65 protein-coding genes and 1 riboswitch (1 of these 66 running past the window's edge) are annotated in these 82,726 nt (G+C 37.7%); of the genes, 26 read left to right on the top strand and 39 right to left on the bottom strand.

Features of this window, described 5'->3' with window-relative positions; translation table 11 throughout:
• Window positions 1-245: 245 nt before the first annotated feature.
• From AAKU52_RS01910 to AAKU52_RS01880, 7 genes are all read left to right on the top strand, one after another.
• Window positions 246-1,175 carry an outer membrane protein assembly factor BamD gene (locus AAKU52_RS01910; protein ID WP_354329621.1) on the top strand — a complete coding sequence of 310 codons (930 nt, stop codon included), beginning with the start codon at window positions 246-248 and terminating at the stop codon, window positions 1,173-1,175.
• Window positions 1,175-1,501: a DNA-directed RNA polymerase subunit omega gene (locus AAKU52_RS01905; RefSeq protein ID WP_354329619.1), complete on the top strand. Its 327-nt coding sequence runs from the start codon at window positions 1,175-1,177 to the stop codon at window positions 1,499-1,501. Before AAKU52_RS01910 ends, AAKU52_RS01905 begins: the two co-directional genes overlap by 1 nt.
• Window positions 1,502-1,547: 46 nt before the next feature.
• The gene (gene coaBC / locus AAKU52_RS01900; protein WP_354329617.1) at window positions 1,548-2,747 is read left to right on the top strand and encodes a bifunctional phosphopantothenoylcysteine decarboxylase/phosphopantothenate--cysteine ligase CoaBC; all 1,200 of its coding nucleotides are present in this window, start codon (window positions 1,548-1,550) and stop codon (window positions 2,745-2,747) included.
• A complete protein-coding gene (porD, locus tag AAKU52_RS01895; protein ID WP_354329615.1) occupies window positions 2,744-3,643 on the top strand; it encodes a type IX secretion system protein PorD in 900 nt (299 codons plus the stop codon). The genes coaBC and porD overlap by 4 nt, the downstream gene beginning before the upstream one ends.
• 397 nt (window positions 3,644-4,040) lie before the next feature.
• On the top strand, window positions 4,041-5,708 hold the full coding sequence (gene recN, locus AAKU52_RS01890) for a DNA repair protein RecN (protein WP_354329613.1): 1,668 nt from the start codon (window positions 4,041-4,043) through the stop codon (window positions 5,706-5,708).
• Between the two features lie 5 nt (window positions 5,709-5,713).
• Window positions 5,714-6,943, top strand: coding sequence for a carboxypeptidase-like regulatory domain-containing protein (locus tag AAKU52_RS01885; protein WP_354329611.1), 1,230 nt, complete (start codon window positions 5,714-5,716; stop codon window positions 6,941-6,943).
• A 39-nt stretch (window positions 6,944-6,982) separates the two neighbouring features.
• Window positions 6,983-7,819, top strand: a complete 837-nt coding sequence (locus AAKU52_RS01880) for a PA0069 family radical SAM protein (protein ID WP_354329609.1) — start codon at window positions 6,983-6,985, stop codon at window positions 7,817-7,819.
• A 369-nt stretch (window positions 7,820-8,188) separates the two neighbouring features.
• On the opposite strand, the gene AAKU52_RS01875 is transcribed toward AAKU52_RS01880, so the two are convergent.
• The gene (locus AAKU52_RS01875; RefSeq protein WP_354329607.1) at window positions 8,189-10,726 is read right to left on the bottom strand and encodes an ATP-dependent Clp protease ATP-binding subunit; all 2,538 of its coding nucleotides are present in this window, start codon (window positions 10,724-10,726) and stop codon (window positions 8,189-8,191) included.
• A gap of 351 nt (window positions 10,727-11,077) precedes the next feature.
• On the opposite strand from AAKU52_RS01875, the gene ettA reads away from it, so the two are divergent.
• The gene (gene ettA / locus AAKU52_RS01870) at window positions 11,078-12,757 is read left to right on the top strand and encodes an energy-dependent translational throttle protein EttA (protein WP_354329605.1); all 1,680 of its coding nucleotides are present in this window, start codon (window positions 11,078-11,080) and stop codon (window positions 12,755-12,757) included.
• Between the two features lie 14 nt (window positions 12,758-12,771).
• Here ettA and AAKU52_RS01865 read toward each other — a convergent pair whose 3' ends face one another.
• The 4 genes from AAKU52_RS01865 to AAKU52_RS01850 all read right to left on the bottom strand — a co-directional run bounded on the left by AAKU52_RS01865 (window position 12,772) and on the right by AAKU52_RS01850 (window position 17,452).
• A complete protein-coding gene (locus tag AAKU52_RS01865; RefSeq protein ID WP_354329603.1) occupies window positions 12,772-15,447 on the bottom strand; it encodes an outer membrane beta-barrel protein in 2,676 nt (891 codons plus the stop codon).
• A gap of 169 nt (window positions 15,448-15,616) precedes the next feature.
• On the bottom strand, window positions 15,617-15,862 hold the full coding sequence (locus AAKU52_RS01860) for a DUF1456 family protein (RefSeq protein WP_354329601.1): 246 nt from the start codon (window positions 15,860-15,862) through the stop codon (window positions 15,617-15,619).
• Window positions 15,863-15,865: 3 nt separating this feature from the next.
• The gene (locus tag AAKU52_RS01855) at window positions 15,866-17,173 is read right to left on the bottom strand and encodes a DEAD/DEAH box helicase (protein ID WP_354329599.1); all 1,308 of its coding nucleotides are present in this window, start codon (window positions 17,171-17,173) and stop codon (window positions 15,866-15,868) included.
• 51 nt (window positions 17,174-17,224) lie between these two features.
• Window positions 17,225-17,452 (bottom strand): hypothetical protein, encoded by a 228-nt coding sequence (locus tag AAKU52_RS01850; protein WP_354329597.1) that lies wholly within the window; start codon window positions 17,450-17,452, stop codon window positions 17,225-17,227.
• A 92-nt stretch (window positions 17,453-17,544) separates the two neighbouring features.
• On the opposite strand from AAKU52_RS01850, the gene AAKU52_RS01845 reads away from it, so the two are divergent.
• Window positions 17,545-19,326 (top strand): glycoside hydrolase family 15 protein, encoded by a 1,782-nt coding sequence (locus AAKU52_RS01845; RefSeq protein WP_354329595.1) that lies wholly within the window; start codon window positions 17,545-17,547, stop codon window positions 19,324-19,326.
• A gap of 102 nt (window positions 19,327-19,428) precedes the next feature.
• Here AAKU52_RS01845 and AAKU52_RS01840 read toward each other — a convergent pair whose 3' ends face one another.
• Window positions 19,429-21,612 (bottom strand): bifunctional alpha,alpha-trehalose-phosphate synthase (UDP-forming)/trehalose-phosphatase, encoded by a 2,184-nt coding sequence (locus AAKU52_RS01840; protein WP_354329593.1) that lies wholly within the window; start codon window positions 21,610-21,612, stop codon window positions 19,429-19,431.
• Window positions 21,613-21,785: 173 nt separating this feature from the next.
• Between AAKU52_RS01840 and AAKU52_RS01835 the strand changes: the two genes are divergently transcribed.
• Entirely contained in the window at window positions 21,786-22,259 is a 474-nt protein-coding gene (locus AAKU52_RS01835) for a ribonuclease H-like YkuK family protein (RefSeq protein ID WP_354329591.1), read from the top strand.
• A gap of 1 nt (window position 22,260) precedes the next feature.
• On the opposite strand, the gene AAKU52_RS01830 is transcribed toward AAKU52_RS01835, so the two are convergent.
• Both AAKU52_RS01830 and AAKU52_RS01825 read right to left on the bottom strand, forming a co-directional pair.
• The gene (locus tag AAKU52_RS01830) at window positions 22,261-23,298 is read right to left on the bottom strand and encodes an outer membrane beta-barrel protein (protein ID WP_354329589.1); all 1,038 of its coding nucleotides are present in this window, start codon (window positions 23,296-23,298) and stop codon (window positions 22,261-22,263) included.
• 37 nt (window positions 23,299-23,335) lie between these two features.
• Window positions 23,336-24,718: an ammonium transporter gene (locus tag AAKU52_RS01825; protein WP_354329588.1), complete on the bottom strand. Its 1,383-nt coding sequence runs from the start codon at window positions 24,716-24,718 to the stop codon at window positions 23,336-23,338.
• 252 nt (window positions 24,719-24,970) lie between these two features.
• Here AAKU52_RS01825 and AAKU52_RS01820 point away from each other — a divergent pair, with 252 nt between their 5' ends.
• Window positions 24,971-25,444, top strand: coding sequence for an SRPBCC family protein (locus AAKU52_RS01820; RefSeq protein WP_354329586.1), 474 nt, complete (start codon window positions 24,971-24,973; stop codon window positions 25,442-25,444).
• On the opposite strand, the gene mnmL is transcribed toward AAKU52_RS01820, so the two are convergent.
• On the bottom strand, window positions 25,439-26,386 hold the full coding sequence (gene mnmL / locus AAKU52_RS01815) for a tRNA modification radical SAM protein MnmL/YtqA (RefSeq protein ID WP_354329584.1): 948 nt from the start codon (window positions 26,384-26,386) through the stop codon (window positions 25,439-25,441). The two genes, AAKU52_RS01820 and mnmL, sit on opposite strands and share 6 nt — an antisense overlap.
• 127 nt (window positions 26,387-26,513) lie before the next feature.
• Between mnmL and AAKU52_RS01810 the strand changes: the two genes are divergently transcribed.
• Window positions 26,514-26,924, top strand: coding sequence for a Dabb family protein (locus AAKU52_RS01810; RefSeq protein ID WP_354329582.1), 411 nt, complete (start codon window positions 26,514-26,516; stop codon window positions 26,922-26,924).
• Window positions 26,925-27,072: 148 nt separating this feature from the next.
• Here the strand turns inward: AAKU52_RS01810 and AAKU52_RS01805 are convergent, their stop codons facing one another.
• Window positions 27,073-28,545 (bottom strand): aminoacyl-histidine dipeptidase, encoded by a 1,473-nt coding sequence (locus tag AAKU52_RS01805; RefSeq protein WP_354329580.1) that lies wholly within the window; start codon window positions 28,543-28,545, stop codon window positions 27,073-27,075.
• 242 nt (window positions 28,546-28,787) lie between these two features.
• Window positions 28,788-28,986: riboswitch (cobalamin riboswitch) on the top strand.
• 92 nt (window positions 28,987-29,078) lie between these two features.
• Between AAKU52_RS01805 and AAKU52_RS01800 the strand changes: the two genes are divergently transcribed.
• From AAKU52_RS01800 to AAKU52_RS01775, 6 genes are read left to right on the top strand one after another with little or no spacing between them, the layout of a single operon-like run.
• Window positions 29,079-31,061 carry a TonB-dependent receptor plug domain-containing protein gene (locus AAKU52_RS01800; protein ID WP_354329578.1) on the top strand — a complete coding sequence of 661 codons (1,983 nt, stop codon included), beginning with the start codon at window positions 29,079-29,081 and terminating at the stop codon, window positions 31,059-31,061.
• Window positions 31,062-31,071: 10 nt separating this feature from the next.
• Window positions 31,072-32,142, top strand: coding sequence for a DUF5074 domain-containing protein (locus AAKU52_RS01795; protein WP_354329576.1), 1,071 nt, complete (start codon window positions 31,072-31,074; stop codon window positions 32,140-32,142).
• A gap of 60 nt (window positions 32,143-32,202) precedes the next feature.
• A complete protein-coding gene (gene cobT / locus AAKU52_RS01790) occupies window positions 32,203-33,210 on the top strand; it encodes a nicotinate-nucleotide--dimethylbenzimidazole phosphoribosyltransferase (RefSeq protein ID WP_354329574.1) in 1,008 nt (335 codons plus the stop codon).
• 11 nt (window positions 33,211-33,221) lie between these two features.
• The gene (locus tag AAKU52_RS01785) at window positions 33,222-33,992 is read left to right on the top strand and encodes an adenosylcobinamide-GDP ribazoletransferase (RefSeq protein WP_354329572.1); all 771 of its coding nucleotides are present in this window, start codon (window positions 33,222-33,224) and stop codon (window positions 33,990-33,992) included.
• Entirely contained in the window at window positions 33,977-34,540 is a 564-nt protein-coding gene (cobC, locus tag AAKU52_RS01780) for an alpha-ribazole phosphatase (protein WP_354329570.1), read from the top strand. Before AAKU52_RS01785 ends, cobC begins: the two co-directional genes overlap by 16 nt.
• 10 nt (window positions 34,541-34,550) lie before the next feature.
• On the top strand, window positions 34,551-35,144 hold the full coding sequence (locus AAKU52_RS01775) for a DUF6580 family putative transport protein (protein ID WP_354329568.1): 594 nt from the start codon (window positions 34,551-34,553) through the stop codon (window positions 35,142-35,144).
• Between the two features lie 463 nt (window positions 35,145-35,607).
• Here the strand turns inward: AAKU52_RS01775 and AAKU52_RS01770 are convergent, their stop codons facing one another.
• Window positions 35,608-37,026, bottom strand: coding sequence for an APC family permease (locus AAKU52_RS01770; RefSeq protein WP_354329566.1), 1,419 nt, complete (start codon window positions 37,024-37,026; stop codon window positions 35,608-35,610).
• Between the two features lie 121 nt (window positions 37,027-37,147).
• On the opposite strand from AAKU52_RS01770, the gene AAKU52_RS01765 reads away from it, so the two are divergent.
• The 3 genes from AAKU52_RS01765 (at window position 37,148) to AAKU52_RS01755 (ending at window position 41,833) form a co-directional block, all read left to right on the top strand.
• A complete protein-coding gene (locus AAKU52_RS01765) occupies window positions 37,148-39,376 on the top strand; it encodes a sodium-translocating pyrophosphatase (RefSeq protein ID WP_354329564.1) in 2,229 nt (742 codons plus the stop codon).
• A gap of 121 nt (window positions 39,377-39,497) precedes the next feature.
• Window positions 39,498-41,015, top strand: coding sequence for an amino acid permease (locus tag AAKU52_RS01760; protein ID WP_354329562.1), 1,518 nt, complete (start codon window positions 39,498-39,500; stop codon window positions 41,013-41,015).
• 251 nt (window positions 41,016-41,266) lie between these two features.
• Window positions 41,267-41,833, top strand: a complete 567-nt coding sequence (locus tag AAKU52_RS01755; RefSeq protein ID WP_354329560.1) for a MarC family protein — start codon at window positions 41,267-41,269, stop codon at window positions 41,831-41,833.
• Window positions 41,834-41,847: 14 nt separating this feature from the next.
• On the opposite strand, the gene AAKU52_RS01750 is transcribed toward AAKU52_RS01755, so the two are convergent.
• The 5 genes from AAKU52_RS01750 to AAKU52_RS01730 all read right to left on the bottom strand — a co-directional run bounded on the left by AAKU52_RS01750 (window position 41,848) and on the right by AAKU52_RS01730 (window position 47,970).
• The gene (locus tag AAKU52_RS01750) at window positions 41,848-43,014 is read right to left on the bottom strand and encodes an RsmB/NOP family class I SAM-dependent RNA methyltransferase (protein WP_354329558.1); all 1,167 of its coding nucleotides are present in this window, start codon (window positions 43,012-43,014) and stop codon (window positions 41,848-41,850) included.
• Entirely contained in the window at window positions 43,011-44,240 is a 1,230-nt protein-coding gene (locus tag AAKU52_RS01745; protein ID WP_354329556.1) for an ABC transporter substrate-binding protein, read from the bottom strand. The genes AAKU52_RS01750 and AAKU52_RS01745 overlap by 4 nt, the downstream gene beginning before the upstream one ends.
• The gene (gene guaA, locus AAKU52_RS01740; RefSeq protein ID WP_354329554.1) at window positions 44,197-45,726 is read right to left on the bottom strand and encodes a glutamine-hydrolyzing GMP synthase; all 1,530 of its coding nucleotides are present in this window, start codon (window positions 45,724-45,726) and stop codon (window positions 44,197-44,199) included. The genes AAKU52_RS01745 and guaA overlap by 44 nt, the downstream gene beginning before the upstream one ends.
• A gap of 10 nt (window positions 45,727-45,736) precedes the next feature.
• Window positions 45,737-46,183, bottom strand: coding sequence for a deoxycytidylate deaminase (locus tag AAKU52_RS01735; RefSeq protein WP_354329552.1), 447 nt, complete (start codon window positions 46,181-46,183; stop codon window positions 45,737-45,739).
• Window positions 46,184-46,362: 179 nt separating this feature from the next.
• Entirely contained in the window at window positions 46,363-47,970 is a 1,608-nt protein-coding gene (locus AAKU52_RS01730) for an MFS transporter (protein ID WP_354329550.1), read from the bottom strand.
• A 114-nt stretch (window positions 47,971-48,084) separates the two neighbouring features.
• On the opposite strand from AAKU52_RS01730, the gene AAKU52_RS01725 reads away from it, so the two are divergent.
• Window positions 48,085-48,711: a LysE family translocator gene (locus AAKU52_RS01725; protein WP_354329548.1), complete on the top strand. Its 627-nt coding sequence runs from the start codon at window positions 48,085-48,087 to the stop codon at window positions 48,709-48,711.
• A 134-nt stretch (window positions 48,712-48,845) separates the two neighbouring features.
• Here the strand turns inward: AAKU52_RS01725 and AAKU52_RS01720 are convergent, their stop codons facing one another.
• From AAKU52_RS01720 to ubiE, 14 genes are all read right to left on the bottom strand, one after another.
• A complete protein-coding gene (locus tag AAKU52_RS01720; RefSeq protein WP_354329546.1) occupies window positions 48,846-50,747 on the bottom strand; it encodes an amidophosphoribosyltransferase in 1,902 nt (633 codons plus the stop codon).
• Between the two features lie 121 nt (window positions 50,748-50,868).
• Window positions 50,869-51,696: a glutamate racemase gene (murI, locus tag AAKU52_RS01715; protein ID WP_354329544.1), complete on the bottom strand. Its 828-nt coding sequence runs from the start codon at window positions 51,694-51,696 to the stop codon at window positions 50,869-50,871.
• A 64-nt stretch (window positions 51,697-51,760) separates the two neighbouring features.
• Window positions 51,761-52,327 carry an OmpH/Skp family outer membrane protein gene (locus AAKU52_RS01710; protein WP_354329542.1) on the bottom strand — a complete coding sequence of 189 codons (567 nt, stop codon included), beginning with the start codon at window positions 52,325-52,327 and terminating at the stop codon, window positions 51,761-51,763.
• A 45-nt stretch (window positions 52,328-52,372) separates the two neighbouring features.
• Window positions 52,373-52,900 (bottom strand): OmpH/Skp family outer membrane protein, encoded by a 528-nt coding sequence (locus tag AAKU52_RS01705; RefSeq protein ID WP_354329629.1) that lies wholly within the window; start codon window positions 52,898-52,900, stop codon window positions 52,373-52,375.
• Between the two features lie 7 nt (window positions 52,901-52,907).
• Window positions 52,908-55,472 (bottom strand): outer membrane protein assembly factor BamA, encoded by a 2,565-nt coding sequence (bamA, locus tag AAKU52_RS01700; RefSeq protein ID WP_354329540.1) that lies wholly within the window; start codon window positions 55,470-55,472, stop codon window positions 52,908-52,910.
• A gap of 63 nt (window positions 55,473-55,535) precedes the next feature.
• The gene (uppS, locus tag AAKU52_RS01695; protein WP_354329538.1) at window positions 55,536-56,276 is read right to left on the bottom strand and encodes an undecaprenyl pyrophosphate synthase; all 741 of its coding nucleotides are present in this window, start codon (window positions 56,274-56,276) and stop codon (window positions 55,536-55,538) included.
• A 95-nt stretch (window positions 56,277-56,371) separates the two neighbouring features.
• A complete protein-coding gene (gene porG / locus AAKU52_RS01690; RefSeq protein WP_354329537.1) occupies window positions 56,372-57,118 on the bottom strand; it encodes a type IX secretion system protein PorG in 747 nt (248 codons plus the stop codon).
• 7 nt (window positions 57,119-57,125) lie between these two features.
• Window positions 57,126-58,007: an NAD kinase gene (locus AAKU52_RS01685; RefSeq protein WP_354329535.1), complete on the bottom strand. Its 882-nt coding sequence runs from the start codon at window positions 58,005-58,007 to the stop codon at window positions 57,126-57,128.
• Window positions 58,007-58,669: a CBS domain-containing protein gene (locus AAKU52_RS01680; RefSeq protein WP_354329533.1), complete on the bottom strand. Its 663-nt coding sequence runs from the start codon at window positions 58,667-58,669 to the stop codon at window positions 58,007-58,009. Before AAKU52_RS01680 ends, AAKU52_RS01685 begins: the two co-directional genes overlap by 1 nt.
• Complete coding sequence (locus AAKU52_RS01675; RefSeq protein WP_354329531.1) at window positions 58,669-59,433, bottom strand: alpha/beta fold hydrolase; 765 nt, start codon at window positions 59,431-59,433, stop codon at window positions 58,669-58,671. Before AAKU52_RS01675 ends, AAKU52_RS01680 begins: the two co-directional genes overlap by 1 nt.
• A gap of 101 nt (window positions 59,434-59,534) precedes the next feature.
• Window positions 59,535-59,981 carry a GatB/YqeY domain-containing protein gene (locus AAKU52_RS01670; RefSeq protein ID WP_354329529.1) on the bottom strand — a complete coding sequence of 149 codons (447 nt, stop codon included), beginning with the start codon at window positions 59,979-59,981 and terminating at the stop codon, window positions 59,535-59,537.
• 3 nt (window positions 59,982-59,984) lie between these two features.
• The gene (locus AAKU52_RS01665) at window positions 59,985-60,746 is read right to left on the bottom strand and encodes an SDR family NAD(P)-dependent oxidoreductase (RefSeq protein ID WP_354329526.1); all 762 of its coding nucleotides are present in this window, start codon (window positions 60,744-60,746) and stop codon (window positions 59,985-59,987) included.
• Between the two features lie 46 nt (window positions 60,747-60,792).
• Window positions 60,793-61,542, bottom strand: coding sequence for a type IX secretion/gliding motility protein PorT/SprT (gene porT, locus AAKU52_RS01660; protein ID WP_354329524.1), 750 nt, complete (start codon window positions 61,540-61,542; stop codon window positions 60,793-60,795).
• Between the two features lie 27 nt (window positions 61,543-61,569).
• A complete protein-coding gene (gene ubiE / locus AAKU52_RS01655; RefSeq protein WP_354329522.1) occupies window positions 61,570-62,301 on the bottom strand; it encodes a bifunctional demethylmenaquinone methyltransferase/2-methoxy-6-polyprenyl-1,4-benzoquinol methylase UbiE in 732 nt (243 codons plus the stop codon).
• Window positions 62,302-62,354: 53 nt separating this feature from the next.
• Here ubiE and yihA point away from each other — a divergent pair, with 53 nt between their 5' ends.
• Genes yihA through AAKU52_RS01635 form a run of 4 tightly spaced genes read left to right on the top strand, consistent with a single transcriptional unit; the run spans window position 62,355 to window position 67,635 of the window.
• The gene (yihA, locus tag AAKU52_RS01650) at window positions 62,355-62,990 is read left to right on the top strand and encodes a ribosome biogenesis GTP-binding protein YihA/YsxC (protein ID WP_354329520.1); all 636 of its coding nucleotides are present in this window, start codon (window positions 62,355-62,357) and stop codon (window positions 62,988-62,990) included.
• A gap of 53 nt (window positions 62,991-63,043) precedes the next feature.
• A complete protein-coding gene (locus AAKU52_RS01645; protein ID WP_354329518.1) occupies window positions 63,044-63,910 on the top strand; it encodes a UbiA-like polyprenyltransferase in 867 nt (288 codons plus the stop codon).
• A 5-nt stretch (window positions 63,911-63,915) separates the two neighbouring features.
• Window positions 63,916-65,631, top strand: a complete 1,716-nt coding sequence (locus tag AAKU52_RS01640; protein ID WP_354329516.1) for a M3 family oligoendopeptidase — start codon at window positions 63,916-63,918, stop codon at window positions 65,629-65,631.
• A 54-nt stretch (window positions 65,632-65,685) separates the two neighbouring features.
• A complete protein-coding gene (locus tag AAKU52_RS01635; RefSeq protein WP_354329514.1) occupies window positions 65,686-67,635 on the top strand; it encodes an amino acid permease in 1,950 nt (649 codons plus the stop codon).
• A 123-nt stretch (window positions 67,636-67,758) separates the two neighbouring features.
• On the opposite strand, the gene AAKU52_RS01630 is transcribed toward AAKU52_RS01635, so the two are convergent.
• From AAKU52_RS01630 to AAKU52_RS01590, 9 genes are all read right to left on the bottom strand, one after another.
• On the bottom strand, window positions 67,759-68,916 hold the full coding sequence (locus AAKU52_RS01630; RefSeq protein WP_354329512.1) for a Gfo/Idh/MocA family protein: 1,158 nt from the start codon (window positions 68,914-68,916) through the stop codon (window positions 67,759-67,761).
• A 28-nt stretch (window positions 68,917-68,944) separates the two neighbouring features.
• A complete protein-coding gene (locus AAKU52_RS01625; RefSeq protein WP_354329510.1) occupies window positions 68,945-69,982 on the bottom strand; it encodes a sugar phosphate isomerase/epimerase family protein in 1,038 nt (345 codons plus the stop codon).
• A 24-nt stretch (window positions 69,983-70,006) separates the two neighbouring features.
• Window positions 70,007-71,221 carry a hypothetical protein gene (locus AAKU52_RS01620; RefSeq protein ID WP_354329507.1) on the bottom strand — a complete coding sequence of 405 codons (1,215 nt, stop codon included), beginning with the start codon at window positions 71,219-71,221 and terminating at the stop codon, window positions 70,007-70,009.
• Between the two features lie 10 nt (window positions 71,222-71,231).
• Window positions 71,232-72,296 (bottom strand): aldose 1-epimerase family protein, encoded by a 1,065-nt coding sequence (locus AAKU52_RS01615; protein WP_354329505.1) that lies wholly within the window; start codon window positions 72,294-72,296, stop codon window positions 71,232-71,234.
• Between the two features lie 32 nt (window positions 72,297-72,328).
• Complete coding sequence (locus tag AAKU52_RS01610) at window positions 72,329-73,096, bottom strand: 3-keto-disaccharide hydrolase (RefSeq protein ID WP_354329503.1); 768 nt, start codon at window positions 73,094-73,096, stop codon at window positions 72,329-72,331.
• A 103-nt stretch (window positions 73,097-73,199) separates the two neighbouring features.
• Entirely contained in the window at window positions 73,200-75,881 is a 2,682-nt protein-coding gene (locus AAKU52_RS01605; protein WP_354329501.1) for a c-type cytochrome, read from the bottom strand.
• Window positions 75,882-75,939: 58 nt separating this feature from the next.
• Window positions 75,940-77,424 (bottom strand): RagB/SusD family nutrient uptake outer membrane protein, encoded by a 1,485-nt coding sequence (locus tag AAKU52_RS01600; RefSeq protein WP_354329499.1) that lies wholly within the window; start codon window positions 77,422-77,424, stop codon window positions 75,940-75,942.
• Window positions 77,425-77,445: 21 nt separating this feature from the next.
• Window positions 77,446-80,514: a SusC/RagA family TonB-linked outer membrane protein gene (locus tag AAKU52_RS01595; RefSeq protein WP_354329497.1), complete on the bottom strand. Its 3,069-nt coding sequence runs from the start codon at window positions 80,512-80,514 to the stop codon at window positions 77,446-77,448.
• 422 nt (window positions 80,515-80,936) lie between these two features.
• On the bottom strand, window positions 80,937-82,726 hold the 3' portion of the coding sequence (locus tag AAKU52_RS01590; RefSeq protein ID WP_354329495.1) for a KUP/HAK/KT family potassium transporter. Its footprint extends 163 nt past the window's final position; the window shows 1,790 of its 1,953 coding nt (coding positions 164-1,953); the start codon falls outside the window, past its right edge; its stop codon occupies window positions 80,937-80,939.

The raw sequence follows: 82,726 nt of genomic DNA, 5'->3' as shown, positions 1-82,726 counted from the left end.
AGTAACACAAACAAAAGCCAATGTTTACGCAATCTTTAATTGCGTAAACATTGCGCCAGCATTGCGTTACCATTGCGTTAACATTGCGTTAACCCTAATTCAGCCTAAAGGATTGCCCTCGGTTTCCTATAAAAAAAATATTTGTTAAATAATGTTAAGGACTTGAAAGGATCAAAGCCTTTATATAGCTTAGCGCCTAATTATTTTTAATTGACGTTATCGTATTATTAACTTATCTTTGCAGAATGTTTAAAATTAAACACCTATTTTTATTAAGTTTCACTGTTATTGCATTAAGCATAGCTGGGTGTAAAAGCCGTTTTGAGAAGATCAGGCTCAGCAATGACGTTGCCAAGAAATACCAGGAGGCGATGAGACTTTATAATAAAAAGGATTATTCGAAAGCATTAATCCTTTTTGAAGATTTATCACAAAAATACAGAGGAAGAACGGAAGCTGAAGAGCTTAATTACCATTATGCGCTTACCTTATATAATTTAAAAGATTATACCACTGCAAGATTTCAGTTTAAATACTTTGCAGACACCTATCCCACCAGCGCCCGCGCTGAAGAATGCAGGTATTTAGGAGCGTACTGTTATTACCTGGATTCGCCAGATTTCACACTTGACCAGGCAAACACCTATAAGGCTATTGATGCGATGCAGCTATTCATCAACTTGTATCCAAAAAGTGAAAGAGTAGAGTTAGCGAGCAAATATATTGCTGACCTTCGTGGAAAATTAGAAGATAAAGCATTTGAAAATGCGAAAATGTATTACGAACTTGGTGATTACGATTTAAGCAATTATAAATCTGCTGTAATTGCCTTGAAAAATGCACAGATAGATTTTCCAGATATTAAATATGTGGAAGAAATGAATATGCTGATTGTGAAATCTCAGTACATGTATGCGAAAGCAAGTTATGAATTTCGCCAGGAAGAAAGGTTTACCGAAGCCATTGCTTATGCAGATGAATTCATGGAGTCCCATCCAGAGAGTAAATTAACAGCAGAAGTAAAAGAATTAAAAAGCCAAAGCCAGGCGGGAATTATAAAAGCTAAAAACACATTAGCAGCCCAGGAAGAGCAATTAGCGAAATATAAAGCCACCGTTCAAAAAGAGGCAAAAAAAGACAGTACCAATAAGTTGATTATAAACCCAATAAAATAATGAATACTATTAAACCTGCTGTACCGAATACTACGGTAACGAGAAACGTAAATGATTTAGATCAAAAAACTCAGAATGTATATGAGTCTTTAGTCATTATTTCAAAAAGGGCTAATCAGATCTCAAACAACATTAAGGAAGAATTACATGGCAAATTAGCCGAGTTTGCTTCTGTAAATGACAACCTGGAAGAGATTTTTGAAAACAGAGAACAAATTGAAATCAGTAAACACTACGAGCGTATGCCAAAAGCGACTTTGATTTCAATTGATGAATTTCTTAATGACAAGATTTATTACAGAAATCCTGCAAAAGAACAAGAATAAATAAATGCATTGGCTTAACTTGCAGCATTACTTGCAATACTAAACCATGCTTAAAAATAAAAACATTATCCTTGGCGTTTGCGGCAGTATTGCTGCTTATAAAGCCGCAGTGTTAGTCAGGCTTTTTATCAAAGCTGGTGCAAACGTCAAGGTTATTCTTACAGCCGATGCGGCCAATTTCATTACCCCGCTAACCCTGGCTACCCTATCAAAAAACCCAGTATACACACAATATTTCGAAGAAGAAACCGGAGTATGGAGTAACCATGTAGAATTGGGCCTTTGGGCCGACTACCTAATTATTGCTCCTGCCAGTGCCAACACCATGTCAAAAATGGCCAATGGCTTGTGCAACAATCTCTTATCTGCAGTATACTTATCTGCAAAATGCCCTGTTATGTTTGCCCCAGCTATGGACCTCGACATGTGGAAACACCAGAGTACACAAAGTAACATTGCGAAGCTTAAAAATTACGGCAACATACTTATTGCACCAAATAATGGTGAATTAGCTAGTGGCCTTTTTGGTGAAGGCCGCATGGCAGAGCCTGAAGAAATTATTGCTTTTTTAATTGCATATATAAAAAAAGACCTTCCATTGTTAGGCAAAAAAGTTTTGGTTACCGCAGGGCCAACTTATGAAGCCATAGATCCAGTACGTTTTATTGGCAACCACTCTTCCGGGAAAATGGGCTTCGCCATTGCAGATCAGTTTGCAAAACTAGGTGCAGCTGTTACGCTTGTTAGCGGACCAACCGCAGAAAAAAGCACTCAACATTTAACCAGAATTGATGTGCAAAGTGCAGCAGAAATGCTTGACAGCTGTCGGCAGCATTTTAAAGATAGCCACATCACTATTATGAGTGCTGCAGTAGCCGATTACACACCCATAACCGTGGCCAGTCAGAAAATTAAAAAACAGGAAGGTGAGCTTTCCATCTCACTAAAAAAAACAACAGACATTTTAGCACTGCTGGGTACTCAAAAAAGGAAAGGTCAAATTTTAGTAGGTTTTGCACTTGAAACGGAGCAAGAAGAAGAACATGCCAAAGCTAAGTTATTGAAAAAAAACCTGGACCTGATTGTATTGAATTCCTTAAAAGATAAAGGTGCAGGTTTCAAAACTGATACCAATAAAATTACGATTTTTAACAAAAACTTTGATAAAAAAGAATTTGAAGTAAAATCAAAAACTGCAGTCGCAGTAGATATCAGCAATGAAATTATGAAGCTGCTCAGCAAATGAAAAAATTAGTATTGCTGCTTTTTCTTTCCGTGAGCCAATTAAATTTAAAAGCACAGGAACTGCTTGCAACGGTACAATTATTGGCACCAACGGTTACTAATTCAAATAAAAGTTCGTTGGCGGTTTTACAAAAAACCATTAGCGATTTCCTGAACAACAATAAATGGAGCAACGAAACCTATCTTCCCCCAGAAAGAATTAACTGCCATTTTATCATTACCCTAACCAGTTGGGATGGAGCGGCTACTTATACAGCGAAGGCTCAAATTCAAAGTCGCAGGCCAGTATACGCTACTTCCTACCAAAGCACCCTACTTAATTTGAGTGACCAGAATTTTGACTTCAGTTATAATGAAGGGCAAGCACTGGAGTTTTCAGACCAAAACTACCAGTCAAACCTGGCTTCGCTCCTCAGCTATTATGCTTATACTATTTTAGGCGCAGATAAAGACAGTTTCAGCAAACTAGGCGGAAGCGCTTATTATTTAAAAGCATTAAATATCCTCAATTTAGCACAAAACAATGGTCATGCAGGTTGGCGGGCTGTTGATGGTTTAAGAAACCGCTACTGGCTTAATGAAAATCTTTTAAACAAAAGTGATGAGCCATTGCGGGTATTCAGTTACTATTACCACAGAAAAGGATTAGACATAATGCAGGAAAATACAGGTAGGGCTTTAAAAGACATCCTATCCTACTTACCTGCGTTGCAACAAATGGATAAGCAGAGATTAGGTTCCGTTTTCAACAACACCTTTTTTGCCGCAAAAGCTACAGAGTTTGTAAACCTATTTAGTCAGGCAAATCCACTAGATAGGGTACAGGCCTACAACTTGCTTCTTGCAATTGATCCTGCTAATAGCAGCAAATATGATCAACTGAAAAACCGCCCCTAAATACCTCTTTACAAACTTGTAAAATAATTTTAAATATATGCAGGCTCTCGATAGCCATAGGGCCAGCAAGGAAGAGATCGATTCTATTAAGAATATTTAGAACAACTTAGTAAAAAATAACACAACGTCTTATTAGTAATTGGCTTTCTAAAACCAGTGATCCTATTTCCTGTAGCCTTTGCTAAAAAGTCAGACCTGCTACATGTTGAAGCGATCTTAATTCTTTGATTGAGTCTATCCACAGAAATGATTACGCACTAATTAGGCTAAAAACAGTGATAGCATGCAGCACTATCGAATACGGTAGAATATAAAAATTAATAAATAAAATCAGAACGTTTTTTATTCGTAAAGGATGAGCATGCATTGGCTAAGTTTTTATAATTTAGCAAAGGATATGCTACAAAAACTTTCTATACGTAACTACGCTTTGATAGATAATGTTGAAATGGAACTTGACAAGGGCCTAAACATTATCACTGGTGAAACAGGAGCTGGAAAATCGATCATGCTGGGTGCACTCTCCCTTATTTTGGGGCAGCGAGCAGAAACCAAATATTTCTTTAACCAGGAAAAGAAATGTATTATTGAAGGTGCATTTAAACTGACTGGCGATAAATTAAAGCCTTTATTTGAAGAGCACGATTTAGATTTTCAGGAAGACAGCCTATTAAGACGCGAGATTTCTATTGATGGGAAATCTCGTGCCTTTATCAATGATACGCCAGTAACGCTATCGGTGATGAAACACTTTGGTGAGCGATTGATTGACATCCATTCGCAGCATGCCACGCGAGAGCTCAACGATCCAGGTTTTCAACTTGCTGTTGTCGATGGACTAGCGAACCACGAAGAGCTCTTATCGGTTTACCGTGAAAACTTTAAGCTTTACAAAAAGTACCAGCTTAAATTGCGTGAACTGCGAAAAAATGCAGATGAAGCGCGCAATAAGCAAGATTATGAACAATTCTTGTTCAGCGAACTAGAAAATGCCAACTTAGAAATAAATGAGCAGGACACTCTGGAAATAGAATTACAGGCGTTAAACAATGCAGAAGCCATTAAGCGAAGCTTGGTTAACAGTTATCAACTGTTAAGCGAGGAAGAAACATCGGCATTGCCCTTATTGAAAGAAGCAATTGGACAATTACAAGCCATAGAAAGTTTCAACAATGCTTACGGCGACCTTGCCGAGCGACTACGTTCAGCATTAATAGAGCTAAAAGACATCAGCAATGAATTGTCGCAATTAGAAGAACAAGTGGTTTTTAATCAGGAAAGAATTGATGAAATTACCCACCGTTTGGATATTTTGTATACTTTACAGCAAAAACATAGGGTTAATAGCATTGCGGAATTAATAAATATCCGCGAAGAACTTTCTACAAACCTGAGTTTAATTTTAAGTGGTGATGAAGAAATTGAGCGCCTGCACCAGAAAACGGAAATGATAAAAGTTGAATTGGAAAAATCTGCGACCAAATTATCTGCTAACCGCAGGAAGTCGATTATAGCAACAGAACTTCAAGTTGATGAAATATTAACCAAGGCAGGAATGCCCAATGCTCAAATAAAAATAGAGCAAACCTTATTGAAAGAATTGACTAAAGACGGTAAAGACAACATCGCTTTGTTATTCTCTGCCAATAGCGGTCAACCGCCAGCCCCTGTGGCAAAAGTAGCCTCAGGAGGAGAGTTATCGAGAATTATGCTGGCCATTAAATCTATTTTAGCAAAACACAGCGATCTGCCTACATTGATTTTTGATGAAATTGACACGGGTATTTCTGGTGAAACAGCCTTGAGGGTTGGTCAGGTAATTGGCGAACTGGAAAGAAATATGCAAGTGGTCTGTATTACACATTTACCACAGATTGCAGCGAAAGGCAATGCACATTATTTTGTGTATAAAAACGAGAGTGCTGATCGCAGCACTACAGGTATTAAAAGATTAGATCGCGAAGGCCGCGTATATGTGATTGCAGAAATGCTGAGTGGTAAACCGCCAGGAAAATCTGCACTAGCCAATGCAAGAGATCTTTTAGACAAAGGACAATTAAATTAAGCTTCGTGGTTAAATACTTATCTGCTATTTTTTTGTTGCTTTTACTTTCGGTAGGCGGCTATGCACAAAATTTAACCATATCTGGAGTAGTAAAAGATAAAAGAGGAGAAACCATGCCGGGGGCCGGCGTTTATTTGAGCGGTTATAAAACTGCTACGGTAACCAATAATGATGGTAAATTTGTATTAGGTAATTTAAAAGCTGGCAATTACAATGTGTTGGTAGAAATGATGGGCTACCTGCCTTTCACCAAAAATGTCATCTTAGCTGACAAGTCTGCTAGCATTGAAATTATTTTGGATGAAAACACGATACAGCTACGCGAAGTGGTGATTAGGGTAGATCCGAACCGGCAGAAATACATCAACCTTTTCAAAGAATTCTTTATTGGAAAAACACCCAATGCAAAGAAATGCAAGTTACTAAACCCACAAGCGCTAAATATAGATTATGATGGAAATAAAGGATTACTAACCGTAAAATCTAATGAGTTTTTGGTGATTGAAAATAAAGCACTAGGCTACAGGCTAAAATACCTGCTTCAATATTTTGAATACAATTACAACAGCCATATTATATATTATTCGGGCTTACCAAATTTTGAGGATTTAAAAGGTTCAAAATCAAAAAAAAAGGAATGGATAAAAAATAGAGAAATAGCCTATTATGGCTCTGCTCAGCATTTTTTTAAATCGCTGTATCAGGGAAAAACAAAGGAAAAAGGATTTGTAATCAATAAGTTAGTGAAGCTTAAAAACACCAACAGACCAACAGACAGTTTGATCAATACTAACATTAAACGCCTGATTAAAAGACAAGGTGGGATTATTCGTTTAGGTTCTGCAGAAAGTGATTCTTTAACTTACTGGTCAAATATTAAAAAACTCCCCAAACAAATCAGTACCCTAAACCGAGGCGAAGTGCTTACCGATACATTGGTGAAGCAATATTACAAAAACTTAAAAACAGTAAATTTCGAAGATGACCTTTACGTTATTTACACTAGAGAACAGGAAACCAATGAGTATACCAATACTTCGGGTAATGCGATCAGTAGGCCATTAGACATTCCTAATCACCAGATTTCAATTGTTCACCCGCTGGAAGGTGCCGTTCATTTCTATGCTTCAGGAGGGATTTACCAACCGAAATCTTTTATTTATGAAGGATTCTGGGCTTATGAAAAAATTGCAGATTTAGTACCCATGGACTATATTAGCCTTCAACGGAAATAAACGCTATAAAATTACTAACATTTTTAGTATTTTTATAGCATGATAAGTGAGGAAGAAAACCGCGACAACTACATGAAAGGGCGTGGCGCACAATTAAATCCACATAATCATTTTCAAAAAAACGATTATGTGCAAGAGCATGTGGAAGGTATTGACGATTGGGAGGTAGAAAACAAGAAAACTACTTTCATCTATGCCCAGTCAAAAACGATTGTTAATAAACTAGATAGTCCGGATGTGGGGATGGCCTACTCTCTTAATCCCTATCAGGGTTGTGAGCATGGCTGTACTTATTGTTACGCCAGGAATGTACATGAGTATTGGGGGTTTAGTGCAGGATTAGATTTTGAACGTAAAATCATTGTCAAGAAAGATGCGCCGGCTTTGTTTAAGAAATTCCTGGAAAAGAAAAACTGGGATGCGAGTATCATTTCGCTATCGGGAAATACAGATTGTTACCAGCCCGCAGAAAGGCAATTTAAAATCACCCGTCAGCTGCTGGAAATTGCTTTGGCTTATAAACAACCTATTGGCATTATTACTAAGAATGCCTTGGTGTTGCGCGATCAGGATATTTTACAAGAGATGGCCAAACAAAACCTCTGCATGGTTTATGTTTCCATCAACAGTTTAAATGAAGAGCTGCGTGCTAAAATGGAACCTAGAACTACAACGGCGAAACAAAGATTGCATATTGTAGAAACGCTCAGTAAAGCAGGAATCCCTATGGGGGTAATGGTGGCGCCACTCATTCCAGGATTAAGCGATCATGAAGTACCAAAAATTTTGAAAACCATTGCTGATTGTGGGGCGCAAAATGCGGGTTATACCGTGGTGAGGCTGAATGGCGCCATAGGTCCTATTTTTGAAGACTGACTAAGAAAAAATTACCCAGACCGATTTGACAAGGTATGGCACATGATTCAGAGCTGCCATGGTGGCAGTGTTAGTGACAGCAGGTTTGGACAGCGGATGCGGGGCGAGGGCAATATTGCTCAAATAATCAGCGATTCTTTCAAATTGCATTGCAGGTTAAACAAGCTAAATGTTAAACCTGTTAATTTAGATTCAAGCCTATTCCATGTTCCAGGCACGCAATTGAATATGTTTTAAAAAATTTCCCCTTAACACCTTGAAGCTTAAAAAATCAATGCACTTCAAAAAAATAGGACACAAAAAAAGAGGGTGCTCACTTTTGTAAATGAACAACCTCTTTTTAGAATTTAATATAGAGAACTACAAACCTTATTCAGGACTTGCACCTTCTTCTTTTTTCTTTTTACTTGGGTTTTTGTTAACTACCTCAATTTTATCAGCTTCTTTATTGTAATCTATTTCCAAAACGGCACCCTGCTGTATCTCCCCTTTCAGGATTTCTTCTGCAATTGGATCTTCCAGGTATTTTTGGATGGCACGTTTCAAGGGCCTTGCACCAAAATTGATGTCAAATCCTTTATCAGCAATAAAATCTTTAGCTCTTTCGGTTAGTTTAACTTCATAACCTAATGCCTTAACCCTATCGAATAAAGATTTCAATTCAATATCAATGATTTTGAATATCTCATCTTTACCTAAAGTATTAAATATGACTACGTCATCAACCCTGTTTAAAAACTCAGGAGCAAAAGCACGTTTCAATGCATTTTCAATAACACCTCTGGAATGGGCATCAACTTGATTCGTTTTAGCCAATGTAGAGAAACCAACTCCTTGTCCGAAATCTTTTAACTGGCGTGCGCCAATATTAGAAGTCATAATAATGATTGTATTTCTAAAATCCACTTTTCTTCCCAGACTATCAGTCAGCTGACCTTCATCCAATACTTGCAACAAGATGTTAAAGACATCAGGGTGAGCTTTTTCAATCTCATCTAATAAGATTACGGCATAAGGTTTACGGCGAACTTTTTCGGTAAGCTGGCCACCTTCTTCATAGCCTACGTATCCTGGAGGGGCACCTACTAAACGTGAAACTGCGAATTTCTCCATGTACTCACTCATATCGATTTGAATCAAAGCATCATCGCTATCGAACATAAAACGGGCAAGCTCTTTAGCGAGTTCAGTTTTACCAACACCCGTAGGGCCCAGGAAAATAAAAGAACCGATTGGTTTTTTAGGATCTTTCAATCCAGCACGTGTACGTTGAATGGCGCGACTTAACTTCTTGATGGCTTCATCCTGACCAATAATTTTGGTTGCAATGCTTTCATACATATTCAATAGCTTTTGGCTATCGGTTTGACCAACCCTTTGCAATGGGATTCCAGTCATCATAGAAACAACTTCAGCCACGTTATCTTCAGTTACAGTGTAACGCTTGGTTTTAGTTTCAGCTTCCCATTCTGCTTTGGCACGATCCAACTCTTCTAAAAGATTCTTTTCGGTATCTCTTAATTTAGCTGCTTCTTCATATTTCTGACTTTTAACGACCTTATTTTTCTCAACTTTAATATTTTCTATTTTGGTTTCGATGTCAATGATGTTTTCAGGAACATGGATATTTGTTAAATGCACTCTTGAACCCGCTTCGTCTAAAGCATCGATGGCTTTATCAGGCAAGAACCTATCTGTAATATAGCGGGAGGTTAAAGCAACACAAGCATTAATAGCTTCATCAGTATAAGTTACCCCATGGTGATCTTCATATTTCTCTTTAATACGGTTTAAAATCTCTATGGTTTCATCAGGTGTTGCAGGTTCGATCATTACCTTTTGGAAACGACGATCTAATGCCCCGTCTTTTTCAATATACTGACGGTATTCATCTAAAGTTGTGGCACCAATACATTGAATTTCTCCCCTGGCTAAAGCAGGTTTGAACATATTAGAGGCATCCAGTGAACCAGAAGCCCCGCCTGCACCAACGATAGTATGTATCTCATCAATAAACAAAATAACATCAGTTGATTTTTCCAGCTCGTTCATCACGGCTTTCATGCGTTCTTCAAACTGACCACGGTATTTAGTTCCGGCAACCAATGAAGCCAGGTCTAAAGTAACAACGCGTTTGTTGAATAAAACCCTTGAAACTTTACGCTGTACAATTCTCAAAGCAAGACCCTCGGCAATGGCGGATTTACCAACTCCAGGCTCACCAATTAGAATTGGATTGTTCTTTTTACGACGGGACAGGATCTGAGAAACACGTTCGATTTCTTTCTCTCGGCCAACGATTGGATCTAAACGACCTTCTTCTGCGGCTTTGGTTAAATCTCTTCCGAAGTTATCTAAAACAGGGGTCTTGGATTTAATATCTGAAACTTTTTTAGGGCTGCTGAAGCTTTCTTCTTCACGGTAATCATCATCACCCGTAGAAGCACTGCTCTGCGGATCATCTCTATAACCGTTTTTATTTACTTCAACCTCTTGTTTAAAAATTTCATAATTGATGCTGTATTGCAATAATATTTGAGAAGCGATATTATCATCGTCCCTTAAAATAGACAATAACAAGTGCTCTGTACCAATAAGGTCACTCTTGAATATTTTAGCTTCCAAATAAGTGATTTTCAATACTTTCTCTGCTTGTTTAGTTAATGGGATATTACCCAGGTTAACCGTAACGCTAGAGGTTCCGCGCACCGCATCTTCGATAGAACGCCGCAATTTAGTGGTATCAACCCCTAATGATTTTAATATCTTAATGGCCATACCATCGCCTTCGCGAATCAAGCCTAATAAAAGATGTTCTGCGCCTATGTAGTCGTGTCCTAATCTCAGGGCTTCTTCCCTGCTAAACGAAATCACGTCTTTTACTTGTGGTGAAAATTTAGCTTCCATATTTACCTTTCTTAACCAGAATACCCTAAACTATAAAAATGTTTTGAATAAGGCATACCAGATATAATTTTTAATCAACAATTACGCCATATGACCCAAAAAAGTTCATAGGACTGCCGATATTTCATAAAACTTACTAAGTTCTGACTAAAATGGTGTTAGTTGATTTTATAGAGGTAATTATGTCATAAAAAAAATAAGCACTAAAGAGCTGACCTTGTTACCATACTAATTAATTAAACTTTACGCACAGTGATTAAATTTTTATCTTTGTAGCCATTTCTAGTGCAATGCACAAAGATCATCCCTTATTAAACTAATAACAACTTTTAAAAGGCTAATAATAAACATATGGCAGATGAAAAAATAATATTTTCTATGGCAGGAGTAAATAAGATTTACCCTCCACAGAAACAAGTACTAAAAAACATATATCTTTCCTTTTTCTATGGCGCTAAGATTGGAGTAATTGGGTTGAATGGATCCGGAAAATCATCTCTATTAAAAATCATTGCCGGTCTTGATAAATCTTTCCAGGGTGAAGTAGTTTTTTCTCCGGGATACACGGTAGGCTACCTGGCACAGGAACCTGAATTGGATGAGAATAAAACTGTTAGAGAGGTAGTGGAAGAAGGTGTAGCAGAGATTACGGCTATCCTCAAAGAATACGAAGAAATTAATGAAAAGTTCGGCTTGCCTGAAGTTTATGAGAATCCAGATGAAATGGAGAAACTGATGAACAAACAAGGAGAATTGCAGGATAAAATTGATGCTGTAAACGCATGGGAGCTAGACAATAAATTAGAAAGAGCAATGGATGCATTGCGCTGCCCTGAGCCAGACACAAAAATTGGGGTGCTCTCTGGTGGAGAACGTCGCAGGGTTGCCATGTGCCGCTTGTTATTGCAGGAGCCTGATGTATTACTGCTAGATGAGCCTACAAATCACCTTGATGCAGAAAGTATAGACTGGCTGGAGCAATTTTTGAAAAACTACAAGGGTACAGTCATTGCAGTAACACACGACAGGTATTTCCTTGACAATGTGGCGGGCTGGATTCTTGAGCTGGACAGAGGTGAAGGTATACCTTGGAAAGGAAATTATTCTTCCTGGCTGGAGCAAAAAGCAAAGCGTTTAGCTCAGGAAGAGAAAACGGAAAGTAAACGTCAGAAAACATTAGAAAGAGAATTGGAATGGGTGCGCATGGCACCAAAAGCCAGGCATGCCAAATCAAAAGCGCGTTTGTCAAATTATGACAAACTCGCTTCTGAAGATTCCAAGGAACGCGAAGATAAACTAGAATTGTTTATCCCGGCAGGTCCAAGATTAGGAAATGTGGTTATCGAAGCTAATAATGTGACTAAAGCATATGGCGATAAAATTCTATTTGAAAACCTAAACTTCTCTTTACCTCCGGCAGGTATTGTTGGAATTATTGGGCCAAATGGAGCGGGTAAAACAACTTTGTTCAGGTTAATTACACAGCAAGAAACTCCTGACTCAGGAGATTTCCGTGTCGGTGAAACTGTAAAGCTGGGTTATGTAGACCAGATGCACAATGACCTTGACCCTAATAAAACTGTTTATGAAAACATCACTGATGGTCTAGAAAATATTCAATTGGGTAATAAAGCCGTAAGTGGCCGTGCTTATGTATCAAAATTTAATTTTAATGGTGGCGATCAGCAAAAGAAAGTTGGCATTTTATCTGGAGGAGAAAGAAACCGGGTTCACCTGGCTATTACGCTCAAAAAAGGGGCTAATGTACTTTTACTAGATGAGCCAACCAATGATATTGATGTAAATACATTAAGAGCGTTAGAAGAAGCACTTGAAAACTTTGGTGGCTGTGCAGTAGTCATCAGTCACGATCGTTGGTTTCTTGACCGCATTTGCACCCATATTTTAGCTTTTGAAGGCGATTCACAAGTTTACTTCTTTGAAGGAAACTACAGCGACTACGAAGAGAATAGAAAAAAACGCTTGGGAGATATTACACCCCACCGTTTAAAATACAGAAAACTAGTATAAGTTTTTTTTCACCATTAACCACCAAATTGCTGGAGGTTAATGGTGAAACTTAACTGTAAATACCTGGTAATCTGATTATTCCTGCTATCAATAATAGAGTTATTTGCAAAGCTCCTCATCAGGTAATTACCTTGATTCAACAGATCATAAGCTTGTAACTTAATAATTGCCTGCTCTTTCTTTAGGAAAGATTTCTGCAAACTGAGGTTAATTAAGAATGGATTTCTTATGTTGATGGAATACCCCTTATAGATGCGTTTGGAAGCATCAAGCCCAATCGAAAATGTTGGGTTAATGTAGGACTTGGTATTCAAATTAAATTCATAAGTCTGGACATCCCTTAAATTGGTTAACGCAAGGGAATACCGATTACTGTTGTAAGTATAGTTAGCATCCGTACTTAAGGTGAAACCTTTTTGATTCATCCGCATCATTACCGATTGCATGAAATTAAAACCTTGGTTGTTGTTGAGGATACCATCAGTTAAAGAAACATAATTAGCAAAACCCATATTTCCACGAAACTCAAGGTTATATTTATTTTCCTCAAAAGGCCTCGACCAGGAATATAAAGCATCAATACTATAAGCGCCATTAGCATTTTCAAAACGTGTTTCCTGTTTCAAACTATTCAACGTATCCTGTTTTAAAATTATATTGCTTACTACCTGGTCTTGAATCAAATTAGAATTAATGCCCAACATCAAAGATCTGCCATTTTTTGGGTTGTTATTTTGAAAGTTAAAACTCGAGTTATGGTTAAAAGTAGACTTTAAGTTTGGGTTACCTACCACAATGTTCTGCAGGTTACGCGTATTGGGCACGGGCTGCAATTGAGATAAGTTTGGTGCCATGCTACTTCCGTTGTACGTAAAATTAATACTGGTAGTGTGCGATAAAACCATACTTAAATTTACAACTGGAGTAACGTTAAAACCTGCATGGTTAACACTGCTTTTTGGTTTTTCATTTTCAACAATAAGCAAGTTAGGCTGAGCAGTAATGCCAAGACTGTAACTCAGGTGCTCAGAACCATAGCGGTAACTTAAACCAATGAGGTGCGAGATAAACTTTGAGGTATAAATTGTACTTAATGAATCGACCACACGCTTGTTGAACCTATTGTTGTTAACCCTGGTCAATAAGTTATTGTCATTTTTCTCAAACTGGAAATTATAATAAATATCCATATTCTTACTTACCAAAGAATCCTTCCTGTTTCCTACCGGCTCACTAAATCTAAAGCTGGTTTCTATGTTCCTGGATTTATTCCTGGTGTCAACAAGTCGGTTCAATAAAGAGTCCTTAGCAATTCTGGGGTTATTGGTTTCATAATAACTGATATTACTCCTGAGTTCCTCATTTACATCGCTGATTCCGTTTTTCGCTATTATACCTACAGAAAGATTCCTACCCACTTTTTTAAAACGGTATGCCCAGGCTGCATTTAAATTAAAGTCTGGCACATAGGCTTTACTGCTGCTGCTATTAAGTTGATCTTGACGAATGACTCCTGTTTGCGTAGCACTTCCATTATATAAATCATTGGTATGGAGAAAGGAACCAATTACGCCTGCTTGAAAATAACTTTTTTGACCGATTGATTGCAGGTTCCAGTTTAAGTTGTGCTTGTTGCTTTTTCCAGTACGCTCGCTGCTATCAATTGTATAAATGGTACCAAGGGAATTTAAAGTTTCAATAAAATCCAACTGGGTATTTTCGTTTTTAACATTATCAAAAGAATAAGCCACACTTCCTGTAATTTCCTGACTTAATTTATCACGATAATTGATACCTGTACTAATATTTCGGTTTAAGCCAGCGGCATTGTTTGTACTGATTACATTGCCTTTAATACCGATCTGCTTTTTTTCGCGCCAAACATTTGCGTTAGTCTGAAGACCATAACGTTGGTTAGAGCCCCCATTGATAGAAGTATTTCCAAAGTTACCTTTATTGCGACCCGGTTTGGTAACCAGGTTTAGCATTTTTTGTGATTCTCCGGTTTTTACGCCTGTAAAATTGGCTTCATCACCATAATCATTAATCACCTGTACCTTGGCTATCATGTCAGCAGGTAATTGTGAAATAAATTCTTTCACATTATTAGTAAAAAAGTCTTCACCATTAATCCTCAGCTTAGTCAATATCCTGCCCATAGACAGAACTTTCCCTTCACTGTCGATAATGATACCTGGTAGTTGCTTCAATAAATCTTCCACCCTATCGGTTTCCCGGACTAAAAAAGCCGCAGCATTATACTCAATGGTATCTTTGGCTAAACGGATGGGGTTAACATTTGCCTTAATAACCACCTCTTCGAGTGTATTGGCATCAGCTTCAAGCAAGGCTTGCAGAGATATACTTCTTTGTGAATTTGAGAAGTTTATTTTCCGGCGATAGGTTAAATAACCCATTGCTTTAATGGTTAAAAATACTTGAGGCACTACTATACCTGAAAAATTGAATTTACCACGGTAATCTGAATAATCGCTTAGGGTATCTGAACCAGCGATAATTTGAATAATGGCTTCAGGAATAGGTTTATTAAGAGAATCTTTGAGCGTTCCATTCAACCTATTATAAGATTGAGAAGACGCCGAAAATACAAACACCAAATTTAGCGTTACGACAAGGAGTTGGACTTTGAATCTTTCTTGATTTACGTAAGATTTTAAAAACCTATTCATCAGCAGCCGCCCAGTTTATGAATTTAATTTACAATAGTTTTAGCAAGCCCAAACTGCTAACGCTAATATATGTCTTATGCGAACATAATAAAAATTCTTATGAGTAAAATAACTATTATTTTATTCTTACCGGCAAGCATAACGATGAACCAATGAAGGCTACTACAACTTATTCAGGCTTATCTGCAGTAAGTTCAAGTTTTGGTCCTCTTTTATAAATAACCAATCCGTTTAAAAAATTCCTTAAAATCTGGTCACCACAAGGCTTAAAATTAGGATGGTCATCACTGCGGAAGAAAGCACCAAGTTCACTTTTGGTTATTTTAAAGTTAACCAGTTCCATTATTTTAATAATGTCTTCATTATTCAATTGTAGCGCCACGCGCAATTTCTTGAAAATATCGTTGTTGCTCATAATTTAAAGTGCTACCTCTATTTTTACTTTTTTATTTTTAATTTTTTCGTTGGCTAATGCAGAAAGCACTCGGCCAACCATTTTACGTTTAACAGCAACATAAGAGCTTTGATCTTTTATTTCAATCAAACCGACATCTTCTTTTTGCAATCCACCTTTTTTAAGAAGCAATCCTACAACATCAATTTTATTAACTTTATCTTTTTTACCGGCAGCAATATACAAAGTTTGCCATTGACTGTCTTTCGGCAAAGTATATTTTCCGTCCAGTTTTTCAACTTCCATATCGTCTCTTAGGAAAGGATATTTTTCCTCGTCCGTTAATAGCAAGTAGGCCGTTCCTTTAGCGTTCATACGAGCTGTTCTTCCGTTACGATGTACAAAAGCATCAGCAGTATAAGGCAATTGGTAATGGATAATGCATTCTATTTCCGGAATATCTAAACCACGGGAAGCAAGATCCGTAGTTATTAAAATTTTAATACTGCTATTTCTAAATTTAAGGAGTGCGCGTTCGCGTTCATCTTGTTCCATACCACCATGAAAAATATCATGAGCGAGGTCTTTATCGATAAGCAGATCGCTAATACGGTCTACGGTTTCGCGATGGTTACAGAAAATCAGGGTTGTTTTATCGCCAATCTTACAAATCAGATCGAAAAGGGTACTCAGTTTATCTTCTGCCTGTGTTTGCACCTTTTTTAATTTAAGATTTGGCACAGACTTAAAGTCTTTAAGAAAGTTTATTTCTATTACATTTTTCACTCCAGTAAATGCAGGGATTTCTTCCATTGCAGTTGCTGAAGTTAAGAAGCGTTGTTTTAAAGACAAAAGTTTAGAGATAATGAAGGCCATGTCTTCCTGGAAACCAAACTCCAGTGCTTTATCGAATTCGTCTAGTACTAAAGTTTGTATGGCAGACTCATCAAAGTTCTCGTGTCTCAAATGGTATGCTATCCTGCCAGGTGTACCAATTAATACTGCTGGTGGTTCTTCAAAGTTATTTCGCTCAGTTTTAACGGCATGGCCACCATAACAGCAATTGACTTTAAAACCGGTCGACATTTGTTTAAACACTTGCTCAATTTGCAGCGCCAATTCTCGTGAAGGAACCATTACCAGCGCCTGAACGCCTTTTGCACTAACATCAAGACGCTGAAAGATGGGTAATAAAAACGCAAGTGTTTTTCCTGAGCCTGTTGGGGCCAGTAATAACACATCGCTTCCTTTTTTGGCTGCGGTAACAGTAGCCACCTGCATCTCGTTTAAAGAAGCTATTTTTAAATTACTTAATATCTTTTCTACAGTCATCGTGCAAAGATAAGGATATTAAGCTAAGTTCAATTTGAGAAATTAGGACGACTAAAATCTAAAATATTTTTTCTTGAATTTTCTTACCTGACGGTTCATTATACTTTCCAGGTTCATTAACATCAAACCTCGCCGACTAACCCAGGAAGCAACATGAGGATTAGTAATAAAGCTATCACGAGCAATATTCATTGCTGTATGTGAATATTTGCTCATGATGGTTTCATTAGACCTACTTTGCTGCAGCAAGTAAAATTCATTTAATAATTCTGCTTTCATAGCTTTTTTTGTTAGTGAATTTTATTAACTACTATCTTTAACAACAAAAACAGATAAAAATTGTTCTTTTAAATATATCATTAAATTTTTCAATGGAGAGACACACCTACCAAACAGGCATTATCGGCAATTGCGCTTTTCTTGCTCATATCAATAAAAACACTAATGTAGACTGGCTTTGCTGGCCACGATTCGACAGTTCATTTGTATTCGGTGGTTTGTTAGACAATGAAAAAGGGGGTGAATTTTCTATTCGCCCAGATGGCGAATACAGCTCAAAACAATATTACCTGGAAAACACTAATATTCTATGTACAGAAATTACCAATCCTGAAGGCACTTACAGAATTACAGATTTTGCGCCCCGTTTTAGTCAATATGATCGATATTACAAGCCTTTAATGCTTATTCGTAAGGTTGAAGTCCTGAAAGGCAATCCGAGAATTCAGGTAAAATGTAAACCCGTATATAACTATGGTGAAAGCAAATTTACTAGCAGCAGAGGCAGCAACCATCTTTTATTTCAAAGTTGTGAAGAAAACATGCAACTGACCACCAATATTTCTTTAAGCTATTTGGAAGATGAGCGTTATTTCGCCCTCAATGAGCCTAAATATTTAATATTAACTTTCGGTTACAGACTGGAAGCCGCAATTGAACAAACAGCGGATCTTTTTCTGAATAATACCAAACAATATTGGCGTACGTGGATTAAGCACTCTGCTATTGCAGGCTTTTACCAAGCTCTAGTCATTCGTTCAGCATTGGTCTTAAAAATCCATCAATACGAAGATACCGGGGCTATAATTGCCGCCAGCACCACCAGTTTGCCTGAATCTCCAGGAAGCACCCGTAATTGGGATTACCGCTATTGTTGGATGAGGGATACCTATTACGTGATTACCGCATTAAACCATATCGGGCATTTCGAAGAAATGGAACATTATTTCAATTACATTACTGACATTTCTTTCCGTAACGACACCCGTTATCAGCCTTTATTTGGCATTAACGGAGAAAGGGTTTTAACAGAACGTATCCTGGAGAATATAAAAGGCTATATGGGCGAACAACCTGTTAGGATAGGAAACCAAGCTTATGAACATATCCAGAATGACATTTATGGTCAGGTATTGATTTCCATGCTCCCTTTATATAACGACAGACGTTTTATTTCTGGTGAAAGGCAGGATTCATTGAAATGGTTGGATTATTTGTTAATAAAAATAGAAATGACCATAGATGAAGAGGATGCCGGAATATGGGAGTTTAGAAACATTGCCAATATGCATTGTTATACCAACCTTTTCCAATGGGCAGGTGCTAATGCTGCTTTAAAGATGGCTAAAACAATTGGAGATTTGGCTTATCAGAAACGGGCACAAGTGCTGATCGACAAAGCAGCTGGGCATATTGAAGCTTGTTATAATCCTATTCGAAAAGTATACAATCATGCGGTGGGCAGTTCACATCTCGATGCCAGTACGCTACAACTCATTTTAATGAATTATCTTGATCCTGATTCACAAAGGGCAAAAGATCATTTAATTGCTTTAGAAAACGAATTAAAAGCAGAAAATGGACTTTTTTACCGCTATAAGCACAATGACGATTTTGGCAAGCCCAAAACCACCTTTCTAATTTGCGCATTTTGGTATGTGGAAGCATTGGCTTGCGTTGGAAGAATAGACGATGCCATCCGCGAATTTGAATCATTAATAGAATTTGGAAATCACCTCAATTTATTTAGTGAAGACATCGACGAAAAAGATGGCAGTCAATGGGGTAATTTCCCGCAGGCCTATAGCCATGTAGGCTTAATGAATGCCGCACATCGAATTGCCATTAAGTTAGACAGACCAGTATTTATGTAAGAAATCTATTATGATAAAAACCGGGCTATTTCATCAATAAAATGATATACCCCGGTTTTACTCCTTAAAACAGAAAAAATATAAAGGTTTGTGAGTGTAAAATTATTTAAGCTGAACGAGCTCTTGCAGCAATAGCCTTACTTCTTTCGTACTTCTTAGATAGTATTTTGCTGCAGAGATATTACTACCTACCTTTATTGTATAAGCAGATTCCGGCAAGGCCTTAAATATATCCTCATCCGTATGGTCATCGCCCATGGAAAGAATAAAATCATTATCCCTATTGTGAAGCCAATTTTGAGCAGCTTTACCTTTATTCACTTCAATATTTTTTATTTCCAGCACTTTATTTCCAGGCATCAATTGCAAGCCTTTGTCTGCAATAATCAACTCTAAATGGTTAATAATTTCGGTTACCCTTTGCTCACCAAGTCCTTCCTCTACTTTACGGTAGTGCCAAACCAAAGAATAACTTTTTTCCTCAATAAAAGAACCTGGAGTTCGGTTAGTATAACTTTCTAAAACATCTCTAACTTCATCTTTCCACTTATCGGTAAGTAAAGGCAGGCTTTTCCAATCCTCATTTAAATATTTTTGCCATGCGCCATGTTCAGCAATCATCCCTACTTTTAAATGGCCAAACCACTGTTCAAGCGTTTCATGATTTCTACCACTAATTAAAATCACATTGTTTTTAGAATCATCAGTTAACCTGTTAATCAAATTATATAATTCAGGGTCGGGCGAAGCTTTATTAATATCACTGTTAAAACCAACCAATGTACCATCATAATCAAGGAAAATATAGCGATCCTTACTGCTCAAATAAGCAAGCCCTATTTGTTCTCTCACTTTAACAGAAGCATGTTTTGTTAAAAGTGATTGTTGCATTTCTTTAACTTCAGTCAGTTTAGCCATGAAGTTCTTTACCCAGAGGTGGATATTATATTTTTTCACCACCCTACGCATACTACTCATTCTTGCCATTTGTTCTTCCAGTGGCATTTCTATAGCGGTAACAATTGCCCGCATCACGTCGCCCACATTGTTAGGGTTTACCAGTATGGCATCATTTAATTCTTTAGAAGCACCGGCCATTTCACTTAAAATCAAAACGCCTGTATTTTCTGTTCTGGAAGCTACATACTCTTTACTCACTAAATTCATGCCATCGCGCATAGGCGTAACCAAACATATATCAGCAGCACAATATAGCGCAGACAGCAGTTCAACAGAAAAAGACCTATAGAAATAATGGATCGGCAGCCAGTCCATTGTTCTGTAGATAGCGTTAATATTGCCCACCATCTGATCTATATTATCCCGAAGTTCTTTATATTGAGGTACAGTATCTCTAGAAGGAACAACAACCATGTACAATGCAAGTTTCCCGATATATTCAGGATGTATCTGCAACAACAATTCATAAGCTTGCAGGCGTTGTAAAATACCCTTACTATAATCTAACCTGTCTATAGAAAGAACTATAAGTTCGTTGTTTCTTTTATTCTTAAAAGATTGCACATGGGCTTTAACTTGAGGGCGACTACTGAGCTGTACAAATTTTTCATCATCAATTCCCATAGGAAAAGACTCCACTACAATTTGGCGCTCATGCCAGGTAATAATATTATTGGATGACTTTGCTGTAGAGAGCCTGGTAGCTGCACTTAGGAAATGTCTAACATCATCAAAAGTATGGAAACCGATAAGGTCGGCCCCAACCATACCATTAATAATTTCTTCACGCCAGGGAATAAGTCTAAAAATCTCGAAAGAAGGGAAAGGAATATGCTGAAAAAAACCGATGATAACATCGGGCTGCACTTCCCTTATCATTCCTGGCAATAGTAATAATTGGTAATCATGTACCCAAACGGTATCCCCTACTATCAGGTGCGCCTCAACAACATCCCTAAACTTAGCATTTACGAGTTTATAAAAATCCCAATAATCTTGTTCAAAATGTGCATAAGTTACCAAATAATGAAATACAGGCCATAGAACTTCATTTGAAAAACCTTCATAATAAAGATTGATCTCCTCTTGAGTTAAAAAAACAGGAATTAAATTCAAGGGAGCCAATTGTTGTTTCACTTCATCCTGTCTATCCTCAGGCACATCAATTCCAGGCCAACCAATCCAAATATTATTTCCTGTTTTATAAACAGACCCTAATCCAGTGGCCAGGCCACCTTCGCTCGCACTAAGAACGTACTTTCCATCAATTTCGGTAATTTTTACAGGTAATCGGTTTGATACTATTATGGTTTTATTGATCATCATATTCACGTAAACAACTCTATAAAGCCAGTTTTGTTTTTTTCTTTCTTGACGAAGAATCGTAACAAACTGACTATAAACAAATAAAATAAAAAAAATCCAATAATTTCCGAATTTTACAGGTAAATTTAAAGATACTAAATAACGTTCCCCTAACTTAAAAACACAAAATAAGTATGACCTGGAAAAAATTTAGTGGTGAAATTATCCACTCGCCTCTTATCGTAGAAATAGAAAGAGCTATTATTCAAGAAACAGAAAAAGGCTACCATCTTAAAGTTTGCATTGGAACAGATTCACAAGTAAAAGGCCCAATTACAAATGTTGCAACCGTCATTGTTTTATTAAGGGAGCACCATGGAGGGTTTATGTACATCCACCAGGAAAAAACCAGTATGCGGATGACAATAAAAGAAAGAATGTTGCTGGAAGTACAAAAATCAATTGAGACCGCATACTCGATCTGCGACTTGCTTGATTTATACAATGTTGATCTTGAGGTGCATGCAGACATCAATACCAATCCTATGTTTAAATCAAACAAGGCGCTGAACGAGGCTATGGGTTATATTTTAAGTATGGGATTTATTTTTAAAGCCAAACCTGAAGCCTTTGCAAGCTCCACTTGTGCCGATAAAATGGTTCACTAAATTAGAATGCATATACGGCGGCTAAAGAAAACTGGGAAGCATTAGCTGTTGGAGATAAATTTGATTTCGAGTACAATTCCTTGTCCCGGTTGTCAAACCTTACTTCAGGAATAAAAGTCAAGCCACCGGCTTTCAAATTTCCTGATAAGGTTATGGATTTAAAACTTTCACCTTCAATGGCACCTGCATCTTTAATGTTGAAATACTCTCCTCTTAAGCCTAAGGAAATGTTGGCAGTGAAAGCATTTTGCAAGTAGACCGCAGCACCACTATACCCACCATTATCGTTGGAAATACTGTAATCTGCAGCATTCAAACCAAGTTTCACCTTTTCAGTAACCTGGTAAGATGTTGTCAGATCAAACAATGAACCATCACCTGCAGCACCATCATTTCTGCCCGTTAACACGTTTAAATAGGCCGACCAGCCTTCCACAGGATTAAGGCCTAACTGCGCGCCAAAATGGGAAACACCATTGAGGTCTTTATACACGTTCCAGTCATCAAACAAGCCAACCATTAAGCTCACCTTCGGCGAAAAAGCATAAGTACCTTTTATACCTGCATTTTGGAAAGGGCCGGCAGAAAATAAATAAGAAGTAGAGTAATTGTAATTGCCAACAGGCGATATCACCTCATAACCTACAAACGTACCCATAAAACCAGCGGTCATGCTGAATTTTTCTGTAAATGCATAAGCAATTGCAAGGTTTTGCAGGTTAAAAGAGTTACTTTCATTTGCTGTTGAGCCATCACCATTCAGCAAACTTTGGTATTGCCCCCTTGGTCCAAAAGATAATTCCCCAACAAAAGAGGCTTTACCCGTTGTTTTTTTCAATGCAATATCAATCATGCCCAATGAAATTGAATTCTGATCACTAGCAAAGCTGGTTCCTATATTAGGTTGTTTCTGGAAATCATACTTATAATAGGTATCAACTGATCCTGAAATCTCTAAAGGAGTTTTTTCAGTTTTTTGTGCATAAGACATGGTTGTAAAGGTAAATGCGGAAAGCGAGAGAAAAGCTTTTAATTTCATAGTAAAGCGGTTTAGGTTGAAAAGGTTTTAAAAATGTTTATAGAGAAGTTTCACGGTCGTACTCTAAGCCTGTAGTCGAGACCACTAAAGTTCCCTGAGAATATTTTTCATTATGCTGACTAGCATCCAAACCAGCTTCTTCTTCTTCAGAAGTTACACGGATAGGTTGAATAAGATTGATAACTTTAAAAACCAGGAAGGCCATTACGAAACTGAATAAGACCACAATGACTACACCTTTTAACTGTGTGAAAAAGAATTCCGGATTTCCATAAAACAGGCCATCAACACCCGCAGCATTGACAGTTTTTGTAGCGAAAACACCTGTCAATAACATACCAACAATACCACCAACACCATGACAAGGAAAAACATCTAATGTATCATCAAGACTGGTTTTCGATTTCCACACAACGGCAAGGTTAGAAATTACAGCGGCAATGGCACCAATAAATATACTGGAAGGGATAGATACAAATCCGGCACCAGGTGTAATGGCAACCAAACCTACTACAGCACCGATACAAAAGCCTAAAACTGAAGGCTTTTTGCCGCGTAATACATCAAAAAACATCCAGGCAAGTCCAGCAGCACCAGCAGCAATATTTGTAGTTGCAAAAGCAGAAACCGCCAAACTGTTAGCACCAAGAGCAGAACCAGCATTGAAACCAAACCAGCCAAACCAAAGTAAGCCAGTGCCAATAAGTACATAAGGAATATTTGCAGGAGGTATTTCTTGGTGATCCTGGTGAACTTTTCTACGCTTTAACACTAAAGCACCAGCTAAAGCAGCCATACCAGCAGAAATGTGTACCACCGTTCCTCCGGCAAAATCAAGCACTCCCATTTTGAATAAGAAGCCATCAGGATGCCATGTCCAGTGTGCTAAAGGAGAGTAGATAAAAATAGCAAACAATACTATAAACAAGATATAAGAAGTAAAACGTATCCTTTCAGCAACGGCACCAACCACCAAACCCGGTGTAATAATGGCAAACATTAATTGAAATAAAGCAAATAAAGTTAAAGGAATAGTGGGAGCACCAGCCCATGACGCTCCAGAATTAACATTTTGGAAAAAGGCAAAAGTTAAAGGATTTCCAATAATTCCGTTAATACTATCACCAAAAGCTAAACTAAAGCCAACAGTTACCCACAACACCGTAATTATACCCGCAGCTACAACACTTTTAATCATGGTAGATAAAACATTTTTGCGATGCACCATACCTCCATAGAAAAAAGCGAGGCCGGGAGTCATTAAAAAGACCAATGCTGTTGCTGTAAGAACCCAAGCAATGTCAGCAGGACTATACTCTCCTATATCATAATTAGGCGAAAGTGGAACAAAGAGCGCTACAATTGCCACAATTAACAAAATTGCGAATGGCGCATACTGTTTTAAGGGTATCGACTTCATATTTGATTTGATTTTAAAGGTTTATATTCTATTATTTGATTGATTTTCTAAAAATAGCAATAAAAAATCAATAAAATCACATATTTATAACAAAAAATTTACAATTCACCTAAAACAAATACAAAAAACACTAAAATAACACCATAAAATCAATAAAACAGGTTAAAAAAACATAATATAGAAGCATAATTTTAATATAAATTAGAAATTAATAATTATTACGGATAAATTTCTAATTCATATCTTTAAGGCATGAAAGCCTATCACTTAAATTTCAATCAGCAGTTACCTATTTCTTTAAAAGAAGCATGGGATTTTTTCTCTACGCCACTAAATTTGGCGAAAATTACTCCTCCAGAAATGGCATTTACGGTAACGTCAGACTTAAAAACAGCGGAAAAGATGTACCCAGGGATGATTATAACTTATAAAGTATCGCCCTTAACAGGCATAAAGTTAAATTGGATGACAGAAATTACCCAAGTAAAAGAAGGAGAGTATTTTATTGACGAGCAGCGTTTTGGCCCTTATCAGTTTTGGCACCACCAGCACCACTTTAAAGCGATACCCGGTGGCGTAGAAATGAATGACATACTGACATACGGTCTACCTTTCGGTATATTAGGACAAATGGCAAACCAACTCTTTGTTGCCAATAAGCTACAAGAGGTTTTTTCGTTCAGAAATCAAAAAGTAATAGAAATATTTGGGGAAATGCAATTATAATGAATACAAAGAACCTTGAATAACACCCCTGCGCTCAATTTCCTTATCAATATAGGTCTGAATAGCAGATTTATTCATGCCCCAATTAGGTGCGATAAGCAAATCCCAATCAGAAATACCAAACAAACGCTGAATAACAATATCAGGACGCAATAAAGGAATCAATTTACACAACAAATCGGTGTATTCTTCCAATGTAAATAATTTAAAAGGCTCTTTTTTGAATTTAGCCCCCATAATAGAACCCTCTACAACATGCAGGTGGTGGAATTTCACAAATTTAATTTGCGGAAAACGGTTAATTTCATGGATATAACCCAACATCATTTCTTCAGTTTCCCAAGGGAAGCCAAAAATGGTATGCACACAGAGGTCAAGTTTTGAATTTTCGAGAAGTTTTACAGCCGCTACAAACTCACCATGACTACAGCCACGGTTAATTTGATCAAGTGTTTCATCATAGATAGATTCCATTCCCATCTCTAAATCAACATCAAAGCGATCGGCATAACTTTCCAGCAAAGCCACTTTTTCGGCATCAATGCAATCAGGACGCGTACCAACTGAAAAGCCAACAACATCTTCAGGATTAATGGACAAGGCTTCGTCATACATCATTTTCAAATAATGCACAGGGGCATAGGTATTGGTATTGGGCTGGAAATAAACAATAAATTTATCTGCTTTATAAAAACTTTTCCCACGCACCATTCCCTGTTCCAGCTGCTCGCGCACTGTAGGTAATTTTCTGGAAAGTTCAGGAGTAAAAGAATCTACATTACAATAGGTGCAGCCTCCATATCCTTTACTTCCATCACGATTCGGACAGGTAAAACCGCCATCTACAATCACTTTAAATACACGCTGTCCCGCATATTTTTTTTTCAAATGCGTACCGTAATTATTGTACCCCTTTATGCCTAAATCTAATAGAGTTCCCAAATGCTAATATTTTGATGCAAAAATACATAAAAAAAACCAGCCCCTTAACACAACGCTTCCTCCGGCAAAACTTAATTAACCGGAATCAAAAAAAAATGTCTATTTTTAAAAAACAAACTAACCCACTATGGACCATCCAAACAGAAGGAAATTTATTGGAACTGCCGCAATACTTGTTACAAGTGCTGCAGCGGTAGCAGCATCACCACTTATGACTATAGAAAAAAAACACCCTATTGTACATCATGTGTTCTTTTGGCTTAAAAACCCAGATTCAAAGGAAGACCGTGATCAGCTCATTGCAGGCATAAAAGCCCTTTCAAAAATAAATACCATAAAAGGATTGCATGTAGGTATAGTTGCAGACACAGAAAAACGTGATGTAATAGACCAAAGCTGGAGTGTTTCCGAATTAATCTTTTTCGACGACCTTGCAGGACAAGCCGTTTACCAAAACCACCCTTTACACCTGGAATTTATAAAAAATTGCAGCCTCCTATGGACAAAGGTTGTAGTTTATGATGTTGCTGAAGCCTAATAGCGTTTTCAAACGCCAAGGCTCATCAGCCACATTAACCGCATAAACAACCTCCGCAACGTCTGTTTCGGCAACGGCCCTTAACAGTAAAAGTTGTGTTTCAAGTAATGGAAAAGGGCCGAAATTGATTTGAAGCATTTTCTGCGTTTTATGATCCTTTAACCAAAGGAATTTCTTTCAGCACAGCCAAAAGATAGCCCCAGAATTTTTGAACCGAAGAAATCTGTACACATTCATCTGGAGAATGTGCCCCATGGATGGTGGGACCGAAAGAAATCATGTCCATACCAGGTAAATGGGATCCTAAGATACCACATTCCAGTCCTGCGTGGCAAGCCTCAACTTTAGGTTCTTTATCAAATTTTTGCTGGTATAACTTTTTCATGAGCCTTAAAATTTCCGAATCAGGATTTGGTTTCCACCCCGGGTAATCACCACTTTGGGATACCGAACAGCCTATATTTTCAAAAGCAGCGCCAACTGCATTTGCTACATCAGTTTTAGTGCTTTCCACACTGCTTCGTTGCAGGGATTGGGTAATAAATTCACCATTTTTTATGATGACCCGAGCCAGGTTGGTAGAAGTTTCAACCAGGTTACTGATATCCGGACTCATGCGGAAAACCCCATTGGGCACGGCATACAAGACGTTAATAATTTTTACCAATACCGCTTGATCTACAACCATGTCCGGCAGCAGACATTCCTTAACGGTTATATTTAAAGCAGGTTCTACAGTATGGTACTCCTCTTTCAAAACAGCATCAAAAACACCGATAAAAGCTAGAAAAGCGAGTTTTTGAGCAGCAGGCACCACAACAACCGCTTTAGATTCCCGGGGTATTGCATTTCTTAAACTACCACCATCTATTAAACTAACCTGCAGTGGCAACGTTTTAAGGGCTTCAAATAGCAATCGGTTCATTAACTTGTTGGCATTGCCCCTACCTTTGTGGATATCCATACCTGAATGACCACCCAGCAGCCCTTTCAAGGTAATTTCAAAAGCTATATCCTCTTGATCAACAGCAACCTGTGCATAAGTATAATTGGTATTGGTATCAATGCCACCGGCACAACCAATAGTCAGCTCATCATCCTCTTCGGTATCTAAATTCAATAAAATCGAACCCGAGAAATTAACCGGATCCAACTCTTTAGCACCTGTCATACCCGTTTCTTCATCGATGGTAAACATCGCTTCCAAAGCAGGATGCACAATATCATCGGCGGCCAAAAGCGCCATAATTGTAGCCACGCCAATACCATTATCAGCACCTAAAGTGGTACCACGCGCCCTTACCCAATCGCCATCAACAATCATGTCGATACCCTGGGTATCAAAATCGAAATCCGTATCCCCGTTTTTTTGATGCACCATATCCAGGTGAGCTTGTAAGACTACCGTTTCACGGTTTTTCATACCCAGGCTTGCCGGTTTTTTAATGACTACATTTCCCGCAGCATCCTGTAAATTTTCTAAACCTAACCCTTCACCAAAAGCCCTTATAAAGGCAATAACCCGCTCTTCTTTTTTCGAAGCGCGAGGCACTGCGTTTAAATTGGCAAAATTACGCCAAAGTTGCTGAGGTTCTAAATTGCTGATGTCAATTGCCGTCATAATTGATGTTTTTTGTGTGATTAACAATCGCTTAAATTAAGCATAATTGAAGAGATAAAACAAATGCAGTTTAGCTTAACCTATGGCAGGACCAAAACCGGACCTTATAGGGAGCTGATAGGGACCTCGTTCGGGAAATCCGGTAGCAGGTCCCTATCAGCTCCCTGCCAGGCTGAGCCCTGGTAACTTCCACTCCTTAGCCAAACATTAACTTATTTTAAAATAAACAGCAGAAATATACCTACCTTTGCATTGCTTTTGGTTCCTCCCCTGTTCATTCAGGATGGATTAAAAGGGAATCTGGTGTAATTCCAGAACTGTCCCGCAGCTGTAAGCTCCATTAACTAAGGTATATACTTAGCGTCACTGTTCAACTGTTTGAATGGGAAGACCATACCAAGGGGAGTAAGTCAGAATACCTGCCATCGCATAATATAATTCATAGCTTTCGGGGATTGAAGCTGGAATGAAGATGCCTTTGGTATTTCCATTTTCAGTATGCTTTATACTGTTTGCTGTGCAGTAGCGCAAGTATGGAAAAACTATTTTTTACAACAATTTTCTTTTTGTTTTCCGTGTATGCTTTTGCACAGAGCGACAGCAGTAATACGCTCAAAGAGGTAAAAGTTTTTACAACGCCCCCACCTAAAGTACAAAGCCTTCAACCCAGCCAACAAATTAATGCCAGCGATTTTAAACGCAATGGTGCTCATAACCTTGCCGATGCCATCAGGAACTTCTCGGGGGTTAATATTAAAGATTATGGCGGCATTGGCGGTTTAAAAACCGTATCCGTTAGAAGCCTTGGTGCCAACCATACCGGCGTGCAATTTGACGGCATAACCATCAGCGATACACAAAACGGGCAAATTGATCTTGGCAAAATTAACCTCGATAACATTGCTTCCATAACCCTTTACAATGGGCAGCCAGAACTCATACTACAGCCTGCAAGGGCTTACGCATCGGCAAGTATGCTGGTTATTAAAAGCCTCGCCCCAGAATTTACAGAAGAAAAAAACTACCGGCTTAAATTGGGTTTAAAAACAGGTTCATTTGGCTTATTTAATCCATCCTTGCTTTATCAGCAAAAAATAAATAGCAACTGGTCATTAAATTTAAGCAATACCTGGCAAAAAGCACATGGCCGCTATAAATACAAGGTTGATGGCGATGGCTCTGATACTTTAGCCACCCGTACTAATTCAGACTTAAACGTATTTCAAACCGATGCCGCTTTATACTGGAATGGCACCGATAGCAATCGTTTCCAGCTCCGCGCTAATTATGCGCATTCAGACCGTGGTTTGCCAGGAGCAGTGGTTTATTATAATCCTTATACCCATCAGCACTTATGGAACCGAGACCTTACCCTACAAAGCAACTACCAACAGTATTGGAAAAAGGGTTTTGAATTATTACTTAGTGCCAAGTTTTCACATAATTACCTGCGTTACCTTGACCCCGATTACCTCAACGAAATTAGAGAACTCGACCAACGTTTTACACAACTTGAAATTTATGGCTCTGCGGCGCTCTCCTATCACTTGATGAAGAATTGGGAAATTTCTCTGGCTAGCGACCTGGCCTTTAACAAATTAAAGACCAACTTCTACACCTATTCCTATCCTACAAGGTATACCTATTTAAATGTCCTGGCTACAAAATTTAAATTCAATAAATTGCAGCTCCATGCAAACATTTTAAATACCGCTATTAATGAAAAAGTGCAAGTTGGCAGTCCGGCACCGTCAAAAATGATCTGGTCGCCCTCTATTTCTGCCAGCTACGACCTCTTTGAGGATTCCGGTATACAGCTCCGGGCTTTTTATAAAGACATTTTCCGCAACCCTACGTTTAATGACCTTTATTATACCCGCATTGGTAAACGAAATTTAACACCAGAATATACTAAACAGTATAATTTAGGAATCACTTATAGTCAAGCGTACACGAAAGTTATTGATTACCTCAGTTTAACAGCAGACATTTACTATAACAAGGTAAAAGACAAGATTATTGCCATACCTAATAAAGACCTTTTTACCTGGACCATGCTAAATCTAGGTGAGGTAGATATCCGCGGCATTGATGTGAGCGTAAAAACCCAACTTCCTTTAAGCAGGGCAATGAAAATTAGTTTTACAGGTAATTACACTTACCAACAAGCACTAAACACTACAGACCCCACCTCAGCTGTTTACCTTAATCAAATACCTTATACACCAAAGCATAACCTGGCTTTGAATATAGGGTTTCAAAGAGGTGATTTAGGCCTTTTTTACAACCAAATTATTTCTTCCTCCAGGTATTATTTAACTGAAAACCTGCCCGAATATTTTGTTCCCGGATTCTCCGTAAGTGACTTATCTATTCACTATCAGCTAAAATTAAAACAATTGCCTGTTGGCCTATCAGCAGAAATCAATAACCTCTACAATCAGTCTTATGCCTTTATCAGAAGTTTCCCCATGCCGGGCCGCTCTTTCAGGTTTACTTTTCAAATAACAATTTAATAAATAAAACATGAAACCATTCAAACAAAATTATTTAATTGGCCTTTTACTGGCTGTAGGCATCCTTGGTGCTTGTAAAAAAAATGATGCCATAGTTATCGAACCTGAAATTCCAAAAGCAGAACGCAGAGGTTTATATGTTTTGAACGAAGGGATAATGAATTCAAATAATAGCACCCTTACTTATTATAATTACGAAAACCATGCATTGATTGCAGATCAGTTTTCTACTGTGAATGGCCGTGGACTAGGAGATACGGGGAACGACATAAAACTTTATGGATCGAAAATGTATATCGTGGTTAATGTGTCAAGTACACTAGAAATTATTAACCATAAAACCGGTCTTTCGATCAAAAAAATAGACCTCAAAGATGGTACTACCGGAAGACTACCACGGTACATTGTTTTCAATAAAAACAAAGCTTATATTTCTAGTTACGATGGTACTATTGCAGTTTTAGATACAGCTTCTTTAGCCATCGAAAAATACATTAAAGTTGGCCGTAACCCCGAGCAAATGGCTATTGCAAACGGAAAATTATATGTTGCCAATAGCGGGGGACTAGATTATCCAAATTACGACAATACGGTTTCTGTAGTAGACTTAGCGACGATGACAGAAATAAAAAAAATTACTGTGGTTGAAAACCCAGGAGGAGTTGTTGCAGATCAGTATGGAGATGTTTATGTGCTTTCTACTGGAAATTATGAAACCGTCCAATCAAGTTTGGCTACCATAGACAGCAAGACAGATTTAGTTAAAACCCAGGTAGATTTTAGTGGTGGATCGATGGTGGTAAATGGAGACTTTATGTATGTAACTGCTACTGGCAGTAAGATTAAGGTATTTAACACGAAAACAGAAAAGATGGAGAAAGAAAATTTCATCAGCGATGGAACTAAATTCACTTATATGTATGGTATTGCCGTGGATGAGTTAACAGGTGAAGTTTTTGTAACAGATGCAAAAGATTTTATCACCAGCGGAGAGGTTTTTTGTTTCGATAAAGATGGAAATAAAAAATATAGTATTAAAACAGGTCTTTTACCTAATAACATAGTTTTTGTTAATAAATAAAGAGTAACAGTTTCTTCGTGCAAAAGCACGAAGAAACTGTTTTTATAAATACTATAGCAAATGCCAATTCACGAAGCGTTAAAACAGAAAATAGATTTTAAAACTAAACCATTGGGTGCTTTAGGGCAATTAGAAGACCTGGCCATGCAAATTGGTGCGGTTCAAAATACCTTAACACCCAAGCTTATCAAGCCTGCGATTTTAGTTTTTGCTGCTGATCATGGTATTGCCGAGGCAGGCGTGAGTGCTTACCCTGCCGATGTTACCGTACAAATGGTTTTAAACTTTTTAAAAGGCGGGGCAGCAATTAATGTTTTCTGCAGGCAGCACCAGCTGGCACTACACATTATTGATGCAGGTGTAAATTTTGATTTCACAAAAAACGAGCAGCTTATTGATGCTAAAATTGCCTATGGCACACGCAATTTTCTACATGAAAAAGCAATGACCACAACGCAGTTGCAGCAATGTTTTGAAAAAGGAGGGCAACTGGTAAATGCTATCGCCAATAGTGGCTGTAACATTATTGGCTTTGGCGAAATGGGAATAGGAAATACTTCATCTGCGAGCATGCTCATGAGTTGCTTAACAAATATACCCTTAGAACAATGTGTTGGCAAAGGAACAGGATTAACAGCAGCTGGGTTGCAGCGCAAATTAACCCTCTTGAAGCAGGCGCAAGCAAAGCATGCCAACCCGAAAGATGCAAAGGAAGCTTTAATGTTTTTCGGCGGATTTGAAATTGCGCAAATTTGCGCTGCCATGTTAAATGCTTATGAAAACAACATGTTAATTATGGTGGATGGGTTTATAGCTACCGTAGCTTATTTATGTGCAAAAGAGATTAATAACTTAATTTCTAGTCATGCCATCTTTTGTCACGAAAGCAATGAACAAGGACACCGGCATTTGTTAAGCTATATAGGCGCAAAACCTTTAGTCAATCTAGGTATGCGTGTAGGCGAAGGAACAGGATGTGCCCTGGCTTATCCTATTATTCAAAGTGCAGTACTTTTTTTGGAAGAAATGGCAAGTTTTGAAAGTGCAAACATATCCTCAAAAATCTAATCTATCTTTCCATGAAATATGAATTACAAGTATTTTTTACCGCGGTAATGTTTTACACCCGTATCCCCTGTCCTTCATGGGTTGACCATTCAGAAGAATTTCTTAACAAGGCAACCCGCTATTTCCCTTTAATTGGTTGGATTGTTGGCGGCATGGCGGTAATGATCATTTATAGCCTCCACTTTATTTTTCCACCAGCTATTGTGGTGGTTTTGGCTTTAGTGGCGAGTGTACTTATAACAGGAGCCTTCCATGAAGATGGGTTTTCTGATGTTTGCGATGGATTTGGCGGGGGCTGGACGACAGAAAAAATCCTAACCATAATGAAGGATAGTCGTGTGGGTGCTTATGGAGTGGTAGGCACACTGCTTATTTTTGCTTTACAAATATTGACCCTAACAGAACTACTAACTTTTAATGCCACATTTTGCCTGAAAGCTGTTTTATTAGCTCATGTTGGCAGTCGCTTTACCGCGGTAACCATGATGCGTACACATAACTATGCACGGGAAGATGCCAGTAGTAAAATTAAACCCTTAGCTAAACAGTTGTCGCTACCAGATTTTCTAATCAGCGCCTTATGGTTGTTTCCTGCATTTTTATTATTCCAAAGCTGGTGGATACTTTTAGTCTGTATTCCGCTTTATCTTGTTAAGATTTATTTAGCCCGGTATTTCCAAAAGTGGATTGGCGGCTATACAGGAGATTGTTTAGGCGCATTGCAACAGGTGGCTTTTGTAGTAATCCTTTTATTTTGTGTGGGTATATGCAAATATATTTAGTGCGCCACACCACTCCTGCTGTAGCAAAAGGAATTTGTTATGGTCAGGCAGATATTCCTATAAACGAACAATTGTTTGAAGAAGAATTGAGGTTAATAAAGTCCAGAATCAGTGTAAAGCCAGAAGTATTTTACAGCAGTCCACTGAAAAGATGCTTGCATTTAGCACAAGAACTTTCGCTGCACGTGGAAGAAGACGACAGGCTGAAAGAGCTGCATTTTGGAGATTGGGAGCTCAAAAAATGGGATGATCTTCCTGCAGATGAGTTACAGGTATGGATGGATGATTTTGTAAACCAGGCATTGCCACATGGAGAAAACTATAAGGCTTTATACGATAGAACATGTAGTTTTTTAATGAACCTGCTTCAGCAACCTTATGAACGCATAGCCATCATTACCCATGCAGGCAATATGAGGAGCATAATTAGCTGGGCTTTAGACTTGCCTTTAGAAAATTCTTTCCGGATCGCGCTTCCTTATGGCGCAATAGTACATTTAGAACTGCATAAAAACAAACAACTTAATCAACTGAAATTTATTATTTAAGACTATAAAAATGAGCACAATAGAAAAAATTAACCTGCGAACAAGTATATTGATCTTGTTCATCTTACTAGCGGCTTTTTCACGAACGCTGCCGCATTTACCTAATTTCTCACCATTGGCCGCAATCGGACTTTTTGGAGCAGCTTATTTCAATAAAAAATGGCAAATATTTTTGATCCCTATTGCGGCCACCTGGCTCAGCGATTTGTTTATCAACAACTATATATATAAAGAATATTACCCTTCCTTTACTTGGTTTTATACTGGATTTTACTGGCAATATGGTAGCTATTTATTGATCATTGTAGCAGGGATTCTCTTTCTTAAAAAAATCAATACCAGCAGAGTTATTGGCAGCTCGCTGTTAGCTGCAACATTGTTTTTCTTAATCACCAATTTTGGCGTTTGGATAGGTAGTACGGCATACCCTCAAAATTTCTCCGGGTTACTGGCTTGCTACGCAGCAGGTATACCTTTTTTAAAGGGAACCTTATTGGGTAATTTATTTTATGCTGGAGTACTTTTCTTTGGCTTTTCCCTGATGCAACAAAAATATAATTTTTTAAAGCTGGCTAAAGCTTATGATTTAAAAAGACAAAACTGAGTGTGTTCTATTATAAGAACCTAAACGGCTAAGCGGAGTCTATTTGTTTAAAAAAGGCTCCTAAATAGGATAGGTAAAAATATTTTTTTTTCACTTCATACAATAATTCAGATTAACCACCGTATTATATAGTGAGAGCGTTAATTTAGATAGCGGGAATTTAGTTTTAGAACGAGGTTCCCGCTTCTTTAATTTAAAACACTTACTTCCACTACAGTATTCATTTCTTGAATAAAAACCCCTGTACATTCATACTGTACTCCATATTGTTGCAGCACAAAAAATTGAAGGACATATTAACTTGCATCAACGCAAATTTGAATTGCTGTTCCATTTTAAGGTCAATCAACAACTTAACAAAGCAGCAATTGAATTGTTAACAAGTTTTTTTTTAAAATGAAATTAAAAAACAAGCCTTGTTTAACAGCTTATTTACAGGAAATTAACAAAATGAAAAACAGCTTTACTGGATTGCTTTGGGTTTTGTAAGGTAATAAACAGGAATGCCCGCCAACATGATCACTACGCCCCAGCCACAAGTACTTGTTTTAGTAATTAACAAAGAAATACAGATAGCGGAAGCCACAATAATGTATAAAAAAGGAAGAACTGGATATCCAAAAGCTTTATAAGGACGTTCTGCATCAGGCATTTTACGCCTTAAGATGAAAATCCCATAAATGGTGAGGATGTAAAAAATGATGACAATGATCATTACATAATCTAACAGATCACCATATTTTCCTGTAAGGCATAAAGCAGAAGCCCAAATACATTGAAACCATAAGGCCCAGGCGGGTACACTTGCTTTGTTGAGCAGGGCCGCTTTTTTAAAAAACAGTCCATCTTTGGCCATGGTATAATAAACCCTGGCACCGGCCATAATTAAGCCGTTGTTACAAGCAAAAGTAGAAATCATAATCATGACTGCAATAATTATGGTGCCCATGCTGCCAAAAATATAACCGGCACTAACTACGGCTACACGATCTGACTTTGCAAAAGCAATTTCATTTAAGGGCATCACCGAAAGATACATCAAATTGGTCAGCACATAGATTACACTTACAATAAGCGTCCCCAGAAAAAGACTCAAACCAACATTGCGTTTAGGATCTTTGATTTCTCCAGCAATGAAAGTTACCCCTACCCAGGCATCACTAGAAAAAAGTGAACCAACCATAGCAGCGGCAAAACCAGACAATAAAGCTGTACCTCCAATGCTAACCCAAGAGCCACTTGCGGCATCAAAAGCACGAGTATTCCAGGCATCAGCCCAATTAGCATTCCAAACTTCGGCTCTTGCACCTATGGTAAAACCAAAAATGATTAAGCCAAATAAAGAAAGGATCTTAATAATAGTAAGAAAAGTCTGTAAAAATTTACTGTTTTTTACCCCACGACTATTAAGGTAACTCAGCATTACAATAGTAATGATGGAGACAATTTGAGCTGCGTTGAGCTGAAATGATCCAAGCTGATATAAAATATGCTGGTCACTTAAGGGTTCGTAAAGGTAAGCTGCAAACTTCGAAAAAGCCACCCCTACCGCAGCAATAGTACCGGTTTGTATAACAGCAAAAAAACTCCAGCCATATAAAAATGCGATCAATTTATTATAAGCTTCTTTAAGGTAAACGTATTGTCCGCCAGCCTTTGGAAACATAGCGCTCAGCTCTCCGTAACTTACAGCGGCAATAACAGTGATTAATCCAGTTATTACCCATACTAAAATAAGCCATCCTGCAGCACCCACTTGTCGGGCAATATCTGCGCTCACAATAAAGATTCCCGAACCGATCATAGAGCCTACAACGAGCATTGTACCATCCAGTAGCCCCAGTTCTCTTTTAAATGATTGATCTTTATTTTCTTGTTCCATGAAATACTTTGCTCAGTTAACGGGTTATTTGCTTAGGGTGGACTAATATATTTAAAAAAAATGATATATATTAGCATAAGCAGTTAAACTGTTTTCACATCAACCAACCAAATATTATGCTATGGAGTTTTTACAAAACAATCTAATCTACATGATACCAGTTTTCGGACTGGTAGGAATCTTAGCAATGGCCATTCAGAGTGCCTGGGTAACTAAACAGGACGCCGGAGATGAAACAATGACAGAACTCGCGGGCTATATTGCCGATGGCGCCATGGCTTTTTTAAAGGCAGAATGGAAGGTATTGTCCTACTTTGTTATCCTGGCAGGAGCTTTACTTGCCTGGTCTGGAACTATGAAAGGCACCCCCGAAAACCCCATTCACTCTAGTCCCGTTATTGCTGTTGCCTTTTTATTTGGTGCAGTAAGTTCTGCTTTTGCTGGTTACCTGGGCATGCGTATTGCAACAAAAGCCAACGTGAGAACAACACAGGCTGCCAGAACCAGCTTGGCAAAAGCGCTGCAAGTATCCTTTACCGGTGGCACAGTTATGGGTTTCGGCGTGGCTGGGTTAGCTATTTTCGGCCTTGGTGGCTTATTTATTGTTTTATACTACAGCTTTGTACCCACAGGTGCTTTAGCCTCAGGTATGGAAATGAAAAAAACCATTGAAGTATTGGCCGGATTTTCTTTAGGGGCAGAAAGTATTGCTCTTTTTGCACGTGTTGGCGGTGGTATTTATACCAAAGCGGCAGATGTTGGTGCTGATCTTGTAGGTAAAGTAGAAGCTGGAATACCTGAAGATGACGTACGTAACCCTGCAACCATTGCTGATAATGTAGGTGATAATGTAGGTGATGTGGCAGGTATGGGCGCTGATTTATTCGGTTCTTATGTAGCAACGATATTAGCAACCATGGTTTTAGGTCAGGAAATCCAATCGGAGGATAACTTTGGTGGTATGGCTCCAATTTTATTACCCATGCTAATTGCCGGTTTGGGATTGATCTTTTCGATCATTTCTTCGTGGTTTGTAAAAATAAAGAAAGAAACCGATAGTGTCCAAAACGCCTTAAACATGGGCAACTGGATGTCAATTATATTAACGGCAGTTGCATCGTATTTCGCGGTAAAATTAATGATGCCTGCTACCATGTCTATCCGTGGTTTTGAATTTACGGCAATGGCGGTATATTATTCTATTATTGTAGGCCTGGTTGTTGGAACGTTAATGAGTTTAATTACCGAATATTATACTGCAATGGGCAAACGTCCTGTTCAATCTATCATCAATCAATCTTCAACAGGTCATGCCACTAATATTATAGGTGGTTTATCAGTTGGCATGGAATCAACGGTGTTGCCCATCCTGGTATTAGCAGCAGGAATTTATGGTTCTTATCATTTTGCAGGCTTTTATGGTGTTGCTATTGCGGCGGCAGGCATGATGGCAACCACAGCCATGCAATTGGCGATTGATGCATTTGGACCGATTGCTGATAATGCTGGCGGTATAGCTGAAATGAGTGGCTTGCCAAAGAAAGTTAGAGAACGCACCGATAACCTTGATGCGGTGGGCAATACTACGGCTGCTACTGGAAAAGGCTTTGCCATTGCTTCTGCAGCATTAACATCATTAGCCTTATTTGCCGCTTTTGCTGGAATTTCTGGAATTACTTCCATTGATATTTATAAAGCCAACGTTCTGGCAGGGTTATTTGTGGGTGGCATGATACCATTTATATTCTCGGCGCTTTGCATTTCTGCAGTTGGGCGTGCTGCCATGGCGATGGTACAAGAAGTAAGGAGACAGTTTAAAGAGATTCCGGGTATTATGGAATACAAGGCAAAACCGGAATACGATAAATGCGTCGCTATTTCAACCAATGCTTCTATCAGGGAAATGACGTTGCCTGGTGCTATTGCTTTGATTGTTCCTATTATTGTCGGCTTTACTTTCGGCCCTGAAGTATTAGGAGGCTTACTTGCCGGAGTTACTGTATCGGGGGTTCTGATGGGTATTTTTCAATCCAACGCTGGTGGTGCATGGGATAATGCAAAGAAGTCTTTTGAAAAGGGAGTGATGATAAACGGAACCATGCACTATAAAGGTTCTGAACCACATAAAGCATCCGTTACTGGTGATACCGTTGGCGATCCATTCAAAGATACTTCTGGTCCTTCGATGAACATCCTCATTAAACTAATGTCTATAGTTTCCTTAATTATTGCACCGCATATTGCTGTTGGTGTAATGACCACGGCACAAACGGAGGTAAAGAAAAATATCGAAATTATCCAAACTAGAGATAAATTGGGTGTTGTAAAAATCAACAACCTAAAAAAATAATGAATAAAAGGGATTTTCGCAGGAAAATCCCTTTTATTTTTAAAGATTTTTTAATTAGGTTTGGGCTTTGATTTTTACAAAATTCAAAGATTCATAAAAAACTATAACTAAACCTCAAACTATGTTATTCAAAAAATCAATAGACTCCTTGATTGCGGAGTCTAATGAAAGTGGTGAAGGAACCCTAAAGCGCACATTAGGCGTAGGTAACCTAATTGCTTTGGGAGTGGGTGCCATTATTGGTGCTGGTCTATTTGTTAGAACAGCTGCTGCTGCTGCAGATCATTCAGGTCCTGCAGTAACTTTATCTTTCCTCCTTGCAGCGCTGGGTTGTGCATTAGCAGGTTTATGTTACGCAGAATTTGCTTCCATGATTCCTATCGCCGGCAGTGCTTATACCTATTCTTATGCCACAATGGGTGAAATGGTGGCCTGGATTATCGGTTGGGATTTAGTATTGGAATATGCCGTTGGTGCTGCCACAGTTGCCATTGCATGGTCTGAATACCTTAACAAGCTCCTGGAGAACTTCGGTGTCTCCATTCCTTATGCATTTTGTCACTCCCCTTTTCAAACGTCTATAGATGGAGTTCAGGGAATTATCAACCTACCCGCACTATTTATTGTTGTGTTACTAACTTTTGTTCTGATTAGAGGAACGCAGGAATCAGCAACAATTAATGGTGTTATTGTTATTTTAAAAGTAGCCATCGTAGTTGTTTTTATTGCAATTGGCTGGGGCTTTATGAATCCAGTTAACCACGTTCCTTATATCCCGGTAAATGCAGGTGAAGTAAAGTTGTATAATGGCGAGCAAAGTTTTATGGACTTTTTTACTCACGATTTTGGTAAGTTTGGCTGGAGTGGAATTATTGCTGGTGCAGGTGTTGTTTTCTTTGCCTTTATTGGTTTTGATGCCGTATCTACTGCCGCTCAGGAAGCTAAAAATCCTAAAAAAGATATGCCGATTGGAATCTTAGTTTCATTGGCTATTTGCACCGTTTTGTATGTACTGTTTGGTCATGTATTAACAGGCGTTGCTAACTACACCGAGTTTGCCACTGTAGGTAAAGAAGCTTCTGTAGCGTATGTTATAGAAACTTATATGCACAACTACCACTGGTTATCAATACTGATAACAGTTGCTATCTTAGCAGGCTTCTCCTCAGTAATCTTAGTCATGCTACTTGGTCAGTCGAGGGTGTTCTTCTCCATGTCTAAAGACGGACTCGTACCCAAAGTTTTCTCTACCATACACCCAAAATTCAAGACACCTTATAAATCCAATTTGATCTTCCTTGTTTTTGTTGGTTTATTTGCTGCTTTTGTACCTGGTGATGTAGTAGGTGATATGACAAGTATCGGAACTTTATTTGCCTTTACTTTAGTTTCTATAGGTGTATTGGTCTTGCGTAAAACAGATCCAAACAGAGAAAGACCTTTCAAAACACCATTCATGCCATTTGTGCCTATTTTAGGTGCTGCAGTATGTATATTGATGATGATCGGTTTAGGTAAACATAACTGGGAACGTCTTTTGATATGGATGGCTTTAGGCATGGTTATCTATTTTGCTTATAGCATCAAAAACTCAGTAGTTCGCAAGAAATATAAGGAAAACAATAAGTCTTCCGAATAACATATAAGAGGCAGTTTCAGAAATGATTTTCGCCTCCAATATACCCGATTAAATATTTTGGGTTTACTTATTTGAATAAAAAAAACGGCAATTTTCAATATGAAAATTGCCGTTTTTTATTGCGCTTCAGTTGAACAGACAGCTATCAAAATTTAATTCTGATTTTGATAGCTTCCTTAAACTTATGATGCTGTCATTTTTGTTTTTAAACGTATTTATTTGCTTAGCTTTGCAAAAATAAATTAACTGTAATGGATTTTAATCTCAGCCAAATTCTCTCCACCTCCATGATCCTTTTCGCAATTATTGATATTCTGGGCTCTATACCTATAGTGATCAATCTGCGCCAAAAAGCTGGTCATATTGAATCTGAAAAAGCAACCATTGTGGCTACTATATTAATGATTATTTTTCTGTTTGCCGGAGAATCATTGCTGAAGGTTATAGGTCTGGATGTAGCATCTTTTGCCATAGCTGGCTCAATCGTTATCTTTATTCTGGCAATGGAGATGATTTTGGGACTGACCTTATTTAAAGAGGAAGCACCGGAAACAGTTTCTATTGTACCCCTTGCTTTTCCTTTGATTGCAGGTGCAGGAACCATGACGACCCTACTTTCCTTGAAAACAGAATATGCCACTCAAAATATCCTGATTGGCATCGTTATCAATATGATTTTTGTATATTTTGTATTGAAAAACACGATCCGACTGGAGAATTTTTTCGGTATCACCGGTCTTAATGTCTTAAGGAAAGCATTTGGAATTATACTTCTTGCCATTGCAATCAAGCTTTTCAGGAATAATACAGGGTTGTAATAAAAGAGGGGAAATTAGATTTTCAGCAGTCGCGCAACAAACATGGTATCTGCTTTATCCTTATATCCTTTTATAACTTCCATACTTTCCAATTTTAACTGATGTTCTTGCTGCAGGTAAGTTATAACATCTTCATTTTCCTTTTTAAAAACAGAACAAGTAATGTAGATTAAGGGTTTTCCTGGTTTTAGGTATTCGAGCACATTTACGGCAATACTTTTTTGGAGCTTTTGGAAGTAACCTATCTTCTTCACATCAAAATAGCGAAGCGTTTCTGGTGTACGGCCCCAGGTGCCAGAACCTGAACAGGGCGCATCTAAAATAATGCCATCAAAAGCATAATGGTGAAGTTCCTGTTCATTATTCAACAGCAAATCAAGCACTTTTTTCTGGTATTTCTTTAAGCCTGCCAATTGAAAACGCTCATCAAGATTGTGTAAGCTATTCTCTCTCACATCACTTACCAGCAATTGTATACTCGGCTCTAGCTCATGTAGCAGGAGCGATTTACCACCAGAAGCAGCACAACAATCCCACCAGTAATCATATTGCTGAGGCTGGAAGTAATTTCCTGTTTTTTGAGAAGAAAGATCCTGTACCTGATAATATTTTTGCTGAGGGAATATAGTTTCCAGTTTAGTCCCGTTAGGCATGGCAAAGGTCGTTTCACTAATGTCATGAGCCGCCACACCATGTTCCTTTAATGTAGTCAGTAATTTTAAAGAATGATTCTTTTGTACACGGATAAAAAGATCCGGCTGGGTAAAAAAAGACTCATAAAAGGCATCTTTATCAATTCCATCAGAGAGCAGCGATGGATCATAAGAAAATACATCACTGGTTTTAAAACCTGGATAAAGGTCTTTAACTAGGATAATTTTTGCGTTTACAGGCAGGTTTACCTGCTCCATAAATTGAGGTAAATAGGCCTCAATAACCAGACTGCTGGTGGTACTGCAAATAAAATCTGCAACAGCCAAACGGTTCAGGGTATTTTCATTGTCGATGGCCTTTCCCAAACGGAAAAAACTATAAATATAGCGATTGGCCCACCTGCGGTCTGATGAACCCATTTTTTTGTTACGCTTAAAGTAACTCACTAAAAACCTATGCAGTGGCAACAGGCCGTCATAGCTTGCTAAGATCTGTTCAAATGCCCTGATTTGGTGTTCTACTTTCATTCAATAATATTTAAGGCAAAACCTTTATATTTTAACAGCATCAGACTAGTGTTAATGTAGCCAAATTTATCATCTTGTTGAAAAGTAAAAGTATTGTGTAACCCCTTATACTTTTCACTGCTCAAATGTTTGAGGTAGTTTTCTCCATAAGCCGACAACTGTTTTGCAAAGTAAAAACCAATGTCGAAGCCCTTATAAGCATATTCGCCAGGTTCAAAATCAAATGCTTTTCTATATTTTTTAATGAAGGAGATGACCGCTGGACTATTGTAGTTTACTTTATAAGAAGAAGTGATTACGGTATTCAAATCCTGCAAATTCTCTATGGTATAGCTTTGTTTTACCCAATCTGGATGGCCAAAAAGATCTATATCAAAGCCGGCAGCCTTCATTCTAATTAACTTGTGAATAGTGGCCGTTACAAATTTCTGATCTGCTGAACTTAGCATCACCACATACTTTTTACCTTTAGAAATCCTGGTTTCCATTGTAAAAACTGAAGCATATTCCTGAAAAGGAAGCTTACGTTCGTTTTTATTAAGGAAATAGTCGCGCAAAGGGCTACCCAATACTTCATCATCAGGGCTTTTACTACTGACTAGCACCACTACCGTTTGTGCAGGAACATATTTTTTAGTAATGTAATCTCCAATTTTAGCAGCATGCAGGCCTATGTTGTTCACAATAGAAATAAGGTTGGGGTTACCAAATTCTGACGGCTGTGAAGCTGCCAGCGGTGATACAACTGGTACTTGATTTTGCTGCGAATAATTGGTGATATACTTAAGGCCATCAGGAAATACAGGGCCCACTACAAGGTTGCTTCCCTTCAGCTTATCGTTTTTAATTAACACCTCTAATTGCCTGTCATCATCCTGGCTATCAAACACATTAATCTTGAAATTTAATCCTGCTGAGGCAACAGAATCTATCGCCAGTTTAAAACCCTGGTAAAAATCAATGGCCATAGCGTGTTTCTCTACCTCGGCCTTATTTTTAGGCCTGGTTTTAAAATCATTCAGGTTGAACGGGAGTAGTAAAGATATAGTCGCCTCAGAAAACTTCTTTGACGGCTTTATTACTTCTTCTTTTTTCTCCTCCGAAGGAGTGGCTTTCTTAATGGTTTGTACCTTTGGCGAACACGCTGACATGCATAAACCTATAAAAATTAGCGCTAAATACTTATTCCCACTCAATGGTAGCAGGTGGTTTTGAACTGATATCATAGACAACCCGGTTAATTCCTTGTACCTTGTTAATTATTTCATTGGAAATCTTGGCAAGAACAGGATATGGCAAATGACACCAATCGGCAGTCATTCCATCCACAGATTCTACCGCTCTCAAACAAATTACGTTTTCGTAGGTACGCTCATCACCCATTACCCCTACAGACTGTACAGGTAAAAAGATAGCACCCGCTTGCCAAACTTGATCATAAAGACCTGCTTCCTTAAGGTTGTTGATGTAAATGGCATCAGCCTCCTGTAAGATAGCTACTTTTTCTGCGGTCACTTCGCCAAGGATTCTGATCGCTAAACCAGGCCCAGGGAAAGGATGGCGGCCAATAATAAAGTGTTCCAAACCTAAGGAGCGGCCTACTCTTCTTACTTCATCTTTAAACAAAGTATTTAGTGGCTCTACTACTTTAAGCTTCATAAAATCTGGCAAACCACCTACATTATGATGCGATTTAATGGTAGCCGAAGGTCCGTTAATAGAAACAGATTCAATCACATCAGGATAAATTGTTCCCTGTGCCAACCATTTCACGTCTTGGATCAAGTGAGCCTCTACATCGAATACTTCAATAAACACCCTGCCTATTGCCTTACGCTTTAATTCAGGGTCTTTAAGGCCGGCCAGCTGGCTCAAGAAACGCTCTTTAGCATCAACTCCTTTAATATTTAAACCAAGGTGTTTATATTGTTCTAAAACCCCTTCGTACTCATCTTTACGTAACAAACCATTATCTACAAATATGCAATGGAGGTTTTTTCCAATTGCTTTGTGCAATAATATTGCAGCAACACTAGAATCAACACCACCAGACAAGGCCAAGACCACTTTATCGTCACCCAATTGTTCCTTTAAAGCAGCAATAGTCGTTTCAACAAAAGCATCTGACGTCCATTCTTGTTTACAACCACAAATATCGACCAGGAAGTTCTCCAACAATTGTTTACCATCTAAACTATGGGTAACTTCAGGGTGAAACTGAATCGCGTAAGTATCACTACCCTTAACCTCATAGGCTGCAACCTTTACATTTTCGGTACTGGCAATGAGTTCAAAAGATTCTGGAACTTTAGTGATGGTATCGCCATGCGACATCCATACTTGTGAATCTGCAGTTATATTTTTAAATAACTTGTTACCTGCGGCAACAAAATTAAGGTTAGCCCTACCATATTCTCTTGTTGAAGAAGGCAGCACTTCTCCACCAGATTGCTGCGCAATGTATTGCGCTCCATAACATACGGCTAGTACAGGAAACTTATTGTGAAATTTAGCAAGATCAATTTGAGGGGCATCTTCCTGGCGTACCGAATATGGACTCCCGGAAAAGATAACACCTTTTACCTCTGTTGAAAACTCTGGAATATGATGGAAAGGATATATTTCACAAAAAACGTTCAATTCACGAACCCTGCGTGCAATTAGCTGCGTATATTGGGATCCAAAATCGATAATAATGATTTTTTCTAGCATAGGCACAAAGTTAGTATTTATTCACTTGTACGCCGAATCTTTTTAAGAAATCAACCCCTTCATCGCTAGGCAATCCTTTATAAGCTGCATACGAATCTTTATAGATGACAACTTTGATACCAGAAGACAAGATTAAACGTGCACAAGCAATACAAGGAGACAGTGTAGTATATAAAGTTGCACCTTGAATATTGGACCCGTTTTTAGTGGCAAATAAAATGGCATTCTCTTCAGCATGTATTGCCAGCAAACAACTACCTCTTGAATCTCTTTCACAGCCTGTTTCTGGCCACTCTTCATCACAATTATGGGTGCCTGCCGGCGGGCCATTATACCCTATTGAAATAATCCGGGTATCTTTTGTTAAAACAGCCCCAACCTGCGCGCGTACGCAATGCGAACGAAATGCTAGATCGCTGGCCAAATTCATAAATATTTCTGTAAAACTGCGTTTCATAGTTTAATGGTTAATATTTGCCAGAACTAACGCCAATATAGCAGTATTGTACACCTGGTTTATTCGGCCACTTAATGAAAGAATTGATTATAAATTGGAAAGGCCAAGCGAATTTATGGCAAAAAAAAGAGGTTACTCATTTTTTTTAATGATGCAACCTCTTTTTTAGGTATTATAAATTAGTGACCTCCACCAGCCGCTAATTCTTCTACGTTAAATCCTTGTTTTTTCAATACGCCACTAACTTTCCAAGCGAAGAAGACCAAGTAAACAAAGCCTATGGCAGGCACTATATAAGAATTATGAATGCCGCTGGTATCAGCAAGGAAACCTTGTACCGGTGGTATAATTGCACCACCAAGAATCATCATGATCAAGAAAGAAGACCCTTGACTGGTGTATTTACCTAAACCAGTTATGGATAAGGCAAAGATAGAAGGCCACATGATAGAGCAGCATAAACCACCGCTAATGAAAGCAAATACAGCAACATCACCTTTGGTCAACAAGCCAATTAACATCGCTATTACACCTAAAGTACCAAATAAAGCTAAAGTTTTAGCAGGTTTCTCCTGTCCGATGAAAACAGCAACAACCATTATAGCAATTGAAACACCATAAACATACATATTGCTAATATTGGTACCTGTAAAATGGTTAACCATTAAAATAATACCAAAGGCAATAAATGGCACAAATACGGTTAGAATAGTTTTGGTTTTTTTAGTGAGGTTAAATGCACTAACGGCACCTGTCCAACGACCAATCATCATACTTCCCCAATATAAAGAAATGTATTGTTTAATATCAGATTCAGGTAAACCACCAAAGTCTGGCAAGTTAAGCAAGGCACCTAGGTTACTCTGAATGGTAACTTCAACACCAACGTAAATAAAGATGGCCAGCATACCTAAAATCAATTGTGGGTACTGCATTGCACCCCATTGGTTAGGGTTTTCCTTTTTATTAGTTAACACATAAAACAAGGTCAGAACAATAATAGCGAGGCTTGAATAAACAAAAATCTCTTTATTTAAGCCAGTTAAACTCACCAATGGATCTGCTGCCATCATCATGATAAAGGCAACTAACATGATCAATAATGGGCCGTTTGATTTAGAACTGGACTCTATTTTCTCGCTACTCGTTACCACAGGAAGCTTTGATACCTTGAAAAATAAGGCTACCGCTAAAAACAGACCTGCGAGAATATAATAAAGGCTATTGATAGAGGAAATGTCTACTACTTTGGCTTCAGCATCATTGGCTGTACCAAATAACACCACACTTACTATTACCGGACCGAATAAACCACCTAAGTTGTTAACACCACCTGCGAGATTTAAACGGTGAGTACCACTTGCTGGCGGACCTAAAGCAACTACAAAAGGATTTGCTGCCGTTTGTTGCAATGAAAAACCTATAGCAATTACAAAAAATGCAACTAAAATAAAAATAAAAGAACCTGAATGTACTGCTGGTATCATTAATAAGGCACCTCCCGCGGAGATGATTAATCCGGTTATAATACCTTTTTTGTAGCCAATTTTATTCAGAATATCTATTTTACTGGCCTGAGATGCAAAGTAAAGGATCAAAGAGCCTATAAAATACCCTCCATAAAAAGTAAAATCGATCAATTGAGATTCAAACTGCGTTAAATCAAAATGTGTTTTACAAAATGGAATAAAAATACCATTTGATGCGGCCACAAATCCCCAGAAGAAAAAAACTGTAATGATTGTGTACAGCGCGGTTCCATAATTTTTTTGCGATTGTTGTTCCATGTGTGCGGATAGTATTAGATTTTGCTTTAATGATTAAGACGCTAAAACTAGTGAAAAAAAAAGGAGTTTTTACTCTATAAAATCGCATATTGCATAAAAATACGTTTAGGTTAAATGTTTGAAGCAATTTTACAAGGGATAGGTGCAGGTATTTTGTTTTCCTTTTTAACAGGACCTGTATTCTTCTCAATGATAAAAACAAGTATTGAAAAGGGGTTCAAAGCAGGATTTTCATTAGCAATCGGGGTTATCCTTAGTGACATTATCTTTATCACTGCTACCATCTTCAGTTCCCAATTTGTTAATTACAACTCGAAATACAATCAATATATTGGTATTATTGGCGGTTTATTCTTACTTGGTGTAGGTTTATATTATCTGGTTAATAAAGTAGAAGTTAATTATGCCATAGAAGAAGAAGTTAAAATCAAGAAAAGGGGTTATATTATTAAGGGTTTTTTAATGTGCCTTTTATCCCCTACCACGCTCATGTTTTGGATTATGGTAGGTGGCGTAATTACGGTACACCTCCATTACGAAATGGCGGAGAAAGTGGCGTTCTTTGTTGTCGCCTTGATTACTCAATTGTCTATGGATTCTATTAAAACATTTTATGCCGCTAAACTGCGTTATAAAATTAAAGAAAAGTCGATACAAACGCTCAATCGTATTGCCGGAGCGGTGATTATCATCTTCGCTATCCGGTTATTTGTAGAAGTTATACTTAAACACTATAAATAAGTTTAAGGCTAAAATTATGAAACAATAAAAAACGGCAATTTTCGATATGAAAATTGCCGTTTTTTGTTAAAATAACTACTGCTTAAATTTTAACCAAGCAGCTTAAGTGCTAAAATAAATTGCCCCTTTACCTCTTAATAAGCTCTTTGGTTGTTTCCTTCTTTCCAGTTAACGAAAGCTTTGTTTACTACCCTGTTACCCCCTGGTGTTGGATAGTTTCCAGAAAAATACCAATCACCTTTATGATTTGGACACGCAATATGCAGGTTATCTAAAGTTTGATAAATTACCTGAACCTCTGCATTTGTACCTTCTGGCGTAATAATTTTGGTGATTTGAGCAGAAATCTCTTCTTGTTTAAAAGGTCTGTAAATCTCTTTCACATAATTGGTAATTTCTTCTTTTGGTAAAAGAAGTGAAGCTTTACACTTTTGATAAACATCTTCAATAACCTGTTCCAAACCTCTTAATTTTAAGAGTTGTATGGCAGCTTCAAAAGCAACAAATTCGCCCATTTTAGACATATCGATACCATAGCAATCAGGATACCGGATTTGTGGTGCCGAGGAAACGATGATTACCTTTTTAGGATGAAGCCTGTCAAATATTTTAATTATACTTTGTTTTAAAGTTGTACCCCTAACAATAGAGTCATCAACAGCAACCAAAGTATCGGTATGGTTTTTAATTAAACCATAAGTTGTATCATAAACATGAGCAACCATGTCACCACGGTCGGCATCTTGTGTAATAAAGGTTCTCAGTTTTACATCTTTGATAGCAAGTTTCTCTACACGTGGTGTTAACGAAAGCAAGTCATCTAGCTCTTGATCGGTAAGCTGATCTTTACGGTGTAGTAAAGCATCTTTTTGAGTGGTACGAATATGCTCATGCAAGCCTTCTACCATTCCATAAAAAGAAACCTCTGCAGTATTTGGAATAAAAGAGAAAACGGTATTTTTAAGGTCGCCATCTACAGCATTTAAAATCTGCTTGCAAAGTAATTTACCTAAATATTTTCTTTCCTTATAAATATCTGCATCACTTCCTCTGGAGAAATAAATCCTTTCAAAAGAACAAGCTCTTTTTTCCTGTGGCTCCCTAAAAATTTCCTGGGTAACTTTACCATTCTTTTTAACAATTAAAGCATGACCAGGTTCAATTTCCTTTATATCATTAAAATTAATGTTGAAAGCCGTTTGAATGGCAGGTCTTTCTGATGCTGCAACTACAATTTCATCATCAGCATAATAGAAAGCAGGGCGGATACCTGAAGGGTCACGTAATACAAAAGCATCACCGTTACCAACTATTCCAGAAATGGCATATCCACCATCCCATGTTTTTGCAGAACGGCGAAGAATATGAGCGATATTCAAGGCATCTGATATTTTGTGGGTAATCTCTATGTTATCGTAACCTTCTTTTTTATACGCATCAAATAACTCCTGATTCTCTTCATCCAGGAAATGGCCAATCTTTTCGAGAACAGTAACTGTATCTGCCTGCTCTTTAGGATGCTGCCCAAGTTCATATAACTGCTCCAATAACTCATCAACATTAGTCATGTTAAAGTTACCAGCGATGACAAGATTACGTGTCATCCAATTATTTTGGCGCAAAAAAGGGTGACAGTTTTCTATACTGTTTTTTCCGTGAGTACCATAGCGCAGGTGGCCTAACAACACCTCACCAATAAAACTTACGTTAGCTTTTAACCATTCAGTGTCCTCCATCAGTTCAGGAGTTTCATTTTGAATAGCTACAAATTTGCTCTGTACATAACCAAAGATATCGGCAACAGCATTTTGTGCCATGGAACGGTAACGGCTAATATAGCGGTGCCCGGGTTTAACATCTAGCTTTATGGTTGCAATTCCGGCGCCATCCTGACCGCGGTTATGCTGTTTTTCCATCAAAAGGTATAGCTTATTTAATCCGTAAAGTGCTGTTCCATATTTTTCCTGGTAGAAAGATAATGGCTTTAGCAAACGGATAAAAGCAATTCCGCATTCGTGTTTGATCTGCTCGCTCATGGGTGTGTTAATTGAGCCGCAAATTTACAGTTATATAAATTTAGAACCTAGTAAGAAATACATTCTTTCATTGAACTGACGAAAGGCCGAAAAACCTCACTCAGGATAGCAATAACCAATTTTATTGCAATTTCATCTGTTTGGAATGAATATTTTCACCAAAAAACAAAGATGCCCTGTTGTCAAAAACTTCCGGATCTCCGGAGGTGAAAAACTGTTTATAGCCTGTTCTTCCAATTTTTCGCTCCATCTCGGGGTGGTTTTTTAGGTAAGTAACCAAACTGGAGGCAACAATAGCTCCCTGAGAAAGGACCTGCATATTTGTGGGTAGAAACTGTTGAAGTTTAGGTATAATTAACGGATAATGCGTACAAGCTAATAGTATACAATCTAAATTTGGGGCTTGCAAAAACAATTCATCGAGGTACTTCTTCACAAAATGATTTGCCCCGGAAGTGAGGTGTTCATTATTTTCAATCAACGGCACCAACATTGGGCAGCTTTGCTGCACCACTTTTACATCAGGAAAGAACTTTTTGATTTCTATAGGATAAGATTCAGAATTTACGGTGCCTCTTGTGCCCATTACGCCAATAGTTCTGGACTGTGTATAAGCGCCGATAACTTCGGCCGTTGGTCTTATAACACCCAACACACGGTGATCGGGATATTTAAAAGGCAGTACATGCTGCTGTATGGAGCGCAAGGCTTTTGCCGAAGCCGTATTGCAGGCCAGGATTACCAAAGGACAACCCTGGGCAAATAACCACTCTACACATTGCAATGTGTATTGGTATACAATTTCAAAAGAATGATCACCATAAGGCGCCCGGGCATTGTCGCCCAAGTATATATAATTGTAATCCGGAAGTTCCTTAATAATAGATTTAAACACCGTTAAACCACCATAACCAGAATCAAAAACACCTATAGAATTCGTATTGCTCATGACAAAAAAAAAGCGGGATAGCGCTTTATCGCACTATCCCGCAAATTAGATATTTTTTACTTAATTATTTCTTAGGAGCTGCAGCAGCAGTAATTCCTAATTTAGTTCTCACCGCAGCAGTAATATCATCGCCACCATCAGAATATAATAAATTGTTAGCACCTTGTTGTGCCGCAATGTCAAACACATAAGCTAAGCTTTTTTCTTTAGCTACCGCTTTAACAGCCGTTTCGAATTTTTGATTAATTGGAAGAAACAATTCACTTTGTTTAGTTGCTACTTCTTGTTGAGCTTTAGTACGGGCATCATTAATGCGTTTTTCCATACCTTGTAACTCTTCGCCCATTACTTGCAATTCTTTCGTAACGGTCTCTTTATTTGCTTCGCTTAAAGTTTTGTTTTTTGCTACGGCAGCTTCATACTTTGTTTGGTACTCGTTCTGCATTTTAGTGATTTCAGCTTGTTTGGTTTTACCCAAAGTTTCAAGTGTAGTTTGAGCAGTTTTTGCTTCATTCATTACTGCAAAAATCTCTTCTGAATTTAAGTGCCCTATTTTTTGTTGTGCATTAGCTAAGTTAGCCGTTAACAACAAACCTACCGCTACAAAGAATACATTAATTAACTTTCTCATTTCTATTTTTGTTAGTTTTTGTTTTAAATTTTATATTATTTATTTTTAGTCAACCTTACCTGGTTTGTATCCCAGTTTTATCACTATATCTTTGCTCAAGTCATAATTACTACTCGCATAGATCATCATTGTTGCTTCACTGCTTTTATCAAAAATAAAATCTAAACCTTTACTTTTTGCAAAATCGGCAATAGTTTTACTTACTTTTTCTTGTATCGGATTAAGGAGCTTAACTCTGGACTGAAAAAGATCACCGTCAGAACCGAACTTTTGGCGTTGGAATTCTTTTGCCTCTTTTTCCTTCTCTATAATATCATTCTCCCTGCGCTTGCGCATATCGTCAGTTAATAAAACCTGATCGGCCTGGTAAGCTTTATACATCCCATCGATTACAGAGAATTTAACGTCTAATTGTTTCTGAAATTGCTCTGAAGAAACATTTAGCTGATTTAACGCGGCTTTATATTCCGGTAAATGTTTTAAGATATATTCCGTATCTACGTAAGCAAACTTTTGTGCAAAAGCGCCCATCCCGGTAAAAAAAAGTAAACTTAATAAAATGTATTTTTTCATCATCTTGTTAATTAAATCCGCCTAATTGTTGTGCAATACTAAAAGTAAAATTTTGTTTACCACCATCCGGTACTCCTGGAATGGCATCAAAAGCATGACCATAATCAATACCTAACATTCCAAATATAGGAAGGAATATTCTAGCACCAATACCTGCAGATCTCCTTACATTAAATGGATTGTAATCTTTAAATGAGTTCCAGGTATTACCACCCTCTGCAAAGCCCACAATATAAGCAGTTGCCTGCTGACTTGCAATAACCGGGTACCTTAATTCTAAAACATATTTTGTAAAAATTGGGCTACCTGAATTTTGTGCAATATTTGGCTCGGCACCAACTGGTATTACTACGTTGTTTGCATACCCACGCATTTTGATTAATTCGGAACCTTGTAAAAAGTCAAAACCTTGCATACCATCACCACCCAATTTGAAACGCTCAAATGCAGACTGGCCAACACTACTATTATAGGTACCTAAGAAACCAAATTGTGCTTGCGACATTAATACTAATTTACCAGTAATTCTTTGAAACCACTGTGATTCAAATTTCCACTTGTGGTATTCAGTGAACTTATATTTCTGTTTATCTGATGCTGTTGCGTAATTGGTATTGTTCAATAAGGAATAAGGAGGTGTAGCTTGAATAGTGAACTTGAATAATGAACCTCCTGTTGGGAAAATAGGAGAATCTCTTGAATCCCTGCTCAGCTCCTGTGTTAAGTTAAAGTTATAGGAAGTTCCGGTACTGAATTTGTAACCTGGATAGTTATTCAAAACATACTGTTGCGCATTAATAGAGTGGGTTAACTGGAAATAGTTATCCGGCCAGTTCAACCTTCTTCCTAAACTTACTGTAACTCCATTTAAACGTATTTTCTGATAATTAGGATTATCTTCGCTTACCCCATAATAACCACTACCACCGTTTGATGATAAAGAGGTAAAAGCACTTACTCCAAAGCTAATTGGTTTTTTACCACCTAACCAGGGTTCAGAGAAAGAGAAACTATAAGATTGGTATTGCTTACCGTTGGTTTGTCCACGTAAACTTAATTTCTGCCCATCACCTTTTGGAAGCGGCTTATAAGCTTTTAAATTAAATAGGTTTCTTAAGGAGAAGTTATTGAAAGTTAAGCCTAATGTACCAATAATACGGCCACCACCAAAACCACCTGAAAGCTCAATCTGATCAGAAGGTTTTTCTTCAACGGCATATTCAATATCTACTGTACCATCAGCAGGATTTGGTTTAGGTGTAGGAACCGTTTTCGATTCATCAAAGTTACCCAATTGACCAATCTCTCTTACCGTACGAACTAACAATTCTTTAGAAAATTTATCTCCGGGTTTAGTCCTGATCTCTCTCAAAACAACACGATCATTGGTGATGGTATTACCTTTTACAGTAATCCTGTTATTGGTATACTGAGGACCTTCGTAAATGCGCATTTCTAAATCTACTGTATCACCATGAATTTTAGTCTGAACAGGATCAACATTAAAGGTTAAATAACCATCATTCAAGTAAATGCTGGAAACATCATCACTATTTCCAGTACCTCTTAATCTTTTCTCCAGTTTTTCTTCACTAAAAACTTCGCCTTTTTCAATACCTAAAACTTTTTCAAGATCTTTAGTAGCATATTTGGCATTGCCAGACCAGGTAATATCACCGAAGTAATATTTAGGTCCTTCAAAAACATCCAGTTTTATACCTACAGATTTATCGTTGTACTTATAAACACTGTCTTTTATAACAGCTGCATCACGGTAGCCTGCCTCTTGCATTTTGGAAACCATTTTCAACTTATCCTCATCATATTTAGTTTGGTTAAATTTACCAGAACCAAATATTTTATAGAAAGCTTGTTGTTTAGTTTTTTTCAGGTACTTGCGGAGTTTAGCATCAGAAAACACTTCGTTACCAGTAAAGTTAATTTCATGCACCTTTACTTTATTACCCTTATCTATTGATACCTGCAAAATAACACTGTTATCCTGGTTAGGATCTGGAAGACTCTTAAAATCTACCTTAGTAAAGAAGTACCCTTTTTCAGAGAGGTATTTAGTAATGGTATTGGTAGTGGTGTTATAAAGATTTTCATTGACAACAGTTTTACCTGTTCTGGCATTTAATTTTTCTGTGATATCTGTTTTCTGAGATTTACTTACACCAAGCAATTCAAAAGAACTTAAACGTGGACGTTCTGTCACTTCGATCTCAAAATAGACCGTGTCGCCGTCCAATTTAGAAACATCAAGTCTTACGTCATCAAATAACCCTTGTGCCCAAAGGTTCTTTATGGCATTACCAGTTGCATCACCAGGAAGAGTAATTGTTTCTCCTTTTATCAATTTAGATAAAGTAATAATTACTTCTTTATCTAAATGCTTTGCACCAATTAAAGTGGTACCGCCAATGATATATTCTTTAGGGCTAAAATAATCCATGTTCAATCCTTCAACCTTCAACGTAGGTGTTGCTGGGTTTGCCGGTGGACGTGTGATCTGTGCCATTGTTGGTAAACCGAACAATAACAATAGTATAAGTTGGTATATTCTTTTCATTTACTTTCTAAAAATCGTCGCTAAGTTAATTTAAACACATGTTAAAAAGTGTTAAAAGTAAAATTAGTTCAGTTGTTCACTAATTTTACCAAAGCGTCTTTCACGTTTTTGGTAGTCTACAATTGCTTCAAACAGGTCTTCCTGTCTAAAGTCAGGCCATAAAGTTTCGGTAAAATACAATTCAGTATAGGCCATTTGCCACAATAAAAAATTACTGATGCGGTGCTCTCCGCTGGTCCTGATCATCAATTCTGGATCAGGCATATTACGTGTTGTAAGCTGAGCCGAGAAGTCTTCTTCTTTGATATCGCTGATATTTATTTTTTGATCAAACGCTTGTTGGGCAAGTTTTTTAGCTGCTTCAGTAATTTCCCACCTTGCACTGTAACTCAAAGCTAATGTTAAAGTGCAGCGGGTATTATTCGCAGTCTTATCCATTGCACTTTTCAAGTCCTCGATACATTTTTGAGGTAGTGATGCCAGATCGCCAATAGCATTGAGCCTAATGTTGTTTTTGGTCAATCGGGGTGTTTCCTGGTTAATCGTAGAAATAAAAATCTCCATTAAGGCATTTACTTCTTCAATAGGTCTGTTCCAGTTTTCTGTTGAAAAAGTATAAATAGTCAGGTATTTTATGCCGATATCTGCACACCCCTCCACTATATCTTTTACAGACAGCACACCATTCTCATGACCAAAAACTCTAAACTTACCTTGATTTTTTGCCCATCGTCCATTACCATCCATAATAATTGCAATGTGTTCAGGTAACCGCGTAAGGTCAATTTGTTCTTTAAATCCCATCTAACTATATGAAAATGATCCAAAAAAGTATAACATTTTTGGGACACAAAGGTAAAATTTTCTATGATTAATAACTTATTTATATGTAATTGATGCTAAAAGACCGAACAATTCTTGCACAAAAAGGTGTAAGTAACGCCAACTTGGGTAAACATATAGGTATCTTTTGTTCTGGAGTCTCCTCTTTGAGATCCAATATTACTAAGGTCTCCGGAAGGGTTTCCTAGAAATATACGATCTGAATTACCATCAGTTATACGCCTGTATTTACCACTTACATCATCAAGATAATCGGTATAAGCAGTCCTGTAGCCCAGTTGTGCAAATAAGGTAAAATTAGTTTTCGCTTTAAATTTAACACCGGCCCCATAAGGAATGCTTACAGCATAATTTTTATAAGGATAAAATTGATCTTCGGTTCGGTATAACCTTAAATACCTCACCTCATCCTCAACTTTCCGTTTAGGGTTAAAGATAACACCACCCAGTCCTGCGTAAACATACGGCGTAAAACGTCTGTTTCCACCACCGGCAAAAAAGTCAAAAAAGTTAAAATCCACCAGGGCACTTACTTCATGAATGGGAGAAAAGAATTTCAAATCCTGTTCATTTTCACCTTTAATACGGCCATAAGTGTAATGAAGACCAAGCCCCCAAAAAGGATCAAGGTTAAGCTTAATAAAGCCACCAACAGAAGACCCGGAAAACTTAACCGGGTTATTTTTATTTAAATCTCCCATATAACCTGCTGCACCAGCACCTAAACCAATTTCCCAGTTCTGAGCATGCACCGTAATTCCGCAGCAAAGCAGAGCCACAAATAAAAGTCCGTGTCTTTTCATGAGTATGTTAATAATTACGCGTATCAATACCCCAAAGAAGTTTTTTCCTTAAGGTAGTTAAATAGCTTTCCTGATTTAAACGGATCAAATTCACATCAAAATCAGCCTTTTTAACCGTGATTTTAACACTTTTATCTACGGTTTCCGTTCTGGAATCACAAGATACAAGGAATTTGGCACTTCGTGCCTCCACTTCAAAAGTTAAAGAAACATTATCAGGAACAATCAGTGGCCTAACATTCAGGTTATGTGGCGCTACAGGGGTAATTACAAAACTTTGCGAACTTGGGTAAATAATAGGTCCGCCGCAGCTCAATGAATAAGCCGTAGACCCTGTGGAAGTGGCAATAATTAACCCATCAGCCCAATAGGAGTTAATAAACTCCTTATTCATGTAAGCATTAACCAGCATCATGGCAGAATCATCCCTGCGATGAATGGTAATGTCATTTAGAGCAAAATTCTCTTCACCAAAAAGATTATTTTCTGACTCCAAACGCAACAAACTTCGACGGTCTAGAGAAAACTGATTATTCAAAAGTGCTATAATAGCGATACTGATATCATCCTTATTAACACTTGCCAGAAAACCCAGTCTACCAAAATTAATTCCAATTACAGGAATTCCAGATTCCCTCACTAATGCCATTGTATCCAGTAAAGTACCATCGCCACCTAAACTGATCAGCAAATCTGCCTGACCAACGAGGGCAGCATTGCCATCAAAAGTTTTAACCGTTTCTGGTAAACTTACTTTATCAGCAATAAACTGGTGGAATTTGTCGTAGACAATGGTTTGAATATTATTCTGTTCAAGGGCATTAAAAACTTCCTTAACATAAGGCAAAACGGTGTTGTTAAACTCCCTTCCGTAAATTGCAATCCTCATTATACGTTTAAGTAATTCATGAAAGAATTAAACCGGTCTTCAGTACCTTCATCTGTAGCCGTACTGTTAAAAACAGCTTTGACCTGATAGTCATACCGCTCAAAGGATGCAATGATGCCAGATAATTCTGTTTTATTTATTTTTAAAGTGACTTCCAGTTTCGTTGAATCTGAAAAAGACTGCACATAAGAAGAAAGAATCTGCGCATTATCAGCCTCCACAATTTGCGCCATGTGTGATAAAGAATTGTTTCTGTTGCTAATTTCCAGGACAATAATACCACCGGGGTCTTTTACAGCAAAAATGTCAGAAGTGTAACCAATAATACTGTGAACAGAAATGACACCTAAATAATTTTTACTATAATCTAAAACAGGCACAACAGATAAGTTAAGCTGGTTAAATAACCTGATAACATCGTACACATGGGCATCAGGATAAACAAAAGAATGGAGTAATGTTAAAGATGAACTTTCCAGATCTTGTTGTGGGTCTCTGATTTCTATCAAATCTTCTTCAGCAACCAAACCAAGGTACTGGTTATCTTTTAGAAGCGGTAAGTGATTAAGTTTAAAATCAGACAAGCGATCCAAAGCTTTCTGCACAGCATCAGTACTCCTTAATGGAGGAATTGAGTTAGATATGAGTGCAGATGCGTACATTATTTCAAAAGTATTCTATTTAAAAATGTATTCAAATATTCATTAAACATTTCTGGCTGCTCCATCATTGGGGCATGGCCACATTTATCAACCCAGTTCAATTCAGAGTTAGGTAATAACTCATGAAACTCATGAGCTACATCTGGAGGTGTAACTTTATCCTGCATTCCCCAAATCAAAGAAACAGGGATTGTAATTTTCGACAAATCTTTCGACATATTATGTCGGATAGCAGATTTTGCCAATGCCAAAATCCTGATCACCTTAGACCGTTCATTTACTGTTTTAAAAACCTCATCAACCAATTCTTTTGTTGCCGTTGCAGGATCATAAAAAGTAAAGGCTGTCTTTTCTTTAATATACTCGTAACTTTCTCTTTTTGGAAATGAGCCACCAAAAGCATTTTCATATAAACCAGAACTACCCGTTAATACCAGTGCTTTAACTTTTTCCTGATGGTTGGTTGTAAAAACCAGTCCTACATGGCCACCTAGCGAATTTCCAATCAGCACCACCTGATTTAATTTCTTAAATTTCAAAAAACGGTAAACAAATTTAGACAAACTCTTTACACCTAAAGTTAATAAAGGCAAATCATAAATTGGCAAAATTGGTACAATTACTCGATAACGATCTTTAAAATAATCTATTGTTTGCTCCCAATTACTCAATTCACCCATTAGACCATGAAGTAATACAAGAGGTTCACCCGCTCCTGCTTCTATATACCTAAACCCATTATCTTCTACTACTTCGTATTTCATATTTTTTTTGTGGATGTGCTACTAAGTTAGTAGACATTTGTTAATTAAAGGCAATTGACGTATTTTTTTCAAAAAAACACGATTATAATTATTAACACAATTTATGCCAATTGCGCTTTAACAATTTCTGCAATTAATTTTCCATCCGCTTTACCAGCTAATTCCTTATTAGCAAGACCGACAACTTTGCCCATATCTTTCATGGAACTAGCGCCAATTTCTTTAACAATAGCAAGAATAATGGCTTCAACTTCAGCTTTTTCTAATTGCTTTGGCAAAAAATTATTAATTACCTCAATTTCCTCATCCTCTACTAAAGCTAAATCTTCCCGTCCTTGTTGTTTGAAGATATCTGATGATTCTTTACGCTGTTTAATCAGCTTTTGAAGTATTTTCAACTCTACATCTTCAGTTACTTCTTCTACAGAACCTTTTTCAGTTCTTGCTAATAATAGCGCAGCTTTAATTGCTCTTAAACCTCTCAACTGAGCCTGATTCTTAGCTAGCATAGCTTTTTTTATTTCCTGATCTATGGTATTCGATATCATATTTTATTTTTTTAGCGTTATTGTTGCTGAAGCCTGCGCAGTTGGCATAATTAGCATGTCGTTAATATTTACATGAGCAGGCCTGCTTACCGCAAACCAAATTGCATCTGCAATATCTTGTGCCATTAAAGGCTCAAATCCCTGGTAAACAGTCTTAGCACGATCTTCATCTCCTTTAAACCTGACTATAGAAAACTCGGTCTCAACCATGCCCGGGTTTATAGCTGTCACTTTAATTCCATGAGGCAGCAAATCCATGCGCATTCCTATATTCAAGGCATCAACCGCATGTTTGGTAGCACAATAAACATTTCCGTTAGGATAAACTTCCTTACCTGCAATTGAACCAATATTAATAATATGGCCCTTTTTTTCCGGTATCATCCAATTAGAAACAATTTTAGAAACATACAGTAAACCCTTCATATTGGTATCGATCATAGTATCCCAATCGTCGGTATTTCCTTTATCAATTGGATCAAGTCCCTGACTTAGGCCTGCATTATTGACAAGCACAGCCACTTTTTTCCATTCTTCAGGTAGCCCCTCCAGAACTGTACTTAGCTGTGTTTTATTTCTCACATCCAATACAAGCGGCATCACAGTAATCGCATATTTATCTTCAAGGTACCTTGATAACTTCTCAAGTCGCTCTGTACGCCTGCCTACCAAAATCAATTGATAGCCTTGTTGTGCAAATAAAGTAGCACAGGCCTCACCTATTCCAGAAGTGGCTCCAGTGATAAATGCAGTTTTTGATTCCATAAAATTAAAATTATGCCACAAAAATAAGATTTTTTACCCCCGAACTTTACTGAATATATAAACTAAATGTAACATTTCTCAATATAAGCTTATCAATTGGCCTGGAAAAAGCACTGTTTTCCTGTTTGAGAATGTTGTTGAATGAAGAAGAATATTTAATTTCGGGAGACAATGTTAAAAACTTAAAATACAAGTCAATGCCTAGTCCAGCTTCATAAGAAAGATAATTCCTGCTGTTTTTCAACATTTTTTCCTGGGCTACTTTTTCTGTATCATTATTACGCTTTCCCTGTAAAATAGCTGTACTATATTTTGCACCCCCAGTCATATAAACCCCAAAATTACCGCGTCGATCTGATTTAAGTTTCAGACTCAAGGGAAATTCCAAGAGGTATTCGTTCACTTTCCGTTCTTTATAATAAATAGGCATTCCTTCAGGTGTTGTCCCTAAAACATCATGATATTTATAGTTCAATAAGCGGTTTGCAAAAGTCAGCGTAGGTACGAGCCTAAGTACGGTGTGCGTGCTGAGGTGTTTAGTAGCCCCCAATCCGATTGCAAACCCAGATGTAACAGGCGATCTCATTTCATTTAAAGGTGTTGAAACTTGGGTATTGCCCTCCATAATCGATTCCTTCCAGTCGGTTGCAGGGAAAACCTTATATTGCGAAGTAACATATTGCAGGGTATAGGTAAACTGAACAGCTTCGTAATCATTGTCCAGACCCCAATTTTGCCCTTTGGCAGAACCGCATAGAAGAAAACAGAAAAACAGAAAGTAGAAGTTTATTTTCATAACAGCAACTAAAGGATTTGTTTAATTCTATTTAATACCAGTATAAATTGAACAGATTCCAAAAGTAAGTGACCTCTGTTTAGTCATTTTAAAACCTACGGTGGTCATTAACGTCGTGAAAGCCTGCCCATCAGGAAAAGCAGCAACGGATTCGGGAAGATAAGTATAAGCGCGGGAATCTTTAGAAAACATTTTCCCAAATACAGGAAGAATATGTTGGAAATAAAAATTATACCCTTGTTTTACCGGAAACTGCTGTGGTTTTGAAAACTCAAGAATAACAATTTTACCTTCAGGCTTCAATACCCGGTACATATCAGCAAGTCCTTTTTCCAGATTTTCATAATTACGGACACCAAAAGCAACGGTTATAGCATCAAAATGATCATCTTCAAACTGCAATTTTTCCGAATCACCAGTTTGAACAGAAAAAACTGAGCTTAAATTTCTTTCCAAAATCTTTTTCCTTGCCATATCTAGCATACCTACAGAAATATCTACGCCAATGACTTTCTCTGGCTTCAAAATCTTTATTGCTTCAAAAGCGAAGTCGCCAGTACCGGTTGCTACATCGAGCATCAGACGTGGTTTTATCGATTTCAGCTCTCCTATGGCCTTTTTTCGCCATATAATATCAATTCCTAAAGAAAGAAAATGATTAAGGAAGTCGTACGTCTTGGAAATGTTATTGAACATATCTGCTACCTGTTCTTTCTTGGTTGCGGATTCAGACTGGTATGGAGTTATTTTTTCATTCATGGTTGTGCAGCAAAGATAAGTATTGTTGAAAACTAATTTTCTACCTTTGTGAAATGATTATAAAATCAGCAACATTCATTTGTAGCAATACAAAGCTTGCACCCTTACCGGTTGCCAATATGCCGGAATATGCCTTTATCGGGCGTTCAAACGTTGGAAAATCCTCGTTAATCAATATGCTGGTTAACCAGCACGGACTGGCAAAAACATCGCAAAGGCCGGGAAAAACCCAGTTAATCAACCATTTTTTAATCAATGAGAAATGGTATATCGTAGATTTACCTGGATATGGCTACGCTAAAGTATCCAAAAACAGCCGCGAGAAATGGGAGAAATTTATCCGTAACTACATCACTAAGAGAGAAAGTCTACAGTGTGTGTTTGTTTTAATCGACAGCCGCCTGGAGCCACAAAAGATAGATTTAGAATTCTGTTGCTGGCTTGGTGAATGTCAGGTTCCATTTGCATTAATTTTCACAAAAGCCGACAAGCAATCTGCGGTAAAAACAGACCAGAATGTTGCCCAATTTAAAAAAGCACTACAAGGTTGGTTTGAAGAGGTACCACCTTATGTGGTCAGTTCTGCAGAAAAAGGACAAGGGAGAGACGAAGTTTTAAAATTTATTGAAGACATTAATCAGCATTTCGTTATGCCTATTTTAGTACCTAAAGAGACTCCGGAATATTAAATAATTAAGGAAACAATTGATCCTAGTCAAACGTTTCCAACAAGAATAAAAAGATGAAGAAATATTTCTCGCTTGTGCTCTTTGCACATTCCATTTTTGCCCTACCTTTTGCTTTAATTGGATTTTTTCTTGGCGTTATCACTACCGATTCCCCTTTTCAATGGTATTTATTGGTTTTGGTATTGTTGTGCATGGTTTTTGCACGCAATGCTGCTATGGCATTTAACCGTTATCTCGACAGGCATATTGATGCCAAAAATCCACGCACTAATATGCGCGATATTCCTGCGGGAAAAGTTTCTGCCAACGAAGCTTTAATTTTTGTCATCCTTAACTGCCTTTTATTTATCATTACAACAGCCTTTATCAATACGCTTTGCCTTTACTTATCACCCATCGCATTGTTTATTGTTTTATTTTATAGTTACACCAAACGTTTTACAGCTTTATGCCATATGGTATTGGGCTTGGGGCTTTCGTTAGCTCCCATTGGAGCCTATATTGCCGTAACCGGTCACTTTAACATTGTGCCCGTCCTTTATTCTTTTGCCGTATTATTCTGGGTTAGTGGTTTCGACATTATTTATGCCCTACAGGATGAAGATTTTGATAGAGAAGAAAAGCTGCATTCTATACCTGCAACACTTGGTATCAATAACGCCCTTAAATTATCTGTAGTCCTGCATATTTTTTCTGCCCTTTGCGTCATTATCCCTGTATTTTATATTCCATTTACATGGGTTTATTATATTGGCATTGCATTCTTTTGCTTTGCCTTAATTTACCAGCACCTTCTGGTAAAACCCAATGACATCAGTAAGGTCAATAAGGCTTTTGCTACCACCAATGGTTATGCTTCTGTGATTTTTGCTCTATGTTTTTTAGTAGATGCCTTTATCAGAACTAATTTTTATATTTAAAACTTATGATCGATCTAACCATACCAAAAAGGAAAAGGAATTACATTCCACAAGATTTGGAAATGAAATGGGATAATTTAGCCCCGCTGCTAAATGAATTGTTAACAAGACAAATAGATGATGTTGCAGGCCTTGAGACGTGGCTTAAAAATAAAAGTGAGCTGGAAGAAGCATTGGAAGAAGATTTTGCATGGCGCTATATTAAAATGACCTGCAATACAGCAAACGAAGCTTTAGTTAAAGAATTCCAATACTTTGCCACTGAAATAGAGCCTAAAATAGCCCCTTTTACCAACCAGCTTAATCAAAAACTGGTGTCCAGTGACTATATCGACCAACTCGATGCAGACAAATACTTCGTATACCTGCGCGGTGTAAGAAAGGCACTGGAGATTTACAGGGAAGAAAACATAGCCCTATTTACTAAATTACAGGTTGCACAACAGCGCTATCAATCCATTACCGGAGCAATGAGCGTGGTGATAAACGAGCAGGAATATACACTTGAACAAGCCGCTAATTTTTTAAAAGACACGAACCGTTCGATACGCGAAAATGCCTGGGAAACTATTCAGCAACGCCGCATGGTAAACAAAGACGAATTAAACATTTTGTTTGATGAGTTGATCGTTATGCGAAACCAGGTGGGTGTAAATGCTGGTTTTGAAAATTACCGCGATTACATGTTCCAGGCATTAGGAAGGTTTGACTACACTCCACAGGATTGTTATGATTTCCACCAGGCTATTGAAGAGGAAATTGTGCCGATATTAAAAGAACAGGCAGATAAACGTGCTGAATTATTAGGCTTAAAAGTATTGAAACCCTGGGATCAGGAAGTGAGCACTAGTGGCAAGCCAGCATTAAAACCTTTCCAAAACGGACAAGAACTGATAGATAAAAGCATTACCTGTTTCAATGCTATAGATCCAAAACTTGGACAAATGCTTTCAGTAATGAAAGAGAACAATTTGTTTGATGTAGAAAGTCGTAAGGGCAAGGCACCGGGTGGCTATAACTACCCTTTAGCAGAAACCGGCGCTCCATTTATTTTTATGAATTCGGCAAACTCTTTAAGAGATTTGACCACTATGATACACGAGGGAGGCCATGCTGTACATACTTTCCTGAATGCCAATTTAGAATTGAATGATTTTAAACATTGCCCTTCAGAAGTAGCTGAACTGGCATCGATGAGTATGGAGCTAATGTCAATGGATCATTGGTCTGTCTATTTTGATAAGGAGGAAGATTTAATCAGGGCTAAGAAAGAACAATTAATAGATGTATTGAAAACCTTGCCCTGGGTTGCGGTAATAGATAAGTTTCAACATTGGATATATACCAATATTGGTCATAATGCTGCCGATCGGGAAGAAGCTTTTAAACAAATATATACCACTTTTGGTGGCGGTTTTTCAAATTGGGAAGATCAGGAAGCTATTTTTGGCAATACCTGGCAAAAACAGCTACACCTTTTTGAAGTGCCATTTTACTATATTGAATATGCCATTGCCCAACTGGGTGCCATAGCGATCTGGAAAAATTACAAAGAAAATCCAGAAAAAGCACTTCAGCAATATCTAAATGCATTAGCCCTGGGTTACACCAAGCCAATGGATGTGATTTACGAAACTGCAGGCATTAAATTCGATTTTAGTGTGGATTACGTGAAGGAGCTTGCCTCTTTTGTGAAAAATGAATTGGACAAATTAGGTTAATTTCAATCCTATTTTTTATGTTTGATAAACGCTTAACTGAATAACCACTAATTTATGCTTGAAAAGCTTTTAAGAAAGAAGTCCATATCCAAAATAATGGCGGATGCAGAAAAGGGATATGGAGATCATGAACCATCCCTCAGTAAAACGTTGGGTGTTCGAGATTTAACCGCCTTTGGAATTGCGGCCATTATAGGTGCTGGAATATTTAGCACCATTGGTAAAGCAAGTGCTGATGGTGGTCCAGCAGTTATCTTTCTTTTTATATTTACCGCACTGGCTTGTAGTTTTGCTGCTTTTGCTTATGCAGAGTTTGCCTCTATGGTACCGGTTTCCGGCAGTGCTTACACCTATTCTTATGTCGCCTTTGGCGAATTAGTAGCCTGGATTATTGGCTGGTCGTTAATCATGGAATATGCCATAGGTAACATCACTGTGGCCATTTCGTGGTCTGACTATTTTACCGGGCTCCTCACATCCATCCGTATTCCGGCTTTAAATATCAGCAATGGTATTCATCTACCCGATTGGATGACAATGGATTACCTTAGTGCGTTTAACGGACATAAACATGCAGAAGCCTTATTAAATGCAGGAAAAAGTTTTAGTAATTTAGATGATGCTACCCGTATGGCAAATAATGCATGGATAACTGCACCAAAAATCGGCAACTTCCATTTGGTAGCTGATTTACCTGCGCTATTCATCATCATTTTCATTACCTGGCTGGTTTACAGGGGGATGAAAGAATCAAGAAATGCAAGTAATGCGATGGTAATAGTTAAACTTGCGGTCATTTTATTAGTCTTATCGGTGGGTATATTTTACGTAGATACCGAGAATTGGAATCCTTTTGCCCCAAATGGCGTGAGTGGTGTTTTGAAAGGTGTGTCCGCAGTATTCTTTGCTTACATTGGTTTTGATGCCATTTCCACCACTGCAGAGGAATGTAAAAACCCTCAAAGAGATTTACCCAGGGCAATGATGTGGGCCATTATTATTTGTACAGTTTTATATGTAGCTATCGCACTGGTATTAACAGGAATGGTTAATTACAGTTTATTGGCCGTAGGCGATCCATTAGCATTTGTATTTGACCAGGTTAACCTGAAAGCAATAAGTGGCATTATTGCAGTGAGTGCTGTATTTGCCATGGCCAGCGTGCTATTGGTATTCCAGATGGGTCAACCCCGCATCTGGATGAGTATGAGCAGAGATGGTTTATTGCCAAAATCATTTTCAAAGATACACCCTAAATATAAAACCCCTTCTTTTGCAACAATCGTAGTGGGTTTTGTGGTTGCTGTGCCTTCTTTATTTATGAACCTTACCATCGTTACCGATTTATGTTCTATTGGTACACTGTTTGCCTTTGTGCTGGTTTGTACTGGGGTACTGGTATTACAAGATAAACCTGATATTAAAAGAGGGAAGTTTAAAATCCCTTATGCCAACGCCAAGTATATTATTCCAGTATTTTTTGCTGCGATACTTGTTGTGGCATTTACCAAATACAAAACAGAAAGTAACAATTTTCTTTACAATACAGATAAGGTTTACAACCCCACCAGTTTTGTAACTTCTTTAGATGCCCTGGAATTAAAATCAGTTCAAAATCAAATTATTGAAAGGCAAAGCCGCATTAATATTATTGAAAGAAATCCTGATGCAGAAGCATTTTTAAATAATATAGATGCTAAAGCTTATCAAAAGTTTATCGATGAATCAACGGTAAGCCCACAGAAAAAATACAATAGTGGCTGGAGTTTATTTATGCATAAAATACCGATGTGGATCTTCTTGATCCTTTGCGTGGTCATCTGTTATTATTCTATCGTTAAAAACCTTAGTCTGATTCCTGTTTTAGGCTTATTGAGTTGCCTTTACATGATGTGCGAACTGGGTATATCGAATTGGATTGGCTTTGGCATCTGGTTGTTAATAGGCTTGGTGGTTTACTTCATGTACGGTTATAAACACAGTAAGTTAAATGCGATAAGTTAAACCTGAAACACTGATTTTTCATTAAGAACAAATAGAAAAATCTATTTATACTAAAAAAAGGTTGGTCAAAATATATTTGACCAACCTTTTTTTAGGAAATTTCCTTTTGTGAAGGAAATTTTATTAACTTTCAGTCCAATCTACATAAGTATCTTTCCAGCTTTTTGAATTTGCAGAATCAATAACAGCTTCACAAACCTTTTGTGTTTCTAATGCATCCTTAAAACTCGGTGAAAAAGATTCACCTGTTTCGATGCTTTTAAGAAAATCAGCAATTTGATGAACAAAGCTGTGTTCATAGCCAATACTTAAACCAGGAACCCACCATTTATTCATATATGGTTGATCACCGTCTGTAACATGAATAGTGCGCCAACCTCTAACTTTTGAATCATCTGCATGGTCAAAGAATTCAAGTCGGTTCAAATCTTGCAAATCCCAGCGTATAGATCCTTTTTCACCATTTATTTCAAATGTATACATCGCTTTATGCCCACGAGCATAACGAGTTGATTCAAATAAACCCAACGACCCATTATCAAAATGACAATGAAAAATACAAGCATCATCAATTCCTACTTGTTGCATTTTACCTGTCAATTGATGAACCCTTTGTTTAACAAACGTCTCAGTAACAGCAGACACATCATTAATGGCACCATTTAGCCACATTGCCGTATCAATGCAATGTGCTAATAAATCACCCGTCACTCCAGAACCAGCAACAGCTGCATCCATACGCCAGTCAGTACCACCCTGTTGTATGTCCGCATTAATCGTCCAGTCTTGTAAAAAATTTGCCCGATAATGAAAGATCCTTCCAAGCTTTCCTGAATCGATAATATTTTTAGCTAAAGTAACTGCGGGTAGGCGACGATAATTATACCAAACCATATTTTTGACACCGCTTTTTTCTATTGCATCTACCATCTGCTGTGCTTCCTCTAAACTGCGGGCAAGTGGCTTCTCACAAAGAACCATTTTTCCTGCTGCCGCAGCAGCAATTGCAATTTCTGCATGCATATCATTTGGCGTACAGATGTCAATTGCGTCGATATCATCACGAGCAATTACTTTTTTCCAATCTGTTTCAATAGATTCATATCCCCATTGCTCCGCAAATGCCTTTACTTTTTTTTCACTCCTTGAGCAAACGGTCTTCAATACAGGAAGATATCCTAATTCTGGAAAAAAATTCCTAATGCGATTATACCCATTTGAATGAGTTCTACCCATAAAACCACATCCTATTAATCCTATTCTTAATTCTTTTTTTGCCATAGTTACGTTAATTTGCAATTAGCAATTTCTATTCTCTCCATCCATGTTTTTCCCGAACCTTAATCATCGTCGCTAAAATATCATTCCAAGTCTGTTGCTTCAGCATTACTTCATTGGGGAACATACAACCATCCCAACAAATATGTTTAAATGCTTTCGTTAACTGATTATTTTCATCTCTAAGCCAATAACCTGCATCATTTACAATATCCAATTTTCCATTTGGATCCAATGCCAAACAATGACGACCGGTTTTATCATGCGACCCTGATCCAAAAACAGTACCATCATTCTGCGCAACATGAAAATCTATTGTCCACGGTCGAAGCACATTCGTGAGCGTAATTAATCCTTCTTTCAATGTTTCGCGATCACTCCATTCAAAATCTTTAGGTAATATTCTATCTTCAGGGCTATTAAAACCTAGTAAGTACAATAAAGTATGCGCCATATCAGCCTGAAAACCTACATTCGGTCTATCAATAGCCTCTAATGTATCAACCATGGCTCTCCAACTATGCATTCCGCCCCAACAAATCTCCCCTTCTGCAGCGAGACTTTCATCATATTCAGCGGCGGCATCACATGCTTCCCGAAAAGTCTGAGCAATCAATTTCGAATTATTTATTGGGTCTAACGCCCAAGCATCGAGATTACTAGCCGAATCAATCCTAATGACAGCATTTGAACGAATACCAAGTGCCCGTAATTTTTGACCAAATTTAGCTGCTTTGCGAACCGTGTCAACAAACAAAGTCCTTTCTGCCTTATTGCCCATCGCAGGTCCACCCCAAATTGGGGCTACCAACGTTCCAATTTCTAGATTTAAAGCAGATACCTTGTCAACGAGTTTCTTAACACCATCATCGCTCATATCCAGATCTATATGTGGATCGAAAAGACCAATATCAATACCATCAAATTTTATTCCATCAACTTCAGCAGCAGCAGTTTTTTCCAGCATGGTGTCGAAAGAAATAACTTGATCTGAACCTGTTCCCTTTCCCACAATACCTGGCCAAGTAGCGTTGTGGAGTTTTGGGTAATTATTCTCATTCATATTCATATAATTATCTTTTATAAGCTAGCTCTATAATACTAAATCCGGATTTCCGGGTCCAAAATGCTTAAGCATTACAATGGGGTCATTAGCTGATAAATTCACAATCTTAACTCCTTCGGATGCAGCTTTCTCACTGATAAAAAATTCATCATTTGTCAATTGTCCATAACGGATCAACGCTGGCGTTTCAATATCCCAAACACCCATTTTTCCATGTCCTTGCATCATAATCATACCATAAGCTCCGCTATCTTTAATTGTAACTGAAGCTCCCGGCAAAACGGTTAGTTCTTTTGCACTAAAAGCATCAGATTTATAACAAATCCAGTTTTCAATATATCCTTCTGCTTTCATTTCTTCAATAGGTTTAACAGGTTTAGGAGCCATGAAACGATTTTGCATCATATTGGGATCAAGATTTAGATCCCAATCTATTACATCAAGTAAGGCATCAAAATCACCTTTACTCTCTTCTGGAGTTCCATTCCATAATAATGCTTCAGGTATAATTGCTTCATTGACTAATGATTGGTACATCGCAAAAACATCCGAAGCCTTTTGCGGTTCATAGGTACACATACTTCCAGGCGCATGAAGTAACCCAGGGGGCACATCCCAACCTGTTCCAGGATCCAGTTGGTAGGCTTGAGAGTAGCTTGTTATTTTATTATCACCTTTAGTGAAATTAACAAGACATTCCCGAATTTCTTCTTTTGTAGTGCCCGGTGAAATTCCCATAAAAGTATAAGGAAAATCTCCTCCATGATTATTTAATTGAGGAGGGAAATAATAAGCTTCTGGCTTACCCATTTGCCCAATCAATGCCGCCTTTTCATCGTTATGATGAATATGGTGAGGCAGTTGGCCCATATTATCAAAGAACTTTGAATACATTGGCCAACTTTTATGTTCATCCCATAAACGATCGCCAATTAACTCACCTTTAAGCTCCTCTACTGCATCTTTTAATAAAACCTGTTCTTCTTCTGTACCATTATTAAATACAATTGCACTTAGTCCTTCATTTTCTCCAGTTAAAGGCCCGTTTTTGGCAGGCGTTGTTGAAGCAAACCACCTTTCGTCAATTCCACCGCGTTCACCACCTAATACATAATAATCGTCTGGATGAAGTTTAATTCTTCTACCGGGTACGCAAAAAGACCTTGGAACCCATGTTGGTGTCAAACGTAAAATGCCCTTTCCCTGTTCAAGGGCTTTAGCAGCAATGCCTTTTTTCTCCATAATATAATGTTTAGTAATTATTGTTCTTTAAAAAATCTTGAATTTTTTCTTCATTTTTTAATACTTCGATCTCCAAATCATAGGTCCTTCTTTCTCCAGGTGCTAGGAATAAAAGTTCCTTTTTATTCCTAGCACTTGCTTGGCCAATGGGTGTATTTGTACCAGGCTCAAGTCCTGTTACATATTCTCCCTTGCCCCAGTGTTGCCAATTAGTTAACCAGGGTAATTGCTTTTTTGGAAACTTTAAGGTTACTGCTATTCCAAGATTAGCATTATATAAACCGCATACACATTGACCTGAAGAATCAGCATCTACATCAATAAAAGCGGCTTCTTCACCTCCTCCGCTATGATCAGCTAAGGGTTTAGGACATTTACGAAAATCATTTCCCTCTTTGAAAATTTTATTTTTCACTCCAGTTTCACGTGATTTCCATTTCCCTTTCCAAATAATTTCTGTTCCTTCATCAACTAGTGGCCAACCAAAATTAAAATGATAAAGCAGCATGTGAGGAGCAGGGGTATTTCCAAGATTAACCACTTCATCCTGTATCCTAATAACTGCCTTCCCTAGAGCTCCCGAAATGGTACGTTTCAATTCAAATTGTTGCCCCAATGGCTGGCTTTGTCTCATTCTTCCAACAATGCTCATATCCAACTTACCCGCTGAAAGATCTGGCTGAATAATAGATTCTATCTCGGCAGGAATGTTACTTATTGGTCCATGAAGTCCACGAGTACCATATTCGTCTGATTCAGGTCCTCCTATATGATCCAAACCACAAGTAACAAACAATCCGCCACCAAAATTTTTCAACCAATCAGTTCCTTGATTGGAGAATGGTTGAGGTCCCATAACACCTAAATGACTCAACCATGCCAAACTATGCTGATTATAAAATGCATCAGCAATATCCATTGCCCGGTCGAGGACAATTTTATACCTTAAACCTGTTCCTGTATTAATCCAAGCAATCCGAGTCCCCTTTCCAGCCCCATTGTCAAGAATAGAAGTTTCAATTCCTCCTACCTGGGCTGAATTTGATAAGTGAGTATTCCATTTTTGATCTTCCAAAATAATGTCCTCCTTTATAGCTGATCAATTAATTAAATTCGCTTTATACGAAAATTTCGATATTCCACTTTCATTGGAGGCCCAACATGTATTTGCATGCCTAACAATCCGCTGAGTTTAACATTAACAGAATCATTATCAGTCACATCAGCCATTAAAATACCATTAACATAATGCTGCAAACGGTTTCCCTTAACAATTAAATGGCATTCATTCCAATCTTCCGCTTTGATAGTTGTCTTTAACGAATCCGAATTCCCAAGAGACCCTTCAATTGTCCTTGATGACCAGGCATTATTCTCAACTTTCCCTTTACTGGAAGTTGGAATGGATACTTTTTCTCCTCTATAGGCAAGTGTGGTCCTTTTTCGCTCTTCATAATTTTGTCCCGTATAGTTGTTATTACCATCAATATCAGCTTGATAACCCTTTAATGCAAAAGGCACATTCTCTACTACCTCACTCCTATAGTTAATTCCACTGTTTCCTTGCGCAGTAATTCTGTATTCTGTTATCAATTCAAAATCTCCTAATTCGCCACCATTCCAGGTAAGAAATGTATTATTCTTCAAAACAGGTGTAGAGAGGGTTGTTTCCCCTACAACAATACCGTCTTCCATTCTCCAATAAGTGGCATCACCTTCCCAACCATTCAAGGTTTTCCCATCAAAAAGATCCGTAAAATCTTCTTTAACAGCTACTACAGCTTGCTCTTTTTCTTGACCAGAGAAACTACAACTAGAAATAATAAAATAGAGCAGGAAAACTAATGTGCCAAATGGCTTGAAAGAGTTTTTCATAATATCATTGGTTTAAAAAAATTTAATTTTTTAGCGAGGTAATGAAGCAACCTTCATTTCAATGTTGAACTGAAGGTTGCTACCATACCACATCTGTTGTTCTTTATTTAGAAGCAGAATTGTTCTTTTGACCGCCAGACATTAAATAGGCTATCAAATCCTTTAATTCACTTTCATTTAATTGATTAATAGTGCCTGGTGGCATCAAAGAAACCTTTGCTAACCTCACCTCAGAAACGTCCTTTTTAAGGATTTTTTTAATGGTTTGCGGTGCATAAGGATTTTGAGAGATAAAGTATGTATTTTCATCTTCATTTGTTAATCTCCCTAGTGTTGAAGTACCATCCTTGTAATAGAAAACTTTTGATGCGTATTGATCAGAGATTACATCATTAGGGTTTAGAATAGATTCCAGCATGTCTTTCGCAGAAAATCTAGTGCCCAATTGAGTCAAATCAGGACCAATTGTTCCACCTTCTCCTTTAAAACTATGACAAGTACCACAACGAATTGATGAAAACAACATCTTTCCTTGTTTTAGATCCCGATCTCCAGTATTCTTTTCAACAATAGGTAGAGCATCTTCCATCGTCCAACCGCGTCCAGGTCCTTTTGGTCCTTCTTCAGATTGTGCTAATGAAGTTCCCGACTTACTTAACAAAGAATCACCTGATATGGTATTGTAATGTGCAAATTCTGATTTAGGAACATTCTCGAGGGCTAACTTTCTAGCCCGATCTACAAAGCCTATGTAACTATTGCCACCTTTAAAACCGAAAGCATCGTAGAACCATTTAAAATACTTCTCACTTTTTTCTGGAGTCCATCCATTTTTAGCCTTACTTAAAACAGTTGCTAAATAGATCTGTTGCGCAGGGGGTGTTTTCGCTAACATATTTGCGATGTCTAAACCATACTGAGGATTTCTAAGAATTAAATCAGACGACTTAGTAACTGTTTCTTGATACGTTGAATCATCTTTCGCCTCAAATAATATCGAAAGTGTTTTTCCAACTACCTGAGGATCGCCCAAATGAACCAGGATTTTACTTAATTCTCTATTGAGCGAATTGATGGAAGTTGGATAAACTTTATCCAAATAATTTATTACTAGATTTTTGTCTTGCTCGTTCGGCATTCCCATTCTTGAAATTACCAATTCAAATGCTCGTAAAAGATCTATTTTCCTTTCCAAAGAAATCCGTTCGATATTTATTGTCATCAGCTTTTTAAGCATGTTTGACTTCAGGTTGGGATGTCCCATCCTTGCCAGGGCGATATGAGATTGAGTTATCGCGTGAATGTTTCTTTCCTTCCAAGCTAATTTAATCCAAGAATTAATAGGTTGATGTTCAAGTGCAATACGTGCTGCATACCTTATATGCCTATCATCATGTTTTAAATACGGCCATATAAATTTAATCGCGTCTACATCAGATGGCTTATGGTATTGTTCAAGTTGTTTTCTTATTTTTTGTTCAGGTGTTTCATTACCTAACTTTTCATTTTTTCTCTCTTCTTTTATCTCATCTTGTTTCTTGTAATATACACGATAAAGATCTGAGTCTAATTTTCTACCACCCGTAAGAAAATACAATGCGCCATCAGGACCAATTTTTCCATCCGTTAAGGGTAATGGAGCTCCAGAAATGAACTCTTCCGCTGTTGCATTATAGGTCGCACCGTTAGGTTCTAACTTTATAGCATAAATAATTCCAAAGCTCCAATCGAATGCAAATAAACCTTTTCTATATTTTTCAGGGAAGTTTGCTTTACCTGCATAGATTAAATTTGTTGGCGAACCCTGTCCGATATTAATCATTGCAGGTAAATTATCAGGATAAGATGGAGACCATTTACTATTTCCAGTACGCCATCCAAATTCACTTCCACTCGTTACATGCATTAACCTTGTTGGTCGGTACCATGGCATTCCAAAGTCCCATTCCATGTCTGAATCATAAGCAAACATTTCTCCTTCATCATTAAAAGTTAAATCAAAAGGATTCCGAAAACCAGCACCTATTAACTCCCAATGCTTTCCTACCGAATCAGTTTTAGCTATCCATCCACCTGGAGCCATCCGATCGTTAGCATGCCCTTGAGGATCTTTAATTAATTGAAATAAATTATCTTCTTTCCAATTAGAAGGCAAACGATAACTATCCATTTTTGGAACATCGGTATGATTTCCAGCAATAATATAAATTGATTTGCCATCAGGGCCCAAAACTACACTATGTGGGCCGTGTTCTCCTTCTCCTTCTAATGAAATTAATTTTGTTATTTTATCAAATTCATCATCGCCATTGGTATCTTGAAGCCGATAAAGTCCACTTCCTTTTTTTAAGTTTTCATCACCTTTATGGTTCACCATCACATAAAGACTATTAAATGCCCATAGCAGTCCTTGTGCATAGCCCATCTCAACTTTTGTTTTAGAAGTATCATTCGCTGAAATATCTACTTTGGGAAAAGTAAGTTTCTCAATTTTTAGCAGACTTGAGTCTGCTCCAATTGGCGGCAATTTCAATCGATACAACGCTCCATATTGATCTGAGGCAATCATTCTTCCTTTTTCATCAAAAGTCATTGAAACCCACGAACCGTTTTTATTGTCAGCTGGACTGTAAAGGTGTTCAATCACAAAATCAGGCGATACCGTGAACTTTTCCACTTTAGGATCTAAAGGCACCTTTTTTTCTGGTTCCTTGTTACACGACCCCATTATTAAAATTGATAATAGGGCTGTTAAAATGGCAATTTGCTTAAGATAGACTTGCATAATAAGAGTTAAATTCAATATATATAATTAAGTTTCGGAAAAATACAACAAACTATCCTTACCAACCTGGATTTTGTGCAAAACCGTTCAGGCGTATCTCTCTTTCAGGTATTGGAAATAGCAGTTTATAAGGTTGCACATTATAAGAAGCGCTACTCAAACGAGTTAGTCTTAGCTTTTCTTCTGTACCATGTTGGTTCATAATCTCTGCTGCCTTACCTGTTCGAAGTAATTGAAACCAACGATGATTTTCAAAAGCCAATTCAACTCTTTCTTCTTTAAGTACAGCATCTCTAAAAGCAGTCTGACTTAAACCAGATAAAGGTGCTAAATTTGCACGTTGTCTAACGGGGTTAATATACTTATATTGATCTCCACTTCCCAATTCATTAGTAGCTTCTGCTAACATTAACAACACATGAGAATAACGATAAACAGGCCAATTCTCGTTTGCCCTACCATCTTCTGTAAATGGTGTATGGTAATATTTTTTAATAAATGGAATCTTACCACCAAAAGCTTTCGATTCTTCAAAATTTACGTTGGAAGGATCGCTAAACATTTGTATTGACTCTTCTTTACGAAGATCACCAACTTCATATGCATTAACCAGACTTGGGGTTGGAATATTACTTCCTCCAAGATTACCAGTATAACCAGTTAATTGCTTCTTTCCGTTTCGAGGACCGAACATAAAGATAAAGTTACTGGCTTCTGATTGGATTCCAGCGTCGAACTGAATAGAGAATATTGATTCTGAGTTGTTCTTTGTAGCAGGATTAAAATTATCGCCATACTTTGGAACTAAAGTATAATTCATTGCAACAACTTGCTGTAAATTAGCAATCGCCGAAGTATAATCCTTTAGAGTTAAGTATACTTCTCCTAATAAAGTAAGTGCTGCACCTTTGGTTGCTCTTCCTCTTGCATTACTTTCATAAGTTGCCGGAAGTTTTGCGACTGCATCTTTAGCATCAAGAATAATTTGAGCATATACTTCCGGAACACTTGCACGAACTTTAGTAAAAGCTCCTTCTGGATCCGAAACTTCCTTAACAAGGAGTGGAACAGCGCCAAAAAGACGTACTAAATAAAAATACTGCAATGCGCGAAGAAATTTGGCTTCTCCTATATATCTTGCTTTAAGTTCTGCACTTACAAATGCCACAGGTTCAATCCGATCTATAATTACATTTGTTTGCTGAATATTTCTATAAAGCAGTTGCCAGGAAGTGTTTACATAATTATTAGTTGAGCTAATCAAAAACTCATCAATCTCCTCTCTTTGTTGCGCACCGCGGTCAGTTTCATCAAATTGATAATTAGTATTGTCTGAACTCATTTCTGTTAATGCCCAGAAAGAGTCTCCGGTATAAATTTCTTGAAGCGAACCATAAGCACCATTTACAGCTCTTAGAATTTGCCCCTCATTTTCGTAATAATTAGCATCGCTGGAAAAAGAATAAGGTTCTACGTCCAATAATTTAGTGCATGACGTTAAACCGACAACTAAAAATGCTATTATATAAATTCTATTTTTCATCTTTATTTTGATTTAAATGCTTTAAAAAGTAAAATTGGTTCCAATTGAAAATATACGTGGCACAGGGTAGTTAGAATAATCATTCCCTGGAACTAATGCCCCAGAATCAGATCTATTGTAATTCGTTCCTTCTGGGTTTCCAGGGTATTTGGTAATTAAAAATGCATTCTGAATAGTTCCGTATAATCTTATACTTTCAATAAACTTACCCTTTCCTAATCCATTAGGTAAATTATATCCAAAAGTTATATTTTTCACCCAGGCATAATCAGTCTTTTCTACTGAATAAGAATGCGTATCTCTAAACATTACCCGACCTCTACCGGTGCCGTTTGTTGTAGGCACTCTACCGTTTCCAGGTTGTTCTGGTGATCTCCACCGATCAGCAATTTCTTTTCTTACGTTAAATACACCATCAATATTTCCGGTATAGTAGTTTGTAGCCCGGAGCATTTCTCCTCCCATTGCACCAACAACCAACACCCTAAGATCGAAATTTTTATAATTTAAGGTATTAGTGATCCCCCAGGTAAAATCAGGATATGGATTACCGATCACATCAAAATCTTTAAAGGGTGTTATTTCACCATCCCCATTAACATCTCTAAATCGCATATTTCCAGGAATTGCACCCGGGAAAGATGCATATTTATCCAGGTCTGCCTGATTCTGATAAATACCTTCAACTACATATCCATAAAGCATTCCAACAGGTTGTCCAATTCGGGTTATATTTGTTGGGTTTCCTTCACTACTTGCACCAGAATATATAGGATCTGTGCTTCTGCCAAGTGCAATTACTTTGTTCCTATTAATAGAAAAATTAAAGTTTGTGCTCCAACCAAAGTTTTTGGATACGATGTTCTGAGAATTGATTCCTAGCTCAAAACCTCTGTTCTGAACATCTCCTCGATTTTCGGTTACACTACCAAAACCAGATGACTGAGGAATCTCCACATTTAACAATAAATCTTGTGTATTTCTATTATAAAAATCTGCATTAATCTTTAAACGATTATTAAAGACAATCAAATCAACGCCTATGTTTAATTCACGCATTTTTTCCCAACCTAAGTTTGGATTGCCTAAAGTATTCATCACACGGCCACTTGCCAGCGTACCATTAAACACATAGTCTCTGGTACCGATATTACTCATATAGGAATAATTACCAATATTAAAATTACCAGTAAAACCATAAGATGTTCTTAATTTCAGCTCGTTAATCCATTTAGACTCTTTTAGGAAATTTTCTTCAGATAATCTCCATCCTAAGGCTAAGGAAGGAAATGTACCCCAGCGATTGTTTGAACCAAAGCGAGAAGAACCATCCGTTCTAACAGTAGCAGTCACTAAGTATTTACTTAAATAAGAATAATTAGCTCTTGCAAGATAGGAAACTAGCCCCCAGTCACTTTTATCTATGGAGCCCACCGTAATTCTAGCTGCTGCATTCAACGTTTCAATATCATCATCAGGAAACTGGGATCCATTAAATCCGATTTGATTAACATTTTGGGATTGCACAGTAAAACCTAACAAACCTGAAAAGGAATGACCGTTATCTGTAGTGATATCATAATTTAAAGTATTCTCATTTAACCAATTCAAATACTTTGCTCTTCCATACCTTCCACTTGGAACGGAAAGACCAGGAGAATTCTGATTAGGTATAGTAGAAGGTCTGAAATATTCAGAATCTCTATCCTCAAAATCAACATTAAAAGTTGACTTAAATTTTAAGTTATCTATTATCTCATATTCTCCAAAAACATTCGTCAATATTCTTGTTCTCGTATTTTTATCTACTCTTTCATTCAAAAACATTACAGGATTGGGATTTCCAAAAGTTCCCGGTGATACGATATAGGAATTGTAACTTCCATCCTCGTTATAAACAGCAGGAATAGGACTAGTGATATCAAAAAACTCATCTCTACCTTGTCCTCTTACGCCGCCTTTAGTAAATGACATGGTAGGCGCTATATTAATTCCAACTTTTAATCGATCTGTAATAGTCGCATTTACATTTGTACGTAGTGAAAATCGCTCGAAGCCTGTATTAAGCATCACTCCATCTTGATTAAAGTACCCCAGCGAAGTATAAGTCTTAATCTTATCATTTCCTCCGGTAATACTTAAATTAATATCAGATATAGGCGCAACTTTTGTTACCTCATCAAACCAGTTGGTACCTTCACCTATCAATGCTGGATTTCTATAAATTTCGGGAATTTCAGTTAGAGAAGGTTCCCGCCCTTCTTCAAATCTTATTTTATCCATTAAGGCTTCCTGTCTGAACTGGGCGAATTCTTGTCCATTCATTAAATCTGGTCTCCCCTTTTGAGGCACCTCTTGTAACCCTGTGTTCGCAGACAGCTGTATTTGAAGTTTTCCACTTTTACCGCTTTTAGTAGTAATGATCACTACTCCGTTAGCTCCTCTAGATCCATAAATTGCAGTAGCAGATGCATCTTTTAATATGGTCATTGATTCAATATCTTGTGGATTAATAGCACTCATTGGGTTAGATTGCTGACTCGAAGAAGAAGGAACTGGAAAGCCATCTATTACATATAGCGGTTCACTTCCTGCACCAACAGCACCAATTCCCCTTATTTGGATTTTCGGACCACCACCAGGAATACCATTAGAAGTACTAACATTTACACCCGCCACTTGCCCGGAAAGTGCTTGATCAGGACTTGAGATGACCTGCCCGCGTACATTTGACATGGCTATTGAAGCTACCGAACCTGTAACATCCTTCCGCAGCTGACTTCCATAACCAATAACAAACACTTCTTCCAATCCTTCAGACTCAGAAACTAGCAATGCATTGATTTTTGGGCTATCTCCTACAACTACTTCTTGAACTTTAAACCCAATACTTCGAAAAACAAGGGTCACCCCTTTTTCAACGTCCAAAGAATAAGCTCCAGATTCATTGGTTACAGTGCCCAACTTGGAGTTTTTGACCATAACAGAAACTCCATTAAGAGGTCCGGATTCATCAGAAACAATACCTGAAATTTTAATTGGCTTTTGCGCAAACGCAGAAAGACCTAATAGAAGACCGAGAAGTAACATGCACAGCCTTTTGAGAAAAAAAGAATAGAATTGCATCATTTTATATTTGGTTTTATATAAAAAAGGTTTAACATCACAAACATTACCCATAGGTATATTTGTTAATGATTTGTAATGTTAAATAAACTGCAATTGATCAGCAACCTGCTCTATCCTGTACCATTCTTTTAATAACTTGTCAAATAATCAAGGAAGTTACATATGCCGTTGGTCTTTTTGATTTTTAGATGAAGTATTCTTTATTTTCTGAAACATTTATTTTTCTAGTTGAATAAGTTCAGGCTGGGGCATAGAAACATTGGGATTCCCTTAACCCAAGCCCCTGACCAAATACCCACTTCCTACCGACCTCGTTCGCACCTCGTTCGGGAAATCCGGTACGAGGTCCCCATAAAGTCCCCGCCAAGCCTTCAACAGGTACCTTAGTTGGGCAACCTGTTCAGCTCAATATCATCAGGGGCAACAAAGATCAATGGAACCTTTTCCACATCTACATAGCTCGAATCCAGGCCAAAACCACTTTCTTCAGAGAGACTTAATTTTTTCAAAATAAAATAATATTGCATTATGCTACTCTCATAAAAGCTAAGGGAGGTAAATTTAGACAGGTGTTTTTCGAGCAATACAAACCTGAAATCACCAACAATTTTATGTTTTTTAAGAGAAGTGTACTGACTGGTAATGTCAACCTCACCATTTTTCACCAAATCTTCAACCACCTTACGGTACAATAAGTTTACCCTTTGCTCTTCCCTAAAGCCCAGTTTAAAATCAATACGGATCAGTTTGCCCGGTATTAAGAATTCTACCTTATAATCACTGGCAAAAGGTTCGTCAACTACATCCACATGTACCAGCCAATAAATATCTGCACGTTTAGGTTCTTTTTGTAAAATGGAATAAATGATTTTAGATTCTATTTCTGTTTTGAAGTTTGCACTGGTTAAATAGACCAGCTGAGATGAAAATTTAGGTACCGACTCATCATTGCTCAGTTCCTCAATAATCTGGTAATAATCGTCAATCTCCACATATTTTACATAACGGTTTTTGATCTTTCTAGCTATATACCAGCTCCACATTACCGAGAACAGGACTGCACCAATTAACAAAGTAACAAAACCACCATGGAAAAACTTAGTCATATTACCTGCCAGGAAAGCCAGCTCAAGCACGCCATAAATTAAGACAAAAATGACCACAATATAGCGCGGCACTTTTTTCGATAACATGTACATGGCTATCAGAATAGTAGTGGCAAGAAAAGTAAGGTTAATGGCCAAGCCGTAAGCGCCCTCCATGTTAATAGATTTTTTAAAGATCATCACAATCGAAATACAGCCTGCACAGAGCAGCCAGTTAATTGAAGGCACATAAATTTGTCCTTTTTGGTTGCTTGGATAATTAATGCGCACTTTTGGCCATAGGTTTAAGCGTACTGCCTCAGCTATTAAAGTAAAGGACCCTGTAATCATGGCCTGACTGGCAATAATGGCGGCAATAGTTGCCAAAGCCACCATAGCGAGCAAATAAGCTTCAGGCACGATCTCGTAAAACGGGTTCAAAATACCGTTATAATTTGGGTGCTGCAGTAACCATACCCCCTGCCCAAGGTAATTTAAAATCAAAGTTATTTTTACAAAAACCCAACTGATCCTAATGTTTTTCCTGCCGCAATGGCCTAAGTCTGAATACAAGGCCTCTGCCCCTGTTGTACACAAAAATACACCACCTAAAATGAGCAGTGCTTCTGGGTTGGTAGTCAACAAATGATAGGCATAATAAGGGTTCAATGCTTTTAAAATAGACCAATCCTGAGCAACATAGCTAATGCCTAAGACCCCTAAAGTGGCAAACCATAAAAACATAATCGGACCAAAAAGTTTGCCGACCAGGCTGGTGCCAAACTGTTGAATAATAAAAAGAATGACAATGATTGTAATAACCACAGGAATGACCTGAAACCACGGGAATTTAAGTTGCAAGCCTTCAATTGCTGTAGTTACAGTAATACTGGGCGTAATAATTCCATCGGCAAGCAAGGCACACCCACCTATGATTGCAGGTACAACCAGCCACCTGGCTTTTTTGCGTACCAGTGAGTAAAGCGATAAAATGCCCCCCTCCCCTTTATTATCTGCCCTCAAAGTAATCACCACATATTTAATGGTGGTTTGCAAAGTTAAGGTCCAGATGATACATGATAGTGAAC

Origin of the sequence: Pedobacter sp. CG_S7, from assembly GCF_040544395.1 — a bacterium.
GTDB lineage: Bacteria > Bacteroidota > Bacteroidia > Sphingobacteriales > Sphingobacteriaceae > Pedobacter.
The sequence above is the reverse complement of the archived record's forward strand: the minus strand, read 5'-3'. Positions and strand labels throughout refer to the sequence as shown.

Coding starts and splice junctions, on each gene's coding strand:
- ettA (WP_354329605.1), top strand. CDS start 11,078: ATGGCAGATGAAAAAATAATATTTTCTATGGCAGGAGTAAATAAGATT.
- AAKU52_RS01855 (WP_354329599.1), bottom strand. CDS start 17,173: ATGACTGTAGAAAAGATATTAAGTAATTTAAAAATAGCTTCTTTAAAC.
- AAKU52_RS01720 (WP_354329546.1), bottom strand. CDS start 50,747: ATGAGCGAGCAGATCAAACACGAATGCGGAATTGCTTTTATCCGTTTG.
- AAKU52_RS01805 (WP_354329580.1), bottom strand. CDS start 28,545: ATGACGGCAATTGACATCAGCAATTTAGAACCTCAGCAACTTTGGCGT.
- AAKU52_RS01795 (WP_354329576.1), top strand. CDS start 31,072: ATGAAACCATTCAAACAAAATTATTTAATTGGCCTTTTACTGGCTGTA.
- AAKU52_RS01905 (WP_354329619.1), top strand. CDS start 1,175: ATGAATACTATTAAACCTGCTGTACCGAATACTACGGTAACGAGAAAC.
- AAKU52_RS01770 (WP_354329566.1), bottom strand. CDS start 37,026: ATGGAACAAGAAAATAAAGATCAATCATTTAAAAGAGAACTGGGGCTA.
- AAKU52_RS01760 (WP_354329562.1), top strand. CDS start 39,498: ATGTTATTCAAAAAATCAATAGACTCCTTGATTGCGGAGTCTAATGAA.
- guaA (WP_354329554.1), bottom strand. CDS start 45,726: ATGCTAGAAAAAATCATTATTATCGATTTTGGATCCCAATATACGCAG.
- AAKU52_RS01765 (WP_354329564.1), top strand. CDS start 37,148: ATGGAGTTTTTACAAAACAATCTAATCTACATGATACCAGTTTTCGGA.
- AAKU52_RS01840 (WP_354329593.1), bottom strand. CDS start 21,612: ATGATGATCAATAAAACCATAATAGTATCAAACCGATTACCTGTAAAA.
- porG (WP_354329537.1), bottom strand. CDS start 57,118: ATGAAAAGACACGGACTTTTATTTGTGGCTCTGCTTTGCTGCGGAATT.
- cobT (WP_354329574.1), top strand. CDS start 32,203: ATGCCAATTCACGAAGCGTTAAAACAGAAAATAGATTTTAAAACTAAA.
- AAKU52_RS01845 (WP_354329595.1), top strand. CDS start 17,545: ATGGAGAGACACACCTACCAAACAGGCATTATCGGCAATTGCGCTTTT.
- AAKU52_RS01665 (WP_354329526.1), bottom strand. CDS start 60,746: ATGGAATCAAAAACTGCATTTATCACTGGAGCCACTTCTGGAATAGGT.
- AAKU52_RS01755 (WP_354329560.1), top strand. CDS start 41,267: ATGGATTTTAATCTCAGCCAAATTCTCTCCACCTCCATGATCCTTTTC.
- cobC (WP_354329570.1), top strand. CDS start 33,977: ATGCAAATATATTTAGTGCGCCACACCACTCCTGCTGTAGCAAAAGGA.
- AAKU52_RS01865 (WP_354329603.1), bottom strand. CDS start 15,447: ATGAATAGGTTTTTAAAATCTTACGTAAATCAAGAAAGATTCAAAGTC.
- AAKU52_RS01850 (WP_354329597.1), bottom strand. CDS start 17,452: ATGAAAGCAGAATTATTAAATGAATTTTACTTGCTGCAGCAAAGTAGG.
- AAKU52_RS01800 (WP_354329578.1), top strand. CDS start 29,079: ATGGAAAAACTATTTTTTACAACAATTTTCTTTTTGTTTTCCGTGTAT.
- AAKU52_RS01710 (WP_354329542.1), bottom strand. CDS start 52,327: ATGAGAAAGTTAATTAATGTATTCTTTGTAGCGGTAGGTTTGTTGTTA.
- AAKU52_RS01595 (WP_354329497.1), bottom strand. CDS start 80,514: ATGTTACTTCTCGGTCTTCTATTAGGTCTTTCTGCGTTTGCGCAAAAG.
- AAKU52_RS01750 (WP_354329558.1), bottom strand. CDS start 43,014: ATGAAAGTAGAACACCAAATCAGGGCATTTGAACAGATCTTAGCAAGC.
- AAKU52_RS01605 (WP_354329501.1), bottom strand. CDS start 75,881: ATGCAAGTCTATCTTAAGCAAATTGCCATTTTAACAGCCCTATTATCA.
- AAKU52_RS01705 (WP_354329629.1), bottom strand. CDS start 52,900: ATGAAAAAATACATTTTATTAAGTTTACTTTTTTTTACCGGGATGGGC.
- AAKU52_RS01680 (WP_354329533.1), bottom strand. CDS start 58,669: ATGTACGCATCTGCACTCATATCTAACTCAATTCCTCCATTAAGGAGT.
- AAKU52_RS01630 (WP_354329512.1), bottom strand. CDS start 68,916: ATGGCAAAAAAAGAATTAAGAATAGGATTAATAGGATGTGGTTTTATG.
- AAKU52_RS01725 (WP_354329548.1), top strand. CDS start 48,085: ATGTTTGAAGCAATTTTACAAGGGATAGGTGCAGGTATTTTGTTTTCC.
- AAKU52_RS01775 (WP_354329568.1), top strand. CDS start 34,551: ATGAGCACAATAGAAAAAATTAACCTGCGAACAAGTATATTGATCTTG.
- AAKU52_RS01600 (WP_354329499.1), bottom strand. CDS start 77,424: ATGAAAAATAGAATTTATATAATAGCATTTTTAGTTGTCGGTTTAACG.
- AAKU52_RS01810 (WP_354329582.1), top strand. CDS start 26,514: ATGGACCATCCAAACAGAAGGAAATTTATTGGAACTGCCGCAATACTT.
- AAKU52_RS01910 (WP_354329621.1), top strand. CDS start 246: ATGTTTAAAATTAAACACCTATTTTTATTAAGTTTCACTGTTATTGCA.
- murI (WP_354329544.1), bottom strand. CDS start 51,696: ATGAGCAATACGAATTCTATAGGTGTTTTTGATTCTGGTTATGGTGGT.
- AAKU52_RS01830 (WP_354329589.1), bottom strand. CDS start 23,298: ATGAAATTAAAAGCTTTTCTCTCGCTTTCCGCATTTACCTTTACAACC.
- AAKU52_RS01835 (WP_354329591.1), top strand. CDS start 21,786: ATGACCTGGAAAAAATTTAGTGGTGAAATTATCCACTCGCCTCTTATC.
- AAKU52_RS01875 (WP_354329607.1), bottom strand. CDS start 10,726: ATGGAAGCTAAATTTTCACCACAAGTAAAAGACGTGATTTCGTTTAGC.
- AAKU52_RS01785 (WP_354329572.1), top strand. CDS start 33,222: ATGAAATATGAATTACAAGTATTTTTTACCGCGGTAATGTTTTACACC.
- uppS (WP_354329538.1), bottom strand. CDS start 56,276: ATGGGATTTAAAGAACAAATTGACCTTACGCGGTTACCTGAACACATT.
- porD (WP_354329615.1), top strand. CDS start 2,744: ATGAAAAAATTAGTATTGCTGCTTTTTCTTTCCGTGAGCCAATTAAAT.
- bamA (WP_354329540.1), bottom strand. CDS start 55,472: ATGAAAAGAATATACCAACTTATACTATTGTTATTGTTCGGTTTACCA.
- coaBC (WP_354329617.1), top strand. CDS start 1,548: ATGCTTAAAAATAAAAACATTATCCTTGGCGTTTGCGGCAGTATTGCT.
- AAKU52_RS01620 (WP_354329507.1), bottom strand. CDS start 71,221: ATGGAGAAAAAAGGCATTGCTGCTAAAGCCCTTGAACAGGGAAAGGGC.
- AAKU52_RS01820 (WP_354329586.1), top strand. CDS start 24,971: ATGAAAGCCTATCACTTAAATTTCAATCAGCAGTTACCTATTTCTTTA.
- ubiE (WP_354329522.1), bottom strand. CDS start 62,301: ATGAATGAAAAAATAACTCCATACCAGTCTGAATCCGCAACCAAGAAA.
- AAKU52_RS01730 (WP_354329550.1), bottom strand. CDS start 47,970: ATGGAACAACAATCGCAAAAAAATTATGGAACCGCGCTGTACACAATC.
- AAKU52_RS01625 (WP_354329510.1), bottom strand. CDS start 69,982: ATGAATATGAATGAGAATAATTACCCAAAACTCCACAACGCTACTTGG.
- AAKU52_RS01610 (WP_354329503.1), bottom strand. CDS start 73,096: ATGAAAAACTCTTTCAAGCCATTTGGCACATTAGTTTTCCTGCTCTAT.
- AAKU52_RS01645 (WP_354329518.1), top strand. CDS start 63,044: ATGAAGAAATATTTCTCGCTTGTGCTCTTTGCACATTCCATTTTTGCC.
- AAKU52_RS01745 (WP_354329556.1), bottom strand. CDS start 44,240: ATGATATCAGTTCAAAACCACCTGCTACCATTGAGTGGGAATAAGTAT.
- AAKU52_RS01670 (WP_354329529.1), bottom strand. CDS start 59,981: ATGATATCGAATACCATAGATCAGGAAATAAAAAAAGCTATGCTAGCT.
- AAKU52_RS01880 (WP_354329609.1), top strand. CDS start 6,983: ATGATAAGTGAGGAAGAAAACCGCGACAACTACATGAAAGGGCGTGGC.
- AAKU52_RS01735 (WP_354329552.1), bottom strand. CDS start 46,183: ATGAAACGCAGTTTTACAGAAATATTTATGAATTTGGCCAGCGATCTA.
- yihA (WP_354329520.1), top strand. CDS start 62,355: ATGATTATAAAATCAGCAACATTCATTTGTAGCAATACAAAGCTTGCA.
- AAKU52_RS01860 (WP_354329601.1), bottom strand. CDS start 15,862: ATGAGCAACAACGATATTTTCAAGAAATTGCGCGTGGCGCTACAATTG.
- AAKU52_RS01675 (WP_354329531.1), bottom strand. CDS start 59,433: ATGAAATACGAAGTAGTAGAAGATAATGGGTTTAGGTATATAGAAGCA.
- recN (WP_354329613.1), top strand. CDS start 4,041: ATGCTACAAAAACTTTCTATACGTAACTACGCTTTGATAGATAATGTT.
- porT (WP_354329524.1), bottom strand. CDS start 61,542: ATGAAAATAAACTTCTACTTTCTGTTTTTCTGTTTTCTTCTATGCGGT.
- AAKU52_RS01685 (WP_354329535.1), bottom strand. CDS start 58,007: ATGAGGATTGCAATTTACGGAAGGGAGTTTAACAACACCGTTTTGCCT.
- AAKU52_RS01640 (WP_354329516.1), top strand. CDS start 63,916: ATGATCGATCTAACCATACCAAAAAGGAAAAGGAATTACATTCCACAA.
- AAKU52_RS01825 (WP_354329588.1), bottom strand. CDS start 24,718: ATGAAGTCGATACCCTTAAAACAGTATGCGCCATTCGCAATTTTGTTA.
- AAKU52_RS01635 (WP_354329514.1), top strand. CDS start 65,686: ATGCTTGAAAAGCTTTTAAGAAAGAAGTCCATATCCAAAATAATGGCG.